At 71.8% G+C, this 113,251-nt stretch carries 97 protein-coding genes (2 of these 97 running past the window's edge); 56 read left to right on the forward strand and 41 right to left on the reverse strand.

From position 1 onward, the window contains the following. Nucleotides 1-71, reverse strand: partial view of an alpha/beta fold hydrolase gene (locus BLV24_RS02355; RefSeq protein ID WP_176954595.1) — the 5' end (the start) only. Its footprint begins 820 nt before the window's first position; the window shows 71 of its 891 coding nt (coding positions 1-71); its start codon is at nt 69-71; the stop codon falls past the left edge of the window. Nucleotides 72-377: 306 nt separating this feature from the next. Between BLV24_RS02355 and BLV24_RS02360 the strand changes: the two genes are divergently transcribed. The 10 genes from BLV24_RS02360 to BLV24_RS02405 all read left to right on the forward strand — a co-directional run bounded on the left by BLV24_RS02360 (nt 378) and on the right by BLV24_RS02405 (nt 12,294). Beyond that, complete coding sequence (locus BLV24_RS02360; protein ID WP_092679524.1) at nt 378-1,037, forward strand: TetR/AcrR family transcriptional regulator; 660 nt, start codon at nt 378-380, stop codon at nt 1,035-1,037. After that, nucleotides 1,034-1,822: an SDR family NAD(P)-dependent oxidoreductase gene (locus tag BLV24_RS02365; RefSeq protein ID WP_092679525.1), complete on the forward strand. Its 789-nt coding sequence runs from the start codon at nt 1,034-1,036 to the stop codon at nt 1,820-1,822. Before BLV24_RS02360 ends, BLV24_RS02365 begins: the two co-directional genes overlap by 4 nt. A 206-nt stretch (nt 1,823-2,028) precedes the next feature. Next, nucleotides 2,029-4,563, forward strand: coding sequence for a sensor histidine kinase (locus BLV24_RS02370; protein ID WP_092679526.1), 2,535 nt, complete (start codon nt 2,029-2,031; stop codon nt 4,561-4,563). 385 nt (nt 4,564-4,948) lie between these two features. Continuing rightward, a complete protein-coding gene (gene bamA, locus BLV24_RS02375; protein WP_143040189.1) occupies nt 4,949-7,495 on the forward strand; it encodes an outer membrane protein assembly factor BamA in 2,547 nt (848 codons plus the stop codon). A 2-nt stretch (nt 7,496-7,497) separates the two neighbouring features. Then, nucleotides 7,498-8,241, forward strand: coding sequence for an OmpH/Skp family outer membrane protein (locus BLV24_RS02380; protein ID WP_092679528.1), 744 nt, complete (start codon nt 7,498-7,500; stop codon nt 8,239-8,241). A gap of 152 nt (nt 8,242-8,393) precedes the next feature. Further along, nucleotides 8,394-8,918 (forward strand): 3-hydroxyacyl-ACP dehydratase FabZ, encoded by a 525-nt coding sequence (gene fabZ / locus BLV24_RS02385; RefSeq protein ID WP_092679529.1) that lies wholly within the window; start codon nt 8,394-8,396, stop codon nt 8,916-8,918. A 2-nt stretch (nt 8,919-8,920) separates the two neighbouring features. Further along, nucleotides 8,921-9,733 (forward strand): acyl-ACP--UDP-N-acetylglucosamine O-acyltransferase, encoded by an 813-nt coding sequence (gene lpxA / locus BLV24_RS02390; RefSeq protein WP_092679530.1) that lies wholly within the window; start codon nt 8,921-8,923, stop codon nt 9,731-9,733. Between the two features lie 58 nt (nt 9,734-9,791). Further along, nucleotides 9,792-10,709, forward strand: a complete 918-nt coding sequence (locus tag BLV24_RS02395) for an LpxI family protein (RefSeq protein WP_245710337.1) — start codon at nt 9,792-9,794, stop codon at nt 10,707-10,709. 18 nt (nt 10,710-10,727) lie between these two features. Next, on the forward strand, nt 10,728-11,927 hold the full coding sequence (gene lpxB / locus BLV24_RS02400; RefSeq protein WP_092679531.1) for a lipid-A-disaccharide synthase: 1,200 nt from the start codon (nt 10,728-10,730) through the stop codon (nt 11,925-11,927). Nucleotides 11,928-12,072: 145 nt separating this feature from the next. Beyond that, nucleotides 12,073-12,294, forward strand: coding sequence for a hypothetical protein (locus tag BLV24_RS02405; protein ID WP_143040190.1), 222 nt, complete (start codon nt 12,073-12,075; stop codon nt 12,292-12,294). A gap of 91 nt (nt 12,295-12,385) precedes the next feature. On the opposite strand, the gene gltA is transcribed toward BLV24_RS02405, so the two are convergent. Together gltA and gltX are read right to left on the reverse strand one after the other, a co-directional pair. Then, a complete protein-coding gene (gene gltA, locus BLV24_RS02410) occupies nt 12,386-13,681 on the reverse strand; it encodes a citrate synthase (protein ID WP_092679533.1) in 1,296 nt (431 codons plus the stop codon). Between the two features lie 98 nt (nt 13,682-13,779). Further along, on the reverse strand, nt 13,780-15,237 hold the full coding sequence (gltX, locus tag BLV24_RS02415) for a glutamate--tRNA ligase (protein WP_092679534.1): 1,458 nt from the start codon (nt 15,235-15,237) through the stop codon (nt 13,780-13,782). Between the two features lie 88 nt (nt 15,238-15,325). Here gltX and BLV24_RS02420 point away from each other — a divergent pair, with 88 nt between their 5' ends. Further along, complete coding sequence (locus BLV24_RS02420; RefSeq protein WP_176954596.1) at nt 15,326-17,473, forward strand: ComEC/Rec2 family competence protein; 2,148 nt, start codon at nt 15,326-15,328, stop codon at nt 17,471-17,473. Nucleotides 17,474-17,956: 483 nt separating this feature from the next. Here the strand turns inward: BLV24_RS02420 and lexA are convergent, their stop codons facing one another. The 4 genes from lexA to trpC form a co-directional block, all read right to left on the reverse strand. Continuing rightward, nucleotides 17,957-18,664, reverse strand: a complete 708-nt coding sequence (gene lexA / locus BLV24_RS02425) for a transcriptional repressor LexA (RefSeq protein ID WP_092679536.1) — start codon at nt 18,662-18,664, stop codon at nt 17,957-17,959. A 156-nt stretch (nt 18,665-18,820) separates the two neighbouring features. Continuing rightward, a complete protein-coding gene (locus BLV24_RS02430; RefSeq protein WP_092680230.1) occupies nt 18,821-20,017 on the reverse strand; it encodes a molybdopterin molybdotransferase MoeA in 1,197 nt (398 codons plus the stop codon). Between the two features lie 20 nt (nt 20,018-20,037). Beyond that, nucleotides 20,038-20,511, reverse strand: a complete 474-nt coding sequence (moaC, locus tag BLV24_RS02435) for a cyclic pyranopterin monophosphate synthase MoaC (protein WP_092679537.1) — start codon at nt 20,509-20,511, stop codon at nt 20,038-20,040. Between the two features lie 82 nt (nt 20,512-20,593). Further along, complete coding sequence (trpC, locus tag BLV24_RS02440) at nt 20,594-21,403, reverse strand: indole-3-glycerol phosphate synthase TrpC (RefSeq protein ID WP_092679538.1); 810 nt, start codon at nt 21,401-21,403, stop codon at nt 20,594-20,596. Between the two features lie 192 nt (nt 21,404-21,595). Here trpC and BLV24_RS02445 point away from each other — a divergent pair, with 192 nt between their 5' ends. Next, the gene (locus tag BLV24_RS02445) at nt 21,596-22,117 is read left to right on the forward strand and encodes a hypothetical protein (RefSeq protein WP_092679539.1); all 522 of its coding nucleotides are present in this window, start codon (nt 21,596-21,598) and stop codon (nt 22,115-22,117) included. Between the two features lie 177 nt (nt 22,118-22,294). On the opposite strand, the gene BLV24_RS02450 is transcribed toward BLV24_RS02445, so the two are convergent. From BLV24_RS02450 to BLV24_RS02460, 3 genes are all read right to left on the reverse strand, one after another. Beyond that, a complete protein-coding gene (locus tag BLV24_RS02450) occupies nt 22,295-23,014 on the reverse strand; it encodes a dienelactone hydrolase family protein (RefSeq protein WP_092679540.1) in 720 nt (239 codons plus the stop codon). A 284-nt stretch (nt 23,015-23,298) separates the two neighbouring features. After that, nucleotides 23,299-24,312 (reverse strand): anthranilate phosphoribosyltransferase, encoded by a 1,014-nt coding sequence (gene trpD, locus BLV24_RS02455; RefSeq protein WP_092679541.1) that lies wholly within the window; start codon nt 24,310-24,312, stop codon nt 23,299-23,301. Then, nucleotides 24,312-24,962, reverse strand: coding sequence for an anthranilate synthase component II (locus tag BLV24_RS02460; protein WP_092679542.1), 651 nt, complete (start codon nt 24,960-24,962; stop codon nt 24,312-24,314). The genes trpD and BLV24_RS02460 overlap by 1 nt, the downstream gene beginning before the upstream one ends. 253 nt (nt 24,963-25,215) lie before the next feature. On the opposite strand from BLV24_RS02460, the gene BLV24_RS21865 reads away from it, so the two are divergent. After that, nucleotides 25,216-25,539 carry a hypothetical protein gene (locus BLV24_RS21865; RefSeq protein WP_092679543.1) on the forward strand — a complete coding sequence of 108 codons (324 nt, stop codon included), beginning with the start codon at nt 25,216-25,218 and terminating at the stop codon, nt 25,537-25,539. Between the two features lie 13 nt (nt 25,540-25,552). Then, nucleotides 25,553-26,971, forward strand: coding sequence for a hypothetical protein (locus BLV24_RS02470; RefSeq protein ID WP_143040191.1), 1,419 nt, complete (start codon nt 25,553-25,555; stop codon nt 26,969-26,971). Between the two features lie 37 nt (nt 26,972-27,008). On the opposite strand, the gene trpE is transcribed toward BLV24_RS02470, so the two are convergent. From trpE to BLV24_RS02495, 5 genes are all read right to left on the reverse strand, one after another. Beyond that, complete coding sequence (gene trpE / locus BLV24_RS02475) at nt 27,009-28,517, reverse strand: anthranilate synthase component I (protein WP_092679545.1); 1,509 nt, start codon at nt 28,515-28,517, stop codon at nt 27,009-27,011. A gap of 86 nt (nt 28,518-28,603) precedes the next feature. Further along, nucleotides 28,604-30,484 carry a peptidylprolyl isomerase gene (locus BLV24_RS22750; protein WP_092679546.1) on the reverse strand — a complete coding sequence of 627 codons (1,881 nt, stop codon included), beginning with the start codon at nt 30,482-30,484 and terminating at the stop codon, nt 28,604-28,606. 510 nt (nt 30,485-30,994) lie between these two features. Next, nucleotides 30,995-32,194, reverse strand: a complete 1,200-nt coding sequence (locus tag BLV24_RS02485; RefSeq protein ID WP_092679547.1) for a DNA cytosine methyltransferase — start codon at nt 32,192-32,194, stop codon at nt 30,995-30,997. Between the two features lie 37 nt (nt 32,195-32,231). After that, nucleotides 32,232-33,476, reverse strand: coding sequence for an aminotransferase (locus BLV24_RS02490; RefSeq protein ID WP_092679548.1), 1,245 nt, complete (start codon nt 33,474-33,476; stop codon nt 32,232-32,234). Nucleotides 33,477-33,977: 501 nt separating this feature from the next. Next, a complete protein-coding gene (locus tag BLV24_RS02495; RefSeq protein ID WP_092679549.1) occupies nt 33,978-34,976 on the reverse strand; it encodes an alpha/beta fold hydrolase in 999 nt (332 codons plus the stop codon). A gap of 190 nt (nt 34,977-35,166) precedes the next feature. On the opposite strand from BLV24_RS02495, the gene BLV24_RS02500 reads away from it, so the two are divergent. Continuing rightward, the gene (locus tag BLV24_RS02500) at nt 35,167-37,098 is read left to right on the forward strand and encodes an ABC-F family ATP-binding cassette domain-containing protein (RefSeq protein ID WP_092679550.1); all 1,932 of its coding nucleotides are present in this window, start codon (nt 35,167-35,169) and stop codon (nt 37,096-37,098) included. A 363-nt stretch (nt 37,099-37,461) separates the two neighbouring features. Here BLV24_RS02500 and BLV24_RS02505 read toward each other — a convergent pair whose 3' ends face one another. From BLV24_RS02505 to parE, 3 genes are read right to left on the reverse strand one after another with little or no spacing between them, the layout of a single operon-like run. After that, nucleotides 37,462-38,079 (reverse strand): hypothetical protein, encoded by a 618-nt coding sequence (locus BLV24_RS02505; RefSeq protein ID WP_092679551.1) that lies wholly within the window; start codon nt 38,077-38,079, stop codon nt 37,462-37,464. A gap of 2 nt (nt 38,080-38,081) precedes the next feature. After that, nucleotides 38,082-38,693, reverse strand: a complete 612-nt coding sequence (locus BLV24_RS02510; RefSeq protein ID WP_092679552.1) for a hypothetical protein — start codon at nt 38,691-38,693, stop codon at nt 38,082-38,084. Beyond that, nucleotides 38,686-40,719 (reverse strand): DNA topoisomerase IV subunit B, encoded by a 2,034-nt coding sequence (parE, locus tag BLV24_RS02515; protein WP_092679553.1) that lies wholly within the window; start codon nt 40,717-40,719, stop codon nt 38,686-38,688. Before parE ends, BLV24_RS02510 begins: the two co-directional genes overlap by 8 nt. A gap of 341 nt (nt 40,720-41,060) precedes the next feature. On the opposite strand from parE, the gene BLV24_RS02520 reads away from it, so the two are divergent. From BLV24_RS02520 to BLV24_RS02530, 3 genes are read left to right on the forward strand one after another with little or no spacing between them, the layout of a single operon-like run. Beyond that, the gene (locus tag BLV24_RS02520; protein ID WP_092679554.1) at nt 41,061-42,185 is read left to right on the forward strand and encodes a BMP family ABC transporter substrate-binding protein; all 1,125 of its coding nucleotides are present in this window, start codon (nt 41,061-41,063) and stop codon (nt 42,183-42,185) included. A 22-nt stretch (nt 42,186-42,207) separates the two neighbouring features. Then, on the forward strand, nt 42,208-43,329 hold the full coding sequence (locus BLV24_RS02525; protein WP_092679555.1) for an ABC transporter permease: 1,122 nt from the start codon (nt 42,208-42,210) through the stop codon (nt 43,327-43,329). Continuing rightward, nucleotides 43,326-44,252: an ABC transporter permease gene (locus BLV24_RS02530; RefSeq protein WP_092679556.1), complete on the forward strand. Its 927-nt coding sequence runs from the start codon at nt 43,326-43,328 to the stop codon at nt 44,250-44,252. Before BLV24_RS02525 ends, BLV24_RS02530 begins: the two co-directional genes overlap by 4 nt. 89 nt (nt 44,253-44,341) lie before the next feature. Here the strand turns inward: BLV24_RS02530 and BLV24_RS02535 are convergent, their stop codons facing one another. Next, entirely contained in the window at nt 44,342-44,851 is a 510-nt protein-coding gene (locus BLV24_RS02535) for a superoxide dismutase family protein (protein ID WP_092679557.1), read from the reverse strand. Nucleotides 44,852-44,934: 83 nt separating this feature from the next. Here BLV24_RS02535 and BLV24_RS02540 point away from each other — a divergent pair, with 83 nt between their 5' ends. The 6 genes from BLV24_RS02540 (at nt 44,935) to atzF (ending at nt 51,104) form a co-directional block, all read left to right on the forward strand. Beyond that, entirely contained in the window at nt 44,935-45,954 is a 1,020-nt protein-coding gene (locus BLV24_RS02540) for a formamidase (protein ID WP_092679558.1), read from the forward strand. After that, nucleotides 45,951-46,652, forward strand: coding sequence for a biuret amidohydrolase (gene biuH / locus BLV24_RS02545; protein ID WP_092679559.1), 702 nt, complete (start codon nt 45,951-45,953; stop codon nt 46,650-46,652). The genes BLV24_RS02540 and biuH overlap by 4 nt, the downstream gene beginning before the upstream one ends. Continuing rightward, entirely contained in the window at nt 46,649-48,181 is a 1,533-nt protein-coding gene (locus tag BLV24_RS02550; RefSeq protein ID WP_245710338.1) for an ABC transporter ATP-binding protein, read from the forward strand. Before biuH ends, BLV24_RS02550 begins: the two co-directional genes overlap by 4 nt. Continuing rightward, a complete protein-coding gene (locus tag BLV24_RS02555; RefSeq protein ID WP_092679560.1) occupies nt 48,181-48,846 on the forward strand; it encodes a cysteine hydrolase family protein in 666 nt (221 codons plus the stop codon). Before BLV24_RS02550 ends, BLV24_RS02555 begins: the two co-directional genes overlap by 1 nt. Beyond that, nucleotides 48,839-49,207: a cupin domain-containing protein gene (locus BLV24_RS02560; protein ID WP_245710339.1), complete on the forward strand. Its 369-nt coding sequence runs from the start codon at nt 48,839-48,841 to the stop codon at nt 49,205-49,207. Before BLV24_RS02555 ends, BLV24_RS02560 begins: the two co-directional genes overlap by 8 nt. A gap of 82 nt (nt 49,208-49,289) precedes the next feature. After that, on the forward strand, nt 49,290-51,104 hold the full coding sequence (atzF, locus tag BLV24_RS02565; protein WP_092679561.1) for an allophanate hydrolase: 1,815 nt from the start codon (nt 49,290-49,292) through the stop codon (nt 51,102-51,104). 134 nt (nt 51,105-51,238) lie between these two features. Here the strand turns inward: atzF and argE are convergent, their stop codons facing one another. Continuing rightward, nucleotides 51,239-52,411, reverse strand: coding sequence for an acetylornithine deacetylase (gene argE, locus BLV24_RS02570; RefSeq protein ID WP_092679562.1), 1,173 nt, complete (start codon nt 52,409-52,411; stop codon nt 51,239-51,241). 269 nt (nt 52,412-52,680) lie between these two features. Here argE and BLV24_RS02575 point away from each other — a divergent pair, with 269 nt between their 5' ends. From BLV24_RS02575 to BLV24_RS02600, 6 genes are all read left to right on the forward strand, one after another. Next, nucleotides 52,681-53,739, forward strand: a complete 1,059-nt coding sequence (locus BLV24_RS02575; protein WP_245710340.1) for an ABC transporter ATP-binding protein — start codon at nt 52,681-52,683, stop codon at nt 53,737-53,739. Then, entirely contained in the window at nt 53,736-54,767 is a 1,032-nt protein-coding gene (locus tag BLV24_RS02580) for an ABC transporter ATP-binding protein (RefSeq protein WP_425426066.1), read from the forward strand. Before BLV24_RS02575 ends, BLV24_RS02580 begins: the two co-directional genes overlap by 4 nt. 102 nt (nt 54,768-54,869) lie before the next feature. After that, entirely contained in the window at nt 54,870-56,579 is a 1,710-nt protein-coding gene (locus BLV24_RS02585) for a peptide ABC transporter substrate-binding protein (protein WP_092679564.1), read from the forward strand. A 245-nt stretch (nt 56,580-56,824) separates the two neighbouring features. Then, complete coding sequence (locus BLV24_RS02590) at nt 56,825-57,835, forward strand: ABC transporter permease (protein WP_092679565.1); 1,011 nt, start codon at nt 56,825-56,827, stop codon at nt 57,833-57,835. Continuing rightward, complete coding sequence (locus BLV24_RS02595; protein ID WP_092679566.1) at nt 57,828-58,778, forward strand: ABC transporter permease; 951 nt, start codon at nt 57,828-57,830, stop codon at nt 58,776-58,778. The genes BLV24_RS02590 and BLV24_RS02595 overlap by 8 nt, the downstream gene beginning before the upstream one ends. Before the next feature lie 94 nt (nt 58,779-58,872). Then, nucleotides 58,873-59,169 (forward strand): hypothetical protein, encoded by a 297-nt coding sequence (locus BLV24_RS02600; RefSeq protein ID WP_092679567.1) that lies wholly within the window; start codon nt 58,873-58,875, stop codon nt 59,167-59,169. A gap of 4 nt (nt 59,170-59,173) precedes the next feature. Here the strand turns inward: BLV24_RS02600 and BLV24_RS02605 are convergent, their stop codons facing one another. The 3 genes from BLV24_RS02605 to cobS form a co-directional block, all read right to left on the reverse strand. Next, nucleotides 59,174-59,812: a hypothetical protein gene (locus BLV24_RS02605; protein WP_092679568.1), complete on the reverse strand. Its 639-nt coding sequence runs from the start codon at nt 59,810-59,812 to the stop codon at nt 59,174-59,176. Between the two features lie 285 nt (nt 59,813-60,097). Continuing rightward, complete coding sequence (gene cobT / locus BLV24_RS02610; protein ID WP_092679569.1) at nt 60,098-61,984, reverse strand: cobaltochelatase subunit CobT; 1,887 nt, start codon at nt 61,982-61,984, stop codon at nt 60,098-60,100. Between the two features lie 201 nt (nt 61,985-62,185). Beyond that, on the reverse strand, nt 62,186-63,175 hold the full coding sequence (gene cobS / locus BLV24_RS02615) for a cobaltochelatase subunit CobS (RefSeq protein ID WP_092679570.1): 990 nt from the start codon (nt 63,173-63,175) through the stop codon (nt 62,186-62,188). Nucleotides 63,176-63,540: 365 nt separating this feature from the next. On the opposite strand from cobS, the gene BLV24_RS02620 reads away from it, so the two are divergent. Then, on the forward strand, nt 63,541-64,410 hold the full coding sequence (locus BLV24_RS02620) for a thermonuclease family protein (protein WP_245710341.1): 870 nt from the start codon (nt 63,541-63,543) through the stop codon (nt 64,408-64,410). A gap of 395 nt (nt 64,411-64,805) precedes the next feature. Further along, nucleotides 64,806-66,008: a trans-sulfuration enzyme family protein gene (locus tag BLV24_RS02625; RefSeq protein WP_092679571.1), complete on the forward strand. Its 1,203-nt coding sequence runs from the start codon at nt 64,806-64,808 to the stop codon at nt 66,006-66,008. A 103-nt stretch (nt 66,009-66,111) separates the two neighbouring features. Here the strand turns inward: BLV24_RS02625 and BLV24_RS02630 are convergent, their stop codons facing one another. Then, nucleotides 66,112-66,789, reverse strand: a complete 678-nt coding sequence (locus tag BLV24_RS02630) for a J domain-containing protein (RefSeq protein WP_092679572.1) — start codon at nt 66,787-66,789, stop codon at nt 66,112-66,114. Between the two features lie 142 nt (nt 66,790-66,931). Between BLV24_RS02630 and BLV24_RS02635 the strand changes: the two genes are divergently transcribed. Together BLV24_RS02635 and BLV24_RS02640 are read left to right on the forward strand one after the other, a co-directional pair. Then, nucleotides 66,932-67,264, forward strand: a complete 333-nt coding sequence (locus BLV24_RS02635) for a BolA family protein (RefSeq protein ID WP_425426067.1) — start codon at nt 66,932-66,934, stop codon at nt 67,262-67,264. Then, on the forward strand, nt 67,261-67,512 hold the full coding sequence (locus BLV24_RS02640) for a hypothetical protein (RefSeq protein WP_092679573.1): 252 nt from the start codon (nt 67,261-67,263) through the stop codon (nt 67,510-67,512). The genes BLV24_RS02635 and BLV24_RS02640 overlap by 4 nt, the downstream gene beginning before the upstream one ends. A gap of 217 nt (nt 67,513-67,729) precedes the next feature. Here BLV24_RS02640 and BLV24_RS02645 read toward each other — a convergent pair whose 3' ends face one another. Beyond that, nucleotides 67,730-68,167, reverse strand: a complete 438-nt coding sequence (locus tag BLV24_RS02645; RefSeq protein ID WP_092679574.1) for a hypothetical protein — start codon at nt 68,165-68,167, stop codon at nt 67,730-67,732. Nucleotides 68,168-68,279: 112 nt separating this feature from the next. Continuing rightward, nucleotides 68,280-69,791, reverse strand: a complete 1,512-nt coding sequence (gene gatB, locus BLV24_RS02650) for an Asp-tRNA(Asn)/Glu-tRNA(Gln) amidotransferase subunit GatB (protein WP_092679575.1) — start codon at nt 69,789-69,791, stop codon at nt 68,280-68,282. A gap of 325 nt (nt 69,792-70,116) precedes the next feature. Between gatB and BLV24_RS02655 the strand changes: the two genes are divergently transcribed. The 11 genes from BLV24_RS02655 to BLV24_RS02705 all read left to right on the forward strand — a co-directional run bounded on the left by BLV24_RS02655 (nt 70,117) and on the right by BLV24_RS02705 (nt 79,804). Beyond that, nucleotides 70,117-70,962, forward strand: a complete 846-nt coding sequence (locus BLV24_RS02655) for an amino acid ABC transporter substrate-binding protein (protein ID WP_143040192.1) — start codon at nt 70,117-70,119, stop codon at nt 70,960-70,962. 167 nt (nt 70,963-71,129) lie between these two features. After that, nucleotides 71,130-71,975, forward strand: coding sequence for an aspartate dehydrogenase (locus tag BLV24_RS02660; RefSeq protein ID WP_092679577.1), 846 nt, complete (start codon nt 71,130-71,132; stop codon nt 71,973-71,975). Nucleotides 71,976-72,644: 669 nt separating this feature from the next. Next, entirely contained in the window at nt 72,645-73,718 is a 1,074-nt protein-coding gene (gene dctP, locus BLV24_RS02665) for a TRAP transporter substrate-binding protein DctP (RefSeq protein WP_092679578.1), read from the forward strand. Nucleotides 73,719-73,872: 154 nt separating this feature from the next. Beyond that, nucleotides 73,873-74,430 carry a TRAP transporter small permease subunit gene (locus BLV24_RS02670; RefSeq protein WP_143040193.1) on the forward strand — a complete coding sequence of 186 codons (558 nt, stop codon included), beginning with the start codon at nt 73,873-73,875 and terminating at the stop codon, nt 74,428-74,430. Beyond that, nucleotides 74,427-75,740, forward strand: a complete 1,314-nt coding sequence (locus BLV24_RS02675; RefSeq protein ID WP_092679580.1) for a TRAP transporter large permease — start codon at nt 74,427-74,429, stop codon at nt 75,738-75,740. Before BLV24_RS02670 ends, BLV24_RS02675 begins: the two co-directional genes overlap by 4 nt. A gap of 28 nt (nt 75,741-75,768) precedes the next feature. Further along, the gene (locus tag BLV24_RS02680; protein ID WP_092679581.1) at nt 75,769-76,278 is read left to right on the forward strand and encodes a cupin domain-containing protein; all 510 of its coding nucleotides are present in this window, start codon (nt 75,769-75,771) and stop codon (nt 76,276-76,278) included. Nucleotides 76,279-76,283: 5 nt separating this feature from the next. Continuing rightward, on the forward strand, nt 76,284-76,598 hold the full coding sequence (locus tag BLV24_RS02685; protein WP_092679582.1) for an NIPSNAP family protein: 315 nt from the start codon (nt 76,284-76,286) through the stop codon (nt 76,596-76,598). Next, a complete protein-coding gene (locus tag BLV24_RS02690) occupies nt 76,595-77,392 on the forward strand; it encodes an alpha/beta fold hydrolase (RefSeq protein ID WP_092679583.1) in 798 nt (265 codons plus the stop codon). Before BLV24_RS02685 ends, BLV24_RS02690 begins: the two co-directional genes overlap by 4 nt. Nucleotides 77,393-77,419: 27 nt before the next feature. After that, nucleotides 77,420-78,181 carry an SDR family oxidoreductase gene (locus BLV24_RS02695; RefSeq protein WP_092679584.1) on the forward strand — a complete coding sequence of 254 codons (762 nt, stop codon included), beginning with the start codon at nt 77,420-77,422 and terminating at the stop codon, nt 78,179-78,181. A gap of 35 nt (nt 78,182-78,216) precedes the next feature. After that, complete coding sequence (locus tag BLV24_RS02700) at nt 78,217-78,987, forward strand: SDR family NAD(P)-dependent oxidoreductase (RefSeq protein ID WP_092679585.1); 771 nt, start codon at nt 78,217-78,219, stop codon at nt 78,985-78,987. A gap of 193 nt (nt 78,988-79,180) precedes the next feature. Continuing rightward, nucleotides 79,181-79,804 carry a TetR/AcrR family transcriptional regulator gene (locus tag BLV24_RS02705; RefSeq protein WP_092679586.1) on the forward strand — a complete coding sequence of 208 codons (624 nt, stop codon included), beginning with the start codon at nt 79,181-79,183 and terminating at the stop codon, nt 79,802-79,804. Nucleotides 79,805-79,897: 93 nt separating this feature from the next. Here BLV24_RS02705 and BLV24_RS02710 read toward each other — a convergent pair whose 3' ends face one another. The 5 genes from BLV24_RS02710 to BLV24_RS02730 form a co-directional block, all read right to left on the reverse strand. Continuing rightward, nucleotides 79,898-80,107: a hypothetical protein gene (locus BLV24_RS02710; protein WP_092679587.1), complete on the reverse strand. Its 210-nt coding sequence runs from the start codon at nt 80,105-80,107 to the stop codon at nt 79,898-79,900. A 40-nt stretch (nt 80,108-80,147) separates the two neighbouring features. Further along, on the reverse strand, nt 80,148-80,957 hold the full coding sequence (locus tag BLV24_RS02715) for a creatininase family protein (protein WP_092679588.1): 810 nt from the start codon (nt 80,955-80,957) through the stop codon (nt 80,148-80,150). 141 nt (nt 80,958-81,098) lie between these two features. Continuing rightward, entirely contained in the window at nt 81,099-82,601 is a 1,503-nt protein-coding gene (gene ggpS / locus BLV24_RS02720; RefSeq protein ID WP_092679589.1) for a glucosylglycerol-phosphate synthase, read from the reverse strand. 149 nt (nt 82,602-82,750) lie between these two features. After that, entirely contained in the window at nt 82,751-83,626 is an 876-nt protein-coding gene (locus BLV24_RS02725) for an HAD family hydrolase (protein ID WP_245710342.1), read from the reverse strand. Continuing rightward, nucleotides 83,623-84,771 carry an NAD(P)H-dependent glycerol-3-phosphate dehydrogenase gene (locus BLV24_RS02730; RefSeq protein ID WP_092679590.1) on the reverse strand — a complete coding sequence of 383 codons (1,149 nt, stop codon included), beginning with the start codon at nt 84,769-84,771 and terminating at the stop codon, nt 83,623-83,625. Before BLV24_RS02730 ends, BLV24_RS02725 begins: the two co-directional genes overlap by 4 nt. Nucleotides 84,772-85,298: 527 nt before the next feature. On the opposite strand from BLV24_RS02730, the gene BLV24_RS21410 reads away from it, so the two are divergent. The 5 genes from BLV24_RS21410 to glgC all read left to right on the forward strand — a co-directional run bounded on the left by BLV24_RS21410 (nt 85,299) and on the right by glgC (nt 92,985). Further along, nucleotides 85,299-85,538, forward strand: coding sequence for a hypothetical protein (locus BLV24_RS21410; protein ID WP_143040194.1), 240 nt, complete (start codon nt 85,299-85,301; stop codon nt 85,536-85,538). A 142-nt stretch (nt 85,539-85,680) separates the two neighbouring features. Then, nucleotides 85,681-86,580 carry a UTP--glucose-1-phosphate uridylyltransferase gene (locus BLV24_RS02740; RefSeq protein ID WP_092679592.1) on the forward strand — a complete coding sequence of 300 codons (900 nt, stop codon included), beginning with the start codon at nt 85,681-85,683 and terminating at the stop codon, nt 86,578-86,580. A gap of 138 nt (nt 86,581-86,718) precedes the next feature. Then, nucleotides 86,719-88,926 (forward strand): 1,4-alpha-glucan branching protein GlgB, encoded by a 2,208-nt coding sequence (gene glgB, locus BLV24_RS02745; protein WP_425426079.1) that lies wholly within the window; start codon nt 86,719-86,721, stop codon nt 88,924-88,926. Between the two features lie 94 nt (nt 88,927-89,020). Further along, on the forward strand, nt 89,021-91,396 hold the full coding sequence (gene gghA / locus BLV24_RS02750; protein ID WP_092679593.1) for a glucosylglycerol hydrolase: 2,376 nt from the start codon (nt 89,021-89,023) through the stop codon (nt 91,394-91,396). 287 nt (nt 91,397-91,683) lie between these two features. Then, nucleotides 91,684-92,985: a glucose-1-phosphate adenylyltransferase gene (gene glgC / locus BLV24_RS02755; protein ID WP_245710345.1), complete on the forward strand. Its 1,302-nt coding sequence runs from the start codon at nt 91,684-91,686 to the stop codon at nt 92,983-92,985. A 66-nt stretch (nt 92,986-93,051) separates the two neighbouring features. Here the strand turns inward: glgC and glgX are convergent, their stop codons facing one another. The 5 genes from glgX to BLV24_RS02780 form a co-directional block, all read right to left on the reverse strand. Continuing rightward, nucleotides 93,052-97,179, reverse strand: coding sequence for a glycogen debranching protein GlgX (glgX, locus tag BLV24_RS02760; RefSeq protein WP_092679594.1), 4,128 nt, complete (start codon nt 97,177-97,179; stop codon nt 93,052-93,054). Further along, nucleotides 97,176-98,645: a glycogen synthase GlgA gene (gene glgA / locus BLV24_RS02765; RefSeq protein ID WP_092679595.1), complete on the reverse strand. Its 1,470-nt coding sequence runs from the start codon at nt 98,643-98,645 to the stop codon at nt 97,176-97,178. Before glgA ends, glgX begins: the two co-directional genes overlap by 4 nt. Before the next feature lie 136 nt (nt 98,646-98,781). Next, entirely contained in the window at nt 98,782-101,193 is a 2,412-nt protein-coding gene (locus BLV24_RS02770; protein WP_092679596.1) for a glycogen/starch/alpha-glucan phosphorylase, read from the reverse strand. 330 nt (nt 101,194-101,523) lie between these two features. Next, entirely contained in the window at nt 101,524-101,781 is a 258-nt protein-coding gene (locus tag BLV24_RS02775; protein WP_092679597.1) for a YjhX family toxin, read from the reverse strand. Between the two features lie 397 nt (nt 101,782-102,178). After that, nucleotides 102,179-103,363, reverse strand: a complete 1,185-nt coding sequence (locus BLV24_RS02780; protein WP_245710347.1) for a zinc ABC transporter substrate-binding protein — start codon at nt 103,361-103,363, stop codon at nt 102,179-102,181. 84 nt (nt 103,364-103,447) lie between these two features. Between BLV24_RS02780 and BLV24_RS02785 the strand changes: the two genes are divergently transcribed. The 6 genes from BLV24_RS02785 to BLV24_RS02810 all read left to right on the forward strand — a co-directional run bounded on the left by BLV24_RS02785 (nt 103,448) and on the right by BLV24_RS02810 (nt 108,776). Beyond that, a complete protein-coding gene (locus tag BLV24_RS02785; protein ID WP_092679598.1) occupies nt 103,448-103,993 on the forward strand; it encodes a Fur family transcriptional regulator in 546 nt (181 codons plus the stop codon). Further along, entirely contained in the window at nt 103,990-104,865 is an 876-nt protein-coding gene (locus BLV24_RS02790; RefSeq protein ID WP_092679599.1) for an ATP-binding cassette domain-containing protein, read from the forward strand. Before BLV24_RS02785 ends, BLV24_RS02790 begins: the two co-directional genes overlap by 4 nt. Continuing rightward, nucleotides 104,865-105,686 (forward strand): metal ABC transporter permease, encoded by an 822-nt coding sequence (locus tag BLV24_RS02795; protein WP_092679600.1) that lies wholly within the window; start codon nt 104,865-104,867, stop codon nt 105,684-105,686. Before BLV24_RS02790 ends, BLV24_RS02795 begins: the two co-directional genes overlap by 1 nt. 365 nt (nt 105,687-106,051) lie before the next feature. Beyond that, entirely contained in the window at nt 106,052-107,350 is a 1,299-nt protein-coding gene (locus BLV24_RS02800) for an MFS transporter (RefSeq protein ID WP_092679601.1), read from the forward strand. A gap of 97 nt (nt 107,351-107,447) precedes the next feature. Next, on the forward strand, nt 107,448-108,215 hold the full coding sequence (locus tag BLV24_RS02805) for an enoyl-CoA hydratase/isomerase family protein (RefSeq protein ID WP_092679602.1): 768 nt from the start codon (nt 107,448-107,450) through the stop codon (nt 108,213-108,215). 102 nt (nt 108,216-108,317) lie between these two features. After that, a complete protein-coding gene (locus BLV24_RS02810; protein ID WP_245710348.1) occupies nt 108,318-108,776 on the forward strand; it encodes a VOC family protein in 459 nt (152 codons plus the stop codon). Nucleotides 108,777-108,784: 8 nt separating this feature from the next. On the opposite strand, the gene BLV24_RS02815 is transcribed toward BLV24_RS02810, so the two are convergent. From BLV24_RS02815 to BLV24_RS02835, 5 genes are all read right to left on the reverse strand, one after another. Continuing rightward, a complete protein-coding gene (locus tag BLV24_RS02815; protein WP_092679603.1) occupies nt 108,785-109,420 on the reverse strand; it encodes a MarC family protein in 636 nt (211 codons plus the stop codon). A 226-nt stretch (nt 109,421-109,646) separates the two neighbouring features. Further along, a complete protein-coding gene (locus BLV24_RS02820; protein WP_092679604.1) occupies nt 109,647-110,558 on the reverse strand; it encodes a glycoside hydrolase family 19 protein in 912 nt (303 codons plus the stop codon). A 113-nt stretch (nt 110,559-110,671) separates the two neighbouring features. Next, nucleotides 110,672-111,832, reverse strand: a complete 1,161-nt coding sequence (locus tag BLV24_RS02825; RefSeq protein ID WP_092679605.1) for an acyl-CoA dehydrogenase family protein — start codon at nt 111,830-111,832, stop codon at nt 110,672-110,674. Nucleotides 111,833-111,864: 32 nt separating this feature from the next. Beyond that, nucleotides 111,865-112,188 (reverse strand): Zn-ribbon domain-containing OB-fold protein, encoded by a 324-nt coding sequence (locus BLV24_RS02830; RefSeq protein ID WP_092679606.1) that lies wholly within the window; start codon nt 112,186-112,188, stop codon nt 111,865-111,867. Further along, a protein-coding gene (locus BLV24_RS02835; protein ID WP_092679607.1) for a thiolase family protein crosses the window boundary here: on the reverse strand, nt 112,185-113,251 show its 3' portion. 100 nt of this gene lie beyond the right edge of the window; the window shows 1,067 of its 1,167 coding nt (coding positions 101-1,167); its start codon lies off the right edge, out of view — the gene reads right to left on this strand; it ends in the stop codon at nt 112,185-112,187. Before BLV24_RS02835 ends, BLV24_RS02830 begins: the two co-directional genes overlap by 4 nt.

The following is a 113,251-nucleotide window of genomic DNA, read 5'->3' on the forward strand; positions in this document are numbered from 1 at the left end:
CGCCAGACCGCGCCGGGAACCCCGCCAGGCGCCTCGATCCGGCGGGCCCGCGCCTCAAGCGCGTCGCGCAACGCCCGGGCGGCGCCGGGGCGCGGGGCATCGGACGGCCGCGCCGCGGCGGGCGCATCATTCTGAGACAACATACAAAGTGTTCCGAATTATTTTGGGGCGAATCGACCCTAGACCGCCCGCAACCGGCGCGCCAACGCCTTAATTGGGGCGCAATCACAAGATCAGCCAGCGGATTGTTGCAGGACTGACTTGTTTTCGACTACGCCTCCTGTTCATCGTTAGAGAGGCCGGGGCGCCAGGTCCAACCGCCACGCCGACACGGCGCGTCGGTCGAAGCCGGCCGGGAAGCGGGGAGCGAAAACGACATGAACGGGCGGACCGAAGGCAGGGGGGTGCGCAAGCGGGCTGTGGTCCGTCGGGAGGAGATCGTCTCGATCGCCGCCGACATCTTCGCGACCAAGGGCTACAACGGCGCCTCGCTGCGCGACATCGCCGAACGGGCCGGAATGACCAAGGCGGCGCTCTACTATCACTTCCCGGACAAGGAGCAGATCTTCGGCGCCGTGGTGATGACCCGGATGGAGGCGCTGAACGCCGCCGTGACCGAGGCGACGACGGCCGCAGGGGACGATCCGCTCGCCCGCATCCTCGCCTTTTTCGACGCCGCCGCGGGGCGAATCGACGAGGACCCGATGGGGTGGATCGCCTCGTCCAACACGTTCTGGACGCTGGAGCGGCTGCAAAGCCAGCCCGCGGTGATCGAGGCCCGCGACGCCTTCGAAGCGGTGCTTCGCCAGGCGCTGCGCGACGGCCGTGACCAGGGGCTGGTGGCGGAGGAGGATATCGGGCTGCTCGGGCGCATGCTGATTTCCTGCCTCGACGTGATCCCGCGCTGGATGAAACGTGATGGGCCGTTGAATGCGCGCCAGATCATGCGACGTTACCTGCGCTTCGCGCTCGCCGGCGTGCTGACCGAGACCGGGCGGGCGCAACTGGATGACCCTGCAGGAGACGACGCCCGATGACCGATCAGACCCAGACCCCCGGAGACGGACGCTTCGCGGGCAAGGCGGCCCTGGTGACCGGCGCCAGCCGCGGCATCGGCGAGGCCGCCGCGCGCGCGCTCGCCGCCGAAGGCGCGGCGGTGGTGCTCGCCGCCCGCTCCGCCGCCGAGATAGGGGCGCTCGCCGCCGAGATCCGCGACGCGGGCGGCCGCGCCGAGGCGGTGACCTGCGACGTCTCCCGGCTCGCCGATGTCGAGGCGGCCTGCGCGCTCTGCGTCTCGGCCTTCGGATCGCTGGATATCCTCGTGAACAACGCCGGCATGATCGAGCCCATCGCCGACATCGCCGAGGCCGACCCCGACGCCTGGTCCAAGGCCATCGACGTCAACGTCAAGGGGGTCTGGTTCGGTCTGCGGTCGGCGCTGCCGGTGATGGCCGGGCAGGGCGGGGGCGTGGTGGTCAACATCTCGTCGGGCGCGGCCTACGCCGCGATGGAGGGATGGAGCGCCTATTGCGCCTCCAAGGCGGCGGCGCTGTCGCTGACCCGTTCGGCGCATCTGGAATACGGGCCGCGCGGGGTGCGGGTGGTGGGCCTGAGCCCCGGAACGGTGGCGACCTCGATGCAGCGGGTGATCGGGGCCTCCGGGGTCAACCCGGTCAGCCAGCTGGCCTGGGAGGCGCATATCCCCGCCGAATGGGCCGGACGGGCGGTGGCCTGGCTGTGCGGGCCCGAGGCGTCGGCCTATGACGGCGGCGACTTCTCGCTGAAATCCGAGGAGGGACGCCGGGAGATCGGCCTGATCTGAGCCGCCCTGCCCCTGGTCCCGGCCCCGCCGGAGGCGCGCGCCTTCGGCGGGGCCGGCGAGTCTGGTTTACGATTTTCGCGCCGCGCCGCGCCGCGATCACGATTTGTTAGGACGCCTCTCCCACTCTGCGCCGGTCGGCGAAGCCCGATCGCGTCTCCGCCCCGATGGCGGAGGTTTCGTCAGGATGACGAGCGGAGGTCCTGAGCATGAATCGCAGCGATATATCGCGCCTCGCGGCGCTTTCGACCCTGCTGGTGATCTTCACCTCGGCGGTGGTCGGCGTGCTGCTTTTCATCGGGATGTCCTCGGCCTTGCGCGAAGGCCAGATGCGCAGCGCGCAGGTGGAGCTGTCGAGCGCGCTGTCCTCCTTCGCGGGACGGCTCGAGGGGCTGCGCCGCCAGGCCCTGGCGCTGGGACGGACCCCGCCGGTCCTGGGCCTGCCCGCGGCCATTGCGGGCGCAGGCGGCAAGGGATCCGACGGCTCGACGCCCGAACAGTGGCGACGACGGCTCGCCGCGATCTTCGAAAGCTACATGGTGACCAACCGGGACGTCACCCAGATCCGCTACATCGCCGTCAACGGCGATGAGCTGGTGCGAGTCGAACGTCGGGGCGGGAAGGACGGCCAGGCGCCGAGACGGGTCGCCGTCGACGCGCTCCAGAACAAGGCCGATCGCTACTATTTCACCCAGGGCATGCGCCGCTCGGAGGGCGACGTCTACATGTCCGACATCGACCTCAACGTCGAGAACGGCAAGGTCCAGGTTCCCTTCCAGCTGACCCTGCGGGCCGCGACGCCGGTGGATGATCGATACGGCCGGCGCATCGGCCTGCTGGTGATCAATGTCGACGCCGAACTGTTGATGTCGCGCATCACCCGCGTCGCTCCGAAGGGCGCGCGCTTGCACCTGACCAATGAGAAAGGCCTCTACCTCCTGCGCCCGGACGAGGGCCACGCCCTCGACCTGCTGCGAGCGGCGGAGCGCGACGCCCGCAAGGATTTCCCTCAGCTCGAGCCGCTCTTCGAAGCGTCCGGGACTCAGGCCGGGACGCCGGCCGAGACGGGCGAAGTGCTGACGTTCGAGAAGGGCGATTCCATGGTGCACGCCGCGTCGGTGGCGCTGAACCCGTCGAACCCCGGTCGTCGGCTGGTGGCGGTGATGCTGACCCCGCGGGCGGAGCTGTTCCACGGCATCTGGCGCTATCGCCCGCAGGTGCTGGCCATGGCGGGAGGGTTCGTGCTGATCCTGCTGGGGGCGGGGGCGGCCTTCATGCTGTCGCGCACGCTGTCGCGCACCATGGGCCAGCTCGCCGTCGCGGCGGACCGGCTGGCGGAGGGCGCGCCGGCCGAATCCATCGACTGGCCCGATCCCCGGATCGAGGAGGTCGCGCGCCTCAACCGCGCCCTGCGCCATCTCGCCGACGCCGTGCGCGACCGCGAAACCCGCCTGACGGAGCGTGAGGCCAAGCTGCGCGCCATCATGGACAGCGCCATCAACGGCATCATCTCCATGGATGCCGAGGGCCGGATCGAAAGCGCCAACACCGCGGCGCTGGAGATGTTCGGCTACGAGGAAGGCGAGCTGATCGGCCGCAATATCAACATCCTCATGCCCACGCCCGACCGGGAGGCCCATGCCGGCTACCTCGCCCGCTACTTCCGGACCGGGGAGCGGCGGATGATCTGCATCCCGCGCGAGGAAACCGCCCTGCGCCGCAACGGGGAGGTGTTTCCGATCGAACTCGCGGTGTCCGAACAGGTGCGCGACGGCCAGCACGCCTTCACCGGCATCATCGTGGACCTGAGCGACAAGAAGCGGGTGGAGCGCATGCAGCGCGACTTCGTCTCCACCGTCAGTCATGAGCTGCGCACGCCCCTGACCGCCATCAAGGGCTCGCTGGACCTGGTCGGCTCCGGCGCGCTGGGCAAGGGGCCGCCGGCCTGGGAGGACATGCTGGCGCTGGCCCGCAAGAACTCGGACCGGCTGGTGCGGCTGGTCAACGACATCCTCGACCTCGACCGGATCAGTTCGGGCCGCATGCAATACGCCTTCTCGCTGGAACCGCTGAGCGACCTGGTGGAGAGCGCGGTGGCCGAGAACCGCCCGATGGCCGAGGCCCGCGGCGTATCGGTGACGCTGGAGACGCGGCCCGATCCCGGCGCGCTGGTGCGCGCCGACCGGGATCGCATCCTGCAGGTGCTGGCCAACCTGCTCTCCAACGCCGTGAAGGTCACGCCGGAGGGCGCCGCGATCCGGGTCTCGGCCCGGCGGATCGGGGGCGGCTGGCGGATCTCGGTGACCGATGCCGGCGAGGGCGTGCCGGAGGGGTTCCGCGACCGCATCTTCGGCAAGTTCTCGCAAAGCGACAACGCCGATTCCGCCCGTCGCGGCGGCAGCGGCCTCGGCCTGCACATCTCCAAGGCGATCGTGGAGGCGCATCAGGGCCGGATCGGTTTCGACAGCCCGCCGGGGGAAAGCGCCACCTTCTGGTTCGAACTGGCCGAAAGCGGCCGGTTCCAGCCCGAGCTGGGGGACGACCTGGCGGAGCGCGCCGCGCTGACGGCCGCGGCCCCATCCGAACCCTCGCCGCCCGAACCCTCGCCGCCCGATCCCCCGCAGCGCGCGCCGGAGGACGCGCCCGCGGCTTCCGGGTCCGCCGCCCCGGGCCTGGGTCGCTCGACCCCCGCGGAACCGGCGGCGGATGCCGCGGAGCCCCCCCGCGCGGCCATCGGTCGCTGACGAAAAGGAAAGCTCCGCCGGATTGCACAGGATCCCCCGCGAACCTGCGCGCGCCGCCGAAGCCCGGACACGTCGCCGTGAGCGCCGCCGCGCGATGGCGCCGCGGGCGCCGCCTCTCAATGCGCGCGCGGGTGGACGCGGCGCCTCCTCTCCGCAGGCCCGGACCGGTCCGCTTCGCGTCCTCGCCAGGCCGCCCGCGCCCGCGCGACCGGCAGGCGCGCGACTGGACGCGCGCTCAAGACCGCCCCGCGCGCGCAGACGCGACCCCCGCGCCCTTTGACCCGGTCTCCGAATCCGATCAAAAGGGAGCCTCCGGCCCCCGGCGTCGCGCCGTCCGGGTCGAACAGGGGGCGCGCCCCCCGAGGACCGAGCGGAGACCACGACCATGGCGGCAGCAACCACCCCCGATATCCGGACCGGAGATCGGCCGGAGCCCATGGCGGGCGCGCGGCGCGCAGCCCCCTCGGGGGCCGGGGCAGGGGCCCGGACGCGCGGTCTCGCCCTCGCCGGCGCGGGCGTCGTCCGCCGCGCGGCCTGCGTCGCGCGCCTGCTCGCCGTCCTGCTGGTCGCGGCCCTCGCCGGCCCGGCGCTGGTCGCCGCGCTCGCCCCGACCCCGGCCGCCGCCCAGGACGCGCCGGTGATCGGCCGCGTCGACAGCATCCTCGTCGAAGGCGCCCGCCGCGTCGACGACGCCACCATCAAGGCCTACATGACCGTCGTCGAGGGCGAGCCCGCCACCGCCGCCGACATCAACGCCTCGCTCCGCCGCCTGCTCGACACCGGCCTGTTCGAGGACGTCACGATCTCCCCGCTCGGCAGCGGGCTGCTCGTGCAGGTCAGGGAAGCCGCCTACATCAACCTCGTCGCCTTCGAGGGCAACGAGGAGGTCAAGGACGAGACGCTGCGCGGCTCGATCCGCTCCACGTCCCGCTCCGCCTTCTCGCGCGCCAAGGCCGACCGCGACGCCCAGACCCTGCTCGAACTCTACCGCCGCTCCGGCCGCTACGGCGCCACCGTCGAGCCGGTGATCATCGAGCGCGACAACAACCGCGTCGACCTGGTCTTCGAGATCGACGAGGGCCAGCCCACCGGCATCCGCTCCATCGCCTTCGTGGGCAACCGCGCCTTCTCCGACCGTCGCCTGCGCAGCGCCATCGGCACCAAGGAGAACGGCCTGCTGGCCTTCCTCTACTCCACCGGCACCTACGACCCCGACCGGCTGGAATACGACAAGGAGCTGCTGCGCCGGCACTACCTGGACCGGGGCTACGCCGATTTCCGGGTGCTCTCCGCCGTCGCCGAGCTCGCCGACGACCGCGAGGACTTCCTGCTGACCTTCACCGTGGACGAAGGCGAGGTCTACGAGTTCGGCAAGCTCGACATCGACATCCGCATCCCCGGCATCGACCCCGAGCCGCTGCGCGCGGTCTTCGAGATGGAGGAGGGCGAGGCCTATTCGATCTCCGAGGTCGACACCGCCATCGAGAACCTGATCTTCGAGCTTGGCCAGCGCGGCTACGTGTTCCTCGACGTGCGCCCCCGGGCCGACAAGAACGAGGAGACGCGCACCATCGACGTGACGCTGGAGGCCTCCGAAGGTCCCCGCGTCTACATCGAGCGCATCGAGATCGTGGGCAATTCGCGCACCGTCGACCGGGTCCTGCGCCGCGAGTTCCACGTGGCCGAGGGCGACGCCTACAACGCGCTCGAAATCGAGGCCGCGCGGTCCCGCCTGCGGGCGCTGGGCTTCTTCGGCCAGGTCGACGTGCGCACCGAGCGCGGCGGCGCCGACGACCGCGCCGTGGTCAAGGTCGAGGTCGAGGAGAAGCTGACCGGCTCGATCTCGCTGGGCCTGGGCTTCTCGTCCTCCGACGGCCCCGGCGGCGACATCTCGATCACCGAGCAGAACTTCCTCGGCCGCGGCCAGTTCGTGCAGGCCTCCGTGCAGGTGGCCGGCGACGAGCAGGCGGTGCAGTTCAACTTCGAGGAGCCCGCGCTGCTCGACCGCGATCTCGCCGCCGGCTTCAACATCGGCTACGTGCAGATCGACCGCACCGACGAGAGCTCCTACCAGGAGACCAATATCGGCTTCCGGCCCTACCTGGAGTTCCCGGTGGCCGACGACCAGCGGCTGCGCCTGAAATACCGCATCAGCTCCGACGAGATCCGCGACGTGACCCGCTACGCCTCGCCCGCGATCTTCGAGGACGAGGGCTCGGCGCTGACCTCCTCGATCGGCGCGGTGTGGACGCTGGACCGCCGCAACGACGTGCTCGAACCGACCCGCGGCTACCGGGTGGGCTTCGATCAGGAGCTGGCGGGCCTGGGCGGCGACACCGCCTACACACGTTCCGTGGCCTCGGCGAAAGTCTGGCAGGGCTTCCTCGACGATCAGCTCGTGGCCTCGGCCGAGATCGAGGGCGGCGCCATGTTCTCCTTCGGGGACGATCTGCGCGTCTCCGACCGTTTCTACATGGGCGGCGACGATTTCCGCGGCTTCGCCCGGGACGGCATCGGTCCGCGCGACGTCTCGGTCATCTCGGTGCGGGAGCGGGATTCCGACGGCAACCTGGTGACCCCGGCGAACCGCATCGACGTGCAGCGTGACGATGCGCTGGGCGGGCAGTATTACGCGATGCTGCGCACCAATGTCAGCTTCCCGCTGGGGCTGCCGGACGAGTTCGGGATCTATGGCGGCCTGTTCGCCGATGTCGGCACGGTCTGGGGGCTCGACCAGACCACCTATTCGGACAAGTTCAACCGCCCGGACGTGACCATCGACGACAGCGCCATCATCCGCGCGTCCATCGGCGCGTCGCTGTTCATCGACAGTCCGTTCGGCCCGCTGCGCTTCAACTTCGCGCTGCCGGTGGTGCGGGAGGACTACGACGCCCGCGAATATTTCCGCTTCACCATCGGCGGGCGGTTCTGAGCATGGCGGCCGGCGCGCGGGGCCGGAGCGGGGGCGCGGGGCGCGTCGCGCCGGTCCTCGCGCTGGCGCTGGCGCTGGGCGCGGCGGGTCCGTCCTCGGGCCAGACCGCGGGCGACGAGGACGGCGGCGGCGGCGCGGGGGCGATCGAAATCTCCCCCGGCCCCGCCCCCGCGCCAAGCCCTGCGCCGACCACGCCGGGGTCGGGTTCGGGGCCGGGCTCGGGGTCGGGGCCGGGACCCGCCGAAGCCTCCGCCGAGCTGCCGCGCGCCGCCGTGCTGATCGTCAACCGGACCGCTGTGGTGGAGAACTCCGTCGCCGCCCAGGCCCTGCGCGATACCGAGCGCGACGTGCGCGCCCGGGTGCAGAGCGAACTGGACGAGGTGAAGGCCGAGCTGGAGGCCGAGGAACAGGCGCTCACCGAGCTCAAGCAGACCATGGACCCCGCCGAATTCGACGAGCGCGCCCGGATCTTCGACCGCCGGGTGAAGGAGGAGCGGCGCGACGCGCAGGAACGCGGCGCCATCCTCGTGCGCTTCGTGCAGGAGGCGCGGGCCGCCCTCGCCTCCGCCCTGCCGCGGGTGCTGGAGGAGCTTCGCCGCGACGCCGGCGCGCTGGTCATCCTCGACAGCGCGGCGGTCGCGGTGGCCGATCCGGGGCTCGACGTCACCCAGCAGGCCATCGCGCGCTATGACCGGGAGATGGGCGAAGTGCGCTTCGACCCGCCCGCCGACCTTGCGCGAAACTGAACGCGAAATTAACGCCGCGGCGGTTTCCCCCCGGTTTCGGAGGCATATTCGCCCCATTCCGGGCTCACGTGACGCTGCGCAGGGGGGCCTTGGCTTGACCTTGGCGCGGGCTCCTGCAATCAGATGCGCCGACACCGCCAGCAGGGGCCGACATGACTGAGACCTCTTCCGACGCGGCGCCCGCCGACGTCGCGCCGACCGCCGAGACCGTTTACGGCTCCGCCGACATCGCGCGTATCCAGCGCATGATCCCGCATCGCTACCCGTTCCTGCTCGTCGATCGGGTGGAACGGATGGTGAAGGGCGACGCCTGCGTCGGCATCAAGAACGTCACCATGAACGAGCCGCAGTTCACCGGGCATTTCCCGGGCGAGCCGATCATGCCCGGCGTCCTGATCGTCGAGGCCATGGCCCAGACCGCCGCCGTGCTGGTGGTCGACACGCTGGGGATGGAGGGCGAGAATCTGCTCGTCTACTTCATGACCCTCGACAAGTGCCGCTTCCGTCAGCGCGTGGTCCCCGGCGACCAGATGGAGCTTCGGGTGAAGATCCTGCGCGGCCACGGCAAGATCTGGAAATTCTGGGGCGAGGCCTGGGTCGGCGACAAGATGTGCGCCGAGGCCGATTTCTCGGCCATGATCGTCATGCCCGACCACAAGTCCCGCAAAGGCGCCTGAACATGAGCATCGACCCCTCGGCCATCGTCCACCCCGCCGCCATCGTGGAGGACGGGGCCGAGATCGGCGCCGGCGCCCGCATCGGCCCCTGGTGCCTGGTGGGGGCGCAGGTCTCCATCGGTGCGGGGGCGGAGCTTCTGTCCCATGTCGCCGTCACCGGCGCGACCTCGATCGGGGAAGGCACGCGGGTCTGGCCCTTCGCCTCGCTCGGCGCCCAGCCGCAGGACCTGAAGTTCACCGGCGAGGAAAGCCGGCTGGAAATCGGGGCCCGCAACATGATCCGCGAGCATGTGACCATGAACCCGGGCACCGAGGGCGGCGGCGGGGTCACCCGGGTCGGCGACGGCTGCCTGTTCATGGCGTCGTCGCATGTGGGCCATGACTGCATCGTCGGGAACGGCGTGATCGTGGCCAACAACGCGCCCCTGGGCGGCCATGTCATCGTCGAGGATCGGGCGATCATCGGCGGCAACGCGGCGGTCCATCAGCACAGCCGCATCGGCCGCGGCGCCATGATCGGCGGCCTGACCGGGGTGGAGCGGGACGTGATCCCCTTCGGCTCCGTCACCGGGGACCGGGCGCATCTGGCGGGACTGAACCTGGTGGGCCTGCGCCGCGCCAAGTTCCCGCGCGAACACATCTCCGCCCTGCGCGCGGCGGTGGATTTCATTTTCGACGAGGCGGCCGAGGGCTCGGTGGTGATCCGCGCCCGCGAGGCCTCCGAGCGCTGGCCGGATCAGCCGCTGGTGGCCGAAGTGGTGCGCTTCATGCTCGCCGACAGCGCCCGGCAGTTCGTCACCCGTCGCGGCAAGTGACGCGACGGGGCGGGCGGCGGGCCCTTCGGCGGGCCCTCGACAGGTTACGGGACATGCGATGACGGACGGAATGCTGGTCGAGAGCGGCGCGCTGGCGCTTGTGGCGGGGTCCGGCGATCTGCCGAGGCTGATCGCCGAGGACCGCCGCCGCCAGGGCCTGCCCCTGCTGGTGGTGCGCTTCGAGGGCGTGCACGCGCCCTGGGCCGATGGCATGGACGTGCTCGACCTGCCCTTCGAAAAACCGGGGCGCCTGTTCAAGGCGATGAAGGCCAGGGGCTGCGACAGGGTCTGCTTCGCGGGCGGCATGACGCGGCCGCGGCTCGACCCGCTGCGCTTCGACCTGAAGGCGCTGGGGCTTGCGGTGAAGGCGCTGGCGCTGCTCAAGAAGGGCGACGACGCCATGCTGCGCGGCTTCGCCTCGATCTTCGAGAGCGAGGGCTACCGGATGGTCGCCGCACAGGACCTGCTGGAGGGGATGCTGGCGCCCGAGGGCGTGTTCGGCGCCGTCCAGCCCTCCGACCAGGACCGGGAGGACGCGGCCCGCGCCGCCGCCATCGTCGCCGCCATGGGCGCGGTGGACGTGGGGCAGGCGGCGGTGGTCTGCGACGGGATCTGCCTGGGCGTGGAGGCCATCGCCGGCACCGACGCGCTGCTGGAGGAAGTCGCGCGTCTGCCCGAGGGGCTGCGCCACGGCGATGCCGGGGGCGTGCTGCTGAAGGGCCCCAAGCCGGGTCAGGACTGGCGCATGGACCTGCCCGCCATCGGGCCGGAGACGGTGCGCCGCGCGGCGCTCGCCGGGCTCGCCGGGATCTGCGTCGAGGCCGGCGCGGTGCTGGTGCTGGGCCGGGAGGAGACCGTGCGCGCCGCCGATGAGGCGGGCCTGTTCCTCTGGGGCCGCCCCTCGGCGGCCGAGGCCCCGCTCGATCCCGACGCCGCGGCGCCGGCCCCGCCCCCCACGGAAGCGCCATCCGCCTGAGCTTCGGAGGGCTCCGTCATGACCCGTCCGCTCCGCGTCTTTCTGATCGCCGGCGAGGCCTCCGGCGACCGGCTGGGCGCGCCGCTCATCCGGGCGCTGCGCGAGGAAGCCGGCCGCGAGGTCGAGGTCATGGGCGTCGGCGGCGAACTGATGGAGGCGGAGGGCCTGCGCTCGCTCTTCCCGGCCACCGATCTCGCGGTCATGGGCATCGCCGAGGTGCTGCCCCGGCTCCGCCTGATCCTGCGCCGGATCCGTGAGACCGCCGCGGCGCTGACCGAGGCCCGCCCGGACCTGCTCATCACCATCGACAGCCCCGGTTTCGGCCTGCGCGTGGCCCGCAAGGCCCGCAAGGCGCTGCCCGGCACGGTGATGACCCATTACGTCGCCCCCTCCGTCTGGGCCTGGAAACCGGGCCGGGCGAAGGAGATGGCGGCCTATGTGGACCATGTGCTCGCGCTGCTGCCCTTCGAGCCGCCCTACATGACCGAAGCCGGGATGACCTGCGATTTCGTGGGCCATCCCGCCGCGCGGCTGCCGGTTCCGGACGCCGCCGCCTGCGCCGCCTTCCGCGCGGAGATCGGGGCCGGTGACGCGCCCTTGCTCTGCGTGCTGCCCGGCAGCCGGCGGGGCGAGGTCTCCCGGCTTGCGGCGCCCTTCGGCGACGTGGTGGCGCGCGTGGCCGCCCAGGTCCCCGGTCTGCGCGCGGTGATCCCGGCCGCCGCCGGCGTCGCCGACATGGTCGAGGCGGCCGCCCGGGACTGGCCGATCCCCGCCGTCGTGCTCGACCCCCGCGGCATGGACCCGGCGGCGGCGGAAGCGCGCAAGTTCGCCTGTTTCGCCGCCTGCGACACGGCGCTCGCGGCCTCCGGCACCGTGTCGCTGGAGCTTGCGGCCATGGGCGCGCCGCAGGTCATCGCCTACCGTGTGCATCCGCTGACCGCCTTCATCGTCAAGCGCATGGTCCGCATCGACAGCGCCACGCTGGTCAACCTGCTGCTGAAATCCCGCCCGATCCCCGAATACATCCAGGACGCGCTGATCCCCGAGACGGTCGCCGCCGAGGTCGTCCGCCTGCTGAGCGACCCCGCCGCCGCCGCCGCCCAGCGCGCGGCCGAGGACGAGGCGTTGGCGATGCTCGGCCGGCACGGCGCGCCGCCCTCGACGCTTGCGGCGCGCTCCGTCCTCGCGGCGCTGGAGCGGGGCGGGGCGAAGGGGTGACGCGGCGTGGCCGGACCCGCCCGGACGGCTGAACGGATTGTTTCTGACGACCGCGTGTATTGAGATCGCGGGACTTCGGACCATGTGAATGGGGGACGGCGAGCGCATCTGCGCCGCCGACCCGACCCATGGAAAGGAGGCCGACATGAGCCGACCGACCGAAAACGCCGACCCGAAGAACGCCGAAGCGCGCGCCTCGGAGACGCCCGAGATGCTCAAGACCGAGATGAGCGATCCGAACGATCCCTCGACCATCGGCGGCGCCAACGCCGAGGCCAACGGCGTGTGGCGGGTGCTGCGCAACTCCGCCGTGCTGGCGGTGGTGGCGATGGCCGCCATCGCGGTGGTCTACACCGTCGCCACCTGACCGCCGAAGGCAGGCGCGCCGCGCCGCCCGGCCACGAAAAACGCCCCCCGCGATGCGGGGGGCGTTTCCGTTTTCAGCCGGGACGCGCGGATCAGCGCGCGGCGACGTCCGTGTAATCGCGGGCGGTCGGGCCGGTGTAGAGCTGGCGGGGACGGCCGATGCGCGAGGATTCCTCGACCATCTCCTTCCACTGCGAGATCCAGCCGACGGTCCGCGACAGCGCGAAGATCGGGGTGAACATCGAAGTCGGGAAGCCCATCGCCTCCAGGATGATGCCCGAGTAGAAATCGACGTTGGGGTAGAGCTTCTTCTCGATGAAGTACTCGTCCTCCAGCGCGATCCGCTCCAGCTCCTTGGCGACCTTCAGCGTCTCGTTGTCCTCGATGCCCAGCAGGCCGAGCACCTCGTCGCAGGACTCCTTCATCACCTTCGCGCGCGGGTCGAAGTTCTTGTAGACCCGGTGGCCGAAGCCCATGAGGCGGAAGGGATCGTTCTTGTCCTTGGCGCGGGCCACGGCCTCGCCGACCTTGTCGACGGACCCGATCTCACGCAGCATTTCGAGGCAGGCCTGGTTGGCGCCGCCATGGGCGGGACCCCACAGGCAGGCCACGCCGGCCGCGATGCAGGCGAACGGGTTGGCGCCCGAGGAGCCGGCCAGACGCACCGTGGAGGTGGAGGCGTTCTGCTCGTGATCCGCGTGCAGGGTGAAGATCCGGTCCATGGCCTTCGACAGGATCGGCGAGACCTCATAGGTCTCGGCCGGCACCGCGAAGCACATGTGCAGGAAGTTCTCGGCGTAGGACAGGTCGTTGCGCGGATAGACCATCGGCTGGCCGTTGGCGTATTTGAACGCCCAGGCGACGATCGTCGGCAGCTTGGCGATCAGGCGGATGGTCGCCACTTCGCGCTGCCAGGGATCGTTGATGTCGGTGCTGTCGTGGTAGAAGGCCGACATCGCGCCGACCACGCCGCAGACCACCGCCATCGGGTGCGCGTCGCGGCGGAAGCCGGAATAGAAGTTCTTCATCTGCTCATGAAGCATGGTGTGCTTCGTGACGCGGCCCTCGAAGTCCTCCATCTGCGCGACGGTCGGAAGCTCGCCGTAAAGCAGGAGGTAGCAGACTTCGAGATAATGCGACTTCTCGGCGAGCTGGTCGATCGGGTAGCCGCGATACAGCAGCTCGCCCTTGTCGCCGTCGATGAAGGTGATCGCGGATTCGCAGGACCCGGTGGAGGTGAAGCCCGGGTCGAAAGTGAAAACGTCGGCCTGCGCGTAGAGCTTGCCGATGTCCACGACATCCGGCCCCAGCGTGCCCGAGTAGATCGGGAAATCGTAGTTCTTGCCGTCTAGCGCGAGGGTGGCTTTGCGTCCGGTATCCTTGGCCAAGGTCGTCTCCCCTTATGGCGCGCGCCCGGCTGGCGCGGCGCGTTTTGGACCGGCGCCGGGTCCCGGTGTGGGGGGGACCCGGCGACTATGCGTCTCCGTCAGGTGGCGGAGACGTCGTCAAGTCGTGCGAGGCATTCGTCCCGTCCCAGGGTCGACATGACGTCGAACACGCTGGGAGAGACGGCCCGGCCCGTCAGCGCGGCGCGCAGGGGCTGAGCCACCTTGCCGAGCTTCAGGCCCTCTTGCTCCGCGAAATCTCTTACCGCTTGCTGAAGGGCGTCTTCATCCCAGACGCTATGGTTCCGCAGTTGCGAAGTCAATCGCGCCAGCATGGGCCCGGCGTCCCCCTTCAGCAGGCCGGCGGCCTTGGCGTCGAAGTCCAGCGGACGGTTCGCGAAAATATAATACGCCATGTCCGTCAATTCGTTGAGGGTCTTGGCGCGGTCCTTCAGGCCGGGCATGGCGGCGGCGAAAGTCGACATGCGATCGGCGTCGGGCAGGGGCTTTTGCTGCGCTGCGAAAAGCGCCTTCACCGCCTCCAGAAGGCGGGCGTCGGTGGCGGCGCGCATGTGCTGGCCGTTCAGATGCTCCATCTTCACGAAGTCGATGCGGGCGGCGGATTTGTTGATGTCCTCCAGCGCGAACCAGGACTGGGCCTGGGCGTCGGTGAAGAATTCGTCGTCGCCATGGCTCCAGCCCAGCCGCGCGAGGTAGTTGCGCAGCCCCTCCGGCAGGTAGCCCATGTCGCGATAGGCCTCGACCCCCAGCGCGCCGTGGCGCTTGCTGAGCTTCGCGCCGTCCGGCCCGTGGATCAGGGGGATATGGGCGAAGACCGGCACGTCCCAGCCCAGGCCCTTGTAGATCAGGCTCTGCCGGGCGGCGTTGGTCAGGTGGTCGTCGCCGCGGATCACGTGGGTCACGCCCATGTCATGGTCGTCGACCACCACCGCCAGCATGTAGGTCGGCGTCCCGTCCGAGCGCAGAAGGATCAGGTCGTCCATCTGGTCGGCCTTCCAGGTCACCCGGCCCTGAACCGCGTCGTCGACCGAAACCTCGCCCTCGCGCGGGGCGCGCAGGCGCACCACATGGGGCTCGGCCGGGTCGCCGTCGGTGCGGTCGCGCCAGGGCGAGACGAACATCGGCGGGCGTCCCTCGGCCTTGGCGGCCTCGCGGGCGGCGTCGATCTCCTCCTTCGAGGACCAGCAGCGATAGGCGGCGCCGGCGTCGAGCAGGGCCTGGGCGGCTTGCCTGTGCCGGGGCACGCGCTCGAACTGGCTGACGGCGTCGCCGTCCCAGTCGAGGCCGAGCCAGCTCAGCCCGTCGAGAATCGCCTGGGCGGCCTCGGGCGTGTAGCGGACGCGGTCGGTGTCCTCGACGCGCAGGAGGAACTTGCCCCCCTGGCCTCGGGCGAACAGCCAGTTGAAGAGCGCGGTGCGCGCGCCTCCGATATGCAGATAGCCGGTCGGCGAGGGGGCGAAGCGCGTCACCACCTGTCCGGGTCGTGCGGCCTCGGGGCCGTTGGCGGCGGGGGCGGGGCTTGCGTCGGATGGGCTCATGGTGGATCGCGGTCCGAATTCCTTTAAGGTCGGCGCCGTTATGACAATCGCCCGCCCGCAGGACAAGCCATCCGACGCCCGTCGCCCTATGCGACGTCTCCGCCTCGCCCGGTTCATGCGGGCGGGGGCGGGCGAGGCATGGGCGCGCCTGGTCGAGGCCGAGCGCCGGCGCGCCCCGCTCTGGGCGCCGGTTCTGGTGGCGCTGGGGGTGTGGATCTATTTCGCCCTGGCCGCCGAGCCGTCCAACTGGCTGGTGGCGCTGGCCGTGGCGGGGCCGGCGGCGGCGCTGCCGCTGGCGCTGGCCGGGCGGGCGCCGCCGGCGCTGGCGCTGGCCGCGGCGCTGGTGGCGGCGGGGTTCGCGTCTTCGGCCCTGCGCAGCCAGGTGGTGGCGGCGCCGGTGCTGTCGGCGCCGATCGACGCCACTCTCCAGGGCCGGGTGATCGAGGTCGCCCGCTCGCGCGCCGACCGGCGGCGGGTGACGCTCGCCGATCTCGTGGTCTACGGCCTGCCGCCCGAACAGACGCCCGCCACCGCCCGCATCACCTTGCTGGAAGGCGACTTCGCCCGCCCCGTGCGGCTGGGAGAGCGTATCGAGGTCTTCGCCCGGCTGGGGCCGCCGCTGGGGCCGGTGGAGCCTGGGGGCTTCGATTTCCGCCGCCACGCCTGGTTCGAGGGGCTGGGCGCCATCGGCTTCGCCCGCGGGCCGCTGGTCGGCGCCAATGCCGAAACCGCGGGGACGGCGGAGGCCGACGAGGGGACGATCACCCGGCTGTCGGCCTGGCTGGAGCAGACCCGCGGCGCGATGACCGAGGGCATTCTCGAAGCGCTGCCGGGACGCGAGGGCGCGTTCGCCGCGGCGATCCTGACCGGCGTCCGTTCCGAGGTGCGGCGGGATGAGCTGCAGGACCTGCGCGATTCCAACCTCGCGCATCTGCTGGCGATCTCCGGGCTGCATATGGGGCTGCTGGCCGGGCTGGCCTTCGCCGCGGCGCGGCTGGCCATCGCGGCGGCGCCGGGGCTGGCGGTGCGGATCCCGGCCAAGAAGGCGGCGGCGGGGGCGGCGCTTGCGGCGGCGCTGGCCTATCTGGTGCTGTCGGGCGCCTCGGTCGCCACGCAGCGCGCCTTCGCCATGGCGGCGGCGGCGCTGATCGCGGTGATGATCGACCGGCCGGCGATCTCCATGCGGGCGCTGGCGGCGGCGGCGCTGGCGATTCTGCTGGTGCGGCCCGAAAGCCTGATGGGCGCGGGATTCCAGATGTCCTTCGCCGCCACGCTGGCGCTGGTGGCGATCTACGAGGGCGTGCGGGAGGGCGGCTGGCTGAGGCTCGACCGCGGGTCCGAACGCCGGGTCTGGCCGCGCCGCCTGGCGTTGTGGGGGGCGGGGCTGCTGCTGACCTCGCTGGTGGCGGGGATGGCGACGGCGCCCTTCGCGGCGGCGAGCTTCAACCGGCTGACCACCTGGGGCCTGCCCGCGAACCTGGCGGCGGCGCCGGTGATGGCCTTCTGGGTGGCGCCGTTCGGCGCGCTCTCGGCGGTGCTGGCGCCGTTCGGGCTGCAATCCCTCGCGCTGGTTCCGATGGGCTGGGGGATCGGGTTCATCCTCGACGTCGCGGCCTGGGCGGCGGGGATGCCCGGCGCGGTGCGGCCGGTGCCGGAAGCTCCGGCGGGGGCGATGGGGCTGGTGGCGTTCGGGGGGCTGTGGCTCGCGATCTGGCGCACGCCGCTGCGCTGGGCCGGGGCCGTCGCGGCCTGCGCGGGGCTGGCCCTGTGGACGTTCGGAGCCACCCGGCCGGAGGCGCTGGTGGCGCCTGACGGCGTGGCGATCGGCGTGATGGGCGACCTTGGCCGGGCCGTGGACCGGGCGCGGGGCGCGGGCTACGTGATCGAGACCTGGCTGGCCAATGACGGCGATGCGGCCGACCAGGCCGAAGCCGCGGTGCGGCCGGGCGTGGATCGGGCGGCCAAGCAGGCCTCGGCCGAGTTGTCCAACGGCTGGCGGCTGGTGCTGCTGGAGGGGCTGGTGCGGCCGGATCGGATGGCGGCGGCCTGCGTCCCGCGCACGGTGCTGGTGGCGCCGGCGGCGCGGCAGCCCGGGGTGGGGCCGTGCCTGAGCTTCGACCGGGCCGCGCTGGACCGGCTGGGCGCGCTGTCGGTGACGCCCGAAGGGGACACGGTGCGCATCCGCGGCGCGTTGACCGATGCCATCGACCGCCCCTGGGGCGCTGTCGGACGCTGAGCCCGCGACGGGGGCCCCCGATGTCCGAAGGCGCGTTGGCTGACAGCTCGTCGCAGGCGCCGCGTCTCGCGCGCGCTGGTGGCGACGCGGCGCCCGCGGCGCGCGGCGAGGGCGGCGCGGATGGCGAGCGGCGCGGGACGGCGGGGGCAGGCGCAGGGGCGCGGACCGCATCTCCGCACGGCTGACCGACCATCGAGCCGACGTCTGCGGGACGATCCGGGCATAGCCGGACGGCCGCCGATCCGGCCGGGCTTCGCGCCACGCATTCGACAGGGAAAGGGAGTGTCCACCGCGCGGCGGCGCGCAGGACCGGCGCCCCGACAGGGGGCGCCGGTCCTGCGCGCCGCCGGCGAGGCGTTTTCAGCAAAGGACGCCACGGTCGCCGGAGGCGCCGAGACGGGGACGTTTCACGGGGCCGCGTCAGGGCCGACGCCTCGATCCGCAGAGGCGCGCGGCCCGGGTCTCCCCGGGGGCGCGGCGCCGTCAGTAGGTGCGGATCAGGCCGACCAGCCGGCCCTGCACCGTCACCTGATCCTCCCGGAACAGGCGCGTTTCGTAGAGCGGGTTGGCGGCCTCCAGCGCGATCATGCCGTTCTGGCGGCGGAGGCGCTTGAGGGTCGCTTCCTCCTCCTCCACCAGCGCCACGACGATGTCGCCGTTGCTGGCGGTGTCGCACCGCTCCACCACCACGAGATCGCCGTCATGGATGCCGGCGTCGACCATCGAGTCGCCCTTGACCTCCAGCGCGTAATGCTCCCCGCCGCGGCCGATCATGCCGCCGGGCACGCCGACCATACGCTCCTGGTGCTGTATGGCGGAGATCGGCACGCCCGCCGCGATCCGGCCCATCAGCGGCACCGAGGCCGCGGCCTCCGGCTCGTAACCCGGAATGGCGGAGGCGGCGGCGGGCGCGGGGCGCGCGCCTTCGATCACCCGGGGGCGGAAGCCGGGGGCGGGCTCCGCCGCGCCGCCAAGGCTTTCGGGCAGCTTCACGATCTCGATCGCCCGGGCGCGATGCGCCAGCCGGCGGATGAAGCCGCGTTCCTCCAGCGCCGTGATCAGGCGGTGAATCCCGGACTTGGAGCGGAGGTCCAGAGCCTCCTTCATCTCATCGAAAGAGGGCGACACCCCGTCGACCTGCACGCGCTCATGGATGAAGCGCAGAAGATCGAGCTGTTTCCTGGTGAGCATGACGGCGCGAACCCCTCCGCTTCCTGCGTGGCACCGGCGCGCGAGCCTTTCGCGACCGACGGGTATCTTGCCGTCAAGTTCTACTAACGTTCTTGTTTTGTGTCAACGCGTTCGTGTTCCGCCCCGGTTTTCCGCGCGCGTCCAGGGCGTAAACCGTCAGAGCCGCAGGATCTCCACCGCGGCCCCGGCCGGCATTTCAGGCGCGCCCGCGGGCAACACCGCGAGCGCGTCCGCCTCGGCCAGAACCGAGAGCAGGGAGCTGTCCTGACGCTCCAGCACGCGGACGGAGAGGGCGCCGTCCGCGCCGCGGCCCAGCACGGCGCGGGCGTAGTGCTCGCGCCCGCCATTGGCCACGACGGGGGCGGCCAGCCGCGCCGTCTCCCGCTCCAGCGGCCCGGCCGGCAGCCCCAGCATGGCGTCGAGCGCCGGGCGCAGGAAGACATGCCCGCAGACGATGGCCGAGACCGGGTTGCCCGGCAGCCCGACCATCGGGCGCCCACGCATCAGCCCCGCCATCAGCGGCTTGCCCGGCCGCATGGCGATGCGCCAGAAATCGAGCGCCATGCCGGCCGCTCCCGCCGCGCGGCCCACGAGGTCATGATCCCCAACCGAGGCCCCGCCCAGCGTCACCACCAGGTCGGCGCCCGCGGCCTCCGCGGCGTCGAAGGCGGCGGCGAGGCTGTGCATCGTGTCACGCGCGATCGGCAGCATCCGCGGATCGGCGCCAAGGGCCGCCAGCATCGCGTGCAGCCCGTAAGTGTTGGAGGACACGATCTGATCGGGGCCGGGGGTCTCTCCCGGTTCCACCAGCTCGTCGCCCGTGGCGATCAGGGCGATGACGGGGCGGCGGCGGACCTCGACCCGGGGCAGGTTCATCGCCGCCAGCAGCGCCACATCGCGCGAGGTCAGGCGGCGGGGCGCGGTCAGCCGGTCGCCCTCGGAGAAATCGCCGCCGGCGGGGCGGATATGGCGGGCGTCGTCGAACCCCTCGCGGACCCGGATGCGGCCCGGCGCCGGCGTCTCCGCGTCTTCCTGGATCAGCACCCTGTCGGCGCCTTCGGGGACGGGAGCGCCGGTGAAGATGCGCACCGCCTCGCCCGGGCCCACCGCGCCGGCGAAGCCGCGGCCGGCCTGCGCCTCGCCGATCACGCGGTACTCGGCCCCCGGCGCCAGCCCCGCGTCCCGCAGGGCGTAGCCGTCCATGGCGGAGGCGGCGAAGGGCGGCTGGGTGCGGCGCGCCACGGCGTCGGAGGCCAGCACGCGGCCCGCGGCCCGGGTCAGCGGAACCTCCTCGGTCCCCATGAGCGGCATCAGCGCGATCAGGCGGGCCAGCGCCTCGGGGACCGGCAGCAGCGGCGCCTTGGGCGCGTCGCTCACTCGGCTTCCCAGCGGCCGGACTTGCCGCCCTCCTTCAACACCACGCGGGTGTCGGTCAGGCGCATGCCCCGGTCCACCGCCTTGACCATGTCGTAGACGGTGAGCTGGGCGACGGAGACGGCGGTCAGCGCCTCCATCTCCACCCCCGTGCGGCCGGTGGTGCGCACGGTGGCCTCGATCTCCACCCGGTTGGTGTCGGGCGCGCAGACGAGGTCCACGGTGACCTTGGTGACGGGCAGCGGATGGCAGAGCGGGATCAGGTCGGCGGTGCGCTTGGCCCCCATGATGCCGGCGAGCCGGGCGACCGCGAGCACGTCGCCCTTGGCGGCCTGGCCGGCCTGGATCAGGGCCAGCGTCTCGGGCGCCATGACCACCGCGCCGCGGGCGGTGGCGGTGCGGGCGGTCTCCGCCTTGTCGGAGACGTCGACCATCTGCGCGTCGCCCTTGGCGTCGAAATGGGTGAGGGACATCGGGGTCCGTGCCTCCGGAAGGCGGGGAAGGGAGAGGGCCGCGGCCGGGCGGCTCAGCCGCCGGCCATCGAGACCGGGCGGGTCATGCGCCCGAGGCGACCGGGTCGGCCAGCAGCGCCTTGGTGGCCCCGGCGACGTCGCCCTGGCGCATCAGGCTTTCGCCGATCAGGAAGGTGCGGGCCCCGGCGCGGGACATGCGGGCGAGGTCGGCCGGCGCGAACAGCCCGGATTCGGACACCAGCACGCAATCCGCCGGCGCGGATTCGGCCAGCGCTTCGGTGGTCTCCAGCCGGGTTTCGAACGTGCGCAGGTCGCGGTTGTTGATCCCGATCAGGGGCGAGTTCAGCTTGTGGGCGCGCTCCATCTCCTCGGCGTCATGGACCTCGATCAGCGCGTCCATGCCCCAGGCGATGGCGGCGTCCTCAAGCTCCAGCGCCTGGTCGTCGGAGACGGCGGCGAGGATGATCAGGATGCAGTCCGCCCCGAGCGCGCGGGATTCGACGACCTGCCACGGGTCGTAGAGGAAATCCTTGCGCAGGCAGGGCAGGGCGACGGCGTCGCGGGCGGCCTCCAGGAACTCGGGCGCGCCCTGGAAGGAGGGGCCGTCGGTCAGCACCGACAGGCAGGCGGCGCCGCCATAGCTGTAGGCGCGGGCCAGCGCGGGCGGATCGAAGTCCTCCCGGATCAGGCCCTTGGAGGGGCTGGCTTTCTTGATCTCGGCGATCAGCGCGTAGTCGCCAAGCTCATGCTTGCGGCGCAGGGCGTTGACGAAGCCGCGGGGGGCTTCGGCGCGGCGCGCGGCTTCCTCGACGGCGGCGAGCGGCCGCGCCGCCTTTCCGGCGGCGATCTCGTCGAGCTTGTAGGCGCGGATGCGGTCGAGAATGTCGGTCATGCAGGGGTGTTAACGCGGGCCGGGACGATTTGGAAGAACGGGCTGGCGCCGGTGGGGCGGAAACGGCCTTTTTTCGCGGCGGGGAAGCGGCGGCGGCGGGGAGGTTCCGCGAGGGGATGCGACGACATGGCCACGGGCGGAAAGGGACGCGCGAGGCCAGAAAGGCGGCATGACCTCGAGGACCGAAACCCGATGAGCGGCGCCCGCCGCCCCACGCCGCTGGAACCTGGCCAGACCGGGACCCGCAGGCTGCGCGGACCCGGCTCCGCGGGCGTCGGGGGCTCCGGGGGCGTCGGGGGCAGGTCCGGGCCGGGCGGACCGGGCGCCGAGGCCGGGGCGGAGGCGCCGAAGACCTCGCCCTCCCGCGGCGCATCGGGCGTCCTGCGTCCCTCGCCCTTGCAACCGGGTCAGCGCAGCGCCGCGGCGCGGGCGGCCTTCTCGCCGCCGCCGCGCACGCCGCGGGCGCCGGCCTCTTCCGGGCATAACCAGGGGCCGCCGCTGACCGGGGGCTTCGCGCTCTTCGCCTGGCGCAAGGCCAAGGCCGAGGCCTGGAAGCCGCCGCATCCCGAGGTGCTGCGGCGCCGGGTCAAATACGCCGCGGAATGCGGGCTGACCTATCGGGAATACACGCTCGAGATCATGGAGCGCGGGCGCTGGCTGACCCCCGAGAAGGACGCCGAGCGCATCGCCCGCATCATCGCGGAGCGCGGCTGACCCCGCCCGAAGCCGCGCGTCGCCCGGCCCGCGGGCGGCCGCGTTGCGCCCGCGCGGCGCTTCGCCCGGTCGCGTGCGGCCCGGTCGCCTGCCGCGGCCGTCGCCATCCCGCGGCTTCGGTTCCGCGCGCCGCGGGCGCCCCGGTCCCACCGGCGCGCCCTCGACGCGGCGCCCGGCTCAGGCGTCCAGCACCTCGCCCAGAAAGTTCCCCATCGCCTGAAAGGAGCGCCGGTCGGCGTCGGGCGAATACATCGCCCGTCCGGGCGTGTTCGCCCCCGGCGTGGTGAAGGCGTGGACCGTCTGGCCATAGGCGTGGATCTGCCAGTCCGCTCCGGCCTCGGTCAGCTCCGTCGCCAGGGCCAGCACCGTGTCCGGCGTGGCCAGGGGATCGTCCCAGCCATGCAGCACCAGAACCTTGGCCGAGATCGGGTTCGCCGGCAGGGGGTTCGGCGTGAACACGCCGTGCAGCGACACCGCGCCCACCAGCCCCTCGGGCGCCGCCCGCGCCAGATCCAGCGCGCAGAGCCCGCCGAAGCAGTAGCCCGCGGCGGCGATCCGGCCCGCGTCGATCTCCGGCAGCGCCTTGAACGCGTCGAGCGCCGCCAGCAGCCGCGCCCGCAACCCCGCGCGATCCGCGACCATGCCCTGCATCCGCACCATGGGGTCGACGTCCTTCGCCATCTCCTCCACCCCGTAGGGGTCGAGCAGCAGCACCGGCCGGCCCGTGGCGGCGAGCTTCTCGGCATTGGCCTTCATGCCGGGAATCACTCCCTGGAAGGCCGGGGCCATCAGCACGGCGGGAGCGGGGGCCGAGAGCCCCTCGGGCAGGCACAGCCAACCCCGGCAGGCGGTCGCGCCGTCGGCATAGTCGAAGTCTCGGGTGGCGATGGCGGTCATGGGCGGGGCTCCCTGCGGTGTTTTCCGGATCAGCCGGCAGGGAAACCGATGCGGGGAGGATTGGGAAGGCGATTCCCCCTGATCCCCCTGAGGCGCCCGGATCCGCCGCGCCGGGACCCTATGCGCCGCAGCGCGTCCCCGCGTCCGTCCCCCGGCCCGGCCAGGCGCAGCGTCGAGGGCGACGACTCGGACCGAAACGGATCCGTCCCCCGCGCCCCCCCGCACGGCGACGGGGGCATATGCGACCGTCGCGTGGCCAGGTCGGACCCCGGCCCGGTCCCGGCTCAGCCGGAGGTGATGCGGGCCAGCGCCTCGGCCTTGGCGCGGGCGCGGCCGGCGTCGATGGCCTCGGCCGCCATGGCGGCGCCTTCCTTGAGATCCGAGGCCGCGCCTGCCACCACCAGCCCCGCGGCCGCGTTCAGCAGCACCGCGTCGCGATAGGCCCCCGGCGCGCCGTCGAGCAGCGCCTTGAGGGCGGCGCCGTTGGCCTCCGGGGCGCCGCCCTCGATGGCCTCGAACGGGTGGACGGGCAGGCCCGCGTCCTCGGGATGGATCTCGAAGTCGCGCAGGGCGCCGTCACGGGTCTCCACCGCGGCGGTGGTCCCGGCGATGGAGATCTCGTCGGTCCCGTCCGAGCCATGCACCAGCCAGGCGCGTTCGGTCCCGAGCGCGCCCAGGACCTCGGCCATCGGGCGCAGCCAGGCCGCCGAAAAGGCGCCGGTGAGCTGGCGCGTCACGCCCGCCGGGTTGGTCATCGGCCCGAGCAGGTTGAACACCGTCCGGGCGCCGAGTTCCGCCCGCGCCGGCCCCACGAAGCGCATGGCGGGGTGGTGCATCGGGGCCATCATGAAGGCGATCCCGGCCTCGTCCAGCGCCTTCTGCGCGATCTCGGCGGGGACCATGACGTTGACCCCGATCACCGACAGCGCGTCGGCGGAGCCCGACCTGGACGACAGGTTGCGGTTGCCATGCTTGGCCACCGGCACGCCCGCCCCCGCCACGACCAGCGCCGCGGCGGTGGAGATGTTGAGCGTGCCCTTGCCGTCGCCCCCGGTGCCCACGATGTCGATCGCCCCTTCGGGCGCCCGCACGCGGGTCATCTTGGCGCGCATCACGGCGGTGGCGGCGGCGATCTCGTCCACCGTCTCGCCCCGCGCGCGCAGGGCCATCAGGAAGCCGCCCATCTGGGCGGGCGTGGCCTCGCCGGACATGATGGCGTCGAAGGCGGCCTCGGCCTCGGCGCGGCTCAGGGGGGCGTCGGCGGCCTTGTTGATCAGCGGTTTGAGCGCATCCGACATCAGGCCAGCGCCTCCATCCGGGCCTGCGCCGGGCCGGTGGGCACGCCCCAGGCGGGGGGCAGGGCGGCGGGGTCCATCAGCCCGGCGGCGACCAGGAAATTGCCGACCAGGCGGTGACCATGCTCGGTCGCGATCGACTCGGGGTGGAACTGCACCCCGTGGATCGGCAGGGTCCGGTGCTGCAGGCCCATGATCACGCCGGACGAGGTGTCGGCGGTGATCTCGAGGGCGTCGGGCAGGGTCTCCCGCTCCACCACCAGCGAATGGTAGCGGGTCGCGGTGAAGGCCTGCGGCAGGCCGGCGAAGACGCCCTTGTTCTCATGCCCGATGACCGAGGTCTTGCCGTGCAGCACCTCGTGGCAGCGGATCACCCGCCCGCCGAAGGCCTGGCCGATGGTCTGGTGGCCGAGGCAGACGCCGAACAGCGGCAGGGCGGCGTCGGCGCAGGCGGCGACCATGTCGAGGCAGATGCCGGCGCGGTCCGGGTCGCAGGGCCCGGGCGAAAGCAGCACGGCCGAGGGGTTCAGCGCCATCGCCGCGGCGGCGGTCATGTCGTCGTTGCGGATGACCTTCGCCTGGACGCCGAGCTCGCCCACGTAATGCACGAGGTTCCAGGTGAAGCTGTCGTAATTGTCGATCAGCAGCAGCATGTCCCGGACCTCCTTGATTGTGACGCCGCCGGCGCGCGGGAAGGCGCGGGGCGGAGGGCGGGGGCGACGTCGCGGCGCGGCCTGCGCTGCGTTCTGGCCAGCCCGGGCCCGCGGCGGCTATACATGCGGCGAAGCCCGCGCGCCCGTCAAGGCGGGCGGGCGCCGCGCGGGGGCTGGAAAAGGCCCCGCGGCGCGGAGACCCGGACATGCGGCCGCCGCGGACCCGATCCGCCCGCGGCCAGGAGGAGCTTTCATGCTGCGCGGACTGATTTTCGGTTTCCTGCTGGCCGCCATCGCCGCCATGGTCGCGGCGGTCATGTTCCCGATGCCGGCGCCCGAGCCCGCCCCGGCCCCCGCCTCGGCCCCCGCGCCGGCCGCGGCCGAGCCCGCCCCCACGCCGAGCGCGACCCCCAGCCCGACGCCGGCCCCGACCACGAACACGGCCCCGACCACGAACACGGGCGCGACTCCGAACGCGGACGCGGCGCCGGCCGAGAGCACCACGCCGGCGCCCACGTCGAGCGAGACCCCCGCCGCCGCCGCGCCCGCCGCGCCCGCCCCCGCCGCGACGGAATGAGCCGGCCCCGCGCTTGAGCATGGTCGGGCGTCCCGCAGACGGCTCCGGCGTCGAGTCCCGGCCGGCTGAACCGCCGGCCGGGCCCGGACCCTTTGGTCGCCTCGACCTTCCGGCCTTCGCCCTTCTCCTCGCGCTTTTCGCGGCGGAGCGGCTGGCGATCCACGCGCTCGGCGTATCCCCCGACCCCACCGCCATCGCCGGCCTGTGGCAGCATCTGCCGCTGTCGGCGCTGAGGGAGGATTATTGGGGCGCGCTGGGCGGTCTGCGCTCGCAGCCGCCCTTGTGGAACGGGGTGCTGGGGGCGGCGGCGCGGGTCTGCGGGGGCGACCTGTTCTGCGTCGCAAGCGGCTTTCAGTGGAGCTTCATGGGGTTGACCCTGCTCTCCGCCGTGATGGTCCGCGCCGGGCTGGGGCTGGCGGGGGCGCGGCCCTGGCTGGCCTGGGGCGCGGCGTATCTGCTGGCGCTGGGCCCCTCGGCGGCGTTCTTCGAGCTGTTTCCGCTTTACGCCCACCTCACCATGGCGCTGGCGGCCGGGATCGGGCTGGCGCTGGCGGCGCTGGCGCGGGACGGCGCGCGCCTCTGGCCGCTGGCGGCGCTCTATGCGCTGACGGCGGCGCTGTGCCTGACCTGGAGCCTGTTTCATCCGGCCTTTCTGCCGCTGGCCGCGCTCTGCGCCTGGCTGGCGGGGGCGCGGCGGGTGGTGACGCGGCCGGCGGGACTGGCGCTGCTGGTGGTTTTCGGGCTGGCGGCGGGGGCGCCTGCGATCCGCAATCAGGCGGATTACGGGCTCTTCGCCGGCGGGACCTGGGGCGGGATGAACCTGGCGCAGACGGTCCGCGGCCTGGCGCGCGAGGACCGCGCCCGCTGCGCATTCTCCACCGCCATCAAGGAAATAGACGCGATCCATCCCGGTATCGGCCACAAGGCGCTGCATCTGCCGGAGGCGGCGTGGCGTTCGCGCGCATGCCTCGACGCCTCGGTCGCGGCGATCGCGGAGGCGCCGTGGTCCTGGTTGTGGGGGCGGGCGGGGGCGGTCGAGGCCTCGCACCGGCTGTGGCCCTATGAATACGCGCAGTATCGCCCGCTGGGATGGGAGCGGCTGCCGATCCCCGATGCGGCGCGGGCGCAGGATGCGGGCGCGTGGCGCCAGGACATGAGCGCCGCCGTGCTGGGCGGCTGGCCGACCTTCGCCTGGTATGCGGCCATCGCGCTGGGCGCGGTCGGGGCGCTGGCCTCGGGCCGGTTCGGCGCGAGCCATGGGCTGGCGCTGGCGTTGATCGTGATGATCGCGGCGGAGGAGGGCATGGCGCATCTGTTCAACGGCGCCGAGCAGGCGCGGATGCGCTGGACCGTCGAGCCGCTGATCCTGATGCTGGCCGCGATGATCGTCGAGGCCTGCTTGGGGGGACGCCGGGACGGGCGCTCGAGCTGACGCTCGTCGCCCCGCCCGCCGTCCCCCCTGCCGGTGGTCAGCGGTTGCGGCGGTCGTCGAAGCGGCCGGCTTCCTCGGCGGCCTTCATCAGGGCGCGGGCCTTGTTCACCGTTTCCTGGAATTCGGCCTCGGGGTCGCTGTCATGCACCACGCCGCCGCCGGCCTGGACATACATCTTGCCGTCCTTGACCACCGCGGTGCGCAGGGCGATGCACATGTCCATCTCGTCCGCGGCGGAGATATAGCCGACCCCGCCCGCGTAGACCCCGCGCTTTTCCGGCTCCAGCTCGTCGATGATCTCCATCGCCCGGACCTTCGGCGCGCCCGAGACGGTGCCCGCCGGCAGGCCGGCGAGCAGGGCGCCCAGCGCGTCCATGTCCCCGCGCAGCTTGCCCTCGACATTGGAGACGATGTGCATGACGTGGGAATAGCGCTCCACCGTATAGGTGGCGGTGGGGACGACGGTGCCGATCTCCGCCACCCGGCCCACGTCGTTGCGGCCCAGGTCGAGAAGCATCAGGTGCTCCGCCCGCTCCTTGGGATCGGCGAGCAGCTCGGCTTCCAGCCGGTCGTCCTCCTCCGGCGTCTCGCCGCGGGGGCGGGTGCCGGCGATGGGGCGGATGGTGACCGTGCCGTCGCGCACCCGGACCAGGATCTCGGGGCTGGCGCCGACCACCTGGAAGTCGCCGAAATTGAAGTAGAACATGTAGGGCGAGGGGTTGGTGCGCCGCAAAGCCCGGTAAAGCGCGAAGGGCGGCGCGGGGAAATCCACCGTCCAGCGCTGCGAGGGCACGACCTGGAAGATGTCGCCCGAAAGGATGTATTCCTTGGCCCTGGCGACCACTTCCAGGTAGCGCTCGAAGCTGGTGTTGGAGACCTGCTCGGGCGCCGGCGCCGGATCGCCGTCGGCGCGGGCCTCGGAGGGCGCGCGGTCGAGGTCCATGACCGCGTCCGACAGCCGCTCCGCCGCGCGGGCGTAGGCGGCGCGCGCGGTCTCTCCCGTGCCGGCGCGCACCGGGGTCACGAAGGTCACCTCGTCCTTCACCGAATCCACCGCCGCCACGATGGTCGGGCGCATCATCACCGCGTCGGGCAGGCCCAGCGGGTCGGCGTTGGGCTCGGGCAGGCGCTCCACATGGCGGACCATGTCATAGCCGAGATAGCCGAACAGCCCGGCCATCCCCGGCGGCAGGCCGCGGGGCAGCTCGATCCGGCTTTCCTCCAGCGCGGCGCGGAGGCTTTCCAGCACCGGGCGGGGGTCATGCTCGAACGCGTCCGAATCCCAGCGGGCCGAGCGGTTGATCTCCGCCCGGTCCCCTCGGCAGCGCCAGATCAGGTCGGGCTTGAAGCCGATGAAGGAATAGCGGCCGCGGGTGTCGCCGCCGGTCACGCTCTCCAGCATGAAGCTGTCCCGGCGCGCCTGGGTCAGCTTCAGCATCAGCGACACCGGCGTGTCGAGATCCGCCGGAATGGTGCAGTGGACGGCCTGGGAGCGTCCGGCCGCGAAGCCGGCCTCGAACGTGGCGAAATCGGGAAGGATCTGCATCGGAATTGCCTCGGCGGGCGGGGCCTTGGGGGCGGTCGGCGGCCGGCCGGGGCGCCTGCGCGGCGGCCCCGTCCGGTCCGTCGGGCTCAGCGCAGGGCGCTGATCGCCTGTTCCATGGCCTGCGGGTTGAAATTCGCGCCGATCCGGTTCTGCACCGCGGCTGCGAAATAGGTGTAGAGGTCCTGGGAGACCGAGCCGTCCAGCGCCTCCCGCCATCGCGCCAGCAGTTCCGCCGCCTGACCGGACTGGAGGTCGGCGGGGGTGATGCCGGCGACCTCGACCAGCGCCGCGCCGTCGGGCGTGGCGACGGCGAGCACCGCGCCCTGCTCGGCGGCGAAGAGGGTCTCCATCGCCTCGGCGGTCAGGCCGGGGGCGGGCTGGTCGCGGCGCAGGGGCGGCAGCTCGACCGGGGCGGCGGGCAGTTCGGCGGTCACGTCCTCCCAGCTTTCGCCGGCGGAGATGCGGTCGGAGGCGTCCTCGGCGGCGACCAGGGCCGCGTCCATGCGGGCCTGCGCGGCCCAGTCGGCGGCGACCCGGTCGCGGATCTCGTCCAGCGGCAGGTCGGAGGCGGGGGTCTCCGCGTCCACACGGACCAGCGCATAGGCGCCGTTCCCGGCTTCGAGCAGGTCGCGCTCCTCGCCCGGGGCGGCGGTGAAGACCTCCTCCAGGAAGGCGGGATCACGGGCGAAGGCGCCCACGGCGCCGGTCCCGTCCGCGGTCACGGCGTCGGACTGGCGCAGCGGCAGACCGGCGTCGCGGGCGATCTCCTCCAGCGTGGCGCCGGAGGCGAGCAGGTCCGCGGCCTCCTCGGCCTCCGAATGGGCGCGGTCGCGGGCGCGGGTCATGGCGAGTTCGGCTTCCAGCTCTCCGCGCGCATCCTCGAAGGCGGTGGCGCGGGCCGGGATTATGGCGCGGATGTTGTAAAGCGTCGGGCCGAACAGGGTGTCGACCGGGCCGACGGGGCCCAGCTCGTCGGTCCCGAACACCACCTCGGCGGCCTCCGCGTCCAGCGCGTCGCGGGGGATTTCGCCCTGGTCGATGTCGGCGGCGCTCAGGTCGCGCTCGGCGGCGAGCGTCTCGAAGCTGGTCTCGCCGGCGGCGATGGCTTCGGCGGCTTCGGCGGCGGTGGCCTCGTCGGCGAAGGCCAGCATGTCCACGGCCCGGGTCTCGGGCTGGGAGAAGCGGTCGGCGGCGGCCTCGAAGGCGGCGCGCAGATCGTCCTCGGGGACCTCGATATCGGCGGCGAGCGTGGCCGGCGCGATCTCGATCCAGGTCACGGCGCGGCTTTCGGGGGCGCGGTAGCGGTCCTGGTTGGCCTCGTGGAAGGCGGCGAGGGTGGCGTCGTCGGGGGCCTCGGGCTGCGGCATGGCGGCGGCGGGCAGGGAGGCGAGGCGGAAGGTCCGGGTCTCGAACGCCCGGGCGATCAGGCGCTCGGCGAAGCCCGGGGCGGCTTCGGCCCCGCGGGACACGGCGCCGGTGACCGCGTCGCGGGCCAGCGACTTGCGCAGGTCGTCCTCGAAGCGGTCGACGGCGAAGCCCAGCCGCTCCAGCACGAATCGATACTGCTCCTCGTCGAACGTGCCGTCGAGCCCGTGGAAGGAGGGTGAGGAGAGGATGGCGTCGCGCAGCGCGTGGTCGTCGGCGGAGATGCCGAGGCGCCGGGCCTCCTCGTTCAGCGCGGCGTCGCGGACCAGGCGCGCGGTGACCGACTGCGGCAGGCCCATGGCCTGGGCCGAGGCGATGTCCACGGGCTGGCCGGAGCGCTGGGAGACGGAGCGCATCTCGCGGTCCAGCGCCATGGCGTAGTCCTCGACGGTGACCTTCTGCTCGCCCACGGTGATGACGCTGTTGCCGCCGCCGCCGAAGTCCATGTCGCCGACGCCCCAGACCGCGAAGGACAGGATCAGCAGGCCGAAGAGGATGCGGAACACCCAGGTCTTGGCGGCGCGGCGCAGCAGGTGGAGCATGAGCGAGGCCTTCGAAGGTTGAGGGCGCGGATTTCGCGGCGCGAAAGGGCGAGGAACAGTCGGTCAAGGGTCTTACGCGCAGGCGCGGGCGGGGGCAACCGGGGGCCGCTCATGACTGCGTCAGCGGGGCGTTGGTGGGGCGCGGGGGGGCGGCCCTGCGGGCCGGGCGCCGCGTCGGGCGGGCGCCAGGCCGCGCCGTTTCGCCCGCGGCGCGCGTCATCGGCGGCGCGGGCGTCGAACGGGCCGAGCGGCGAACGCGGGGCGAACGGCGAGCGCGGGGCGAGCGGAGCGGCGAGCGCAGGGCGGAAGAATTGCGGGGCGGAAGGATTGCGGGGCGGTCCCGCTGCGCGCCGCTCCGGCGCCGCCGCGATGCGCCGGGCGGTCCGGCCGGGGCCGTTTCCCGCCCGCGCCGCCTGAAACGGGGCCGTGATCGGTCCGATCAAGCGCCGCGCGGGCGATCCGGCGCCGCCCTCGGGCCCGTCGACGCGCGGCTTCGGAACCGCTCCGGCGTCAAGCGCCCGCCGCCGAGCGCAACGCCTCGCCATCGCCGGCTCCGCCGCCCGCCGCCCCGGCCGCGTCCATGGCGTCGAGCAGCGGCTCCACCAGCTGCGCCGCGATCCAGCGCGCCGCCGGAACCGCCACCCCGTCGCCGGCCAGCTTGTAGGCGTCGGTGTAGCCCCTGGGCAGCGCGTAATCCTCCGGCAAGCCCATCAGCCGCGCCGCCTCCCGCGCCGAGATCAGCCGCATCCGCACCTTCCCCGAGGGCTCCACCAGCACCAGCGTCTGGCGCGAGGACCCGCCCGCCGGCGTCCGCAGGCAACCGGCGAGGTCGAAGCGCACCTCCGCCCGCTGCACGGTTCCGCCCCTCGTCTTGTCCGGCCGTGTCCTGCGATAGAGCGTGCCGGCCTGGGCGCGGCCCGATCGCGCGGCCTCCGCCTTCGCGGTCTCGATCCGGGCGAGATGGCGCGGGGTCATCATCCCCATCAGCCGCTTCACCTCCGCCGCCTTGCGCCAGGCGACGCCGTCGGGCCGGTCCTCCACGATGTCGGTCAGCTGCAGGTTGCGGCTGCGCGGCAGGTCCAGACGCAGGGCGCGGCGGGCGGGGCCGGCTTCTCCCAGCGCCTCCAGCGCCCGGGCCAGCGCCCTGGGGCGGGGAGGCGCGCCCTCCCCCTCCCGCAGCGCCTCGGGCGGCTCGCCCCCGAGCCAGGCCACCACGAAAAGCCGCGGCCGGGACTGGGGCAGGAAGGCCGAGGCGTCCACCACATGCGCGTCGAACCGGTAGCCCGCCTGCGCCAGCGCCGTGCACAGCGTCGCGAAATCCCGCGAGGACGAGGCCAGGCCCACCACGTTCTCGATCACCAGCGTGCGGGGGGCGCGGCCCTCGCGGGCCAGGTGCTCGATCAGGTACCAGAACGCCCAGAACACCGAGGACCGGGTCGTGCCGCCCAGCGTCATCCCCCGGCGGGCGCCGGCCAGGCTCAGGTCCTGGCAGGGGAAGGACGCCCAGGCCAGATCCGCCCGCCCCGGCAACTCCGCCGGCGCCACGGCGGACACGTCGCGCTCCAGCAGGTGATCGCCGCCGAAATTGGCCCTGTAGGCCGCGCATTTGGCGCGGTCGAGATCGTTGGCCCACAGGCAGTCCCAGCCGGGCCCGAGGCCGATCCGGGCCATGCCGCCGCCGGCGAAGAACTCGTAGAAGCTTCGGGTCATGCGCAGGTCTCCCGCGGACGCCGCTTCACCGCCCCGCTCACCGTCTCGCCCGCCCCGCGGAGAAGTCGGCGAGCCGCGCCAGCGCGTCCCGCAACCCGTCCGCATCCGCATTGGCGAAGGCCACGCGGAAGGATTGGGGGCCGAGCGGATCGCCCTGCGGGCAGAACATCGTGCCGGGCAGGATCAGCAGGGACTGCTCGTCCACCAGCGCCTTGCACAGCGTCTCGGCGTCCTCGGCGAAGGGGTGGCGGATATAGGCGAAATAGGCGCCGCAGCCCATCAGCTCCCAGTCCGGAAGGGCCTGGCGGAAGCTGTCGCGGACCACGGCGCGGCGGGCGAGGATCTCGTCCCGCTGGCCGGTCACGAAATCGTCCAGGTGGCGGAGCCCGTGCAGCGCCGCGATCTGGCCGAGCTGCCCCGCGCAGATCTGCACCGAGTCGAGGAATTTCTCGGCCTGCGCCAGCCGCGCGGGATGCGCGATGGCGAGCCCGACGCGGTGTCCGGTCAGGCGATACGCCTTTGAGAAGGAATAGAGATGGACGAGCGTCTCACGCCATTCGGGGTCGGAGAACAGGGCGTGGGGGGCGGCGTCGCGGCTGTCGAAGTCGCGATAGGTCTCGTCGAGCATCAGCGCCGCGCCATGGCGGCGGGCGAGGGCCGCGAAGGCCTCGACCAGGCCCGCGGGATATTCGGCGCCGGTGGGGTTGTTGGGGGTGATGAGCACGATGGCCGTCACGCCGTCCATCCGCGCCTCGGCGGCGGCGAGATCGGGGTTGAGATCGGCGTCGCAGGGCAGGGGGCGGGCCTCGATCCCCATCATGTCGCACCACATCTTGTGGTTGAAATACCACGGGACGGGCAGGAGGATCGCGTCGCCGGGCCCGGCCAGCGTGGCCAGCATGGCGCAGAAGGCCTGGTTGCAGCCGGCGGTGACGGCGACGTCCTCGGGGCGGATCTCGCCGGAATAGTCGCGCGACCAGCGGGCGGCCACGTCCTCGCGCAGGGCGGGCAGGCCGAGCACGGGGCCGTAGAGATGCGCCTGCGGATCGTTCAGCGCGGCCTCGGCGATGGCCCGGCGCAGGCCCTCGGGGGGCGGGTCCACGGGCGCGGCCTGGGAAAGGTTCAGAAGCGGGCGTTCGGCCGGGAAGGACTTGCCCTCGATCCAGCGGCGGGCCTCCATCACCGGCGGCTCGGAGGTGGCGGCCAGCGCCGCGGGCAGCGGGCCCGGGAAGGCGGGGGCTGCGGAACGGGGCTCGGCGGGGGAGGCGGAGGCGCGGGTCATGCGCGCGACGATAGCGGGCGGCGCGGCGGGGCGGAAGGGTTCGCGCGACGGCGGAGGCGGCGTGCGACAGGGTGGCCGGTCATGGGCGGGCCGCCGGGCGCCGGGCGCCGCGTTCGGCCGGGCGCCTGGCGGCGCGCGGGCGCCCGCGGCGCGCTGAGGGGGCGGGGCCTGGCGGCGCCGTCGCCGGAAGGACAGGATCGCGCGAGCGGGTCTTGCGAGCATCGCGGCGCTGGCGGCGTTCCGATCCGAATGCGTTTGGGCGCCCCGTCTCGGCGCCGGGTCTCGGGATCAGGAGGGCCGGGGCTCGCGCGGCCCTGCGGCGCTTCGTCCGTTCCATGGAGGGAAAGCGACCATCCGCGGTCGCCGCTCCCCCCCCCCCCGCGCTGTCGGCGGGATCGATGAAACCTACCCGCCCTCGCCCCCGGCGCCCTGCCGCGCGGGCGCCGCGGCGCCGCCCTCGGGCCGGTCGACGCGCGGCTTCCTCCGCCGGTCTCGCCTGGTTCAGGTATCGTACGCGGCGAGGAACTGGGTCACGGCGGCGTCGAAGGCGGCGGGTTGCTCGACATTGATCGAGTGCCCCCCCTCCAGGTCCGTCGAGCGCAGGGTCGGCAGCGCGGTCCGCGCCCAGGCCGCCCAAGGCTGAAACCGCTTCTCCCACACCCCGTTGACCATCAGCGTCGGCGTCTCGATGGCCCGGAAACGGTGGCGCATGGCGACGCCGGGAATGGTCAGCTCCACCGCGCAGGCCATGGCGTGAGGATCCAGCCGGGCCGCATCCTCCAGCATCGCCGCCTTCACCGCCGCCGGGAACCGCCGCGCGCCGGAGGGATGCGAGCGATGGGCGCTCAGCCCCTCCCGCCCCTCGGCGCGGATCCGCTCGGCCCGTTCGCGCGCCAGGGCGGCGGCCTCGGGCGTCGCCGGATCCGCGAAGGAGGCGGTGGAGTTGGTGAAGACCTGCGCCGCCACCACGTCGGGATGCGCATCCTGGTAGCGCAGCGTCATCGCCGCCCCGAAGCTCTGCCCGCAGAGATGCCAGCGCGGCGCGCCCATCAATCCGCGGATCGTCTCGAAGGTCTCGAAATATCGGGCGGGCGCGTAGTCGGAAAGCGCCTCGGGCGCCTCGGAGCGGCCATGGCCCAGCAGCTCCACCACCGCCACGGGGCGCGCCGCGACCAGGGCCGGCAGGTTGAGCATCCATTGCGTGCGGCTCGACATGAAGCCGTGCACCGCCAGAACCGGCAGGCCCGGCCCGGCGCCGGCCCCCGCGCCGTAGATCTCCACATGCACGCCGCCGATGATCTCGACCCGGTCGGGCGTGAGGCCGCCGCGTTCGGCCAGCCCCCGAGCGCCCGTCGGCGCCGCCCCTGGCAGCGCCGCGTCCGACAGCGCCGCGCCCGGCGACGTCGCGCCTGAGGGGGCCATGGCCGCCGGGACCCCGTTTCCGCCGCCGCCCGGCGTCTCCGCTTCGGCCGCGTCGACCGCTCCCTGCACGCCCATCATGGTCTCTCGCTCCCGCTATGTTTTCTTCAACCTAGGCGCCCGGAGCCCCGCGCGGAAGTCCGGGCGCCGTGGCGTCGCCTGCGGCCCGCCGCCGCCTTTCCCCGGAACCGAGCCTGTTTCGCCCCGCTTCCCGCCTCCCTCCGGCGCGCGCCGGCTTGACGCTCCGCGCTGCGACGGCTACCGCCCTCGCATGGCCGAACCTCCCATTCTGACGCTCTCCGAGATCTCCCTTGGCTGGGGCGGCGATCCGCTGTTCGCCGGCCTCGACTGCGCCGTGCAGCCGGGCGATCGCATCTGCCTCGTGGGCCGCAACGGCTCGGGCAAATCCACCCTGATGAAGATCATGGCCGGCCTCGCCGAGCCGGATTCGGGCGAACGTTTCACCCGCCCCGGCGCCACGGTGGGCTACCTGCCCCAGGACCCGGATTTCGCCGGCTACGCCACGCTGGGCGACTATGTGGCCGAGCCGCTCGACCCGGCCGAGGTCTGGCGCGCCGAAATGGCGATGGAGGGCCTCAAGGTCCCCGAGGACCAGGACCCCGCCGCGGCCTCGGGCGGCGAGCGGCGGCGCGCGGCGCTGGCCCGGCTGATGGCGGTCGACCCCGACCTGATGCTGCTGGACGAGCCGACCAACCATCTCGACATCGAGGCCATCGCCTGGCTGGAGCAGCGGCTGTCCCAGACCCGCGCCGCCTTCGTGCTGGTCAGCCATGACCGCGCCTTCCTGCGCGCGCTGACCCGGCAGGTGATCTGGGTCGATCGCGGCCAGGCGCGCCGGCTCGACCGCGGCTTCACCCATTTCGAGGACTGGCGCGACAAGGTGTTCGAGGAGGAGGCCCAGGCCCGCCACAAGCTCGACCGTCTCATCAAGCAGGAGGCCGTCTGGGCGGTGGAGGGCATCTCCGCCCGGCGCAAGCGCAACATGGGCCGCGTCCGCCGCCTGCAGGACCTGCGCGAGGAACGCTCCGGCCAGCGCGCGCGCACCGGGACGGCGGCCATGGCCTTCGACAGCGCGCCCCAGTCCGGCAAGCGGGTGATGGAGGCTGAGGACGTCTCCAAATCCTATGGCGGCAAGGCGATCTGCACGGACTTCTCGCTCAAGATCATGCGCGGGGACTGCGTGGCCTTCGTCGGGCCCAACGGGGTCGGCAAGTCCACGATGATCAAGATGCTGACCGGCGAGGTCGAACCCGACGCCGGCAAGATCACGCTGGGCACGAACCTGGAGGTCGCGGTCTTCGACCAGGCCCGCGCCGCGCTGGACCCGGAGATGTCGCTCTGGGACAGCCTCGTGGGCGATCCGGAGATGTCGGTCTCCGGCCGCTCGGACCAGGTGATGGTCCGCGGCCGGCCCAAGCATGTGGTCGCCTATCTCAAGGACTTCCTGTTCGATGAGCGCCAGGCCCGCGGCCCGGTCAAGTCGCTGTCGGGCGGAGAGAAGGCGCGGCTGCTGCTGGCCCGGCTGATGGCGCGCGAATCCAATGTGCTGGTGCTGGACGAGCCGACCAACGATCTCGACGTCGAAACCCTCGACCTGCTGCAGGAGCTGGTGGTGGATTTCGAGGGCGCGGTGCTGCTGGTCAGCCATGACCGCGATTTTCTGGATCGCACCGCCGCCTCCACCGTGGTGATGGAGGGCGACGGGCGCGCGACGGTCTATGCCGGCGGCTGGTCGGACATGGTCGCGCAGCGCGGCGGGGCGCCGATGGGCGGGGCCGAGGTCACGTCCTCCGCCCCCAGGACCGCCAAGGGGACCGGCAAGGGCGCGGGGAAGAACGCTGGGAAGAACGCGGGGCGGGAGAGCCGCAAGGCCGCGCAGACGCCGGATGCGAAGCCCGCGGCCAGTTCGGGCGCCAGGGCGTCGAAGCCGTCGGCCAAACCCGGGCCGAAGCTCACCTTCACCCAGACCCACCGGCTGGAGGCCCTGCCGGCGGAGATGGAGCGGCTGGGCGTCGATATCGGCAAGCTGGAGCGGCTGCTCGCCGATCCGGATCTCTACGCCAAGTCGCCCGACAAGTTCGCCAAGGCCACCGCCGCCCTGACCCAGCGCCGCCGCGCGCTGGAGAAGGCGGAGGAGGAGTGGCTGGACCTCGAAGCCCTGCGCGAGGCCGCCGAGGGCTGAGCGCCGGGCGCATGATCCCGGCCGCAGGGACCTGAACGCGGATCCCTGTCTGCGGGACACGAGAAACCCGGCGCATCATGCGCCGGGTTTTTCCGTTCCGGCGCGCTCGGAGCGGTCGCGACCGGCGCGGCGTCGCCCTCGCAGGCCGTCGGGGTCCCGGTGTCGCTGATCGCGCCGCCGGAGGTCATGCGGGGGGACGCTCGGGAACCCGGCGGGCGGCTGCGGGTCTTCCGGCTTGTCGCGGTCCGGTTCGACGCGAAAAAGGCCTCTCCCCGAAGGAAGAGGCCCGCGTCGGTCGCGCATGCGCCGGATCAGCGGCGGGGGGTGGCGGCTGGGGTTAGCGGCGGGGATCAGCGGCGGGGATCAGCCGCCGGGCACCCGGCGGGCCGAGGCCTCGCCGCCGCCGATGGCCGGGTTGCGTGACGGCAGAAGCTGGTTCATCGCCTGCGACATGGCGCGTTCGAACTTGTCGTCCTTCGGCCCCTGCGAAGCGCCGGAGCTGATCATGAGCGAGCTCAGCTCCTTGGTCCCGTCGCACCAGGCGAGCAACGCCTCCATGCGGCCGTTGCGGCCCTCGCCGCCGCGCCCCACGACCGCGCCCTCGCAGGAGCGCAGCCGCCCCGACGGGTTGAAGGCCAGCACGGCGCGGGGGCCGCGCATGTCCTGCTCGGTCGCCGGCACGAAGGTCCCCGAGCCGAAGCGCGCCGGCATCCGCATGCCCCCGGCCACCGCCGCGGCGTCGGAGCCGTCGGGCGGCGTTCCCAGCACCTGCACCGGCGTGGGGATGCTGCCGGCGTTGATCTGGTTGGGCGAATAGGCGCTGTCCAGCAGCTCGGCGTAGATCCGCGTCGCCGGCCCGTTGGGGCCGCCGCAGGCCGCCAGCCCGGCGCCGAGCGCCAGCGCAAGCCCCGCACCGCGCAGGGCGCGCAGCGTCGCCCCGCGGCCGGTGATCCGGCCGTGCCGCTTGGTTTCATTGGTCATGATCAGTCCGCGCCTCCTGCGCCCAGCATCTCCGCCAGCAGTTCGTTCAGCGCCCTGGCCACGAACTCCGGCGTGGGCGGGTCGGCGGCGTCCGCCGAGACCCGTCCCTCCGCGATGGCCTCTCCCCGCAGGCAGAGCGCCATCGTCGCTTCGAAACCCTGCGGCCGCCCCTCGTCCGCCGTCAAGGGCGCGCGGGCGTCGCAGAGCGCGTCGAACGCGACCTGTTCGGTTGGGTCGAAGATCACGGCGATGCGCAGCAGCCGCCCATGTTCGGCCCGCGCCCAGCCGCCGGGGGCGACCTGCGGCATGTCCCCGACATCGGGCAGGCTCGACGGCAGCGCCAGCAGGCCGGCGACCGCGGCCGCGTCGACGGGCGCGGCGGCGTCGGGGAAGGGGCCGTTATGCGGCTCGACCGCCAGCCGGCCGGGACGCAGCATGTCGGGCGCGTAGGCCGCGGCGATGTTGATGGCGGACAGGGTGATGGAATCCCTCGGCTCCTCTCCGCAGCCCGCGGCCAGAAGGCCCAGCGCCAGTCCCGCCGCCAGTGCCGTCGCGCGCCCCGGCGCGCGGCCGGACCCGCGCCGGCCCGGAACAGGCATCGCCGGATCAGACATCGAGGTCCTCCGCGAATTTCGCGTTCTCCTGGATGAACTGGAAGCGCAGCTCCGCCTTGCGGCCCATCAGACGCTCGACCAGGCGGCCGGTCTCGCCGTCCTCCTCGGGCTCGTCCTCGGCGATCAGCACCCGGATCAGGGTCCGGGTCTTGGGGTCCATCGTGGTTTCCTTGAGCTGGCGCGGCATCATCTCGCCCAACCCCTTGAACCGCCCGATGTCGATCTTGCCGCGGGCCTTGAACTCGGTCTCCAGCAACCGCTCCCGGTCCGCATCGTCGCGGGCGTAGAGGGTCTTGGTCCCCTGCGTGATCCGGTAGAGCGGCGGGGCCGCGAGGAACAGCCGCCCCGCCTCCACCATCGGCCGCATCTGGCGGAAGAAGAAGGTCATCAGCAGCGACGCGATATGGGCCCCGTCCACGTCGGCGTCGGTCATGATGATGATCCGCTCGTAGCGCAGATCCTCAAGGTTGAAGCGCGAGCCGCCCTGCACGCCGAGCGCCTGGCAGAGATCCTGAAGCTCCTGGTTCTGGGCGAGTTTCTCGACCGAGGCGTTGGCCACGTTGAGGATCTTGCCGCGCAGGGGCAGCACCGCCTGGGTGCGGCGGTTGCGGGCCTGCTTGGCCGAGCCGCCGGCCGAGTCGCCCTCCACCAGGAAGATCTCGGAGCCTTCCTTGGAATTGTCCGAACAGTCCGAGAGCTTGCCGGGCAGGCGCAGCTTCTTGACCGCGGACTTGCGCTGGGTCTCCTTCTCCGCCCGCCGGCGCACGCGTTCCTCGGCGCGCAGCATGACGAAATCGAGGATGCCGCCGGCGCGCCTGGGGTCGGCCGCCAGCCAGGTGTCGATGGGGTCGCGGATCGCGGCCTCGGCCAGGCGCGCGGCCTCGGCGGTGGCGAGCCGGTCCTTGGTCTGGCCGACGAATTCCGGGTCGCGGATGAAGATCGAGATCATCGCGCAGGCCGCGCCCTGCACGTCCTCGCGGGTCAGCAGCGCCGCGGCCTTCTTCACGCCGACCCGCTCCGCATGGCTTTTCAGCCCCTTGAGCATCGCGGCCCAGAAGCCGTTCTCATGCGTCCCGCCCTCGGGCGTCGGCACGGTGTTGCAGTAGGAGGACACGAACCCGTCCCGCGCCGGGGTCCAGTTGATCGCCCATTCGACGGAACCGGGGGTGTCGGCGCCGAATTTCTCGGCGAAGGAGACCTTGCCGGCGAAGGGCTCGGGGGCGCAGGTGGGGGCGCCGTCCAGCGTGATGTTGAGGAAATCCGCCAGTCCGCCGGGAAAGCGGAACACGGCCTCGGCCGGGGTGTCGTCGCCGTCGCGCAGCAGCGCGGGGGCGCATTTCCAGCGGATCTCGACGCCCGAGAACAGATAGGCTTTCGACCGCGCCATGCGCATCAGCCGCGCGGGCTTGAGCGCCAGCCGCGGCCCGAAGATGTCGGCGTCCGGATGGAAGGTCACGGTGGTGCCGCGGCGATTGGGGGCCTGGCCGACCTCGGCCACCGGCCCCTGCGGGATGCCGCGGGAAAAGCTCTGTCGCCACAGGATCTTGTTGCGCGCGACCTCGACCGTCATCACGTCCGACAGGGCGTTGACCACGGAGATGCCGACCCCGTGCAGACCGCCCGAGGTCTGATAGGCCTTGCCCGAGAACTTGCCCCCCGCATGCAGCGTGCACAGGATCACTTCCAGCGCCGACTTGTCGGGAAAGCGCGGGTGGGGGTCCACCGGAATGCCGCGGCCGTTGTCGCGGATGGTGCAGGAGCCGTCTTCGTTCAGCTCCATCTCGATCCGGGTGGCGTGGCCGGCGACGGCCTCGTCCATCGAGTTGTCGAGCACCTCGGCCACCAGGTGATGCAGCGCGCGCTCATCCGTGCCGCCGACATACATGCCGGGGCGCTTGCGCACGGGCTCCAGCCCCTCCAGCACCTCGATGGAGGAGGCGTCGTAGGCGTCGGAGGCGGCCTGTCCGGCGAAAAGGTCGTCGTCGGTGCCGGCGGAAGCGTCGGGCCGGGGCGCGGGGTCTGCCATGAAGCTGGGGTCCTGCTTTGTTCGTCGCCCCCCATATCGCCCGAGGAGGGCCGCCGGTTCAATGCGCCGTTCGGTCCGACCGTCGCGGAAAGGCGGCTTTCCCGGCCCGCGGGGCGCCGTTGCGGGGCGTCGGGGCAGGGGGGCGGGTTTCAGGCGGCAAGATGAGTGGTGCATGAAATGCAGCGCTCCGGTGAAAAATAAGCATATTACATGACCACTGATTTCGGGCGATAGTCCTTCGAAGGCGGCTCGGTCGCCGGAGCCGGTGACGCGAGGGACGCGCTTTCGACCGGGCTCCGAAGACGCTAGGCCCCCCGCCGCAGGACAACTTGGAGCGACCCATGAGCGATTTCCGCATCCCCACCCGTCGAGGCTTCCTGAAATCCACCGCCGCCCTGGGCGGCGCCGTGGCGCTGACCGGCCTGGGCGCCGGGCGCGCGCTGGCCGCCGACACCACCGTCGGCTTCATCTATGTCGGTCCCAAGGACGACTACGGCTACAACCAGGCCCATGCCGAGGGCGCCGCGGCGATCAAGGGCATGCCCGGCATCACCGTGGTCGAGGAGGAGAACGTCCCCGAATCCGTCGACGTTCAGAAGTCGATGGAATCGATGATCAACTTCGACGGGGCGAGCCTGATCTTCCCGACCTCCTTCGGCTATTTCGACCCGCATATCCTGGAGATGGCGCAGAAATATCCCGACGTGCGCTTCGAGCATTGCGGCGGCATGTGGACGGCCGACAAGCACCCGATGAACGTCGGCTCCTATTTCGGCTATATCGGCATGGGTCAGTATCTGAACGGCATCGCCGCCGGCCACGCCACCAGGACCAAAAAGATCGGCTTCGTCGCCGCCAAGCCGATCCCGCAGGTGCTGCTGAACGTGAACTCCTTCCTGCTCGGCGCCCGCGCCGTGGATCCCGAGATCACCTGCCAGGTGATCTTCACCGGCGAGTGGTCGCTGGCGGTCAAGGAGGCCGAGGCGGTCAACGCGCTCACCGACCAGGGCGCCGACGTCATCACCTGCCATGTGGACGGCCCCAAGGTGGTGATGGAAACCGCCGCCGGCCGCGGCGCCTTCGTGTGCGGCTATCATGCCGACCAGTCGGCGCTGGCGCCCGAGAAATACCTCACCGGCGCCGAGTGGAACTGGGCCAATGTCTACACCGACATGGCCGAGACCACGCTGGCCGGCGGGACCATCGACAACTTCGTGCGCGGCGGTCTGGCCGAGGACTTCATCAAGATGTCGCCGCTGGGCCCGGCCGTCTCCGACGCGTCGCGCGCCCAGTTCGAGGACACCATGGCCACCATCAAGAAGGGCGGCTTCTCGGTCATCAAGGGTCCGCTCAAGGACAACAAGGGCGGGGTCATCGCCACCGAGGGCCAGGCCTTCGAGGAGTCCGACGTGGCGCTCGAAAGCATGGACTACCTGGTCGAGGGCGTGATCGGCTCGACCTCCTGAGCCTGAAGGGGAGCCGCGGCACATGGCCGATCAAACGGTGAGCGGCGGCGGGGCGGGGCTGGTCTCGGTCCCCGCCGCCTCGGGGGCGACGGCGCGCTGGGCGCGGCGGGCCGAGGCGCTGGCCCTGCCGCTGGGGGCGCTGGTCGTGGGGCTTCTGGCCTTCGGCCTGTTCCTGCTGGCGCTGGGGAAATCCCCCGTGCAGTTCTACGAACTGGTCTACAAGGCCGGCTTCGGCACCTGGTTCAGCTGGCAGAACACGCTGAGCCGGGCGGCTCCCCTGCTTTTCGCGGCGCTCTGCGTGGCGCTGCCCGCCCGCCTCGGCCTGATGATCATCGGGGGCGAGGGCGCCATCGTGCTCGGCGGCGTCGCGGCCGGCGGGATCGGCGCGGCGGTGGCCGGCTGGCCGGGCGCCATCGCCATGCCGGTCATGGCCGTCTTCGCCATGCTGGCGGGCGGGGCCTGGATCGGCGCCGTCGGCGCGCTGCGCCAGAAGCGGGGGGTGAACGAGACCATCTCCTCGCTGCTGATGGCCTATATCGCCATCGCCGTCATGAACCACCTGGTCGAGGGCCCGCTGCGCGACCCCGCCAGCCTCAACAAGCCCTCCACCGCGCCGCTCCCCGAGGCTTTGCGCATCGGCGAGATGCCGGGCATGGACGTGCATTACGGCTTCCTGATCGGGGTGATCTGCTGCGTCATCTCCTGGGTGCTGATCGAAAAGACCACCTGGGGCTTCGCGGCCCGGCTGGTCGGCGGCAATGTGCGCGCCGCCCAGATCCAGGGCCTGCCGGTGGGCTGGCTGCTGATCGGCTTCACCGCGCTGGGCGGGGCTTTCGCCGGGCTCGCGGGGATGATCGAGGTCTCGGCGGTGCAGGGCTCGGCCAACGGCAGCCTCGCCGCCGGCTACGGCTATGCGGGCATCCTGGTGGCCTTCCTCGCGCGCCATAACGGCATCGCCATCATCCCGGTCGCCATCCTGATCGGCGGCATGGAGGCGTCGTCGGGCCTGATCCAGCGCCGCATGGACCTGCCCGACGCCACGGTTCTGGTGCTGGAGGGCTTCGTCTTCGTCGCCATCCTGCTGTCCGAGACCCTCTACGGCCGCTTCAAGGCATTCTCTCCCGAACGCTGGAGAACCGCATGACCGACACCGATATCGGCCTCTGGGGCGTTCCGCTGGCGATCCTGGGCGGCGCCATCCGGGTGTCCACCCCGTTCCTCTTCGTGTCCCTGGGCGAGTGCCTGACGGAACGTTCCGGGCGCATCAACCTGGGGCTGGAGGGCACCTTGGTCTTCGGCGCCATGGCCGGCTACGCCATCGCCTATGAAACCGGGTCGGCCTGGGCCGGCGTGCTGGCGGCGGCGATCGCGGGGTCGGTTTTCGGGCTGGTGCACGGTTTCATGTGCTCGCTGCCGCGGGTTAACGACATCGCCATCGGCATCGCGCTGATGCTGCTGGGCATGGGCTTGGCCTTCTTCTTCGGCAAGCCCTACATCCAGCCCGTCGCCCCGGACCTGCCGGCCATCGAGTTCGGCCTGTGGTCCGACCTGCCGCAGGTGCAGGCGGCGCTTCGGGTCAACGTGCTGTTCCTGATCGGCGCCGCGCTGGCGGTGTTCCTGTGGTGGGTGTTCCGCGCCACGCGGGTGGGGCTGATCGTGCGGGTGGTGGGCGACAGCACCGACGCCGCCCGCGCCATGGGGCTGCGGCCCAACCAGGTGCGCATCGCCTCCACCGCCGTCGGCGGGGCGCTGGCGGGCGTCGCGGGATCCTACCTGTCGCTCTACTATCCCGGCTCGTGGAACGAGGGGATCTCCTCGGGCCAGGGCCTGATGGCCGTGGCGCTGGTGATCTTCGCGCGCTGGAACCCGATCAACTGCTTTCTCGCGGCGATGCTGTTCGGCGGCGCGGGCGCGCTCGGCCCGGCGCTGCAATCGGTCGGCGTCACCTCGGGCTATTACCTGTTCTACGCGGCGCCCTATGTGCTGACGCTGGGCATGCTGATCGCCACCTCCTCGACCACACGGGCGCTGACCGGCGCGCCCGGCGAGCTGTCGATCACCAAATGAGGGCGGAGATGCGCGATCCCCGCCCCCATCACGCCTCAGGCGGGCGCTTTGGTCATGCCGCCCCAGGCGGCGGGTCTGGTCATGCCGCCTCAGGCGGCGGGCTCGATCACGCCGCAGGCGATGCGCGCGCCCGCGTCGCCCGAGGGCTGGGAGGCGTAGTCGTCCGCCCCCGCATGGATCACGATCGCGGCGCCGTCCTCGTCGAACAGATCGGCGAGCGTCAGGCCGGGCTTCAGCGCCTCGATCATCACCGTGCCGGACTCGGGCGCGTGGATGTTGGGCAGGTCGCCCGCATGGGGCGCGTCGGTCGCCATCATGCCATGCGCGTCGCCCGCCCCGACGAAATGCCCGCCCGCGGCCCCGAAATCCGGGGCGCAGGCGCCGGTGGCGTGGATGTGGAACCCATGCGGTCCTTCCGGCACCCCGTGCAGATCGGCGGCGACCAGCAGGCCGGCCCGGGTGTCGGTCAGCGTCACGGTTCCGAAACCGGCGCCGTCGGGGGCGCGCAGCTCGGCCGTCGCCGGACCCTCGGCATGGGCGGGCAGGGCGAGCGCCGCCAGAAAACCTGCGGCGGCGAAGGACGGATTGAAGCGAAACATGTGCGGCTCCTTTCTGGGACCATGCCGCGCCGCGCGGGGGCCTCGCGGCCCGGATCGCGCGATCAACGGACAGGAGAGACATCGTGAGCGGATTGGGCGGCCTCAACCCTTCGGAACATGGCGTGGTCATCGGCCTCGTCCAGTTGCAGCTTCCCGTGACCGAGACGCCGGCCGACCTCGCCCGGCAGACCGCGCGGGTGGTGGAGCTGGTCGGCAAGGCCCGGCGCAACAACGCGAAAATGGATCTCGTGGTGTTCCCGGAATACATGCTCCACGGTCTGAGCATGGACGTGAACCCGGAGATCATGTGCGACCTCGACGGGCCGGAGGTCGCCGCCTTCAAGGCCGCCTGCGCGGAGCATCGCATCTGGGGCTGCTTCTCGATCATGGAGCGGAACCCGGGCGGCTATCCCTGGAATTCCGGCCTGGTCATCGACGACGAGGGCGAGATCCGGCTTTATTACCGCAAGATGCACCCCTGGACGCCGGTGGAGCCGTGGGAGCCCGGCGACACCGGCATCCCCGTCATCGACGGCCCCAGGGGCTGCAAGCTGGCGCTGATCATCTGCCATGACGGCATGTTCCCCGAGATGGCGCGCGAATGCGCCTACAAGGGCGCCGAGATCATGATCCGCACCGCCGGCTACACCGCCCCGATCCGCGACGCCTGGCGGTTCACCAACCAGGCCAACGCCTTCCAGAACCTGATGGTCACGGCGAATGTGTGCATGTCCGGCTCGGACGGCACGTTCGACTCGATGGGCGAGGGCATGATCTGCAATTTCGACGGCACCGTGATGGCGCACGGAACCTCGGGCCGGCCCGACGAGATCATCACCGCCGAAGTCCGCCCCGACCTGGTGCGCGAGGCCCGCGCCGGCTGGGGGGTGGAAAACAACATCTACCAGCTGTTCCATCGCGGCTTCACCGCGGTGAAGGGCGGGGCGCAGGATTGCCCCTACACCTTCATGCAGGACATGGTCGCGGGGACCGCGCGCCTGCCCTGGGAAGATCAGGTGAAGGTCACCGACGGGACCTCCTGCGGCTTCCCCGCACCCACGCGCCGCTTCGGCGAAAAGCGCAAGCAGGAGGCTGCGGAATGAACGCGATGGACGAGATCCGGACCGGCCCGCTCGCCGCCGATCCCTACGCCTGGCCCTGGAACGGCGACCTGCGCCCGGAGAACACGGCGCTGATCATCATCGACATGCAGATCGATTTCTGCGGGCCGGGCGGCTATGTCGACAAGATGGGCTACGACCTGTCCAACACCCGCGCCCCGATCGCGCCGATCAGGACCGTGCTCGCCGCCATGCGCGGCTGGGGCGGGCTGGTGATCCATACCCGCGAGGGGCATCGCCCGGATCTGTCGGACCTGCCGGCCAACAAGCGCTGGCGGTCGCGCCAGATGGGCGCCGGCATCGGCGACATGGGGCCCTGCGGACGCATCCTCACCCGCGGCGAGCCGGGTTGGGAGATCATCGACGAACTGGCCCCGGCCGAGGGCGAGCCGATCATCGACAAGCCCGGCAAGGGCAGCTTCTACGCCACCGACCTGGACCTGATCCTGCGCACGCGCGGCATCCGCAACCTGGTCCTGACCGGAATCACCACCGATGTCTGCGTGCACACCACCATGCGCGACGCCAACGATCGCGGCTACGAATGCCTGCTGCTGGAGGACTGCTGCGGCGCCACCGACATGGGCAACCACCACGCCGCCATCAAGATGATCAAGATGCAGGGCGGGGTGTTCGGCGCGGTCTCCAACGCCGCCGATTTCGTCGAGGTGCTGGCGTGAACGTCCCGGCGAGGTCGAAGCAGGGCGCGCTCGGGGTCGAGACCATCGGCATGACCAAGCGCTTCGGCGGCTTCACCGCGCTCGACGACGTGTCGATCGAAGTGCGCCCCGGCTCCTTCCACGCCCTGCTGGGGGAGAACGGGGCCGGCAAGTCGACGCTGGTGAAGTGCATCATGGGCTTCTACACGCCGACCGAGGGCCAGGTGGTCGTCGCGGGGCGGGAGACCGACATTCCGGACCCCAGGGCGGCGCATGCCATGGGTCTGGGCATGGTCTACCAGCATTTCACGCTCGTCCCCTCGTTGACCGCCGCCGAGAACCTGGTGATCTCGCGGGAGGACGCGCCCAAGATCATCGACTGGCGGCGGGAGCGCCGCGAGCTGACGCAGTTCATGGACACCATGCCGTTCAAGGTGCCGTTGAACACGCCCGTCGCCCGGCTCGCGGCCGGCGAGCGGCAGAAGCTGGAAATCCTGAAACAGCTTTATCTCGGCCGGCGCTTCCTGATCCTCGACGAGCCGACCTCGGTGCTGACGCCGGACGAGGCCGACGAGGTGCTGGGACTGGTGCGCGGGCTGACCGAGAAGGGCGAGATCTCGGTCCTGATGATCTCCCACAAGTTCCGCGAAGTGACCGCCTTCGCCGATGAGGTGTCGGTGCTGCGCCGGGGCCGCAAGGCCGGCGGCGGGCGGGTCGCGGACCTCAGCCATGCCGACATGGCCGAGATGATGGTGGGGGCGGAGACGCTGGCCCGCCCCGCCGCCCGCGCCGGGGCGGTGGGGGCGCCGGTGCTGCGGCTCGACGGGGTGCGGGCCGGCGACGCGTCGGGCCTCAAGACCATCGAGATCGACGATTTCGAGGTCCGCGCCGGAGAGGTGGTCGGCGTCGCCGGCGTCTCGGGCAACGGGCAGTCGGAATTCATGGAGATCCTGACCGCGCAGCGCCCGACCTCGGCCGGCACGATCAAGGTGCATGACAAGCCCTACGGCGCCACGCGGGCCGAGCATCGCGCCCTGAAGGTCCGCTACCTGCCGGAGGAGCCGCTGAAGAACGCCTGCGCCGCCAAGATGTCGGTGGCCGAGAACATCGCCTTCCGGGAGTTCGACCTGAAGAAGGACGGGTCGGTCCGCATCTGGCTGGATCAGGCCGCGATCACCCGGCAGGGCGCCGAGATGGTCAAGGCGTTCAAGGTCAAGACCGCGAGCCTCGAAAGCCCGATCGAGAGCCTGTCGGGCGGCAACGTCCAGCGCGCGGTGCTGTCGCGCGAATTGTCGGGCGAGGTCGATCTGCTGATCATCTCCAACCCCTGCTTCGGGCTCGACTTCACCGCGGTGGCCGAGATCCGGCAGCGCATCATGGCCGCCCGCAACGCCGGCGCCGCGGTGTTGCTGATGTCGGAGGACCTGGACGAGATCCTGGAGCTTTCCGACCGCGTGGTGGTGATGTCCGAGGGCCGGATCGCCTACGAGACCCCCATCGCCTCCGCCGACATGGCCGAGATCGGGCGACACATGGCGGGACACGACTGATGGCCCGCCTGGACGCCGAACCCTTCGCGCTGGAGATCGATCCGGGGGCGCTGGGCCTCGTGGTCATCGACATGCAGCGGGATTTCATGGAGCCGGGCGGCTTCGGCGCCAGTCTCGGCAATGACGTGAGCCTGCTGCGCGCGATCATCCCCGCCGCCGCCCGCCTGATCGAGGGCTTCCGGGCCGCGGGTCTGCCGGTGATCCACACCCGCGAATGCCATCGGCCCGACCTGTCGGACCTGCCCCCCGCCAAGCGCGACCGCGGCGCGCCGACCCTGCGCATCGGCGATCCCGGCCCCATGGGCCGCGTGCTGATCGCGGGGGAGCCGGGGGCCGACATCATCCCCGAGCTTTGCCCGAAGGCGGGGGAGGTGGTGATCGACAAGCCCGGCAAGGGCGCCTTTCACGCCACGAATTTCGGGGACGTGCTCAAGGAAAAGGGCCTCCGGCAACTGGTCTTCGCCGGCGTCACCACCGAAGTCTGCGTGCAGACCACCATGCGCGAGGCCAATGACCGGGGTTACGAGTGCATTCTCGCGACCGACGCCACAGAGTCCTATTTCCCCGCCTTCAAACAGGCCGCCATCGACATGATCCGCGCCCAGGGCGCCATCGTCGGCTGGACCGCCTCCACCGACCAGATCAGGGAGGCGATCGGTGTCTGACGCCCCTACCGCCGAGGCTCCGCGCGTCCTGCCGGGCTTTCTCACCGCCGCGCTTGTCGGGGGCTGGCGGGACCTGCCCTTCGAGCCGTTCCGCGAGGGGGTGGAGATCCACCGGCTCGCCGACGGCCCCGCCGCCGCGGCCCTGCTGCGCTACGCGCCCGGCGCCTCGGTGCCCCGCCACCGGCATACCGGGCTGGAGACGATCCTGGTGCTGGAGGGAACCCAGTCCGACGACAACGGAACCGCCGCCGCCGGGTCGCTGATCTTCAACCCCGAAGGCACCGAGCACAGCGTCTGGTCCGAAACCGGCTGCGTGGTGCTGATCCACTGGACCCGCCCGGTCGAGTTCCTCGAGCCCTGAGCGCTCCAAGACCCTGAGCCCCGGAGCGGCGCCGCCCGGCGCGCCCTCCGGACATGATCTCCAAGAAAAGAAAGCGCCCGCCATGCTTCAGGACCTGCCTTTCGACATCGCCAGCCTGCACGCGGCCTACGCCTCCGGGACCGATCCGCGCGACGTGGCGGCGGAGAGCTTCCGGCGCATCGAGGCCGCGGGCGATCCGGCGATCTTCCTGCACCTGGTCGATCCGGCCGCCGCCGCCGCCGCCGCCGCGGCCCTGCCGCCCTTCGATCCGGTCGCCTATCCGCTATGGGGCGTGCCCTTCGCCGCCAAGGACAATATCGACGCCGAGGGCTGCCCGACCACCGCCGCCTGTCCCGCCTTCGCCTACCAGCCTTCCGCCGACGCCACCGCCGTCGCGGCGCTGAAGGCCGCCGGCGCGATCCTGATCGGCAAGACCAATCTCGACCAGTTCGCCACCGGGCTGGTGGGCGTGCGCTCGCCCTATGGCTTCCCGCGCAACGCGGTGGACCCCCTGATCGTGCCGGGGGGCTCGTCCTCCGGCTCGGCGGTGTCGGTGGCGCGGGGGCTGGTGAGCTTCTCGCTCGGCACCGACACGGCGGGATCGGGGCGGGTGCCGGCGGCGCTGAACAACATCGTGGGGATCAAGCCGTCGCTGGGCGCGATCTCCGCCACCGGCCTGGTGCCGGCCTGCCGGACGCTGGACACCATCTCCATCTTCGCGCTGACGGTGGAGGACGCCTGGGCGGCCTTTCGCGCGGCGGCGGTCTACGACAGGGCCGACGCCTACGCCCGCCCCTTCGACCTCGCCCCGCTGGCCGCGCCCGCCCCGACCTTCCGGGTCGGCGTGCCCACGCCGGGCACCCGGAAGTTCTTCGGCGACGCTATCCAGGCCGCCGCCTTCGCCGACGCGCTCGACGCGCTGCGGGCGCTGGGCGGAGAGGTCGTGGAACTGGACTTCACCCCCTTCTACGACGTGGCCGAAATGCTCTACGAGGGCGCCTGGGTGGCCGAGCGCTACGCCGCCATCGAGCAGATGATGCGCGAGCGTCCCGAGGAGGTGCACCCGGTCACCCGCGCCATCATCGGCAAGGCCGAGGGGCTGAGCGCCGCCGACGCCTTCCGCGGCTTCTACCGGCTGCAGGCGCTCAAGCGGCATACCGATCCGCTGATCGACTCGGTGGACCTGATCGCCACGCCGACCATGCCGACCTTCTACTCGGTCGCGGATCTGGAGGCGGACCCGGTCACGCCGAATTCCAACAACGGGACCTACACCAATTTCGTGAACCTGCTGGACATGTGCGGCATCGCCTCGCCGCTGGCGGCGCGGTCGGACGGGCGGCCGGGCTCGATCACCCTGCTGGCGCGGGCCGGGAAGGACGCGCAGATCGCGGCCCTGGCCTCGGCCCTGCACCGGCGGGCGGGGGCGACGCTGGGCGCGACCGGCTGGGCCTTGCCCGCGGCGCCGGAGGCCGCGACGGTCGCGGGGCCGGGCGAGATCGCGCTGGTGGCCGTGGGCGCCCACATGTCGGGCCTGCCCCTGAACGGAGAGCTCACCCGCCTCGGCGCGCGCTTCATCCGCGCCACCGCCACGGCGCCGGATTACAAGCTGTTCGCGTTGCCCGGCGGCCCGCCCAAGCGCCCCGGCATGGTGCGGGCCGAGGGCGGCGCCGCCATCGCGGTGGAGGTCTGGGCGGTGCCCGAGGCGCAGTTCGGCGCCTTCATCCGCGGCGTGCCCGCGCCGCTGGGCATCGGCACGGTGACGCTGGCGGACGGGACGACCGCCAAGGGCTTCATCTGCGAGAATGCGGGCCTGGAGGGGGCCGAGGACGTCACCCGCTTCGGCGGCTGGCGGGCTTACCTTGCGGATCTCGCCGCCAAGACCGCCGCCGCCTGAGATTTTCGCAGGGCCGGCCGGGGCAGGGCGCGGTCACGCCTGGCGCCCCCGTCCCCATGCCGGCCCGGCGCCCGGTCGGGGGCGGGCGCGTCGGTCGGGGGCCGGCTCCCGCCCTCGCCCCCGGCGCCCGGGTCCTATTCGCAGAGCCCGTCCACCAGCTTCTCCATGAAGGTCCAGCCGGCTTCGAACTGGCTGATCTCGATGAACTCGTCGGGCTTGTGGGCCTGCTCGATATCGCCCGGCCCGCAGACCACCGAGGAATAGCCGCCCGACTGGAAAATCCCCGCCTCGGTTCCGAAAGACACCGCGCGCAGGGCGTTGTCGCCGGTCAGCCGGCGGGCCAGCGCCTCGGCCGCGCCGCCTTCCTCGCGCACGAAGGGCGGGTTCTTGGTCAACAGGATCGGGTTGATGCGGGCCTCGGGGCGGATCTTCTTCAGCTCCGCCTCCAGCCGCGCGCATTCGGCCTGATAGCGCGCCGCCCACGCATCCGGGCTCTCGCCCGGCATCACCCGGATATCGGTGGAGAACCAGCAGTCCTTCGCGGTGATGTTGTTCGCGGTCCCGCCCCGGATGCGGCCCACATGCAGCGTGGTCCAGCCGGGGTCGAAGCCCTCCGACTGCGGCGTCGGCGCGGCTTCGTGGCGGGCGCGGTTCTCCTGCATCCGCGCGTTCAGCCACACGATCAGCTCCGCCGCGGTCATCACCGCCGACACGCCCTCGTGGCACTTGGAGGAATGCACCTCGTAGCCGTGGATCTCGGTGCGGAAACCCGTGCCGCCCTTGTGGGTGGTGACCACGCCCATCCGCGTCGGCTCCCCCACGATCACCGATTCCGCGTGGGGCAGCCTGTCCCGCATCGCGCGCACCAGCGGCGGCGCGCCGGCGAGGCCCAGCTCCTCGTCATAGCTCAGCGCGATCTGCAGCGGCCGCCTGATCCCGCGCGCGATCGCCAGCGGCACGGCGCAGAGCGCCAGCGCGTCGAACCCCTTCATGTCGCAGGTCCCGCGGCCGTAGAGCCGGCCGTCCTTCTCCACCACTTCGAACGGGTCCGAGGTCCAGTCCTGCCCCTCCACCGGCACCACGTCGGTATGCCCCGACAGCACCACGCCGCCGGCCTCCATCGGGCCGACATGGGCCATCAGCCCGGCCTTCTCGCCGGTCTCGTCGTAGATCCTGTGGCAGACGGCGCCGTGACCCTCCAGGTAATCCTGGACGAAATCGACCAGCGCGAGGTTGGACTTGGAGGACACGGTGTCGAAGGACACCAGCTTCGCGAGCATCTCGCGCGGCGTGTAGGTGGTCGGCATGGGGGCTCCTGCACAGGACTGTCGGGAATCGTGAGCGCCCGCGCGCCCGCGGTCAAGGCGGCGTCGACGTCGCGACGGGACCGCGTGGCCACGGGGGGCGGGGAGGGGGGCGCGGGCGTCCTTCGGGGAGCGGCAGGTCGAGATGGTTTTGTGATTGCGGCGCCGCAACAAGTCGTGTTCACTCTTGTTGCGAGACCAACAAAAAACGGTCCGACAGGGAAATGAACCGATGAACAGATCCAGCGCCCTTCTCGGGGCGGGGTATGCCGTTGGCTGACGGCGCCCCGCTTTCCAGGGCCCCCGCCGCCGATCCGGCCGGCGAAGCCCCCGTGCTCGAGGTCGACCGCCTCGAGGTCGTGTTCGACACCCGCGGCGGCGCGGTGCACGCGATCAACGGCGTCTCCTTCTCCGTGCGCCCGGGCGAACTGCTCGGGGTGGTGGGGGAGAGCGGCTCGGGCAAATCCGTGACCATGATGAGCGCGCTGGACCTGCTGCCCAGCCCGCCCGCGCGGCGCACCGGCGGCGCGATCCGCTACCAGGGGCGGGACGTGTCCTCGATGGGGCCGAAGGCGCTGCGAAAGCTGCGCGGCGGCGATATCGGCTTCGTGTTCCAGGACCCGATGACCTCGCTGAACCCGGTCTTCACCGTGGGCTACCAGATCTGCGAGCCCCTGCGCGCCCATCTCGGCCTGTCGCGCAAGCAGGCCCGCAAGCGCGCCGCCGAGCTGCTGGCGATGGTCGGCATCCCCAGCCCGGAGGCGCGGCTCGACGACTATCCCCACCAGTTCTCGGGGGGGATGCGCCAGCGGGTGATGGTGGCCATCGCGCTGTCATGCGAGCCCCGCGTGATCATCGCCGATGAGCCGACCACCGCGCTCGACGTGACCATCCAGGCCCAGATCCTCGACCTGGTGCGCGACCTGCGCCATCGCACCGGCGCGGCCATCGTCTGGGTGACCCATGATCTGGGCGTCATCGCCGGTATCGCCGACCGGGTGGCGGTGATGTATGCCGGCCAGATCGTCGAGGAGGCGCCCGTGGCCGCGATCTTCGCCGGCCCCCGCCACCCCTACGCGGCGGCCCTGCTGGAGACGATCCCCGATGTGGAGGGCGAACGCCCCGAACGTCTGACCACCATTCCCGGCCAGCCCCCGATCCTGCGCGCGCCCCCCGCGGCCTGCGCCTTCGCGCCCCGCTGCGCCCATGCGTTCGACCGTTGCCACGCCCAGAACCCGCCGCTGGCCGATGACGGGACCGGCCACAAGGCCGCCTGCTGGCTGCGCCCCGAGACGGTCGCCGCCGCCGAAGCCGGGGAGGGGGCGCGATGAGCCTCGACGCCATGCCCCCCGCCGCCGGCGCGGCCCCCGCGCCCGCCGGTTCCGGGTCTCGCGCGCTGCTCAAGGTCGAGGACCTTCAGGTCCTGTTCCCGATCTACAAGGGACTGCTGCGCCGGCAGGTCGGATCGGTCCGCGCCGTGGACGGGCTGAGTTTCGAGGTGCGCAAGGGCGAGACGCTCGGCCTTGTGGGCGAATCCGGCTGCGGCAAGTCCACCACCGGCCGCGCCATCCTGCGCCTGACCGACATCACTGGCGGACGGGTGGAGCTTGACGGTGTGGACGTGGCGGCGCTGGAGGGCGGGGAGCTGCGCCGGATGCGCCGGCGCATGCAGATGATCTTCCAGGACCCCCACGCCTCGCTGAACCCGCGGATGACGGTCGCCTCGATCATCGCCGAGCCGCTGGACGAGCACATGGCGCTTGGCCGCAAGGCGCGGCAGGCCCGGGTGGGCGAGCTGATGGACGCGGTGGGCCTGCGCGAGGATTTCGCCTCGCGCTATCCGCACGAGTTCTCCGGCGGTCAGCGCCAGCGCATCGGCATCGCGCGGGCGCTGGCGCTCGACCCCGACTTCATCGTCTGCGACGAGCCCATCGCCGCGCTTGACGTCTCGATCCAGGCGCAGGTGGTCAACCTGCTGGAGGATCTCCAGAAAAAGCTGGGGCTGACCTATCTGTTCATCTCCCATGACCTGAGCATGGTCCGCCATCTCGCGAGCCGGGTGGCGGTGATGTATCTGGGCAAGATCGTGGAGCTGGCGACGCGCGAGCAGCTTTATGCGAGCCCCCGCCATCCCTACACCCAGGCGCTTCTGTCGGCCGTGCCCAGCCCCGACCCCGCGCGCGAGGCGTCGCGGGAACGGGTGATCCTGACCGGCGACGTGCCCTCGCCCGCCAACCCGCCGTCGGGCTGCAGGTTCCGCACCCGCTGCCCCGTCGCCCAGCCGCGCTGCGCGGCCGAGGTTCCTGAATTCCGCAAGCTGGAGGATGGCCGGCAGGTCGCCTGCCACTTCGCGGAATAGCCCCGCGCGCGCCATCCCGCCAACGGGGGCGCGCCTCACCCATGGCCACGGGAAAAATCCCGGGTCTCGCCCCCCCCCCAACAGGGAAGATCGGAACACCTGATGCGACTTAGAAATCTGCTTTCCGCAACCGCCGCCGCCGCGGCGCTCGGGGCGCTGGCCGGCCCGGCTCTGGCCGAGCGCGGCGCCGACGGCCAGGTCAACATCATCTACTGGCAGGCCGTGTCGATCCTGAACCCGTATCTTTCGGGCGGCACCAAGGACGTCGAGGGCGCGTCGCTCGTGCTCGAGCCGCTGGCCCGCTACGACGAGACCGGGACCATGGTCCCGTGGCTGGTCGAGGAGATCCCCACCGTCGAGAACGGCGGCGTCTCCGAAGACCTGATGTCGATCACCTGGAAGCTGAAGCCGGGCCTGAAATGGTCCGACGGCAGCGACGTGACCGCCGCCGACGCGGTGTTCACCGCCGATTACTGCATGGATGAGACCGGCGGCTGCCAGCAGGTCGCGAACTACGCCGACGTCGCCTCGGTCGAGGCGGTGGACGACCTGACCATCAAGATCACCTTCACGGTCCCCAAGCCGGTCCCCTACGGGCCCTTTGTCGGCGCCCAGTCGCCGATCCTCCAGGCCGCCCAGTTCGCCGACTGCAAGGGCGCCAAGGCCCCCGAATGCACCGACGCCAATTTCGGCCCGATCGGCACCGGCCCCTATGTGGTCGCCGAATTCAAGCCCAACGACGTGGTGGTCTACGAGGCCAACCCCCATTACCGCGAGGCCGACAAGCCCGCCTTCGGCTCGGTCCTGCTGAAGGGCGGCGGCGACGCGGTGTCGGCGGCGCGCTCGGTCATGGAGACGGGCGAATTCGACTACGCCTGGAACATGCAGGTGGAGCCCGAGATCCTCGCCCAGATGGAGGCCAGGGGCATCGGCAAGGTGATCTCGGCCTATGGCACCTCGGTGGAGCGGTTCGAGGTCAACATGACCAACCCCGACCCGGACCTGGGCGACCTGCGCTCGACCGTCGAGGGCGGGCCGCACCCGTTCCTAACCGATCCCAAGGTGACCAGGGCCCTCAGCATGGCCATCGACCGCGAGATCCTGGTCGAGGCCGGCTACGGCGCCGCGGGGCAGGTGACCTGCAACGTGCTGCCGGCGCCGGACCTGTTCAACTCGACCGCCAATGACTGGTGCAAGACGCCGGACGTCGACGGCGCCAACGCCCTGCTGGACGAGGCCGGCTGGGTCGTGGGCTCTGACGGGGTGCGCGAGAAGGACGGCGTGAAGCTGAGCCTGCTCTACCAGACCTCCACCAACTCGGTCCGCCAGGGCACCCAGGCGCTGATCAAGCAGATGTGGCAGGAGATCGGGGTGGAGACCGAGCTGCGCAACATCTCGGGCTCGGTGTTCTTCGGGGGCGATCCGTCCTCCCCGGACACGTTCCAGAAGCTCTATGCCGACGTGGAGATGTTCACCAACAACTTCGACGGGACCGATCCGGAGAAGTACATGGCCAACTGGCGCTGCTCCGAGATCCCCAGCCCCAAGAACAACTGGCTGGGCGGCAACAACCCGCGCTTCTGCTCCGAGGAATACGACGCGCTGGTCCAGACGCTGGCCGGCACCGCCAAGATCGAGGAGCGGGCGGAGATCGCCAAGCAGCTCAACGACATGCTGATGGAATCGGGGGCGATCATCCCGCTGATCCACCGCGGCCGCGTCGCGGCGATGGCGAACACGATCGAGGGCCATGCGATGAACCCCTGGGACTCCGAGCTCTGGGACATCGCGTCGTGGTCGCGCGCCAAGTGATCGGCTGAGCCGACAGCTGACCCGGGGGGGCGGCCGTCCCGCCCCCCCGGACCCCTGACCACGACCCTGACTGACCACGACCCTGACCACGGCCCGCGTCGCGACGCCTGCGCCCGCGCGCCGGCCCCGAGCCCCGGCCAACCCTCGCGCAAGGGGGGGCGCCGCGGGCCGGGGCCGGCGCGCGGACCTGGCCGCCGCGCCGCCTTCCGCAGCCCAAGACCTGATCCCGGGGACCGCAGGCCCACATGCTCACCTACACGATCCGACGGCTGGCCTTCGCGGTCCCGACGCTGCTGGTGATCAGCTTCCTGATCTTCGGCATCCTCGACCTCGCGCCCTCCGACCCCACGGCGCAGCTGCCGCTGACCATCCCCCCCGAAGTGCGGGAGAAGATCCGCCTGAGCCTCGGGCTCGGCGATCCGTTCATCGTGCGCTACTTCAAGTGGCTCGTGCAGTTCATGGTGAACGAGCCGCTCAACATTCTCGAACAATGGACCGGCTGGACCATCGGCGACGGCGAACGGCTGCGGGTGCTGAGCTGGCAGACCCGCTCCCCGGTCGTCGACCTGATCGTGCAGCGCATGCCGCAGACGCTGTGGGTGGTGGGCATGTCCTATGTGGTGGGCATCGTCATCGCCATCCCCATCGGGGTGATCTCGGCCTACAGGCAGTATTCCTGGTTCGACCAGTTCGGCACGCTGTTCTCGATGGTCGGCTTCTCGATCCCCACCTTCTTCACCGGCTTGCTGTTCATCGTGATCTTCTCGGTCACGCTGGGCTGGCTGCCGTCGATCTACGACACCACGCTGGTGGTCGAGGACTGGGACAGTTTCGTCGCCCAGGTGAAGCAGATGATCATGCCGACCATGGTGCTGGGGCTCTACAACGCCTCGCAGCTGAGCCGGTTCATGCGGGCTTCGGTGCTCGACAATCTCAACCAGGACTATGTGCGCACGGCGCGCGCCAAGGGCATGACCGAAAAGGTGGTGCTGCTGATCCACGTGCTGCGGAATTCCATGATCCCGGTGGTGACGGTGATCGCGCTGAACCTGCCGCAGGTGTTCGGCGGGGCCATCATCACCGAGCAGATCTTCCGGGTGAACGGGCTGGGGCAGCTGCTGATCGGCGCGATCGAGGGCGGCGACATCCCCACCGTGCAGACCCTGACCTTCATCTTCGCCGTGCTGATCGTGGTGTTCAACCTGATCGCCGACGTGCTCTACGGCATCCTGGACCCGAGGATCCGCTATGACTGACGCCGCCGCCGTCCGGCCCGACGCCGACGCAGCCGCAGCCGCAGACGCGGCCGCCGCCAAGCGCCGCCACTCCTCGCCCTGGCGGGACGTGTGGGCGCAGTTCTCCTCCCATCGCGGCGCGCTGGCGGGGGCGGCGGTGTTCGCCTTCATGCTGCTGGTGGTGCTGGTGGGGCCGTTCATCCATGACGTCGACCCGCAGAAGCTGGATATCCGCGCCAAGAACCAGTTCATGTCCTGGGAGCATCCGCTGGGCACCGACAATCTCGGCCGGGACATGCTGGCTCAGGTGATGGCGGGCGGGCAGGTGAGCCTTGCGGTCGGGGTCACGGCGATGCTGCTTTCGGTGCTGCTGGGCACGGCGATCGGGGTGACGGCGGGGTTCTCCAGGCGGCTCGACGGGCCGATGATGCGGCTCACCGACCTGTTCCTGGCGCTGCCGCTGCTGCCCCTGCTGCTGGTCATCATCATGCTGTTCCGCGACACGCTGCGGCAGGCGTTCGGGCCGGAATCCGGCATCTTCATCCTGATCGTCTTCGTCATCGGCATCACGTCCTGGATGCAGACCGCGCGCATCGTGCGCGGCGACGTGCTGGCGCTGAAGGAACGCGAATTCGTGCTGGCCGCGCGTTCCGTGGGCGCGCCGGGGCGTCGGATCATCACCCGCCACATCCTGCCCAACGTGCTGAGCCCGATCATGGTCTCGGCCACGCTGGGGGTCGCCAACGCCATCATCACCGAAAGCGCGCTGAGCTTCCTCGGGCTCGGGTTCCCGTCGGATTTCCCGACTTGGGGGCGGCTGCTCTATGACGGGGCGAATTTCATGACCCTGACGCCGGACCGGGTGATCTGGCCGGGGCTGGCGATCTCGCTCACCGTGCTTTCGGTGAACTATATCGGCGACGGGCTGCGCGACGCGCTGGACCCGCGGATCCGGGGGCGCTGAGGCGGGGAACGGTCACGCCTGCGTCATCGGGGTCGCCGCGGAGGCCGGGGAGCCGTACCTGTTCCGACATGTCGTCTCGGAACGGGAGTCCCCCATGCTGCGCATCCTCGGCCTTTTCTTCGCGGCGCTCGCCGCGCTCGCGCTCTGGGCCGATATCTCGGACGCGGGCTCCGGGGCGGCCATCGACTTCGCCAGCCTCGGCCAGCGTTGGGCGGAGCTTCACCAGCCCAGCCTGATCGGCCTGCAATCGGGGCTGGAGAACCGCGTCGATCCCGAGCTGTTCTTCACCTATGTCCTGCCGGTGCTGGAGATCCCCGCGGCGGGCGTGGCGGCCGGGCTGTCGCTGGTCTGCGCCCTGCTCTGGGCGCTGACCCGGCGGCGCCGGGGCTGAGGCCTCAGGCCGCGGTCCGCGACCGCCCGCGACGCCGCCGCCCGGCCGCGCCGAGCATGACCAGCCCGCCCGCCATCAGCGCCCCGGCGGCGGGCAGGGGCACGACGGTTCTCACGCCCACGGACCCGTCCCACCCGCCGATCAGGGCGCCGTCCTGATACACTCGCGCCGTCAGCAGGTCGAAGGCCGAGGCCGCTTCCAGAACCGCGTTGACGGTGGCGGTCGGCGCGATGCTGTGGACGTCGTTGCGAATGTCTTCGAGCCCCGCCGCGCCGTCGAGCGCGAAGGCGTCGAGATCGAAGCGGAAGCTGATGCCGTCACCCGCGCGCGCGACGTTCCCGAGCGGCTGCACGACGCCCCCCGCGATCGCGAGGTCCTCCACGATCACGAAATCGGAGGCGGGGGCGAAGAGCTTGAGCTCCAGCAGGTCCAGGTCCGTATGCAGGACATCGCCGCTGTCGAGCCCGGTCCGCCAGCGGATCTCCAGCCGCCCGATGGAGGCGCCGGGATCGGAGGGGGTCAGGGTGGTGGTGTAGGTGGTCATCGCCGGCAGGGCGGCGGCGTCTCCGGCCGGGAGCAGCAGGCAGCTGGCGGCGATGGCGGCGCCGAGAACCGGGCCGAGGGCGGGCAGGCGAAACGACATACGAGCGCGGGCTCCGGAAAGCGGACGCGCGGCGGGAGCGACGGGGCTTCCGTCGAAGGGAAAGCGACGCGCGCCGATGAACAGGCGGAACGGCCTGCGCGGCCGCTCGGGGGTCACTATCATTCATGGCTGTTAATGCGTCACGCGAAAATGAACGCGCGCCGGCGCGCCGCCGTCGATTTCAGCAGCGGTCCGGAAGGGCGGGGGCGGGAGGCGGGCGAAACGAAAACGGGCGGACTCATCGCCCGCCCGCCCGGCTCGTGTCTCGTCGCTTCAGGCGTCGCTTCAGGCGGCCCGGCGCCCCCCGCGGGACCGGCGCGCGGCCTTCCCCAGCGCGCCCGGATCGGTGTCGAACAGCGCGGCCAGCTGCTCGGTCATCGCGCCGGCGAGCTGGTCCACGTCGGTGATGGTCACCGCGCGCTGGTAGTAGCGGGTCACGTCATGGCCGATGCCGATGGCCAGCAGCTCCACCGCCCGCTTGCGCTCGATCATCGCGATGACGTCGCGCAGGTGCTTTTCCAGGTAGTTGGAGGCGTTGACCGACAGGGTGGAGTCATCCACCGGCGCGCCGTCGGAGATCACCATGAGAATGCGCCGCTGCTCGGGGCGCTTCTCGATCCGGCGATGCGCCCATTCCAGCGCCTCGCCGTCGATGTTCTCCTTCAGCAGGCCCTCTTTCATCATCAGGCCCAGGTTGTCGCGGGTCCGGCGCATGGGCGCGTCGGCGGGCTTGTAGACGATGTGGCGCAGGTCGTTCAGGCGCCCCGGCGCGGCGGGACGGCCGGCCTGCAGCCAGGAATCCCGGCTCTGCCCACCCTTCCAGGCGCGGGTGGTGAAGCCCAGAACCTCGACCTTCACCGCGCAGCGCTCCAGCGTCCGGGCCAGGATGTCGGCGCAGATCGCGGCGATGGAGATCGGGCGCCCGCGCATGGAGCCCGAATTGTCGATCAGCAGCGTCACCACGGTGTCGCGGAACTTCGCCTCCTTCTCCACCTTGAAGGACAGCGGGGTCGTGGGGTTGGCCACCACGCGGGCGAGGCGGGCGGCATCGAGCACACCCTCCTCCTTGTCGAAGTCCCAGGAGCGGTTCTGCTGGGCCTGAAGACGGCGCTGAAGCTTGTTGGCGAGGCGCGAGACCGCGCCCTTCAGCGGCTCCAGCTGCTGGTCGAGATAGGCGCGCAGGCGCTCCAGCTCCTCCGGTTCGGCGAGGTCGGTGGCCGCGACCTCCTCGTCGAACTTGTCGGAAAAGACCTTGTAGGTCGGATCGGCGTCGGAGGGCGAGGGCGGACGCGGCGGGGCGTCGGGGGCCTCGCCTTCCTCTTCCATGGACTCCTCGGCCATCTCGGCGTCGTCGGACTCCTCCATCTGCATCTGGGCGGAGGAGGCGTCGGGCGCGTCGGCGGCCTGGTCGTCGGGGGCGTAGTCCTGGTTCTCGTCGCCCTGCTCGTCGCCCTGGTCGTCGCCATCGGGCTCGGGCTCTTCGCCCTCCTGCTCCTCGGCGTCGTCGCTTTCCTCGGCGTCGTCGGGGTCCTCGCCCAGCTGCTCGCCATAGCCGAGCTGATCGATGACCATGCGCGCCAGCTTGGCGAAGGCGGCCTGATCGTCGAGCTTGTCGCCGACATTGGCGATGGTCTCGCCGGACTGCTGTTCGAGGAAGCCGCGCCACAGGCCGAGCACGTTGTCGGCGCCCTTGGGCAGCTCGCGCCCGGTGGCCATCTGGCGCACGAGGTAGCCGGCGGCCTCGGCGAGCGGGGCCTGGGCGGCGTCCTTGATGTCGCCATAGCCCAGCCGGCGGGCGTTCTCGGCCAGCCGCGCGTCGAGATTGGCGGCGACGCCGGGCATCTGCTTGGCGCCGATGGACTCGCAGCGCGCGGTCTCCATCGTCTCGAACAGGGCGCGGGCCATCTCGCCCTGCGGCAGGTAGCGGTTGTGCACCGCGTCGTCATGGAAGCGCATGCGCAGGGCGTAGGCGTCGCCGGCCCCGCGGGCGGCGACGACCTCGTCGCGGCTCATGCGGCGGGTCACCTGGGGCAGGCGGACGGAATCGTTGGCCATGCCCGGCGGGTCGACCGAATAGGTCACCGACAGGTCGGAGTCGTCGGCCATGGCGCGGGTCGCCTCGGCCAGCGCCTTCTTGAACGGATCGGCCGGGTTGTCGGAGCGGTTGTTCATCGGGGCGCGCCACCTTGTTCAGCTGGACGTCGCCGGGGCCGGGATCCGGCCGCCCGGGTCGGGGTCTGGGCCGGGATCCGGGCCGGGGGGCGGCGGCGTCGGCGCGGTCGGGCAGGGGCCTGCGTCCGCGTCATTCGGGGGGCGGCGCGCCCGAACCCCGTCGGGGTCCGGGCGCGCGCGGGGTCTCGGGCCGGGGCGGCCTCAGCCCAGGGCGATGGAGGCCGCGCTCTCGGGCAGCTCTTCGCCGAAGCAGCGCTGGTAGATCTCGGCGACCGTCTGGCGCTCGAGCTCGTCGCACTTGTTGAGGAAGGTCACCCGGAAGGCGAAGCCCATGTCGCCGCCGAAGATCCGCGCGTTTTCGGCCCAGGCGAGCACGGTGCGCGGGGACATGACGGTGGAGATGTCGCCGTTCATGAAGGCCGAGCGGCTGAGGTCCGCCACGGTCACCATGCGCGAGATCGTCGTCTTGCCCTTGGGCGTCTGGTAGTCGGGGTTCTTGGCCAGCACGATGGCGACTTCGTCGTCATGGCTGAGATAGTTGAGCGTCACCACCATCGACCAGCGGTCCATCTGGCCCTGGTTGATCTGCTGGGTGCCGTGATAGAGGCCGGTCGTGTCGCCCAGTCCGACCGTGTTCGCGGTGGCGAACAGGCGGAAGTAGCGGTGCGGGTGGATGACCTCGTTCTGGTCGAGCAGGGTCAGCTTGCCGTCCACCTCCAGCACGCGCTGGATGACGAACATCACGTCCGGGCGGCCGGCGTCGTATTCGTCGAAGACGATGGCCACGGGGTTCTTCAGCGCCCAGGGCAGGATGCCTTCGTGGAATTCGGTGACCTGCTTGCCGTCCCGGATCTTGATGGCGTCCTTGCCGATCAGGTCGATGCGGGAGATGTGGCTGTCGAGGTTCACGCGCACGCAGGGCCAGTTCAGGCGGGCGGCGACCTGCTCGATATGGGTCGACTTGCCGGTGCCGTGATAGCCCTGGATCATCACGCGGCGATTATGCGCGAAGCCCGCCAGGATCGCCATCGTGGTGTCGCGATCGAACTGGTAGGTCGGGTCGAGGGTGGGCACGCGATCGGTGGGCTCGGGGAAGCCCTTCACCGTCATGTCGGAGTCGATGCCGAAGACGTCGCGGACCGAGAGGTCCACGGTCGGTTCCATCGCGTCCAGGATCGCACCGTCAGCCATAGGAGAAACTCGCTTTCCGCCGGGCGGTCCCGGGCATGTTCGTCAGTCTGACTTTGTTCTTGGAACATAGCGCGCACGCGCGCAAGGGCGCCAGCGGCGCGGCGCCGCGCCTGCGAGGAAATCAACGGGCCGATGGGGCCGAAACCGGGGCGACCTGGCGCCGCGGGGCGGGTTTCGGCGGCCCGGAGGCGCCCGAAAGGCGCGTTCGCGGCGGCGGAGTCGCTTCGGGGTCGGTTTCGGGAATGGCCGGGTCGGGCAGGAAGGGGCGCCGCAGCATGGCGAGCCGCGGCTTGGCGGGGCGCGACGGGATGAGGCGCGGGGCGCGCGGGATGGCGCGGCGGCGGCGGAGGCGTTAACTTCGGTTAATGATCCGTAAACGCCCCACGCTTTCCCGCCGGGACCTGTCCCGGCTCGCGCGTCTTCGCCGGTCCGACTTCTCGCCGGGGAACCGTCGGCTGGCGCGGCTGCTGTTTCTCGTCGGCATGGCGGCGGTCGCGGGGGCGGCCGCGCTGCTCGACGCGCCCTCTCCCCCGCCCGCCGCCGAGGCCGGCGCGACCGAGCCCGAACGTTTCGCGGGCCGGGCGCGGGTGGTGGACGGAGACACGATCCGCATCGGCGAGGCGCGGTTGCGGCTCGTGCATATCGACGCGCCCGAGACCCGACAGGATTGCGAGGACGCCGACGGGCGCGCCTATGCCTGCGGCGAGGCCTCGACCCGCGCCCTGGTCGAGATGATCGGCGGGCGAGAGGTGCGTTGCGCCGCCGAGGAACGCGACCGCTACGACCGCGCTCTGGCGGTGTGCGAGGCCGGGGGACGGGACCTGAACGGGGCCATGGTCTCGGCGGGCTGGGCGGTGGTCTACGCGAAATTCTCGGACCGCTACGAGGCCGAGCAGGCCGCCGCCCGCGCCGCCGGGCTGGGCCTGTGGTCCGGCCGCTTCGAGCCCCCCTGGGATTACCGCGCCCGTCTGCGCGCCGAGGCCGCGGCCCGTTCCCAGCCGCGCTCGGCCGAGGAGGTGCTGGCGGGCAAGGACGGGGCGGGGGCCAAGGACGGGGCGGGGGGCGAGGACGGGAACTGCCCGATCAAGGGCAACATCTCCGGCTCGGGCCGGATCTTCCACGTGCCGGGGCAGGCGGATTACGACCGCACCCGGATCACCCCGGCCAAGGGCGAGCGCTGGTTCTGCTCGGAGGACGAGGCGACCTCCGCCGGTTGGCGCCGCGCGAAGCGCTGAGAAGGGATCGGGGGAGGCGGGGGCGCGTCCGCCGCGACGGGACAGGTCTCCATGGGGCGCCCTGTGGCCCCGGTCGCGCAGCGGCGCCCCTTCGTCCCTGTCGCGCGCAGGCGCCGCGCATCGGTTCCGCCGCTTGCGCGGTCCCGCCCGCGGCGCGCCGAGACCGGGGGGCCGGTGGCGAGGGGGCGCGACCGGACCCGCCCGCCCCCGGCGCGGCCGGGCGCCCGGCCGACCCGCCGCGCGGGCGGAACCGCGACGCTAGCGCCCGGGCGGTCGCGCGGCCCGCGTCTTGGCCGCCGTTTTCGTCGCCGTCTCCGCCTCGCGCCCGCGCCCTTCCCGCGCCCCGCCCGCCGCGATAGACCGGGCCCCTCGTCCCACCAGCCGCGGAGCCTCCGATGACCGACGCCCTTCCCCCCCGCTCCCTCGCCCGCCGCCCCGCCGCCCCGTCCACCGTCACCCGGCCCGTGGCGAGCCCGATCCAGCCCTCCGTGGTCTGGCGGGCCGAGGACGCCGACGCGCTCGACGCCCAGTACGAGGGCCGCACCGAGGGCTTCGCCTATGCCCGCGAAAGCCATCCCAACGCCGTCGCCCTCGCCCGCCAGATCGACGCGCTGGAGGGCACGCCGGAGGGCTCGGGCGGCGGGCTCTGCTTCGGCTCGGGGATGGGCGCGGTCTCGGCGGTGCTGCTGGGGCTGCTGAAGTCGGGGGACCGGGTGATCGCGTCCTCGCAGCTCTACGGGCGCAGCCTGCGGCTGATGACCCAGGACCTGCCGCGCTTCGGGATCGAGATCGCCTTCGTCGACCCCACCGACGGCGCCGCCTGGCGCAAGGCCGCCGAGACCCCGGCCGCCATGGTCTTCGCCGAAGTCGTCTCCAACCCCACGCTGCGGGTCGCCGACATGGACGCCGCGCGCGACGCCGCGACGGCCTGCGGCGGGCTGCTGGTGGTGGACAACACCTTCACCACGCCCCGCGGCTGGCGGCCCTTCGACCATGGCGCGGACATCGTGATCCACTCGGTCACCAAGATGCTGGCCGGGCATTCCGACGCGACGCTGGGCTGGGCCGCGGCCCGGACGCCGGAGATCCGCGCGGCGCTCGCCGCCGCCCAGGGCTCGATCGGGGCCACCGCCAGCCCCTTCGACTGCTGGCTGGCCGAGCGCGGGCTCGCCACCTTCGCCCTGCGCTACGACCGGGCCGAGGCCAACGCCGCCGCGCTGGCCGACCACCTGGCGACGCTGCCGGGGGTGGAGGCGGCGATCTATCCCGGCCGCGCCGACCATCCCGATCACAACCGCGCCGGCGACCTGCTGCAGGGGCGCAACGGGACCATGGTGGCGTTCCGCCTGAAGGGCGGGCGGGCGCAGGCCAACGCCTTCATCCGCGCCGCCGCAGACCTGCCCTTCGCGCCCTCGCTGGGCGACGTGCAGACGCTGCTGAGCCACCCGCCCAGCTCCTCCCACCGGGCGCTGACGCCGGAGGGGCGGGCGGCGCTCGGCATCACCGAGGGGTTCATCCGGGTGTCGGTCGGGGTCGAGGAGATCGAGACGCTGAAGGCCGAGTTCTCGGAGGCCGTGGCCGCCGCCGCGAAGGTCTGAGCCGGGCAGGGGGCGGGGGGCGAGCGCCCGTCTCGCCCCCCGCCCGTCCTGGCCCGCCGCCCGTCCTGGCCCGCCGCCGGGCGCCGGCCGGGCGCGGTCCCGGTCAGTCCGGGAAATTGCGGCTGGTCTTGATCTGGTCCCAAGCCCAGAGCACCTGGGTCAGCCGGGCCTCGTCGTCGCGCCGCCCGCCGTTGAGGTCCGGGTGCAGATCCTTGACCAGCGCCTTGTAGCGGGTCCGGATCTCCCGCCGCTGGCTGGCGTCGGGCATCCCCAGAATGTCCAGCGCCCGCCGCTCGGTCGCCGGCAGCAGGCGGCGGCGCGGCTCGGGGCGCTTGCCCTCGGGCGGGGCGTCGCCGGGATTGATGGTGGCGTTCTCGCCCAGCACCTCGAACGGATCGCGATAGCCGAACCGGGCCCAGGCCCGCCCCTCCGCGTGACCATTGGCCGAGACCTGCGGCTTGCCGCCCTTGCCCAGCTTCCAGGTCGGACGTTCCCAGGTGTTGGCGTTGCGCAGGGATTCCTCGAGCTCGGTCTCCGACTGGCCCTCGAAGAAGTTCCAGGCGCGGTTGTATTCGCGCACATGCTCCAGACAGAACCAGTGGAATTCGTCCAGCCGCTCGGGCGAGACCGGGGCGCGGTAGGCGCCGGCCTCCTCGCAACCCTCGCATTCGCAGACGCGGGCGGAACTGGCGAAGGCGCCGGTCTGGCCGCGCGCGCGCTGGCGCCGCCGCTTGTCGGCGGCAACGGAGACGTCGTAGTCGAAAAACGAGCGGCGCGACAAGCTTGCCTCTCCCGGCTATTGCGGCTTCGGTCGCGCGTGACGACCTGATGCGCGGACCCCGACGGCATGTTACGGGGACCGGCGACTCGGACGGGACAGTCTAGCCCGAGCGGCGCGAAGGAAAAGACGGAGGATCGACGCGATGCGAGCGAACCCGACGGAAACGGCGACGGCCGGCGCGGCGCCGGCGGTGGTGGCGGGCGACGGCCCCTGGGCCGCGGCGATGCGCGCCAAGCTGGTGGCGGAATTCGCCCCCAGCGCGCTGGAGATCGAGGACCAGTCCGAGAGCCATCGCGGACATGGCGGCTACCGGGAAGGGGGCGAGACTCATTTTCACGTCCAGATGAGGTCCGCTTCCTTCGACGGCAAGACCCGCGTGGCGCGTCAGCGCATGGTGATGCGGGTGCTCAAGGACGAGCTGGAGGCGCGGGTCCATGCGCTGTCCCTTAGCCTCCAGGCCGGGGACGAGGCATGAGCGGGCCGGGTGTCAACGGAACGGGTGGGAACAGGGCGGGGAGGCCGCTGGCGCTGACCGCCCTGCTGGCCCTGCTGGCGGGCGCGCCGCTGACGGGCTGCGGCGTGGTCTCGGCCACCGGTTCGGTGATCGGGGGCACGATCAGCGCGGCGGGCTCGGTGGTGGGCGGCGTGGCCTCGGCGACGGGCTCGGTGGTCGGCGCGGGGATTGACGCGGTTTCGGGCGGCGACGACGACGACGAGGATTGAGCGACGGCGCCGCAGGCCGCGGCGAGGATCGTGCGAGGGCGCCGCTGGCCGCGGCGACGCGAGGTTTCGCAGCGCCGGCCCGGCCGGGACCGATGGCCGGCGCATTGGCTCCGGGATGGCTCGCGGTTGGGGGCCGAACGCAAGACGGCGCGCCGGGGGCGCGCCGTTTTTCGTTTCGCGAAAAAGCCTTGCGGGGCTTTTCTCAGACGCTGCGCGATCAACGCTCCGCCGGGCCGAGACGCGCGCCGGGCGCGTCCGCCTGCGGGGCGCCGTCGTCGGGCTGGCGCATCGCGGGGTCGAGCCGCATCAGCGCCGCGTCGGGCGAGGCGGGCGCGGCCGCCGGCGCGGGGGCCCGGCGGAAGGCCGGCGGCTCATCCTCCGCGAACCCGCCGCCCACATGGGTCGGCGCGTCCTGGCCCGGCTTCGGGCGACGGAAGATCAGCACCGAGTGGAACACGGTGGAGCGGCGGGCCAGGAAGCCCGGACGCTCCTCGCAGGGCAGGTTTTCCGCCCGCAGATACTCCCAGCCCGACGCGGCCTCGGCGGAGATCGCCTCCTCCAGCGTGCGGGCGAAGGCGTCGGGGCCCTTGGGGACGCCCTTGAACTTGCCGGCGCGACGGGGCGCGGCCACGGTCTTGTAGTCGTAGAGGATCATCCCGGTTCCCGTTCTGCGGCCCAAGACGGGCCGGAGCGCAACCTAGCCCGGCCGACGGCCGATTCCAATCCGGCCGCGACGGGCGCAAGGCCGCCGCGGCCGCGCCGCGTCGTCAGATGCCCAGCTTGGCGCGCACGATCTCGTTCACCGCCTTGGGGTTGGCCTTGCCGCCGGTGGCCTTCATCACCTGGCCCACGAACCAGCCCGCCATGGAGGGCTTTTCGACCGCCTGCCGCGCCTTCTCGGGGTTGGCGGCGATCACGTCCTCGACCGCCTTTTCGATGGCGCCGGTGTCGGTGACCTGCTTCATGCCGCGGGTCTCGACGATCTCGGCCGGGTCGCCGCCTTCGGTCCACAGGATCTCGAACAGGTCCTTGCCGATCTTGCCGGAGATGTCGCCCTTGCCGATCAGGTCGATGACGCCGCCGACCTGCTCAGGGGTCACGGGCGATTCCGTCACCGTCAGGCCCTGCTTGTTGAGCCGGCCGAACAGCTCGTTGATCACCCAGTTCGCGGCCTGCTTGCCGTCGCGGCCCGTGGCGACCTTTTCGAAATAGCCCGCGTTCTCGACCTCCGCGGTCAGCACGCCGGCGTCGTATTCGGTCATGCCGTAATCCAGCACGAAGCGGGCCTTCTTGGCGTCCGGCAATTCGGGCAGGCTGTCGCGGACGCGGGCCACATAGGCCTCGTCGATCTCCAGCGGCAGCAGGTCGGGGTCGGGGAAATAGCGGTAGTCATGCGCCTCCTCCTTGGAGCGCATGGACCGGGTCTCGCCCTTGTTGGGGTCGTAGAGGCGGGTCTCCTGGTCGACCTTGCCGCCGTCCTCCAGAATGGCGATCTGGCGGCGCGCCTCGTAGTCGATGGCCTGCTGGATGAAGCGCATGGAGTTCATGTTCTTGATCTCGCAGCGGGTTCCGAGAATGGAGAAATCGTCGTTCTCCCGGAACCGCTCATAGTCGCCGGGCTTGCAGACCGAGACGTTGACGTCGGCGCGCAGGCTGCCTTCCTGCATGTTGCCGTCGCAGGCCCCGAGATAGCGCAGGATCTGGCGCAGCTTCCGCACATATTCGGCGGCCTCTTCGGGGCCGCGGATGTCGGGGCGGGACACGATTTCCATCAGCGCGACGCCGGTGCGGTTCAGGTCCACGAAGGACAGGGACGGGTCCATGTCATGGATCGACTTGCCGGCGTCCTGCTCCAGGTGGATGCGCTCGATCCGCACGCGGCGCGCCACGCCGGGCTCCAGGTCCACCAGCACCTCGCCCTCGCCCACGATCGGGTGCTTGAACTGGCTGATCTGGTAGCCCTGCGGCAGGTCCGGGTAGAAGTAGTTCTTGCGGTCGAACACCGAGCGCAGGTTGATCGCGGCCTTCAGGCCGAGCCCCGCGCGCACCGCCTGTTCGACGCAGAAGTCGTTGATGACGGGCAGCATTCCCGGCATGGCCGCGTCGATCAGCGAGACGTTGGTGTTGGGCTCGGCGCCGAACTCGGTGGAGGCGCCGGAGAACAGCTTGGACCTGGAGGCGACCTGGGCGTGGACCTCCATGCCGATCACCAGCTCCCAGTCGCCCAGCGCGCCGTGGATCACCTTCGCCTCGGGTTCGCGGTAGTCGAGCTCGGCCATGATCGTGTCCTCTTCGGGCGGGGTCGGGAGCGGTCCCGGCGCGGCGGCGCGCGCCTGTCGCGGCACGGGATAGCGCCTGCGCCGGCGGATTTCCAGTGCGTGCGGCCCGGGGGGCGTCGGCGGGTTGCGTCGGGGGGGCGAAACGCCCATTCTGGACGGCGAAATGACGATGGTCCGGGGGGGCGGCGTGTCAGGGGGACGTGCAGGACGCATCGGGGCGCGCGCGCGCGCCCATTGCGCGGAGAGGTTCGCCGGGCCCGGTTTCGGGACGCGGGGGCGGAGCTCGGGCCGCGGGCGTCCGCTGCGGCGGGCGGTGGCGGCCGGGTTGCTGGCCGCGGCCTTCGCCCTGACGGGGCCGGGGGCCGAGGGGCCGCGCGCGGCGCGGGCCGATGCGCTGACGGAGATCGGCGCGCGCGGGATGCTGCGGCTGGGCTATCGCGAGGACGCGCCGCCCTTCTCCTATCTCGACGATTCCAAACGACCTTCCGGGCTGGCGGTGGAGCTTTGCCAGGCCGCCGCGCCGGGCGTCGCGCGCGCGGCGGGGCTGCCGGAGGGCCAGCCGATCGAATGGGTTCCGGTGACCGCCGCCACCCGCTTCGAGGCGCTGACCGAGGGGCGGATCGACCTGCTCTGCGGGCCGACGACCCAGTCGTTGCAGCGGCGCGAGACCATGGATTTCTCGATCCCCTATTTCGTCGACGGCGCCGGCATCGTGTTCCGCAAGGGCGGGGCCGAGCGGCTGGCGGACCTGACCGACGATCCCGTGGGCGTGCTCAACGGCACCACCACCGAGACCCTGGCCCGCAAGGTGCTGGCGGAGGTCGCGCCGGGCGCGCAGCTGGTGATTTTCGATAGCCATGTCAAAGGCCTGGAGGCGCTTCAGAGGGGCGAGATCGAGGCCTATCTGGGGGATCAGTCGATCCTGCTTTATCAGCTTGGGCGCCTGCGCCCGACGGTGCAGCCGGTGATCGCGCGGCGGACCCTGTCGCGGGAGCCCTATGCGCTGGCCATGCGCCGGGGCGAGGCCGGGTTGCGGCTGGCGGTGGACCGGGAGCTGAGCCGGATCTACGCCTCCGGCGCGATCTGGGACATGATCGGGGATGCGCTCGGCAAGGTCCAGATCAGCCCGGAGATCGAAGCCATCTACGAGGTCGTCACCATCCCGGAATAGCCCTTTCGGGGCCCGGAAACTGCGCGCAAGGGGCGAGCACGGGGCGTGCGCCGGACTTGTGCCAGGTGAAGGACCCGGGATCTGGGGCGCGGCGGGCGCGCTTGACTTGGCGCCGGGGCGCGCCTTGGCTGCGGCCGCCTCCCTCCCCTCCGCAGGATGATCGCGCCATGACCCGGACCGACCCCGTCTCCGCCCCCGCCGCCTCCCCCCGCATCGCCGTCATCGGCCTCGGGGCCATGTCGCGCAGCCTCGCGCGCGCGCTGCCCAGGGGGGCGGAGGGGCTGAGGATCGGGGCGGCGCTGGTCCGGCCCGGATCGGGCGCGGAGGTCGAGGCCGCGGCGGCGGCGGCGGGGCTGGAGCTGTTCCGCGACCTCGCCGACCTGCTGGCCTGGGCGCCTGACCTGGTGGTGGAATGCGCGGGCCATGGCGCCGTGCGCGACCTGGCGCCCGGCCTGCTGGAGGCGGGAGTTCCGGTGGTCGTCGTGTCCATCGGCGCGCTGGGCGACGCGGACCTGCGGGGGCGGCTGGAGGCGGCGGCCGCGGGGCCCGGAGGCGGGCGGCTGACGGTGGCCTCGGGCGCCATCGGGGGGCTGGATATTCTGCGCACGGGCGGGCGCGCGGGGCTGAGCCGGGTGGTCTATCGGGGGGTGAAGCCGCCGGCGGCCTGGAAGGGGACGCCGGCGGAGGACGCGGTGGATCTGGACGCGCTGACCGAGCCGACGGTGTTCTTCGAGGGCGACGCGGCGGAGGCCTCGGCGCGGTTCCCCAAGAACGCCAACGTCACGGCGGCGGTGGCGCTGGCGGGCATCGGTTTCACGGGGACGCGGGTCAGCCTGATCGCCGATCCGACCGCGGCGGGCAACCGCCACGAAGTCGAGGGCGAGGGCGCTTTCGGCACGTTCCGGGTGGCGCTTTCCAACGTGCCTCTGCCCGACAATCCCAAGACCTCCTGGCTGGCGGCGCTGAGCGTCGAGGAAGCCGTGGTCCGGCATTTTCAATCCGTGAGCTACTGAGGCCTGCGAGGCCGGCGAAGCCTGCGAGGCCGGGGGACGCCGCGCCCGCGCGAATCGGCTCGCGCCCGGGCGGGCGGGCCGTTGCGCTTCGACCTGCGGGGGCGGCGGCGGCGGGAGGCGAACGCCTGCGGGTTGAGCGCCCCGGCGCGTTTCCTCGACCTTCGCGTCGGGCGGAGCGGTGCGGGGGGCGCAGGGCCGCCCGGGCCGCCCGGGCGCGCGGGGCTATTTCCGGGGCTGCGGGCGGGGGCTGCGGGAATACCGCGCCAACTTCCTTTCCGGAAACTGAAAAAGCGCCTGCCGGGGTGTGGACCCTCGGTGGACCCACGGTGGACCCACGGTGGACCGACGCCGCGACGACGGGGCGCGAACCGGTCTGGATGCGGCGATTGTCCGGGCAATGTGGCGCCGCAAAAACTCGATTGACAGAACAATGGGCAGCCGCCTTACTGACATACATGTTAGTAAGCAGCCTGCGGCGCGGCGCCTGATCCCTGGGCGCCTGCTGCCGCGGCGCCGCCCTCGTCCGCCCGAGTTCCGCCGCCCGCCGGCGTGGCTCCAAGAAACCGCTGGAAGCGCGCCGGAATCCCATCGCAGCCACGACCCCCACGCTCCCCGCCTGCGAGCCCAACTCACGAGCCCAACTCACGAGTCCAACACACGAGGACGCACATGATCGAATTCAAGACCACGGCCGGCGCGCTGACGCTGGCGCTCGGCCTCGGCCTCGGCCTCGCCGCCCTGCCGCAGACCGCGACCGCGCAGGATTCCGTCACCCTGAGCATGGCCACGCCGTGGTCCGGCGGCCATTGGCTGGAAATCGGCGCCAACAGCTACGCCGAGATCGTCGAGCAGGTCACCGACGGCCGCATCAAGATCGAGGTCTATCCGGCGGGCTCGCTGGGCTCGGCGCTCAAGGTCACCGAGACCGTTCAGAACGGCATCGCCGACATGGGCCACGCCTGGGGCGGCTACGACTGGTCGGTGGACCGGACCTCGGCGCTGTTCGGCGGCTGGCCGGGCGGCCCGAACCCCGAAGAATACATGATGTGGCTCTATAACGGCGACGGTCTGACGCTGTGGAAAGAGTGGCGCGAGGACGTGTTCGACGTGGTCGCCATCCCCTGCGGCGTCACCGAGACCGAGATCTTCATGCATTCGCACAAGATCGTCCGGACGCCCGAGGACCTTCAGGGGCTGAAGCTGCGGACCTCTTCCGCCTGGGCGGAGATCGCGCCGAAGCTGGGCGCCTCGACCGTGGTGCTGCCGGGCTCGGAGGTGTTCTCGGCGCTGGAGCGCAAGGTGGTGGACGCCATCGAATGGGGCGGTCCGGGCGGCAACCTGGAAGCCGGCTTCGACAAGATCGCGCCCTACATCATGATGCCGGGCCTGCATTCGCCGGCCGCCGTGCATGACTGCATCGTCAACAAGAACGTCTGGGAAAAGATCCCCGAGAAGGACCAGGCGCTGCTGGAGCTGGCCGGCGAGCTGGCCATGCTGAAGACCTATCTGGGCTACGCCAAGATGGACCTCGCGGCCTATGACCAGCTCAAGGAGAGCTCGTCGGCCGAGATGATCATCGTCGACGACAGCCTGGTGCAGGCGGTCAAGACGGCCTCGGCCGAATGGGCGGCCGAGCAGTCGGCGGACAATGAGTGGTTCAAGAAGGTCTATGAGGACCAGGCGGCCTTCCTCGCCTCGCTGTCGGGCCTGAGCGAGTTCCGCTTCGCCCCCGGCGGCCGCTGAGCCGACGCCGCCGCGCGCCCGGACCCGAGCGGTCCGGGCGCGCGGTCGCTTCTTCGCCCCCGTTCCTCCCCGCGCCGTCCCGGCCGCCGAACCCCGCGAGCGATGCATTGACCCTGACCCCGCCCCTTCGCCGCCCCGAGGCGGCCTCCGCCGCATGGCTCCCCGCATGATCGCCGCGACGCGACGGCTGATCGCCGCGATCTCGCGCCTGTCCACCTGGTCGGGCCGGATCGGCGCGCTGGTGGTGACGCCGCTGGTCATCGCCATGGTCTACGAGGTGCTGAGCCGCTACCTGTTCGACGCGCCGACCCAATGGGCGTTCGAAATCAGCTACATGCTGATGGGCACGGTGTTCCTGCTGGGCATCTCCTACGCGCTGGCGGTGGACGCGCATGTGCGGGTGGACTTCATCCACCAGCGCGCGCCCCGGCGGCTGACCGCGGCCTGGGACCTGATCTGCTACGTGATCCTCACGGGGCTGTTCGTGTGGATGACCTGGGCGCTGTTCAACAACGCGCTCAAGGTGATGGAGACCGGCGAGACCACGGGCCTGAGCGCCTGGAACCCGCCGGTCTGGCCCTATCGGCTGGTCTATGTGGCGGGCTTCGGCCTGATGGCGTTGCAGAGCTTCGCGCGCATCCTGGGCTGCGCCCTGACCGTGCTGGGCCATGACGCGCCCGAGACGCCCCATCAGCCGGAGAGCGCGGCATGACCGGAGACCTCGCGCTCATCATGTTCCCGGTGCTGATCGGGATGATCTTCCTCGGCTTCCCGGTGGCGTTCTCGATGATGCTGACGGCGCTCGGCTTCGGCCTGATCCGCTTCGGCGACATCCTGGTGCTGCAATTCGCGCAGAAGGTGGACGAGATCGCCACCAACTACGTTCTGGGGGCCATTCCGCTGTTCGTCTTCATGGGCGCGGTGCTGGAGCGGGCGGGGATCGCCGAGACCCTGTTCGACGCCATCTACATGTGGACCCGCAAGCTGCCCGGCGGGCTGGCGGTGGCGGCGCTGATCATGTGCACGATCTTCGCCGCGGCCTCCGGCGTCGTGGGCGCCACCGAGACTCTGGTGGGGATGCTGGCCATTCCGGGGATGCTGAAGCGGAAATACGGCAATTCGCTGATCGCGGGGACGATCTGCGGGGGCGGCAGCCTCGGCACCATCATCCCGCCCTCCATCCCGGTCATCGTGCTGGCGCCCATCGCCATGCTGCCGGTGGGCGACCTGCTGGCGGGGATCATGCTGCCCGGACTGCTGATGGCGGGGATGTTCATCCTCTACATCCTCATCGCCTGCACCCTGAACCCCAAGCTGGCGCCGGCGGAGGAGGAGCCCGATCCGCGGAGCCTTCCCGAAAAGCTGCGCTACACCGCCTTCGCGCTGCTGCCCCCGGCCTTCCTGATCTTCACGGTGCTGGGCACGCTCTTCGCCGGGCTCGCGACCCCGACCGAGGCCGCGGCCTGCGGGTCGGCGGGCGTGGTGCTGCTGTCGCTGTTCTACGGCAAGTTCTCGCCCCGGCTGATCTTCGAGGCGGCGCTGCGCACCGTGGCGCTGACCGCGATGATCCTGGCGATCGTGCTGGCGGGGTCGATGTTCTCGGGCGTGTTCTTCGCCTCGGGCGGGATGAACGCCACCAAGGCCATACTCGACGGCTTCGGGCTGGAGAGCTGGTCGGTGGTGGCGGTGATCCTGGGCGTGACCTTCGTGATGGGCTTCGCGATGGACCTGATCTCCATCGTGCTGATCATGATGACGGTCTCGATCCCGATCCTGCGCAGCTACGGGGTGGACCCGCTGTGGTTCTCCGTGGTGTTCCTGGTGACGTTGCAGACGTCGTATCTTTCGCCGCCGATGGCGCCGTCGATCTTCTACCTGCGGTCCATCGCGCCGCCGGAGATGAAGCTGGCGCAGATGTACAAGGGCGTGATCCCCTTCATCTGCTGCCAGATCGTGGTGCTGACGCTGCTGTTCCTGTTCCCCGAGCTCGCCACCTGGCTGCCCAAGGTCATCTACGGCTGAGCCAAGACAAACCCCGAGGAGACCCCAGATGTCCGACAAAGACTCCCGCGCCTTCGTGGTCGGCCCCGAAGAGGCCGAATCCTACTGGCAGCCGGTGCCCGCCAACGGCTTCATCCGCAACATCCTGAGCCAGGCCAAGTGCAATTCCGAGGCGCCCTTCGCGCTGGGCACCCAGACGGTCGCGCCGCAGAGCTTCATCCGCGAGCACACCCATGACCGCCACGAGGAATGCATCCACGTCGTCGAGGGGCGGGGCGTCGCCCGGGTCGAGGGCGTGGAGCATGTGATCGAGAAAGGCTCGACGGTCTGGGTGGGGCTGAACAAGAAGCACCATTTCCTGAACCCGCATGATGAGCCGATGACCTTCGTGTGGCTGCTGCTGCCCGGCGGGCTGGACGACTTCTTCCGCGAGATCGGGCGCGAGCGCACGCCCGGCCAGCCGGCGCCGGAGCCGTTCCCGCGCCCGGCGAATGTCGAGGAGATCGAGCGGCGCACGGTGTTCGGCTGGGCCGACGGCACGTTCACCCCCAAGGAGTGAGGACGATGATCTTCGAGGAACGCGACTACCACATCCGCCCGGGCAAGCTGGCGACCTTCGTGGCCGCCTATCGGGACCACGGGCTGGAGATCCAGAAGAAATATCTCGGGACCTTCATCAGCTATTTCACCACCGAGGTGGGGGAGCTGAACCATGTCGTCGCCCTGTGGGGCTATGAGGGGCTGGACGACCGGATGGCGCGGCGCAAGCGGATGCTGGCCGATCCGGACTGGCAGGCCTATCTCGCGCGGGTCGACGGGCTGATCGAGCGGCAGAACACCCGCATCCTCACCCCCGTCGACTTCTCGCCGCTGCAATGAGCGCGGAAGCCTTCACCGTCGAGACCCCGGACGGCGCGCGGTTGAACGCGCGCCGCGAGGGGGCGGGGCCGGCCTTGGCGCTGGTCTCGGGGCTCGGCGGGACCGCGGGGTTCTGGGACGGGGCGGCGCCGGCGCTGGCGGAGCGGTTCGAGGTGATCCGCTTCGATCAGCGGGGGATCGCGGGGTCCACGCTGGGAACGGCGGCGGTGGATATCGCGCAGCTGGCCCGCGACGTGGCGACGGTGATGGACGCGGCGGGGATCGGGCGGTTCAGCTTTCTGGGGCATTCGACCGGGGGCTGCATCGGGCAGGCGCTGGCCGGGATGGCGCCGGCGCGGATCGAAAAGCTGATCCTGTCGGCGACCTGGGGGGGGCAGAGCCGCTACATGCAGGCGCTGTTCGGCACGCGGCTGGGGATCCTGGAGACGGACCCGGTGGCCTACGCGGCCTCCTCCGTCCTGATTTCCTATACGCCGGAATGGCTTGAGGCCAACTGGAGCGCCTATGAGACGGCCGTCTCAAAGGCCCCGCGGTCGCCGGAGGCGCAGGCGGTGGTGCGCGGCCGCATCCACGCGCTGATGGACTTCGACGGGGTCGAGGGGCTGGACCTCTCCGCCATCCCGACCCTGCTGCTGGGGGCCGAGGACGACATGATCGTGCCCGCCTTCCTGCAACGCGCCCTGGCCGCCGCCACCCCCGGCGCGACGCTGCGCCTGCTGCCCGATGGCGGCCACTTCTACCCGGTCTCGCGCCGGGAGGATTTCCTTTCGGCCGTGCGCGGCTTTCTCGCCTGACGCCGGCCCTCACCCAAGGACACGACCATGCGACTGCAAGGCAAGATCACCCTCATCACCGGATCGGGCTCGGGCATCGGGCACGAGACCGCGAAGCTCTTCGCCGCCGAGGGCGCGACGGTGATCGTCGCCGACCGCAACGCCGAGGCCGCCGAGGCGGTGGCGGGCGAACTGCGCGCGGCGGGGGCGGAGGCCGCGGCCTTCACCGTCGACGTCTCCGACGAGGCGCAGGTTCAGGCGATGATCGGCTTCGTGGTCGAAAAATACGGGCGGCTCGACGTGCTGGTCAACAACGCCGGCTACGGGATCGCGGGCACGGTGGCGACCACGAGCCTCGCGGACTGGAAGGCGCTGATGTCGGTGAATGTCGACGGCGTGTTCCTGGGCTGCAAATACGCCGTCCCGGTGATGGAGAAGCAGGGCGGCGGCGTGATCGTGAACACCGCGTCCGGCGGGGCGATCGTGGCGATCTACGATCGCGCGGCCTACACCGCCTCCAAGGGCGCGGTGGCGGCGCTGACCCGCGCCATGGCGGTGGACCACGCGGACGCAAACATCCGGGTGAACTGCATCGCGCCGGGCACCATCGAGACCCCGTATTTCAAGGAGATCTTCGCGAAATCTCCCGACGCCGCCGGGCTGCGCGACCTGCTGGAGAAGCGGCAGGTGATGAAGCGGCTGGGTCGGCCGGACGAGATGGCCAAGGGCATCCTGTTCCTGGCCAGCGACGAGTCCTCGTTCTGCACCGGCTCCACCCTCGTCGCCGATGGCGGCTGGACGATTCACTGACGCTCTCTGCTCTCTCGCTCGGAAAGACCAAGAAAATGTACAAGCTCGACGGGAAGACCGCGCTGGTGACCGGCGCCGCCCACGGGATCGGCCGCGCCATCGCCTTCCGGCTGGCGGAGGAGGGCTGCGCGGTGGGCATCCTCGACTTCGACCCGAAGGCGGGGGAGGCCGCGGCCGAAGCGATCCGCGCGACCGGGGCGAAAGCCGCCGCCGCCGCCGCCGACGTGGCGGTGAAGGCGCAGGTGGTCGCGGGCGTGGCCGAGCTGGAGGCCGCGTTGGGCCCCATCGACGTGCTGGTGAACAATGCCGGCCTGTGCAAGGTCGGCCCCCTGCTGGAGACCCCGGACGAGGACTGGGACCGGACCTTCGCGATCAATGTCGGCGGGGTCTTCCACGTCACCCGCGCCGTGGTCCCGGCGATGGTCGGCCGCGGCGGCGGCGCGGTGGTCAACGTGGCGTCCTGGATGGGCAAGTCGGGGGTGGCCGCCTACGGGGCCTATTGCGCCTCCAAGTTCGCGGTGGTGTCGATGACCCAGACGCTGAGCCACGAGATCGCGCCCTCGGGCGTGCGGGTCAACGCGGTGGCGCCGGGGCTGATCGTGGACACCAAGATGCGCGACGAAACCGAGGCGCTGCGCAAGGCGCAGGGCCTGCCCTCGGCCCAGGACCGGGCGCAGGACATCCCCGCCCGGCGCCCCGGCTACCCCGCCGACATCGCCAACGCGGTGGCCTTCCTCGCCTCGGACCAGGCGGGCTACATCACCGGCGAGTGCATCAACATCACCGGCGGCATGTTCAACGATTGAGCCCGGCGCGCCGAAACTTGACTCGGCCCCGCCCGAGACGGCAATCCGGCCACGACCCGGGTCAACACGGGCGGCGAACGGGAGGAAGCCCTTGCAGCGGTCAGCGGACCCTACGGAGACGACGCACGGCGCCCGGGCCGCGCCGCGGACGTCGTCCGCCCCCATCCCCCAGGCCGAGGACCGCGGCGCGCTCATGCGTCAGCGGATCGAGGACCTGTCGGTCGAACTGCTGGTCAACCACGGCGCCCAGGGCTTCCGGTTCCGCGAACTCGCCGACCGGCTGGGCATCACGCGCGCCACGATCCACTATTACTACGGCAACAAGCAGACGCTGGTGGATGCGGTGGCGGTGCAATACATCTCCTCCCTCCTGGCGCAGTGGGAGAAGAACTGGGCCGGAGACGCCCGCTTCGTCGACAAGATCGTGGGGATGATGGAGGCGAACCGGCGCCGTTACCTCGCCTTCAATCCCACGCCGGCGACCAACCATCCCTGGAGCTTCATCGGCCGCATGCGGGTCGACCGCGACGTGATCGGGGCCGAGGCGCAGGCGGCGCTGGACGGGTTCGGCCCGACGCTGGAGCGGTTCATCATGGCCGCGCTGGACCAGGCCGTGGCGCGGGGCGAGTTCGACCCGGACATACCACGCTCCGACATCGCGTTGCAGCTGGTGGCGATCGCCGACAGCGCCGGGTCGATCACCCAGGACGGCGGCGGGTTCGAGCGGCTGGACCGGCTCTACCGCTCCTTCGCCCATATCGTCGAGCACGCCTATGGGGCGGAGCCGGGCAAGGGCCGCCGCGGCGCCAAGGGCTGAGCGGGGCGGACAGGCCGTAGGGCGGGCGCCAACCCGCCGTCCCCCCCGTCCGCCGTCCCCCCGCCATCTCTCGCGCCGCCCGCCGCGCGGGGCTCAGTCGTCGTCGAGCATGGCCATGGCGGCCTGCCGTTCCCCGGGCTTGAGCTTGAGGAACATGCCGCGCGCCTTCTTCACCTGCGCGGCCGAGCCGCCGTCCGCCGCGGCGGCCAGCGCCTTGGTGGTGGGGTGCTCGGCCCCCAGGATGAAGGTCAGCGCCCTGGCGATGCGCCCCATGGCGTCGCGGTCGATGGCGGTGTCGTCCATTGGTTTCTCCTTTGCGCCTGCGCGCCGGAACGGGGGCGCCTCAGCGCCGGAACGGGACCCCGCCGGCGCCTTCGCCGCGAAGGTCGCGGGGCGGGGCCCAGGTGTCGGGGTCGAGGATGAGGGCGGCGATGGCCTGCGCCGCGACGTCGAGCATCGCCCGGCCCTTGTCGGCGGAGGCGCGGGCCGGGTTGCCGGCCACCCCGTTCGCGGTGGCGTGCGCGAAGGGCCGCCAGCGATAGGAGCCCGCCCCGGCCGAGAGGAATTTCGGCCCCGGCTCGGAGGCCAGCGCGGCGAGGTCGGAGGCGTCGACCAGGTCGGGCTCCACCGCCATCATCATCGAGGTCTCGCCCTCGCAGGCATGCTGGATGCCGGGCTGATCGTCGAGCAGGGCGGCGAGCCCGGCCGCGGCCTCGGCGGGATAGGTCGTGGCGACGAAGGCCGCGTCGGGGAAGCGGGGGGCGAGCTCATCCACCGCGGCCTGCATCTCCAGCATGTTGCCGCCATGGGAATTGGAGATGAGGATCTTGCGGAAGCCATGGCGGAGAATGGCGGTCACGAGGTCGCTCAGCACCGCCCGGAAGGTGGCGGGGGAGACGGTGAGCGTGCCGCCGAAGGGCATGTGATGCTCCGACAGGCCCGCCCAGACCACGGGGGCCACGACGATGGGGCGGGCGGCCTGCACGATGCGGGCGGCGCGATGGGCGACCTCGGCCCCGAGGCGGGTGTCGGTCATCACCGGCAGATGCGGCCCGTGCTGCTCGATCGAGGCGACGGGGAGCACGACGATCGCGTCCTGCGCGGCCAGCCGACGGAGATCCTGCGCCTTGAGCCGCGCCCATTCCACGTCCATGCCGGATCTCCTTGTCGGGGGTGAGGGCGCGACGATGGGGCAGGCGGGAGAGGGGCGCAAGGGGGGGCGGCGCACCGAAAACGCCGCCCCGCGCGGGGGCGGGGCGGCGTCGGGTCTAGACGGAGCGCGGCGCGGCGGGGGTTACGCCGGTTCGGTCGCGTCCTCGCGCACGATGGCGTTGAACTGGCGCTGCTGCTCGGCCGCCCAGGCCTTGATGTCGTATTTGGCCACCTTGCGGCGAAGCTGGAGCATGCGGGCGCGGCGCTCCTCCTCCGGCATGTCGAGGGCCTGGTCGATCGAGGCGTCCATCGACTTGTTGGAGAACGGGTTGGCGATCACCGCATCCGAAAGCTCCACCGCCACGCCGGCGAATTCGGACAGGCACAGCACCCCGTCGCCGTCGACGCGGGCGGCGCAGAACTCCTCCGCCACCAGGTTGAGGCCGTCGGCCAGCGGCGTGATCCAGGCCACGTCGGCGGCCTGATAATAGGCGATCAGGTCCACGAAGGGGATCGCCACGCCGATCAGGCTGACCGGCTGCCATTCGAACGAGCCGAAGCGGCCGTTGATGCGGCCCACGATCTGCTCGATCTCGTTCTGCACGGTCTCGTAGGCCAGCATCGCCCGGTTGGCGGCGACCGAGACATGCATCAGGCGGACCTTGCCATGCAGCTCGGGCCGGCGTTCGAGCAGGCGCTCATAGGCCTGGAGCTGCTCGACATTGCCCTTGGTGTAGTCGGTGCGGCTGACCGAGACGATGAGCTGGTTGTCGCCCATCTCCTCGCGGATGCGGGCCTTGGCCTCGGCGGTCTCCGGGGCGCGGCCGAGGGTCTGGATATACTCCACGTCCACGCCCACGGGATAGGTGCCGACATCGATGCGCCGGCCCTCGAAATGCAGGGCCTGGGGGGTGATGCGTTCCACCAGCGCCATGCCGTCGGCGGGGAGGAAGTCGGGGTTGGTCTTGGCCTCCTCCACCCGGTCGATGTCGAAGAGCGAGCGGGCGACATGCACGAAATTGGCGGCGTAGCGCGGGATGTGGAAGCCCACCACGTCGGCGCAGAGCAGCGACTGCACGATCTCCGAGCGCCAGGGCAGCACGTTGAACATGTCCGCCGAGGGGAAGGGCGTGTGGTGGAAGAAGGCGATCTTCACGTCGGGGCGCAGGCGGCGCAGATAGGCCGGCACCAGCCACAGGTTGTAGTCGTGGACCCAGACCACGGCGCCGGGCGCGGCCTCCTGCGCGGCGGCCTCGGCGAAGGCCCAGTTCACCTCGCGGAAGGTGGGCCAGTCCACGGGGTCGTAATTATACTTGTCCTTGAAGGAATGCAGGATCGGCCAGAAGGCCTCCTTCGAGGTGACGTGGTAGAAGGAGCTCACCTGTTCGGCGGTCAGCGGCAGGCGCGACACGGTGTATTTGCCGAAGCTGTCCTCGATCTCGACGATGGTCTCGAAGCCCGGATCGGCGGGGTCCTCGGCCAGCTTCCAGGCCACCCAGGCGCCCTTGCCGACGCGGCCGAAAAAGCTCTTCAGCGTGGGGACGATGCCGTTGGGGCTCTTGTTCTCCCGGCGTTCGATCTTTCCGTCGACCTCGACCTCCTCATAGGGCTGGCGGTGGTAGACGATCACGAGATCGGAGGACATCGGGGCTCTCCCTGCAGTTTCGTTCAGCGCGGCCGCCGCGCCCGGGGCAGGGGGCTGGGCGGTCGACGCCGCCCCCTGTGCGGGGCGGCGCGGAGCGGCCGGCCGGGGCGTTCCCCGGGATGGGCGGCCGCGATGTGGGGCGCGGCGGGTCAGCCGGCCGGGTCGGGCGCGGGAGGCGTGGGGTGCAGCCCCAGGCTCGCCACCGCTTCGAGAATGCCGCCGGCGCCGATGGCCTGCGCCTTGTGAAGACTGGCGCGATCGTCGAGTTTTTCCAGCAGCCCGCTTTCGGCGCCGCCGACCGCCACGCCGGGCAGATCCAGCGCCAGCATGGAGAAGTCGTTGAGCGTGTCGCCCGCGGCCAGCGTCTTGTGTTCGGGCACGCCCAGATGGGCGAGCAGGCGCAGCAGCGACGGGCCCTTGGAGACGCCGCGGGGCAGCACGTCGAAAAAGCGGTTATCGGAGACGAGACTGTCGAGCCCCATCTCCGCCACGATGTCATGGGCGGAGGCGTCGAAGGCCCCCGGATCGTAGTCGTAGCTGACCCGGTGGCGGAAGGCGGTGGGCTGGAGCGTCAGGCCCGGATGACCGTCGAGCGCGGCGCGCACCTTCGGCCCGGCATCGCCCCAGGCCTCGGAAATCCAGTCCTCCAGCGGGCCCATGGGGCGGACGCGGCCGGCGCCGCTTTCGTCGAACTCGACCCGCGCGATGGTCGTGCCCACGTCGCCGATCACGTATTCGGGCCAGGGCACGAAGGTCTCGGCGCAGAGCTTTTCCAGGAACTGCGGGTCCCGGCCGGTCACGAAGATCAGCCCGACCTCGCCGCGGTTCGCCTCGATCCACTCATAGAGCCTGCGCCGGTCCGCCTCCGACCCCCCGAGAAACGTCCCGTCGAGATCGGTGGCCAGCACGAAGCGGCGCGAGGCGAAGTCGACATATTCCTCGGCGCGCGAGCCTGCGGGCGGGTGCCGGCGGGCCTCGGCGAGGGCGTCGGGGATCTTGCCGGTTTCGGTCATCGGCGAGGTCAAGAGAGCATCTCCTTGAAATGAAAGGCGGTGCGGCGCTCGGCCGGGTGGCCCAGCTCCAGCTCGACAAGGGCGCGCGGCTCGCCTTCCAGCGGGCGGCCCCAGAGCATGGCGAAGGCGTCGGAGACGTCGTGGCCGTCATGCAGGATGCCGCGCACGGCCTCGCAGATCGGCAGGTGGACGTCATGCTTGCGGGCGAGGTCGGTGACGGACAGCGCGTTGCGCTCCCCCTCCACCACCACGGGCTTGCCGTCGAAGACCTTGTCGCGGGCGATCCCGGCGCCGAGCTGCAGGCCGAAGGACATGTTGCGCGACTTCTCCGACGAGCAGGTGAGCGTCAGGTCGCCGATGCCGGCGAGGCCGGTGACGGTCTCCCGCCGGCCGCCCAAGGGCTCCGCCAGGCGCTTCATCTCGTCGAGGCCGCGAGTGATGAGGGCGGCGCGGGTGTTGGCGCCGAAGCCCGCGCCGGTGGCGATGCCGCAGGCGATGGCGATGACGTTCTTGAGCGCGCCGCCGACCTCCACCCCCGGCAGGTCGTCGGAGACGTAGGGGCGGAAGGACTCGGTGCCCATGGCCACCGCGAGCCGGGCGGCGACGGTGCGTTCGGGCGCGATCTCGAACTTGTCCACGCCGTCGTCGGAGGCGATCGTGCAGGCGGTGGGGTGGCCCAGCGCGGCCTCGGCGGCGAAGTTGGGGCCCGACAGCGCGCCCATCGGGTTGCCCTTCAGCTCCTCCGAGGCGACGTCGGACATCAGCAGACCGGACCCCGGCTCGATCCCCTTGGCGCAGAGGATGACGGGGGTGGTCCTGGGCAGGATCTCGGCCATGGCGCGGGCGGTCTCGCGGATGGCGGAGGAGGGGACGACGAGCAGCACGGCGTCCGCGTTCTCCAGCGCCGCGGCGAGGTCGGAGGTGACGCGGATCGAATCCGGCAGCGGCACGTCGGGCAGGTATTTCAGGTTGCGGCCGTCGGCGCGCAGGGCGGCGGCGTGATCCTCGCGCCGGGACCAGAGCGTGACGCCGCGCCGGGCGTGGGCGGCGACGCAGGCGAGGGCCGTGCCCCAGGCGCCGGCGCCGATGACGGCGATGCGGCGGATCGGGGGGGGCGGAGCGGCGGGGTCGTCGGCGCCGAGGTCGAATGCGCTCATGCGATCACCTTTTGAATCGGGCGCGGCGCGGGGCGTGCGTGGGGGACGCCCGGGGCTGCGCGGGATGACGAGGCGCGCGGAGGGCGCGCGCCGGAGAAGACGGGGCCGGCCCGGCGGAGCGGCGGGGCCGCGCGCCGCGGGGAGGGTCCGGCGCAGGGCGCGGAGATCCAGGGCGCGGCGGTTCTCGCTGCAGCGGGCGCGTCCGGCGTCGCCGGGGCCCGGCCCCTTCGGGCCGCCGCATCGCCCGCGGGCGCATGGGGCCTTCGCGGGGCGGTCCGCGTCCCAAGCGCCTTCGCTATCACGGCCGCCGGAGCGGTCGGGCGAAGGATCCGAGCTGGGTTCATGCGGCGTTGCGGCATCGTGGTGTAAAGGGTAGCGCGGGGTCACGTCCCCGACAAGGGCGCGCTGAAAATTCCGGCGGTCACGGCGCCGGCTTGCGCCGCATTGCAGAACAGTCCCGCAGGGTCAGGCGCAACAAATGCAGGCTCCGTCCATGAGGCCCCAAGTTTTTTGGAAGAGTTTACTTCATGATCCGCGGCGACGCGTCATTCGGCGGAGCCTTTGCCGCGGATTACTTGAGAAACCCGGCGCGCCCGCCCAATCCGCCCGCGTTCCCCGGCGCGAAGATCCCCCGCGCCTCCCGAAATCCGGCGGAAATGACGCAGCGTCCGCAGTCGCTTTCGCCGCAGCGCGGCGTTGCGGCGCTGCGTTGCACAAAAAATTCTCTTGAAATTCCAGCGGGGCCGCTATCGTCTAAGGACAGATGATGATCACGAACGACAAACAGTTCGAGACCCTTGGGGTTTCCGCGGCGCCCATCGAACGGACGGGACCGACCGCCCGCCTCCGCTCCGCCGGTTCCGAACCCTTCGCGCATGACCCCTTCGCGCATGACATTGGGAGCACCACATGACCTCGCCCATCCGGACCGCCGTATTTCCCGTCGCTGGCCTCGGAACGCGGTTTCTGCCCGCGACCAAGGCGACGCCGAAAGAACTGCTGCCCGTCATCGACACCCCCCTGATCCAGTTCGCCATCGACGAGGCGCGCGCGGCGGGGATCGAGAAGATGGTCTTCGTCTCGCACCCCACCAAGGCCTCGATCGAGCGCTATGTGCGCCATGATCACGACCTGGCCGAGCAGCTGCGCGACAAGGGCAAGGGCGAGGTCGCCGACATGCTGCAGGGCATGGCCGCCTGCCCGCATTCCGAAGAGATCCAGTTCGTCATGCAGGACCAGCCGCTCGGGCTCGGCCATGCGGTGCTGATGGCGCGCGAGCATGTGGGCGAGGAGGCCTTCGCGGTGATCCTGCCCGATGACCTGATCCTGGGCGAACCCGGCTGCCTGAAGGAGATGGTCGAGGCCCACGCCCAGTGCGGCGGCCACCTGGTCGCCTCCATGGAAGTGGCCCCCGAGGAGACCAAGTCCTACGGCGTGCTCGACGTGCTGGAGCGCAAGGACAAGTTCACCCGCGCCCGCGGCATGGTGGAGAAGCCGGCGCCCGAGGACGCGCCCTCGCGGCTCGCCGTCGTGGGGCGCTATGTGCTTGATTCCTCGATCTTCGAGGATCTCGCGACCCAGACCCCAGGCGCGGGCGGCGAGATCCAGCTGACCGACGCCATCGCCGCGGGGATCGCGCGGGTCGGGCTGGCCGGTTTCGAGTTTTCCGGAAAAAGATTCGATTGCGGCTCGAAATCCGGGATGCTGGCGGCCAAGTTGCACATGGCGGCCGGCGATCCGGAATACGCCGACGTCATGGCCCGCCACGGACTGCGCACCGAGCAGATCGACCGCATCGCCGCCGAGTGACGGCCGCGCCCTTGAACGGCGCGCCGGCGGCGGGCAGGTCCCGCCGCCGGCGCGCCGTTTCGTTTTGAAGGACCCTATCGCCCCGGCGCTTCCGCCGCGGGCCTGGGGCGCAACGGAAAGGAGGAGGTCTTGACCCCGATTTCCGCCAAGACCGCCCGTCAGGGCGCCCCCCTGGTCGAGCCCGGCGAGGCCGAGCGCATCGACACCGGCCGCCATCCCGCCCTGTTCGACATTCTCGGCGCCCAGCCCTCCGCGGAGGGCGGCTGGCGCATCGCCGGCTACGCGCCGGGGGCCGAGGCCATGGTGCTGGAGGACCTGTCGGGCCAGCCGATCGTCGAGATGATCCCGCAGGGCCGCGACGTCTTCGCCGCGGCGCTGCCGGACCGTCCCGAGGGCTGGCGGTTCCGCGCCCGCCGCGGGGACGCCGGCTGGACGATCGAAGACCCCTACCGCTTCGGCCCGGTGCTGGGGGAGATGGACGAATATTTCCTCTCCGAGGGCACCCATGGCCGGCTCTGGGACGCGCTGGGCGCGCATATCCGCGACCACGAGGGCGCGACCGGCGTGCATTTCGCGCTCTGGGCCCCGAATGCGAGCCGGGTGTCGGTGGTCGGCGACTTCAACGACTGGGACGGGCGGCGCCATGTGCTGCGCCAGCGCGGGGCGACGGGGATCTGGGAGATCTTCGTGCCCGCGCTGGGCGACGGCGCGCGCTACAAATACGAGATCCTCGGCCCCGACGGGACCCTGATGCCGCCCAAGGCGGACCCGGTGGGCTTCGGCTCGGAGATCCGGCCGGACAACTGCTCGGTGGTGCGCGACCTGCGCGGCAAGGCCTGGTCGGACGGGGCGTGGATGTCGCGGCGGGGCGCCTTGCAGCGGACCGACGCGCCGATCTCGATCTACGAGGCGCATCTGGCCTCCTGGCGCCGGGCCGAGGACGGCGCGTGGCTGTCGTGGAAGGAGCTGGCCGAGCAGCTGGTGCCCTACGTGGCCGAAATGGGCTTCACCCATATCGAGATGCTGCCGATCACCGAGCATCCCTTCGACGGCTCCTGGGGCTACCAGCCGGTCGGGCTTTACGCGCCGACCGCGCGCCATGGCGACCCGCATGAATTCCGCGCGTTCGTGGAGGCCTGCCACGCGGCGGGGATCGGGCTGATCCTCGACTGGGTGCCGGCGCATTTCCCGACCGATCCGCACGGGCTGGCGAAGTTCGACGGCACGCATCTCTATGAACATGCCGACCCGCGGCAGGGCTATCACCCCGACTGGAACACCGCGATCTTCAATCTCGGCCGGCGGGAGGTGGTGAACTACCTCGTCGCCAACGCCCGCTACTGGCTGACCGAGCACCATATCGACGCGCTGCGCGTCGATGCGGTGGCCTCGATGCTGTATCTGGATTACTCGCGCAAGGAAGGCGAGTGGGTCCCCAACAAGGACGGCGGGCGCGAGAACCTGGAGGCCGTGGACTTCCTTCGCCGCATGAACGCCGAGGTCTACGGCGATGATTCCTCTATCATGACGGTGGCGGAGGAGAGCACCGCCTGGCCCGGCGTGTCCCGTCCCGCGCATGACGGCGGGCTGGGCTTCGGGTTCAAGTGGAACATGGGCTGGATGCACGACACGCTTCAGTACATCGCGCGCGAGCCGGTGCATCGCCGCCACCATCACGGCGAGATCTCCTTCGGGCTGCACTACGCGTTCTCGGAGAATTTCGTCCTTCCGATCAGCCATGACGAAGTGGTGCACGGCAAGGGCTCGATGCTGGGCAAGATGCCGGGGGACCGCTGGGGGAAATTCGCAAACCTCAGAGCCTATTACGCCTTCATGTTCGCCCATCCCGGCAAGAAGCTGCTGTTCATGGGGCAGGAGTTCGGGCAGGCGGCGGAGTGGAACCACGACGCGGGGCTCGACTGGGCCGCGCTGGGGGATCCGCTGCATGAGGGGTTGAGGAAACTCGTCAGCGATCTCAACGCGGTATACCGAGAACTTCCCGGGTTGCATCAACGCGACACGCGCGAGGACGGCTTCCGCTGGATCGACGGCGCGGCCGAGGCGCAGTCGGTCTACGCCTGGCTGCGGCTGGGCGAGGACGGGACGGCGCCGGCGGTCTGCGTGTTCAACTTCTCGGACGCGGAATACACCGACTGGCGCATCGGCGTGCCGGCCCCCGGCTTCTACGCCGAGCGCGTGAATTCCGACGCCGAGGCCTATGGCGGCGCGGGGCGGGGCAATATGGGCGGCGTGACCGCCGACGCGGCCCCGGCGCATGGCTTCGATCACTCGATCAAGCTGACCCTGCCGCCGCTGACCGGCATGATCTTCGAATTGCGCGGCTGACCGGCCGCGACCGGCCGCCCGGGGGCGCATCGCCGCCGGGCGCTCTTTCCGCCGCATTCCAACCGACACCCCACACCACCGGGAGCCCGACCGCATGATCCTTCGCGACGACGAAGCCTCCGAGGCCCTCGCCACCCGATGCCGCGAGACGCTCGCCTCCGCCGGCTCCAGCTTCGACGCGGCGCGGGCGCTGGCCCGGCGCATGGGCGGACTGGTCACCGGGCCCGGCAAGGCCGAGTTCGGCTTCTGGGCGCCGGAGCTGCTGGAGGCCCGCGTCCCCGACGGCGACATCTTCCTCGAAATCCTGCAACCCGACGCGCAGTTCTCGCTGACCGTGTCGCGCCAGAACGCCCGCTTCCGCCGCACCCGCCTGCCGGTGGAGCGGGCGGACGCCTGGATCTGGTGCGCGGTCGACGGCATCCGCGCCGGCACGCGCGACGTGATCGGGGATTTCTACGCGCTGACCTGGCGGGACGGGGAGGGCGAGTGGCATCGGATCTTCGATCCGCTGGCGGCCTCGGTCCCGTTCGGGGTCTTCGCGCCGGCGGAGCTTTACGACCTCGCGGCCATGCAGGCGGCGCGGTCTGACAAGCCCTATTTCGAGGGGTTGCAGCCCGGCGAGGACGGGGCGCCGGCCAAGCTGGGTCCGGCGGTCAACATCCTGCAGATCCACACCCCCACCGCCACCGCCGGCCGCACCCTGGCGAGCCTGGCGCGGCAGGTGGAGCACCTGGCCGACCGGGTGCGTCATGGCGGGACGATCGAGCCCGCTGACCGGCTGTTCATGGGCTATGAGGCGGTGCAGCTTCTGCCCGTCGAACCGACCACGGTCTATGAGGCGGGCCCCGCCTTCTGGGTCGATGACGGCGATTACGGGGAGGTCCTGACCACCGACCTGCGCCGTCCGGACACCACCAACTGGGGCTATGACGTGGTGATTTCGGGCATGGCGGCGGTGAACCCGGCGCTGCTGGAATCAGGCCGGCCCGATGAGCTGGTGGACCTGATCGCCGCCCTGCACACCTTCCCCGACGGCCCCAAGAAGGTGATCTTCGACGTGGTCTTCGGCCATTCCGACAATCAGGGGCTGGAGGCGCTGAACCGGCACTATTTCGCCGGCCCCAACATGTATGGGCAGAACCTGTCCTACCGGAACTGGACCGTCCGCGCGATCATGCTGGAGATCCAGCGCCGCAAGGTCGATTTCGGCGCCGACGGCGTGCGGGTCGACGGCGCGCAGGACTTCAAGTGGTGGGATGCGGACGAAGAGGTCATGCGCCACGACGACGAATACCTGCAGGAGATGGCCGACGTGGTGCAGGAGGTGGCGGGAACCCGCTACCGCCCCTGGTTCATCTTCGAGGACGGCCGCCCCTGGCCGCAGGAGGACTGGGAGCTGTCGTCCACCTATCGCGCGGTGATCGACAACCAGCGCGACGACGACGTGTTCCAGTGGGGCCCGCTGACCTTCGCCCACAACACGCCGTTTCTCTACACGTTCTGGCTGTCCAAGTGGTGGCGCATCCGGGAGATGGTGGAGCGCGGGTCCAACTGGATCTCGGGCACCGCCAACCACGACACGCTGCGCCGGGGCACCCAGATCAACCCCAAGCTCAACATCAACACCCGCCTGGGCGAGACGCGGATGGATATCCTCGACCACGCCTATGACAACCCCGCGGTGCAGATGCTGACCTATGCGGCGTTTCCGGGCGTGCCGATGGATTTCCTCAACGCCATGGCGCGGGCGTCCTGGGGCTTCATCCGCAACCAGGACGACAAATACGGCGTGAAGATCATGGCCGAGGAGGCGATCAGCCTGGAATGGCAGGTCGACGACTACGCCTATTCGCTTCCCGGCGCGTTCAGCCGTCTCAAGGCGCTGGGATACGAGACGCGGGACGACCTGGAGCGGTTCCTCCACGTGCTGCCGGCGCTGGTGGAGGTGACGGATTACGACCTCGACGTCATCGCGACGCTGCTCAATTCGGTGGAGCCGCGGCTGGCCGGCCCGTCGCCTTTCACGCCCGCGGCGCTGAAGGTGATCGCGCGGGCCTGGATGGACGACATGCACGACTACTGCAATGTCGCGGGCTATCTGGACCGGCTGACCGAGCGGCAGACCGCCTTCGCGCTGGCATTGCGGGAATTCCGGACGGCGCGGCCCTGGCTGCGGGGAAATTTCGCCTGGGGGGACCAGTTCTCCTATGTGCAGCCGGTGGACGGGACGGTGCTGTTCACCTCGTTCCGGCAGGGGCCGGACGGCGAGCAGGTCTATATGGTGGCGCATATGGAGGGGGCGGAGACCGAGGATTTCGATCCGCTCAACCTCCACCACCAGGCCGCGGACGGGCAGGGCGGCTGGACGGTGGCGCTGGCCACGCCCCAGATCGGACCGGATTACGAGGGCGGGCCGATCGTGCTGCGCGACTCGATGGGCGTGGTGTTCACCCGGACCGCGCCGGGCTGAGGGCTCGGGGGGGGGCGCCGCCGCGCCCATCTTCCGCCGCGCCCATCCGCCCGCCGCGCCCGGCTTCCCGTCGCGCATCCGGCTGGGGGGAGGCTCGGGCGGCGCCTCCCGCGCCCGGCGCCGCAGTCCCGACGGATCCCGCGCGCCGCGGCGCCAGGCCGCCGCCCGCGCGCGCTCGGGCGGCGCGCTCCCCCGTCCCGGATCCACGCGGCCTCAGATCAATGCGCGGCGGCGGGAATCGGTTAGGGTCTGCGGAGGGTGGTTGAAAGAAACGGGAGGGAGACCCCATGCGAGGACCCACGCAGGACCCCGGCGGACTGGCGCGCCAGTCCATGGCCTTCGTGCTGGCGGGGGGGCGCGGCTCGCGCCTGCGGGAGCTGACCGACCGCCGCGCGAAACCGGCGGTCTATTTCGGCGGCAAGACCCGGATCATCGACTTCGCGCTGTCCAACGCCATGAATTCCGGCATCCGCCGCATCGGCGTGGCCACGCAATACAAGGCCCATTCGCTGATCCGGCACCTGCAGCGGGGCTGGTCCTTCTTCTCCGAAAGCCGGGGCGAGGGGCTGGACATCCTCCCCGCCAGCCAGCGGGTGGATGAACGGAACTGGTATCTCGGCACCGCCGACGCGGTGACCCAGAACATCGACATCATCCGCGACTACAACACCAGATACATGGTCATCCTGGCCGGCGATCACATCTACAAGATGGATTATTCGGTGATGATCGCCCAGCATGTCGACACCGGCGCCGAGGTCACCGTGGGCTGCATCGAGGCCCCGCGGGCCGAGGCCTCCGCCTTCGGGGTCATGGCGGTCGACGCCTCCGGCCGGATCACCGAGTTCATGGAGAAACCCGCCGAGCCGCCGGAGATGCCGGGCAAGCCGGGAGTCTCCCTGTGCTCGATGGGGATCTACGTGTTCGAGACGGATCTGCTGATCGGGCTGCTGCTGGAGGATCAGGCGGACCCCGAAAGCTCGCATGATTTCGGGTCGGACATCATCCCCAGGCTGGTGGCGCGGGGCGGGGCGGTGGCGCATTCCTTCTCCGACAGCTGCGTGATGACGGGGGATGAGAAGGCCCCCTACTGGCGCGACGTGGGCACGGTGGATGCGTTCCACCAGGCCAATCTGGATCTCTGCGCCTTCGAGCCCCAGCTGGACATCTGGTCCGGCGACTGGCCGATCTGGACCTATTCCGAGCTGACCCCGCCGGCGAAGTTCGTTCATGACATGGACGGGCGGCGAGGGACGGCGGTGAGCAGCCTGGTGTCGGGCGGCTGCATCGTGTCGGGGGCCGGCGTGCGCGAGAGCCTGCTGTTCACCGGGGTCCGGGCCAATTCCTATTCCGAGCTGAGCCGGGTGGTGGCGCTGCCCTATTCCGAGGTGGGCCGCCATGCGCGGCTGACCAACGCGGTGCTGGACCGGGGCGTGTCGGTGCCCGCCGGCCTGGTGGTGGGCGAGGATCCGGTGGAGGACGCGCGCTGGTTCCGCGTCTCCGAGGGCGGTGTGACGCTGATCACCCAGCCGATGCTGGACGCGCGGCAGGCGGCGCTGGGCGGACATCTGGCGGGCGAGGTGAGCTGAGCCCGGCCGCGGCGAGCGACGAGACGGGGGGCGAGACGGGGGGGCGCCTGGCGGGGCGCCCCCTTTTCATGTCCGGGGCCGGGCCTTCCCGAAGATCTCCGCGGCGCGGCGCAGGCCGGGGGCGGCGTCGAGCGCGTCGGCCGGCGCGGCGTGGCGGAGGCGCCAGTTGGGGGCCTCCGTCACCGTGCCGGGGACGTTCTGCTGGCGCCGTTCGTCCAGCGCGTCGTCGATCTGCACGGCGGCGAGGGCGGAGCCGGAGGCGGCCAGCACCCCGTGGATCGCGTCGCGAAGCTCCGGCGTCAGCGTCGCGGGAGGGGCGCCGGGGTCGAGCCCCTCGGGCGCGCGGCCTTCCGCCGCCAGCAGGCGGGCGAGCGCGGCGCGGGATCCGGCGCGATCCTCGCGCATGGCCCGGGCGGCGAGGGCGTCGACATGGCCCAGAGCCTCGCGCAGGTCGGCGTCCGCGGCCTCCCACCAGCCCGCCAGCGTGGGGGTGTCATGGGTGCCGAAGCTGGCGAGGCTGCGGGCGGGGAACTCGGCGGGGGGGCGGAAGCCCGGCGGGCCGCCCTCGAACTGCAGGATGGCGCAGCCGTGCAGGCCGGAGGCGTCGAGCGCCGCGCGCAGCCCGTCGGGCACGGTGCCCAGATCCTCGCCCACCACCACGCAGCCGGCGCGCGCCGCCTCGATCCGCACCAGCGCCAGCAGCAGCGCGGAGGGGAAGCGGACATAGCCGCCGGGGGCTCCGTCCTCGGGCGCCCAGAAGGCGCGGTCGAGGCCGATCACATGGTCGATCCGCGCCGCCCCGGCGGGGGCCATGGTGGCGCGCAGCATGTCGCGGAACGGCGCGTAGCGGGCGGCGCGCAGGCCCTCGGGGTTGAAGGGCGCCAGCGCCCAGACCTGTCCGGCGGCGTTCAGCGCGTCGGGCGGGGCGCCCAGCGACACGCCGCGGGCGAAGGCGGCGGGGCGGGCCCAGGCCTCGGCCCCGTCGGGGCGCACGCCGACCGCGATATCGAGATAAAGGCCCAGACCCATGCCCGCCGCCTTCGCCCGCGCCTGCGCGGCCTGAAGCTGGTTGGAGGCGGTCCATTGCGCCCAGGCGTGGAAGCGGATTTCGGCGGCCTCGCGGGCGGCGAACTCCGCCACCTGCGGGCTTTCGGGGTCCCTGAACGGCTCGGGCCAGGTGCGCCAGTCCTCGCCATGGGCCAGACTCAGGGCCTCGAACGTGGCGAAACGGGCGCGGGGGCGGCCGCCTTCGGCGAGCCAGGCCTCGAAGGCGGCGGGGTCGGCGCCGCGGCCCTGCTCAAAGGCGGCGAACAGCGCGCGCAGGGCCGGGGCGCGGATGCGGGCGGCGAGCGCGGGGTCGCAGAATTCCGTGTCGCGCCAGGCGGCGAGGGCGTCGGCCTCGGCGTCGATGGCGGCCCGCGCCTCGGCGCAGTCCGGGAAGCCGGGAACCTGGTCGAGCGCGATGCGGCGGGGGTCGAGCGCGGTGCGCGAGGTCGGCGAATAGGGGCTGATGCCGGCATGGGCGGCGCCGAGCGCATGGACCGGGTTCACGCCCAGGAAATCCGCGCCGAGCCGGGCGAGACCCTCGGCCGCGGTCGCCAGATCCTCGAAATCGCCTTCGCCGAGGCTGCGGCCGGAGGTCAGCGCATAGACGGCGCCGGTGGCGCCCCAGACGCGCGGCCGCCCGGTTTCGCCGGCCACTTGCGGCGCGAGCGGCGGGGCGGCGGCGAGCAGCACGGTCTCCCCCCCCGCCTCCAGCGCGTGCAGACCGGGGGGAAGGGCGGGGAGGGGCGCGCCGGCGGCGCCCGAGAGGGGCGCGCCATCCTCAAGCGTCAGGGTCCAGGCGAGCGGGGGGGAGAGGCGGAAGGCGTCGGGGATCCCTGCCTCGACCACGGCTTCGCGGGGAAGGCGGCGGGCGGCGTCCTCGGCCTCGATCCCGGCCAGCAGGCGGGCGGCGTCGGCCTCCGCGTCCTCGCCCAGGTCGATCCCCATGGCGCGCAGCAGGGCGGTCTGGGTGTCGGGGCCGGCGACATGTTCGCGGCCCGAGACCTCCCAGTAGCGTTCGAATATCCCCATGCGGGCGTAGAGGCGGGAGAGCGCGGAGCCCGCCGGCACGGCCTCCAGCACCAGCGCGGTCGCGGGAGGGATGACGTCGGGCAGGTCGCGGGAGGCGGGGGCGCCGTCCGCGGTCTCGGTGGTGAGCGCGAGCGCCCATGCCAGGCCGGGACCGGGGGCGGGCGGGCGCAGGGGGGAGGCGTGGTCGGAGGCGTTGAAGGCCAGCGCCGCGGGGGCGTGATCGGCGCCGTCCTCGCCGCGCAGCACGAGCACGTAGCCCGCGGGGGCTTCGGCGCCCCAGTCTGGGTCTCCGCCCGCGAGCCCGGCCCATTCGCAGTCCGGCCAGCCGTCGGCGCGCGGGGCGCCGTGCAGGAACACCGGGCGGCGCAGGACGGGCAGGCGGGCGCGCAGGGCGGCGGCGGCGGCGGCGAAACCGGTGAGGCCGGCATCGTCGGCCTCCCAGTCCAGCCAGGTGGTTTCGTTGTCCTGGCAATAGGCGTTGTTGTTGCCGCCCTGGCTCTGGCCGCGCTCATCCCCCGCGCGCAGCATGGGCGTGCCCTGGGCGGCGAAGACGGTCAGGATCAGGTTGCGACGGCGGCGGACGCGGGCGGCTTGCCGGGCCGCGTCGCCCCCGCCCTCATCTTCGGGCCCTTCGGGGCCCATCGGGTCGGAGACCTCGCCCTGGTGGCCGTCGCGGTTGTCCTCGCCGTTGGCGTGGTTGCGGCGCTCGGCGTAAAGCGTGGTGTCGGCCAGCGTGAAGCCGTCATGGGCGGCGACGAAGTTGACCGAGGCCCAGGCGGCGCGGCGGTCCTTGTCGAAGCGTTCGGCCGAGCCGAGCAGGCCCGAGGCGAGGTCCTGCGCCCCGCCCGGCCAGCCCTGCCAGAAGCGGCGCGCGCCGTCGCGGAAGCGGTCGTTCCACTCGGCCCAGCCCGGCGGGAACTCGCCCACCCGGTAGCCGCCGGGGCCGATGTCCCACGGCTCCGCGATCAGCTTCACGCCTTGCAGGGCGGGGTCGGCCGCGAGATCGGCCAGCAGGTCCGAGCCCGAATCGAACCCGCCGTCGCGGCCCCGGCCCAGCACGGGGGCGAGGTCGAAGCGGAAGCCGTCCACGCCGATGCGCTGCGCCCACCAGGCGAGGCTTTCGCGCATCAGGGCGCGGGCGGGGGCTTTGGAAAGGTCCAGCGTGTTCCCGCAGCCGGTGTCGTTGACGTAGTCGCCGTCCGGCGCGCCGGGGGCGTGGCGGTAGTAGCCGGCATCGTCGAGGCCGCGGAAGGCGAGCATCGGGCCGCTCTCATGGCTCTCGGCGGTGTGGTTGTAGACCACGTCGAGGATGACCTCGATGCCGGCGGCGTGCAGGGCGGCGACCGCGTCGCGCAGGCCGGCGGCGCCGCGCGGGCCCATGTAGCGGGGCGCGGGCGCGAAATAGCCGAAGGGGTTGTAGCCCCAGTAATTCACCAGCCCGCGGTCCACCAGGTGCGGTTCGTCCATGAAGGCCTGGACCGGCAGCAGTTCCAGCGCGGTGACCCCGAGACGGGCGAGGTGGGCGAGGATGGCGGGATGGGCCAGCGCCTCGTAGGTCCCGCGGATGTCCTCGGGGATCTCGGGATGGAGGCGGGTGAGGCCGCGGACATGGGCCTCGTAGATCACGGTGTCCGACCAGGGGCGGCGGGGACGCTCGGCCGGGTCAATGAGGGGAAGATCGCGGGTGGCGACGCTGCGCGGCATGTGGGGGGCGCTGTCGCGGGGGGCGGGCGCGGACGGGTCGCCGGGGGCGTGGGCGCGCAGGGCGTCGGTCCACACCGGCTCGGCGGTGAAGGCGCGGGCGTGGGGGTCGAGCAGCAGCTTGGCGGGGTTGAAGCGCATCGCGGCGCCCGGATCCCACGGCCCGTGGGCGCGGAACCCGTAGAGCGCGCCCGCGGCCAGCCCGTCGAGCCGGCCGTGATGCAGCGCGCCGGAGCGGGCGGGCAGGGGCAGGCGGGCGGTCTCGCGGCCGTCCGCGTCGAAGAGGCAGAATTCCACAAGGGTCGCGTCGGGGGCGCGGACCGCGATCTCGGCCCCGCCATCGTCGAGGGTAACCCCCGGGCGGACGGGGTTTCCGTGGGACAGGCGGAGGGGGAAGGCGCGGGGGGCGTCGGTCATGAAGTCTCCTGCCGGGGCGCGGCCGCGGGGAGGGCGGCGGCGCCGGGCGCGAGGCGGCGGTAGATGTCGGCGTAGCGCGCGGCGCTTTCGCCCCAGTCGACGGGCTGGCGCAGGGCGGCGCGGACCAGCCCGCGCCAGGCGTCGCGGTCGCGGAACAGCGCGCAGGCCCGGCGGATGGCGTCGGTCAGGGCGGCCGCGTCGCCGGGGGCGTGGACGAAGCCGGTGGCCGCGCCCACGCGCAGGGCGGCGGCGTTGGCGTCGATCACCGTGTCGGCGAGCCCCCCGGTCCGCGCCACCACCGGCGCGGTCCCGTAGCGCAGGGCGCAGAGTTGGGTGAGGCCGCAGGGCTCGAACCGGCTGGGCACGAGGATGGCGTCGGCGCCGGCCTGAAGCTGGTGGGCCAGCGGTTCGTCATAGCCGATCACGCAGCCCACCCGGTCGGGGTGGGCCTTGGCCAGCGCGGCGAAACCCGCCTCCAGGTCCGCGTCGCCCGAGCCCAGAACGGCGAGGCTCGCGCCCTCCGCCAGCAGGGCGGGCATGGCGTCGAGCAGCAGGTCCAGCCCCTTTTGCCGGGTCATGCGCGAGATCACGCAGAACAGCGGCGCGTCGGGCGGCGGGTTCATCCCCATCCGGGTTGCGAGCGCCCGGCGGTTGGGGCGCTTGCCCGCCGCCGCGCGGTAGGGGCGCGCGATGTCGGGATCGGTCGCGGGGTTCCACACGTCCGCGTCGATGCCGTTGAGCACGCCCTCCAGCGCCCCGGCCCGATGCCGCAGCAGGCCGTCGAGCCCATAGCCGAATGCCGGCGTCAGCAGCTCGCGCGCATAGGTGGGGGAGACGGTGGTGATCCGCTCGGCATGGGCGAGGCCGGCCTTGAGGAACCCGACATGGCCGTGGAATTCGAGGTGGTCGGGGTGGAACATCGCCTCCGGCAGGGCGAGGGGGGCGAGGGTCTCGCGCCCGAAGAGGCCCTGGAAGGCGATGTTGTGGATGGTGATGACGGCGCGCGGCGCCTCCGGCCCGGCGAGGCGCAGATAGGTGGGCGTGAGGCCCGCCTGCCAGTCATGGGCGTGGACCGCATCGGGGCGCCATCCGCGCAGGCCCTGTGTGGCGATGCGCGCGCCCATCCAGCCCAGCAGCCCGAAGCGCAGGGCGTTGTCGGGCCAGTCGGCGCGGTCGGGGCCGGCATAGGGGCCGCCGGGACGATCATAGAGCGCGGGGGCGTCGATCAGGATCAGCTCCAGCCCCGCGGCCTCCCCCTCCAGCAGGCGGACAGGGCCGAAAGGCGTGTCCAGCTTCGTGGCGCGGGGGGCGGCCAGCCGGTCGGCGAGGCCGCGATAGGCGGGCATCAGCGTGCGCATCGCCACGCCCTGCGTCGCGAGCGCGCCGGGCAGGGCGCCCGCCACATCCGCCAGCCCGCCGGTCTTGATCAGCGGGGCGCATTCGGAAACCACGGAGAGGACGTGCATCGGCGCGCTCCGGCTCTGGCTCCGGCGCGGGGGCCGGCGTAACCCTGACCTAGCCCCGCCGGGGGGATCGGGCAATGGCGAGGCGGGCGGCAGGGGCGAGCCGGGGGACGAACGCCCTCGCCCCCCGCGCGCGCCCTCACTCCATGGTTTCGGCCTGCCAGACCCGCTCCGCGTAATTGCGGATCGAGCGGTCGGAGGAGAAGCGGCCCATCCCGGCGATGTTGATCGCCGACTTGCGCAGCCAGTCCTCCCGGTGCTTCCAGGCGTCGTCGATGCGCCGCTGGATCGCCCAATAGGCCGAGAAATCCGCGGTCACCACGAACCAGTCATGATGGCGCAGCGTGTCGCCGATGCCCTTGAAGCGGTCCGGATCGCCCGGCGAGAACTCTCCGGATTCGATCTGGGAGATGACGCGGGCGAGGCGGGGATCGGCCTCGATCGCCGGGCGCGAGTCGTAGCCGTGCTCGCGCAGGGCGTGAACCTCGTCGGCGGTCTTGCCGAAGATGAAGATGTTCTCCGGGCCCACCGCCTCGCGGATCTCCACATTGGCGCCGTCGAGGGTGCCGACGGTCAGGGCGCCGTTCATCGAGAACTTCATGTTGCCGGTGCCCGACGCCTCCATCCCCGCGGTGGATATCTGTTCGGACAGGTCCGCCGCCGGGATCAGCTTTTCGGCCATCGAGACGTTGTAGTTGGCCGGATAGACCACCTTCAGACGCCCGCGCAGGCTTTCGTCGGCGTTGATCTTCGCGCCGATGTCGTTGATCAGCTTGATGATCAGCTTGGCCTGCGCATAGCCCGGCGCGGCCTTGCCGCCGAAGATCTTCACGCGGGACGGCCAGTCGCGGTCGGGATGCTCGCGCATCTCGTTCCACAGGGCCGCGGTCTCCAGGATGTTGAGCAGCTGGCGCTTGTATTCGTGCAGGCGCTTGATCTGCACGTCGAACAGCGCGTCGGGGTCGAGCGTCCCGGCCCCGCGGTCCGCCAGCCAGTTCGACAGACGCACCTTGTTGGCGCGCTTGGCGGCGTCCAGCCCCTCGCGGAAGCCGGCCTCGTCGGCGAGCGGGCGCAGCTTCTCCAGCTCATCCAGATCGGTGACCCAGCCGTCGCCGATGCGGTCGTTGATCAGGTTGCGCAGGCCCGGATTGCAGGTGTTGATCCAGCGCCGCGGGGTCACGCCGTTGGTGACGTTGACGATGCGGTCGGGATGCAGCGCATGCAGGTCGGCGAAGACCGTGCGCTTCATCAGGTCGGTGTGCAGGGCCGACACGCCGTTGACCCGGCACGAGCCGATGAAGGCGAGGTTGCCCATGCGGATCTCGCCATGGTCGATGATCCGGGTGACGTCGGGGCGGTCGGGGTTCTCGGCCTCGTGGCGGCGGTCGATCATCTCGATGATCTGGAGATGGCGCGGCAGGACCGACTGCATCAGGTCCCAGCCCCACCGCTCCAGCGCCTCGGGCATGAGGGTGTGGTTGGTGTAGTGCAGGGTGCCGCGGGCGAGCTCGAACGCCGCGTCGAAGCTCATGCCGTGATCGTCGATCAGCACGCGGATCAGCTCGGCCACGCCGATGGCGGGATGGGTGTCGTTGAGCTGGATGGCGACCTTGTCGGGAAGCTGGGACAGGTCCTCGTGGTCGATCAGGAAGCGCCGCATCAGGTCGCGGATCGAGGCGGCGGAGAAGAAATACTCCTGCTTGAGCCGCAGTTCCTTGCCCTGGGGCGTGGTGTCGTCGGGGTAGAGCACGCGGGAGATGGTCTGGGCCAGGATCGCGGGGGCCGCGGCCCCGACGAAATCGCCCTGGTTGAAGCGGTCCAGTTCGAACAGCCGCTCGGGCTTGGCGGACCACAGGCGCAGCGTGTTGGTCCACTTGCCGCCCCAGCCGGGAACGGGCGTGTCATAGGCGGCGGCGAGCACCGCGTCGCCGGGCTCCCAATGGGCGGCGTCGCCTTCGCCCGGCGTGACCGTGCCGCCGAAGCCGATGCGATACTGCACCTCCCGGCGCTGGAATTCCCAGGGATGGGCCTGGCGGAGCCATTCCTCCGCCTCCTCCACCTGCCAGCCGTCATGGAAGGACTGGCGGAACAGGCCGTGGTCGTAGCGGATGCCGTAGCCATGGGCGGGCAGGCCCACGGTGGACATGGAGTCGAGGAAGCAGGCGGCGAGCCGCCCGAGCCCGCCATTGCCCAGCGCGGCGTCGGGCTCGTCGTCCAGCACCTCGCGCCAGTCCTGGCCGAGCCCCTCCAACGCGTCCCTCGCCATGTCGCCGAGGCCGATATTGTCGACGGCGTCCTCCAGCAGACGGCCGATCAGGAACTCCATGGACAGGTAGTAGACGCGCTTGCGGTCCTCGGCGTAGCTGCGGCGCACGCTGTCGAACCAGGGCGCGATCACCAGGTCGCGGATGGCGTGGGTGAGCGCGAGCCGCCAGTCGGAGCGGGTCGCGGCGTCGGTGGGCTTGCCGATGGTGTAGGTCAGATGGCCGAGGATGGCCGAGGCGAGCTCGTCTGCGTTTTCGGGACGGGTGACTGCGTGGGTGAAGCTCATGCCGGTGTCCCTTGCTGGCTGCGACGGTCGTGGATGGCGTTGGCTGCGGCGGCGATCCGGCCGCGCGCGCGCGGCGTCTGCGGGCATGCGCGCGGCGCGGGGGCGGAGGGCGCCGTCGGGGCGCGGGCGGGGTCGGGTATGGCTTGGAAAGCTGGACGCATGGGCCAAGAGATAACGGTCCGCCCGCGGATCGACAGGGCGCGCGGGGTCGCAGGGGGCGCCCGGAACGGGCTGTGTTTCGCAAGGGCGCCTTAATAATCGGCGAACGGCGCGCCGCGGCGCCCTGTGACGGGCGCCGCGGCGATGGGCGGCCGCGGAGGGGGAAACCCCTCAGCGGTTGTCGGGCTGGGCGCGCACCAGCGCCAGCCCGCGGGCGGTGATCCGGTAGGGCCGCCCGCCGGAGGAGGCGATGGCCCGCAGCCGCCTGAGCCTGCGGAACAGCCTCAGGTCGAGCCCGGTGTAGACATGGCCCTCGCGGGTGCGGCAGCGGGCCTGCTCGATCCTGGCGGCGCGGGATTTGGAGACCTCGATCCAGCCGCCCTGGGCCAGAAGGTGGAGAACGCGCTGTTCGGCGCGGGTGATGTCCATGATGTCGGCGATCCGATGGGCCCGCCGGGGCCGTGCGCGGTTGGCGAGGCGCGCGGGACGGCGGGCGTGACGAGACGTCCGGCGCCGCGGGTCGCGCGGGCCGGGGCGGTCAGGTCAGGGCCGAAGCGCGCGAGCGGTTGCGCGCGCCGCGGCCGTTCACCGATTTCCCGAAAGGCTGAACATCAAGGCTCCATCAGATGCGCCGGAGCTAAGGGGCGCGTCGCCGCCGCGCAAGCCTGAAGCCCCGCCGCGGGGCGCCGCCGCGCCGGCGCCGTGGCGCGGCCGCATCGGTTTCGCGCGACGGCGCCGGGAGCGACGTTGGCAACCACAATGGGGATGGCGAAGGCCCAGCGCGTCGCCGCGCGCCGGGCCGAGGGCGAGGGGGCAGGGGGGCGCCTCAGTCCTTCAGACAGCCGGCCATGGCTTCGGCCATCGCCTCGATCAGCGCGGGGTAAAGCGCCGGGCCCGGCGCAAGCTCCGCCCCCAGCGGGTCTAGATCGGCATGGCGGATCCCCGTCCCCTCGGTGATGGCGGAGACCATGCGCGGGGGGAACTGGGGCTCGGAGAACACGCAGCGGGCCCCGGCTTCGACCAGCTTGTCGCGCAGGGCGGCGAGGTGCCGGGCGCCCGGTTTCGCCCCGTCGCTGAGCGCCAGCGCGCCGAGCGCGGGCATGTCGAAGCGGGCCTCGAAATGGGCGTAGGCGTCGTGGAAGACCGCGTAGGGGCGGCCGTGAACAGGGGCGAGCCCCGCCTCCGCCGCCCGGGTCGCCGCGGCGATGCGGGCGCGGGCCGCGTCGGCGTTGGCGGCGTAGAGGTCGGCGCGGTCGGGATCGGCCTCGGACAGGGCGGCTTCGATGACGTCGAGCCAGAGGACGGCGTTGTCGGGGTTCAGCCACATATGCGGGTCGTTGGCGCCGGGCGCGTGGTCATGGCCGGCATGGTCGTCGCGGTCCCCGTGGGCGTCATGTCCGTCATGGTCCGGGGCGTCCGCGTGGTCGGCATGGTCCCCGCGCCCGTCATGGTCTTCGTGCCCGTCATGATCGTCATGGTCTTCGTGGTCGCCATGCCCGGCGTGATCGTCCTTTCCCTCCCCGTGGTCCTCCCCCTGTTCTTCCGCGTGGTCCTTCCCGTGGACATGGGGCGCGGCCTTCGCCTCGAACATGGCGTCGTCGCGGATCGGCAGGTGGCTGATGCCGGGAACCTCGGCCAGCGTGATCGACACGGCGTCGCCGGCCAGATCCTCCAGCGCCTCTTCCAGCCAGGGGGTCAGGCCGGGGCCGATGCGGAACACGATCTCGGCCTCCTGCAACGCCCGGGCCTGGGAGGGGCGCAGCGCGTAGCCATGGGGCGAGGCCCCCGGCGGCACGATCAGCGCCGGCGCCCCGGCGTCGCGCATCACCATGGCGACGAGAGAGTGGACGGGGGCGATGTCGGCGGCGGCGCGCACCGGGCCGCGGGGCTCGGCTTCGGCGGGCGCGGCGGCGAGCCCGGCCAGCAGCGCCAGCGCCAGCGCCGTCGTCGCGCGCCCGTTCGCGGTCCCCCGCATCCCTTCGCGCATGTCGCGCCCCCCGCGTCTCGTCATGTCGGTCTTTCCTTGCAATAGGGTCGGCGGGCGGTGTAGCAAGCGTGTTACAACATAACAAGTGCAATGTTACAGGGTAACGTCATGCCAGATCGCGCCCCCGTCGCGGCGCCGGTTCCGGCCGGAGATCCCGCCGCGGCCTTCGCCCGCCACGACCACGCCCGCTGCGCCGCCACGGCGCGCGAGGTCACGGCCCGCGCCTGCGCCGAGCGGGGGCTGCGGCTGACCGAGATCCGCGCCCGGGTGCTCGCCATCCTGTGCGAGTCCCACGCCGCGCTGGGGGCCTATGACGTGCTGGACCGCCTGCGCGAGGACGGCCGCAAGGCGCAGCCGCCGGTCGCCTATCGGGCGCTGGATTTCCTGGTGGTCAACGGCTTCGCGCACCGGATCGAGCGGCTGAACGCCTATATCGCCTGCGGTCATCCCGGCGACGACCATGCGCCGGCCTTCATGATCTGCCGGAGCTGCCGGCGGGTGGCGGAATGCGCGGCCCCGGCGGCGGCGGCGGCGCTGTCGCCGCAGGCCGCCGCCATGGGGTTCGAGATCGAGCGCGTGGTGGTCGAAGCCGAGGGGGTCTGCCCGGACTGCCGCGCCTCGGCGCGCGAAACCGGCGGGGAGACAGGGGCATGAGCGACGCGGATCCCCTGCTGGAGACCGAGGCCCTGACGCTTCGCCATGGCGGGGTGGTGGCGCTTCGCGACATGAATTTCGCGATCCGGCCGGGGGAGATCGTGACCCTGGTCGGGCCCAACGGCTCGGGCAAATCCAGCTTCCTCAGGGCGCTGGCGGGGGCGCTGAAGCCGGCCTCGGGGCGCATCCGGCGGCGGGCCGGGCTGCGGCTGGGCTACGTGCCGCAGAGCCTCGCCATCGACCCGACCCTGCCGCTCAGCGTGGACCGGTTCCTGCGGCTGGCGGGCGAGCGGTCCCGCGCCCTGCGCGATGCGGCGCTGGCGCGGGCCGGGGCGCAGGGCTTGTCGGACCGGCGGATGTCGGGGCTTTCGGGCGGGCAGTTCCAGCGGGCCCTGCTGGCGCACGCCCTGCTGCGGCGCCCCGACCTGCTGTTGCTGGACGAGCCGACGCAGGGGCTGGATCAGCCGGGCGCCGCGTCGTTCTACCGGCTGGTGGCGGAGCTGCGCGACGAGCTGGGCTGCGCGGTGCTGATGGTCAGCCACGACCTGCATGTGGTGATGAGCGCCTCGGACCGGGTGATCTGTCTGAACGGCCATGTCTGCTGCGAGGGCGCGCCGACGGTGGTGGCGGCGGCGCCGGAATATCGCGCGCTGTTCGGGATGGGCACGGGCGGGGCGCTGGCGCTGTATCGGCACGAGCATGACCATGACCATGACCCCGGGCATGACCATAGCCACGACCTCGATCACGACCATGACCATGGGCCGGGCTGCGGTCATGACCACGGTCACGATCATGATCCCGGTCATGACCACGGGCACGGACACGGGCACGGCCGCGCGCCCGCGCCCCTGGCGGCGGGGAAGCGGTGATGGGGTTCCTCGACGATTTCGTGGTCCGCGCGGGCCTGGCCGGGCTGGGCGTCGCGGCTGCGGCGGGGCCGTTGGGCTGTTTCGTGGTCTGGCGGCGCATGGCCTATTTCGGCGACGCCACCGCCCATGCGGCGATGCTGGGCGTGGCGCTGGCGCTGGCGGCGGAGATCCCGGTCTTCGCCGGCGTGCTGCTGGTGGTGCTGGCGGCGGCGGCGGGGATCGGGGCGGTCTCGGGCCGGACCTACGCCGCGGACACGCTGCTGGGGGTGGCCGCGCATACCTCGCTGGCCGCGGGGCTGGTGGCGATGGCCTTCATTCCGGGCGCGCGCATGGACCTCACGGCTTGGCTCTTCGGCGACATTCTGGCGGTGAGCCAGGGGGATCTCGCGGCGATCTGGGGCGGGGCGGCGGCCTCCCTGGCGCTGCTGGCCTGGCGGTGGAACGGGCTCTTGTCCTCGACGCTGGCGCCGGAGCTGGCGGCGGCCGAGGGCCATGACCCGCGGCGCGAGCGGCTGATCCTGATGCTGGCGCTGGCGCTGCTGGTGGCGGCGGCGCTGAAGGTGGTGGGGGCGCTGCTGATCACCTCGCTGCTGGTGATCCCGGCGGCGGCGGCGCGCGCGCTGGCGGGCTCGCCCGAGGCGATGGCGGTCGGGGCGGCGCTGGTCGGCGCGCTGGCCGCGATCGGCGGGCTGGCGGCGAGCTGGGAATGGGACACGCCGGCGGGGCCCTCGGTGGTGCTCTGCGCGGCGGCGATCCTGGCGGCGGCGAATGTCGCGGCGGCGGTGAAGCGGGCGGCGGCGGGGCGCGCGGCGCGGGACTGACGGCGCGCGCCGGTCGGTCGGGCGGCCTTTTTCCGAAGGCGCGGGGGCGTCGGTTTCCGCATCGGGATCGCGCCGCCGGCGATGCGCGGCCGGGTCCGCCGCGCGATGCGGGGGGCGAAATCGGACCGACGGCCTTCTGCGAGCCCCCCCGGATCAGCCCCGCCCGTCGCGGTGAGGCGCGACGGGGGCGGCGCGCTGGTGCGCTCGGAGACCGGAGACGCGGGTCTGTCCCGGGCCCTGCGCGGACGCATTGCGGCTTGCCAATCGTCTGGCCGGGGGCGAAGTGCAGCACAGGTCTTGTTTCCGCGGTCGAGGGCCGCTCGACGGTTGCGGGATCGGGATGCAGGCGGGAAGGAGCGGGCGCGATGCGGTCGGACATGACGGAAGACCCCTCGGCGGTCGGCGGAAGCCCCGGCGGCGCTCCCGGCGCGATCCCGGCCGCCCCGGTCGGCGGCGGCGGGGCGATCCGCGACGCGGGCCTTGGGCGGGTGGCGACGCTGCTGCTGGTCTCCTCGCTCACCATCATGGCGAGCACGGTGATCTCGCCGGGCCTGCCGGGGATGGAGGCCGCGCTGGCGGGCGACGACCCCCGCGCCGCGCTGATGATCCGCCTCGCGCTGTCCCTGCCGGGCCTGTTCGTGGCGCTCTGCGCGCCGCTGGTGGGCTGGGTCGCGGATCGGCGCGGGCGGCGGGTGATCATGCTGGCGGGCATCGTGCTCTACGCGCTGGCGGGGACCTCTGGCCTCTGGGTCGAGGGGCTGGAGGCCCTGCTGATCGGGCGCGCGTTCCTCGGGGCCTCGGTGGCGATGCTGATGACGGCGGCGTCGGCGATGGCGGGGGACCTGTTCACGGGACCGACGCGGGAGAAGTTCCTGGGCCTGCAATCCTCCTCCATGGGTCTGGCGGGGCTGGTGTTCCTCACCTGCGGCGGGATGCTGGCCGAGACCGGCTGGCGCGCGCCCTTCGCGATCTACGGGGCGGCGCTGGCGATCCTGCCGGCGGCGCTGATCCTGCTGCCCGAGACGTTGCGGCGCGCGGCGCCCGCGGTCTCGGCCGGGCCGACGGCGGCGCCGGCGGGGCCGGAGGCGCGGGCCATCGGGCCCGGCGTGGCGCTGCTGGTGTTCATCGCGCTGGCCAACAGCGTGCTGTTCTACTTCCTGCCGGTGCAGCTGCCCTTCCTGCTGCGCCATATCGGCGTGGCGGGGCCCGGCGACGCGGGGCTGGCGCTGGGGGTGTTCACGCTGATGTCCTCGGCGGCCTCGCTGCTTTGCGCGCGGATCCGGCGGCGGGTGTCGGCAGGGGGCGTGTTCGGGCTGGCCTTCGCGGTGATGGCGCTGGGCTTCGTGGTGATCGCCATGGCCGAGCGGATGGACGGCGGGCTGATGCAGGTGGGGCTGGGGGCCGCGCTTTCGGGGCTGGGCGTCGGGCTGGTGATGCCGACGCTGTTCAACACCGCCATCGGGCTCGCCCCCGTCGCGCAGCGCGGCCGGGTGGCGGGGATGACCACGGCGGGGGTGTTCCTGGGCCAGTTCCTCAGCCCCATGGTCAGCCAGCCGGGCGCCGACGCTTGGGGCTATCCGGGGGCGTTCCTGGGCGGCGCGGTCCTGCTGCTGGCCATGGCCGCGGTCGGGCTGGGCGCGCGGCGGCTGCTGGCGGGCGGGTAGAGGGGGTCGGGGCGGGCGCCCCCTCTGGCGCCCCCTCTGGCGTCCATGCTTCGGCCGCCTTATGGTCCGCGTAAAATCACGCCGGAGGAGCCCAGCCATGACCCTGATCCGCACCGAGACCGAGGGCCGCGTCCGCCGCCTGATCCTCGACGCGCCGCCGATGAACGCGATGACCCTGCCGCTGCTGGACGAGCTGCTGGCCGCCTATCGCGCGGCCGCCGCCGACGACGCGGTGCGGGCGGTGGTCCTGCAATCCTCCTCGCCCAAGATCTTCTGCGCGGGGCTCGACCTGAAGCTGCTGCGCGAAGAGGGGGCCAAGGGGGTGCGGGCGCTGCTTCAGCGGCTCTATCTCGACATGCTCGACGTGCAGCACACCATGGGCAAGCCGACCATCGCCGCGGTCTCGGGCGCTGCGCGCGGGGGCGGGATGACCCTGTCGATCACCTGCAACTGCATCGTGGCCGACGAAACCGCGTCCTTCGGCTATCCCGAACTGGACAACGGCCTGATCCCGGCCATCCATTTCGTGCATCTCCCCCGCCAGATCGGCCGCCACCGGGCGTTCGAGCTGCTGTTCTCCGGCCGCTCCTTCGATGCGGCGGAGGCGGAGCGGATCGGCCTTGTGGTCAAGGTCGCCAAGGGCGCCGGCGCCCATGACGCCGCGATGGAGCTGGCCGAGAGCTTCGCCCGCCAGCCCCCCGAGGCCACCCGCGTCGCCCATGCCGCCTTCATGCGGGCGCAGGACATGGATTTCCGGCGCGAGGTCGCGGACGTGACCGAGACCTTCATCAACGTCTCCCAGACCGAGGAGACGCAGGAAGGCCTGACCGCCTTCATCGAAAAGCGCCCCCCCGCCTGGCGCTGAGCCGCGGGGAGGGGGCGGGCCGGGGCTTGCGTCGGGGCTTGCGCCAGGACGGGAACGGGTGGAACATTCGCGGAACATTTCCCCGATTCCGGAGCCCCCCCGATGGACCCCGCCCCCATGCGCCCCTGCATCAGCATGATCACCCTCGGGGTCTCGGACCTGCCCCGGTCCGTGGCCTTCTACCTCGGCCTGGGCTTCCCGCAGCTGGAGAGCCCGCCGAGCGTGGCCTTCTTCACCCTGCAGGGGACCTGGCTGGGCCTGTTCCCGCGGACGGATCTGCTGAAGGACGCGGGGCTGCCCCCGTCCGAGGCCTCGACGGCGGGGGCTGTCGGGTCGCCGGGCTTCAGCCTGTCGCACAACGTGGCGACGCAGGCGGAGGTGCGCGCGGTCCACGCCGCGGCGCTGGCGGCCGGAGGGACGGAGGCCAAGGGCCCGGTCCAGGCCGAATGGGGCGGGTTCCACAGCTATTTCCGCGATCCCGACGGGCATCTGTGGGAGATCGCGCATAACCCGTTCTTCTGGGTCGGTCCGAAGCCGGAGGCGGCGGCGGCGGCGTCCTAGCGCGCGCCTCAGAGCCGTCCGAACAGCTGCGTCTGCGCCAGCCCGTCGAGCATGAACTGCACGGCGAGCCCGGCGAGCAGCACGCCCATGACGCGGGCGATCACATGCACGCCGGTGCGGCCCAGCAGCTTGAGGATCTGGCCGGCGAGCAGCATGCAGGCGAGCCCGACCCCCAGCACGGCGACGATGGCGCCGACGACCATGGCCTGCTCGGTCAGGTCGCCGGAGCGCTCGGCCATCAGCAGCACCACCGCGCCCATGGCGCCGGGCCCGGCGAGCAGGGGGGTGGCGAGCGGGAAGGTGGCGATGTCGGGGCGGCTGACCGCTTCGGCCAGCTCCTCGGAGGTGGTGGTGGAGGCGCCGGACGGCCGGGCGAAGACCAGGTCGATGGCGATGAGCAGCAGGAGGATGCCGCCGCCGATGCGCAGGGCGGCGAGCGAGATGCCGAACGTGTCCAGCATGGCTTTGCCGAAGATGGCGAAGGCGAGCAGGATGAACGCGGCGATGGCGACCCCGCGCAGGGCGGTGGCGCGGCGTTCGCGCGAGGACATGGAGCCGGTGAGCGAGGCGAAGACCACGCCCACATCCAGCGGACCGATGGTGGCGAAGAGGGTCGCGAAGGCGACGACGGCGGTGTCCCACATGCGGCGCGTGCCCCCTTTTTGCCTCGGCGCGAGGCTCACAGTGGACCGGACGCGGCGGGAAGTTAAGGGCGAAGCCGGGGGCGGGGCAGGGTGTCGCCCTCTGGAAGCGGGGTGCGGGACGGGGACGGGCGCTCCGTCCCTGCGGGACGCTCGCCCCGCCCGCCGTCCCCCCGATGGGGTCAGGAGGGGGCGTCAGGGATACGGATGCGGCGGCGCGTGGGCTCGCCTAGAGCCCCAGCAGGGCCTTGGCCTCGGTCAGTTTCGCGCGGCGATCTTCGAGGCCCGTCAGGCCGCCGGTGATCAGCTTCGTCACCCTGGACAGGTCGTCAGCGTCGGCCGCCGCGTTGACCTCGCGGTTCGCCCAGTAGGCGGCGGCGACCAACAGGGCGATGTTGGGTTCGGAGGCGGCGTCGGGATTGGAAAGGACATCGACGCCGGTCTGTTCGGTGATGCGCGCATAGTTCGCCCTGCCGACGATCTGGATGAAGCCGCGCCCCTTGTAGCGTCGCCCGTCGCCGGGTTCGGTGTTGCCCAGGTCGGTCCGCCCTTCATAGGCGTCGCCGGAGGCGCGCTCGGCCATGATGCGGAACCGCGAGGTCTCATGGGCGACCTGGGCCATGAAATGCGCAAGCCGCAGCGGCGTGTCGGTGATGCCGAAGCCCGCGAGGATGAAGCCGCCGATGCCGAGCAAGGCGGCGCGCGCATCCTCGCGCGCGTCGGGGGCGAAGGCGTCGATGAAGGCCGCATCGATCCGGACCCGGTTGGCCAGGGTGGCGGGCTCGGGCAGGAAGGACGGCGCGGACAGGTCGCCGTTTTCGATCCGGTCGATCTCTCGCTGGGCGTAGGCGCGGACCTGGGAGATGTTCAACCCGTCGAGCAGGCCCACATCGGCGTAGAAAAGAAGCGAGCGGGCGCGGGCGTCGAGGCTGTCCGCCTCAAGCGCCCGGTCGATCAGCGTGTTGGAGTATTTCAGCTTCTCGAGGTTGATCGAGCCGGACTGCTCGGTCTCCGCTTTCCGGAGGTCGAGATGGCCGGTGAAATAGGCCGCGGCGAGCGTGGCGGCCGCCGCCAGCGCCGGGGCGCCGATGGCATTGAACAGGCGCAGCGACAAGCCGTCCTCCGCCGTGTCCCTGCACATGTCCGTCTCCCCCTCCGGTTCGGCGCCCCGCGCCGCGCGGGAACAAGCCTAGCACCGAATGGCCCCGCCTGTCGCGGGCGGGGCCGCCCGGCTGCCCGTCCCGGTCGCCCGCCTCAGAAACTCCGCGGCAGGCCGAGAACGTGCTCGGCGACGTAGCTGAGGATCAGGTTGGTCGAGATCGGGGCGACCTGGTAGAGGCGGGTCTCGCGGAACTTGCGCTCCACGTCGTATTCCGCCGCGAAGCCGAAGCCGCCGTGGAACTGGATGCAGGCGTTGGCCGCCTCCCAGCTCGCGTCCGCCGCCAGCATCTTGGCCATGTTGGCCTGCGCGCCCGGGTTCACGCCGGCGTCGAACATCCGGCAGGCCTCGAACCGCATCAGGTCCGCGGCCTCGGTGTTCACATGCGCCCGCGCGATCGGGAACTGCACGCCCTGGTTCATGCCGATGGGACGGTCGAAGACGATCCGCTCCTTCACATAGGCCGAGACCTTGTCGATGAACCAGCGCGCGTCCCCGATGCACTCGGCCGCGATCAGGGTGCGCTCGGCGTTCAGCCCGCCGAGGATGATCTTGAAGCCCTTGCCCTCCTCGCCGATCAGGTTCTCCTCGGGGATTTCGAGGTTGTCGAAGAACAGCTCGTTGGTCTCGTGGTTGACCATGTTGCGGATCGGGTTGACGGTCAGGCCATTGCCGATGGCCTCCTTGACGTCGACCATGAACACCGACAGGCCGTCGGACTTCTTCTTCACCTGATCCAGCGGCGTGGTGCGGGCCAGCAGCAGCATCAGCTCGGAATGCTGGACGCGGCTGATCCACACCTTCTGGCCGTTGACCACATACTTGTCGCCCTTCTTGACGGCGGTGGTCTTGAGCTTGGTGGTATCGGTGCCGGTGGTGGGCTCGGTCACCGCCATCGACTGCAGGCGCAGCTCGCCGGTGGCGATCTTGGGCAGCCAGCGGGCCTTCTGCTCGTCCGAGCCGCCGCGCAGCAGGGTGCCCATGTTGTACATCTGCCCGTGGCAGTGGCCGGCGTTGCCGCCCGAGCGGTTGATCTCCTCCATCACGATGGAGGCCTCGGTCAGCCCGAGGCCCGAGCCGCCGAATTCCTCGGGGATCATGGCGGCGAGCCAGCCGGCCGACGTCAGCGCCTCGAGGAATTCCTCGGGATAGGTGGCGTGCTGGTCATGCTTGCGGTGGTATTCGTCGGGGAACTCGGCGCAGAGCGCGCGAAGGGCCTCGCGGAGTTCCATATGGGGGTCTTCGATGCCGGACATGGGCGATTTCCTTTCGGGGGCGGCCGCGCGGGTCAGCGCGGCGAGAAGACGGGAAGGGCGCGGCCCGCGATGTCGCGGACCTCGCCGGTCACCTGCGCGCCGATGGGCGCGGGGGCGGTGAGATGGGCCATGACGCGCGGACCTTCGGCGAGGTCGACCAGCGCGATCAGGTAGGGGGCGATGGCGCGGAAGGTCTCGTCGGGGGCGCGCTCGACGCGGGTGACGGACCAGACCGTGCCCTGGCCCGAGGCGGGCCGGGTCTCGGGCCCGGCATGGCCGCAGCCGGGGCAGAGCTGCCGGGGCAGATACCAGGTCTTGGCGCAGGCGGGGCAGGACTGGATCTCGATGCCGCTCATGACGTGCGCTCCAGGATCAGCGAGACATGCGAGGACAGCACGCCGCCATCCCCGTGATAGAGGCCGAGCGCGGGTTCCCCGGCGATCTGGCGGGGGCCGGCGCGGCCGGTCATCTGGCGCCACGCCTCGACGAAATGCGCCATGGCGCCGGCGACGCCGCAATGGCCGTAGGAGAGCAGGCCGCCATGGGTGTTGAGCGGCAGGTCGCCCATGCGCGCGAAGCGGCCCGCGGCGGCGTCCTTCCCGGCCTGGCCGGGGGCGCAGACGCCGAGCGCCTCCAGCAGCAGGGCCAGCGTGACGGTGAAGCTGTCATAGACCGCGAGATACCCCATGTCGGCGACCGAGGCGCCGGCCCGCTCGAACGCCCGCGCCGAAGCGAGCTTCGCGCCCAGGCAGATGTCGTCGGGCGCCTCCGAGATATGCTGGTGCGTATGCGCCTGACCGGCGCCGATGATGCGCATCCCCGGACCCTCGCCGGGCTCCGCCGACAGGATCACCGCGGCGCCGCCATCCGAGATCGGGCAGCAGTCCATCAGCTTCAGCGGGTCGGCGATGGTCTTGGAACCCAGCACGTCGTCGACGGCGATGGGGGCCGTGAGCTGGGCGCCGGGCGTGTCGGAGGCCAGCCGCCGCATCAGCACCGCCAGTTCCGCGAGATCGGCCTGGGACGCCCCGGTCTCGTGCAGGTAGCGCGCGGCGGTCAGGGCGTAGTAGGCGGGGATGGTGGCGCCGAGCGGGGATTCCGCCTTCGGGTGGCCGACCTGGGCCAGCGTCTGCACGGCGGCGTCGCGGGACATGCCGGTCAGCCGGTTCTCGCCGCCGACCACGAGGATGGTATGCGCCTCCCCCGCCCGGATCAGGGCGTCGCCCAGCATCAGCATCCCCGCCCCGGTGCCGCCGCCCATCTGGATGGCATGGGCGTAGTTGGGGCGCAGGCCGAAATGCTCGGAGAAGACGGTGGCCAGCATCAGGTGGGGCAGCGCGGTGGAATAGCCGCAGATCAGCCCGTCGATATCGCTGCGCTGGAGGCCGGCGGCGTCCAGCGCGCCCTGCGCGGCCTCGG

The organism is Albimonas donghaensis (genome assembly GCF_900106695.1).
GTDB lineage: Bacteria > Pseudomonadota > Alphaproteobacteria > Rhodobacterales > Rhodobacteraceae > Albimonas > Albimonas donghaensis.

Excerpts from the sequence above, each read along its gene's own strand:
- BLV24_RS02360 (WP_092679524.1), top strand. The coding sequence starts at position 378 with ATGAACGGGCGGACCGAAGGCAGGGGGGTGCGCAAGCGGGCTGTGGTC.
- BLV24_RS02365 (WP_092679525.1), top strand. The coding sequence starts at position 1,034 with ATGACCGATCAGACCCAGACCCCCGGAGACGGACGCTTCGCGGGCAAG.
- BLV24_RS02370 (WP_092679526.1), top strand. The coding sequence starts at position 2,029 with ATGAATCGCAGCGATATATCGCGCCTCGCGGCGCTTTCGACCCTGCTG.
- bamA (WP_143040189.1), top strand. The coding sequence starts at position 4,949 with ATGGCGGCAGCAACCACCCCCGATATCCGGACCGGAGATCGGCCGGAG.
- BLV24_RS02380 (WP_092679528.1), top strand. The coding sequence starts at position 7,498 with ATGGCGGCCGGCGCGCGGGGCCGGAGCGGGGGCGCGGGGCGCGTCGCG.
- fabZ (WP_092679529.1), top strand. The coding sequence starts at position 8,394 with ATGACTGAGACCTCTTCCGACGCGGCGCCCGCCGACGTCGCGCCGACC.
- lpxA (WP_092679530.1), top strand. The coding sequence starts at position 8,921 with ATGAGCATCGACCCCTCGGCCATCGTCCACCCCGCCGCCATCGTGGAG.
- BLV24_RS02395 (WP_245710337.1), top strand. The coding sequence starts at position 9,792 with ATGACGGACGGAATGCTGGTCGAGAGCGGCGCGCTGGCGCTTGTGGCG.
- lpxB (WP_092679531.1), top strand. The coding sequence starts at position 10,728 with ATGACCCGTCCGCTCCGCGTCTTTCTGATCGCCGGCGAGGCCTCCGGC.
- BLV24_RS02405 (WP_143040190.1), top strand. The coding sequence starts at position 12,073 with ATGAGCCGACCGACCGAAAACGCCGACCCGAAGAACGCCGAAGCGCGC.
- gltX (WP_092679534.1), bottom strand. The coding sequence starts at position 15,237 with ATGAGCCCATCCGACGCAAGCCCCGCCCCCGCCGCCAACGGCCCCGAG.
- BLV24_RS02420 (WP_176954596.1), top strand. The coding sequence starts at position 15,326 with ATGCGACGTCTCCGCCTCGCCCGGTTCATGCGGGCGGGGGCGGGCGAG.
- lexA (WP_092679536.1), bottom strand. The coding sequence starts at position 18,664 with ATGCTCACCAGGAAACAGCTCGATCTTCTGCGCTTCATCCATGAGCGC.
- moaC (WP_092679537.1), bottom strand. The coding sequence starts at position 20,511 with ATGTCCCTCACCCATTTCGACGCCAAGGGCGACGCGCAGATGGTCGAC.
- trpC (WP_092679538.1), bottom strand. The coding sequence starts at position 21,403 with ATGACCGACATTCTCGACCGCATCCGCGCCTACAAGCTCGACGAGATC.
- BLV24_RS02445 (WP_092679539.1), top strand. The coding sequence starts at position 21,596 with ATGAGCGGCGCCCGCCGCCCCACGCCGCTGGAACCTGGCCAGACCGGG.
- BLV24_RS02450 (WP_092679540.1), bottom strand. The coding sequence starts at position 23,014 with ATGACCGCCATCGCCACCCGAGACTTCGACTATGCCGACGGCGCGACC.
- trpD (WP_092679541.1), bottom strand. The coding sequence starts at position 24,312 with ATGTCGGATGCGCTCAAACCGCTGATCAACAAGGCCGCCGACGCCCCC.
- BLV24_RS02460 (WP_092679542.1), bottom strand. The coding sequence starts at position 24,962 with ATGCTGCTGCTGATCGACAATTACGACAGCTTCACCTGGAACCTCGTG.
- BLV24_RS21865 (WP_092679543.1), top strand. The coding sequence starts at position 25,216 with ATGCTGCGCGGACTGATTTTCGGTTTCCTGCTGGCCGCCATCGCCGCC.
- trpE (WP_092679545.1), bottom strand. The coding sequence starts at position 28,517 with ATGCAGATCCTTCCCGATTTCGCCACGTTCGAGGCCGGCTTCGCGGCC.
- BLV24_RS22750 (WP_092679546.1), bottom strand. The coding sequence starts at position 30,484 with ATGCTCCACCTGCTGCGCCGCGCCGCCAAGACCTGGGTGTTCCGCATC.
- BLV24_RS02485 (WP_092679547.1), bottom strand. The coding sequence starts at position 32,194 with ATGACCCGAAGCTTCTACGAGTTCTTCGCCGGCGGCGGCATGGCCCGG.
- BLV24_RS02490 (WP_092679548.1), bottom strand. The coding sequence starts at position 33,476 with ATGACCCGCGCCTCCGCCTCCCCCGCCGAGCCCCGTTCCGCAGCCCCC.
- BLV24_RS02495 (WP_092679549.1), bottom strand. The coding sequence starts at position 34,976 with ATGATGGGCGTGCAGGGAGCGGTCGACGCGGCCGAAGCGGAGACGCCG.
- BLV24_RS02500 (WP_092679550.1), top strand. The coding sequence starts at position 35,167 with ATGGCCGAACCTCCCATTCTGACGCTCTCCGAGATCTCCCTTGGCTGG.
- BLV24_RS02505 (WP_092679551.1), bottom strand. The coding sequence starts at position 38,079 with ATGACCAATGAAACCAAGCGGCACGGCCGGATCACCGGCCGCGGGGCG.
- BLV24_RS02510 (WP_092679552.1), bottom strand. The coding sequence starts at position 38,693 with ATGTCTGATCCGGCGATGCCTGTTCCGGGCCGGCGCGGGTCCGGCCGC.
- parE (WP_092679553.1), bottom strand. The coding sequence starts at position 40,719 with ATGGCAGACCCCGCGCCCCGGCCCGACGCTTCCGCCGGCACCGACGAC.
- BLV24_RS02520 (WP_092679554.1), top strand. The coding sequence starts at position 41,061 with ATGAGCGATTTCCGCATCCCCACCCGTCGAGGCTTCCTGAAATCCACC.
- BLV24_RS02525 (WP_092679555.1), top strand. The coding sequence starts at position 42,208 with ATGGCCGATCAAACGGTGAGCGGCGGCGGGGCGGGGCTGGTCTCGGTC.
- BLV24_RS02530 (WP_092679556.1), top strand. The coding sequence starts at position 43,326 with ATGACCGACACCGATATCGGCCTCTGGGGCGTTCCGCTGGCGATCCTG.
- BLV24_RS02535 (WP_092679557.1), bottom strand. The coding sequence starts at position 44,851 with ATGTTTCGCTTCAATCCGTCCTTCGCCGCCGCAGGTTTTCTGGCGGCG.
- biuH (WP_092679559.1), top strand. The coding sequence starts at position 45,951 with ATGAACGCGATGGACGAGATCCGGACCGGCCCGCTCGCCGCCGATCCC.
- BLV24_RS02555 (WP_092679560.1), top strand. The coding sequence starts at position 48,181 with ATGGCCCGCCTGGACGCCGAACCCTTCGCGCTGGAGATCGATCCGGGG.
- atzF (WP_092679561.1), top strand. The coding sequence starts at position 49,290 with ATGCTTCAGGACCTGCCTTTCGACATCGCCAGCCTGCACGCGGCCTAC.
- argE (WP_092679562.1), bottom strand. The coding sequence starts at position 52,411 with ATGCCGACCACCTACACGCCGCGCGAGATGCTCGCGAAGCTGGTGTCC.
- BLV24_RS02580 (WP_425426066.1), top strand. The coding sequence starts at position 53,736 with ATGAGCCTCGACGCCATGCCCCCCGCCGCCGGCGCGGCCCCCGCGCCC.
- BLV24_RS02585 (WP_092679564.1), top strand. The coding sequence starts at position 54,870 with ATGCGACTTAGAAATCTGCTTTCCGCAACCGCCGCCGCCGCGGCGCTC.
- BLV24_RS02590 (WP_092679565.1), top strand. The coding sequence starts at position 56,825 with ATGCTCACCTACACGATCCGACGGCTGGCCTTCGCGGTCCCGACGCTG.
- BLV24_RS02595 (WP_092679566.1), top strand. The coding sequence starts at position 57,828 with ATGACTGACGCCGCCGCCGTCCGGCCCGACGCCGACGCAGCCGCAGCC.
- BLV24_RS02600 (WP_092679567.1), top strand. The coding sequence starts at position 58,873 with ATGCTGCGCATCCTCGGCCTTTTCTTCGCGGCGCTCGCCGCGCTCGCG.
- BLV24_RS02605 (WP_092679568.1), bottom strand. The coding sequence starts at position 59,812 with ATGTCGTTTCGCCTGCCCGCCCTCGGCCCGGTTCTCGGCGCCGCCATC.
- cobT (WP_092679569.1), bottom strand. The coding sequence starts at position 61,984 with ATGAACAACCGCTCCGACAACCCGGCCGATCCGTTCAAGAAGGCGCTG.
- cobS (WP_092679570.1), bottom strand. The coding sequence starts at position 63,175 with ATGGCTGACGGTGCGATCCTGGACGCGATGGAACCGACCGTGGACCTC.
- BLV24_RS02620 (WP_245710341.1), top strand. The coding sequence starts at position 63,541 with ATGATCCGTAAACGCCCCACGCTTTCCCGCCGGGACCTGTCCCGGCTC.
- BLV24_RS02625 (WP_092679571.1), top strand. The coding sequence starts at position 64,806 with ATGACCGACGCCCTTCCCCCCCGCTCCCTCGCCCGCCGCCCCGCCGCC.
- BLV24_RS02635 (WP_425426067.1), top strand. The coding sequence starts at position 66,932 with ATGCGAGCGAACCCGACGGAAACGGCGACGGCCGGCGCGGCGCCGGCG.
- BLV24_RS02640 (WP_092679573.1), top strand. The coding sequence starts at position 67,261 with ATGAGCGGGCCGGGTGTCAACGGAACGGGTGGGAACAGGGCGGGGAGG.
- BLV24_RS02645 (WP_092679574.1), bottom strand. The coding sequence starts at position 68,167 with ATGATCCTCTACGACTACAAGACCGTGGCCGCGCCCCGTCGCGCCGGC.
- gatB (WP_092679575.1), bottom strand. The coding sequence starts at position 69,791 with ATGGCCGAGCTCGACTACCGCGAACCCGAGGCGAAGGTGATCCACGGC.
- BLV24_RS02660 (WP_092679577.1), top strand. The coding sequence starts at position 71,130 with ATGACCCGGACCGACCCCGTCTCCGCCCCCGCCGCCTCCCCCCGCATC.
- dctP (WP_092679578.1), top strand. The coding sequence starts at position 72,645 with ATGATCGAATTCAAGACCACGGCCGGCGCGCTGACGCTGGCGCTCGGC.
- BLV24_RS02670 (WP_143040193.1), top strand. The coding sequence starts at position 73,873 with ATGGCTCCCCGCATGATCGCCGCGACGCGACGGCTGATCGCCGCGATC.
- BLV24_RS02675 (WP_092679580.1), top strand. The coding sequence starts at position 74,427 with ATGACCGGAGACCTCGCGCTCATCATGTTCCCGGTGCTGATCGGGATG.
- BLV24_RS02680 (WP_092679581.1), top strand. The coding sequence starts at position 75,769 with ATGTCCGACAAAGACTCCCGCGCCTTCGTGGTCGGCCCCGAAGAGGCC.
- BLV24_RS02685 (WP_092679582.1), top strand. The coding sequence starts at position 76,284 with ATGATCTTCGAGGAACGCGACTACCACATCCGCCCGGGCAAGCTGGCG.
- BLV24_RS02690 (WP_092679583.1), top strand. The coding sequence starts at position 76,595 with ATGAGCGCGGAAGCCTTCACCGTCGAGACCCCGGACGGCGCGCGGTTG.
- BLV24_RS02695 (WP_092679584.1), top strand. The coding sequence starts at position 77,420 with ATGCGACTGCAAGGCAAGATCACCCTCATCACCGGATCGGGCTCGGGC.
- BLV24_RS02700 (WP_092679585.1), top strand. The coding sequence starts at position 78,217 with ATGTACAAGCTCGACGGGAAGACCGCGCTGGTGACCGGCGCCGCCCAC.
- BLV24_RS02705 (WP_092679586.1), top strand. The coding sequence starts at position 79,181 with ATGCGTCAGCGGATCGAGGACCTGTCGGTCGAACTGCTGGTCAACCAC.
- BLV24_RS02710 (WP_092679587.1), bottom strand. The coding sequence starts at position 80,107 with ATGGACGACACCGCCATCGACCGCGACGCCATGGGGCGCATCGCCAGG.
- BLV24_RS02715 (WP_092679588.1), bottom strand. The coding sequence starts at position 80,957 with ATGGACGTGGAATGGGCGCGGCTCAAGGCGCAGGATCTCCGTCGGCTG.
- ggpS (WP_092679589.1), bottom strand. The coding sequence starts at position 82,601 with ATGTCCTCCGATCTCGTGATCGTCTACCACCGCCAGCCCTATGAGGAG.
- BLV24_RS02730 (WP_092679590.1), bottom strand. The coding sequence starts at position 84,771 with ATGAGCGCATTCGACCTCGGCGCCGACGACCCCGCCGCTCCGCCCCCC.
- BLV24_RS21410 (WP_143040194.1), top strand. The coding sequence starts at position 85,299 with ATGATCCGCGGCGACGCGTCATTCGGCGGAGCCTTTGCCGCGGATTAC.
- BLV24_RS02740 (WP_092679592.1), top strand. The coding sequence starts at position 85,681 with ATGACCTCGCCCATCCGGACCGCCGTATTTCCCGTCGCTGGCCTCGGA.
- gghA (WP_092679593.1), top strand. The coding sequence starts at position 89,021 with ATGATCCTTCGCGACGACGAAGCCTCCGAGGCCCTCGCCACCCGATGC.
- glgC (WP_245710345.1), top strand. The coding sequence starts at position 91,684 with ATGCGAGGACCCACGCAGGACCCCGGCGGACTGGCGCGCCAGTCCATG.
- glgX (WP_092679594.1), bottom strand. The coding sequence starts at position 97,179 with ATGACCGACGCCCCCCGCGCCTTCCCCCTCCGCCTGTCCCACGGAAAC.
- glgA (WP_092679595.1), bottom strand. The coding sequence starts at position 98,645 with ATGCACGTCCTCTCCGTGGTTTCCGAATGCGCCCCGCTGATCAAGACC.
- BLV24_RS02770 (WP_092679596.1), bottom strand. The coding sequence starts at position 101,193 with ATGAGCTTCACCCACGCAGTCACCCGTCCCGAAAACGCAGACGAGCTC.
- BLV24_RS02775 (WP_092679597.1), bottom strand. The coding sequence starts at position 101,781 with ATGGACATCACCCGCGCCGAACAGCGCGTTCTCCACCTTCTGGCCCAG.
- BLV24_RS02780 (WP_245710347.1), bottom strand. The coding sequence starts at position 103,363 with ATGACGAGACGCGGGGGGCGCGACATGCGCGAAGGGATGCGGGGGACC.
- BLV24_RS02785 (WP_092679598.1), top strand. The coding sequence starts at position 103,448 with ATGCCAGATCGCGCCCCCGTCGCGGCGCCGGTTCCGGCCGGAGATCCC.
- BLV24_RS02790 (WP_092679599.1), top strand. The coding sequence starts at position 103,990 with ATGAGCGACGCGGATCCCCTGCTGGAGACCGAGGCCCTGACGCTTCGC.
- BLV24_RS02795 (WP_092679600.1), top strand. The coding sequence starts at position 104,865 with ATGGGGTTCCTCGACGATTTCGTGGTCCGCGCGGGCCTGGCCGGGCTG.
- BLV24_RS02800 (WP_092679601.1), top strand. The coding sequence starts at position 106,052 with ATGCGGTCGGACATGACGGAAGACCCCTCGGCGGTCGGCGGAAGCCCC.
- BLV24_RS02805 (WP_092679602.1), top strand. The coding sequence starts at position 107,448 with ATGACCCTGATCCGCACCGAGACCGAGGGCCGCGTCCGCCGCCTGATC.
- BLV24_RS02810 (WP_245710348.1), top strand. The coding sequence starts at position 108,318 with ATGGACCCCGCCCCCATGCGCCCCTGCATCAGCATGATCACCCTCGGG.
- BLV24_RS02815 (WP_092679603.1), bottom strand. The coding sequence starts at position 109,420 with ATGTGGGACACCGCCGTCGTCGCCTTCGCGACCCTCTTCGCCACCATC.
- BLV24_RS02820 (WP_092679604.1), bottom strand. The coding sequence starts at position 110,558 with ATGTGCAGGGACACGGCGGAGGACGGCTTGTCGCTGCGCCTGTTCAAT.
- BLV24_RS02825 (WP_092679605.1), bottom strand. The coding sequence starts at position 111,832 with ATGTCCGGCATCGAAGACCCCCATATGGAACTCCGCGAGGCCCTTCGC.
- BLV24_RS02830 (WP_092679606.1), bottom strand. The coding sequence starts at position 112,188 with ATGAGCGGCATCGAGATCCAGTCCTGCCCCGCCTGCGCCAAGACCTGG.